At 29.8% G+C, this 115,343-nt stretch carries 105 protein-coding genes and 3 tRNA genes (1 of these 108 cut by a window edge); 74 read left to right on the top strand and 34 right to left on the bottom strand.

What is annotated here, in order from left to right; translation table 11 throughout:
- Nucleotides 1-1,286: the 5' portion of an aminomethyl-transferring glycine dehydrogenase gene (gcvP, locus tag IEW75_RS13220; RefSeq protein ID WP_134249184.1), read on the bottom strand. The gene continues 1,561 nt to the left of window position 1, outside the view; 1,286 of the gene's 2,847 nt are visible here — the first part of the coding sequence; it begins with the start codon at nt 1,284-1,286; its stop codon lies beyond the left edge, outside the window.
- A gap of 139 nt (nt 1,287-1,425) precedes the next feature.
- On the opposite strand from gcvP, the gene IEW75_RS13215 reads away from it, so the two are divergent.
- Nucleotides 1,426-2,262 carry a UbiA prenyltransferase family protein gene (locus IEW75_RS13215; protein WP_134249183.1) on the top strand — a complete coding sequence of 279 codons (837 nt, stop codon included), beginning with the start codon at nt 1,426-1,428 and terminating at the stop codon, nt 2,260-2,262.
- 28 nt (nt 2,263-2,290) lie between these two features.
- A complete protein-coding gene (locus IEW75_RS13210; RefSeq protein ID WP_134249182.1) occupies nt 2,291-3,100 on the top strand; it encodes a class I SAM-dependent methyltransferase in 810 nt (269 codons plus the stop codon).
- Nucleotides 3,101-3,158: 58 nt separating this feature from the next.
- Here IEW75_RS13210 and IEW75_RS13205 read toward each other — a convergent pair whose 3' ends face one another.
- Together IEW75_RS13205 and IEW75_RS13200 are read right to left on the bottom strand one after the other, a co-directional pair.
- Complete coding sequence (locus IEW75_RS13205; protein WP_134249181.1) at nt 3,159-3,932, bottom strand: zinc ribbon domain-containing protein; 774 nt, start codon at nt 3,930-3,932, stop codon at nt 3,159-3,161.
- 1 nt (nt 3,933) lies between these two features.
- Nucleotides 3,934-5,028, bottom strand: a complete 1,095-nt coding sequence (locus tag IEW75_RS13200) for a Nif3-like dinuclear metal center hexameric protein (RefSeq protein ID WP_134249180.1) — start codon at nt 5,026-5,028, stop codon at nt 3,934-3,936.
- Nucleotides 5,029-5,090: 62 nt separating this feature from the next.
- On the opposite strand from IEW75_RS13200, the gene lpxK reads away from it, so the two are divergent.
- Genes lpxK through IEW75_RS13185 form a run of 3 tightly spaced genes read left to right on the top strand, consistent with a single transcriptional unit; the run spans nt 5,091 to nt 7,422 of the window.
- The gene (gene lpxK / locus IEW75_RS13195) at nt 5,091-6,128 is read left to right on the top strand and encodes a tetraacyldisaccharide 4'-kinase (RefSeq protein ID WP_134249179.1); all 1,038 of its coding nucleotides are present in this window, start codon (nt 5,091-5,093) and stop codon (nt 6,126-6,128) included.
- Nucleotides 6,100-6,909, top strand: a complete 810-nt coding sequence (locus IEW75_RS13190; protein WP_134249178.1) for a purine-nucleoside phosphorylase — start codon at nt 6,100-6,102, stop codon at nt 6,907-6,909. Before lpxK ends, IEW75_RS13190 begins: the two co-directional genes overlap by 29 nt.
- A 33-nt stretch (nt 6,910-6,942) precedes the next feature.
- Entirely contained in the window at nt 6,943-7,422 is a 480-nt protein-coding gene (locus tag IEW75_RS13185) for a thioredoxin family protein (protein WP_134249177.1), read from the top strand.
- Nucleotides 7,423-7,604: 182 nt separating this feature from the next.
- On the opposite strand, the gene IEW75_RS13180 is transcribed toward IEW75_RS13185, so the two are convergent.
- The 4 genes from IEW75_RS13180 to IEW75_RS13165 form a co-directional block, all read right to left on the bottom strand.
- Entirely contained in the window at nt 7,605-8,501 is an 897-nt protein-coding gene (locus IEW75_RS13180) for a Ppx/GppA phosphatase family protein (RefSeq protein ID WP_134249176.1), read from the bottom strand.
- A gap of 4 nt (nt 8,502-8,505) precedes the next feature.
- Nucleotides 8,506-8,994, bottom strand: coding sequence for a SixA phosphatase family protein (locus IEW75_RS13175; protein ID WP_134249175.1), 489 nt, complete (start codon nt 8,992-8,994; stop codon nt 8,506-8,508).
- A gap of 116 nt (nt 8,995-9,110) precedes the next feature.
- Entirely contained in the window at nt 9,111-9,758 is a 648-nt protein-coding gene (pdxH, locus tag IEW75_RS13170) for a pyridoxamine 5'-phosphate oxidase (RefSeq protein ID WP_134249174.1), read from the bottom strand.
- Nucleotides 9,759-9,808: 50 nt separating this feature from the next.
- Nucleotides 9,809-11,275 carry a sodium:solute symporter gene (locus IEW75_RS13165; RefSeq protein WP_134249173.1) on the bottom strand — a complete coding sequence of 489 codons (1,467 nt, stop codon included), beginning with the start codon at nt 11,273-11,275 and terminating at the stop codon, nt 9,809-9,811.
- A gap of 78 nt (nt 11,276-11,353) precedes the next feature.
- On the opposite strand from IEW75_RS13165, the gene recR reads away from it, so the two are divergent.
- Nucleotides 11,354-11,965: a recombination mediator RecR gene (gene recR, locus IEW75_RS13160; protein ID WP_134249172.1), complete on the top strand. Its 612-nt coding sequence runs from the start codon at nt 11,354-11,356 to the stop codon at nt 11,963-11,965.
- Nucleotides 11,966-11,973: 8 nt separating this feature from the next.
- Nucleotides 11,974-13,122 carry a glycosyltransferase family 2 protein gene (locus IEW75_RS13155; protein WP_134249171.1) on the top strand — a complete coding sequence of 383 codons (1,149 nt, stop codon included), beginning with the start codon at nt 11,974-11,976 and terminating at the stop codon, nt 13,120-13,122.
- Nucleotides 13,123-13,306: 184 nt separating this feature from the next.
- Here IEW75_RS13155 and IEW75_RS13150 read toward each other — a convergent pair whose 3' ends face one another.
- The 6 genes from IEW75_RS13150 to IEW75_RS13125 all read right to left on the bottom strand — a co-directional run bounded on the left by IEW75_RS13150 (nt 13,307) and on the right by IEW75_RS13125 (nt 20,382).
- Nucleotides 13,307-15,364, bottom strand: a complete 2,058-nt coding sequence (locus IEW75_RS13150) for an acetate--CoA ligase family protein (RefSeq protein ID WP_134249170.1) — start codon at nt 15,362-15,364, stop codon at nt 13,307-13,309.
- Between the two features lie 12 nt (nt 15,365-15,376).
- Complete coding sequence (locus IEW75_RS13145; protein WP_134249169.1) at nt 15,377-15,961, bottom strand: indolepyruvate oxidoreductase subunit beta; 585 nt, start codon at nt 15,959-15,961, stop codon at nt 15,377-15,379.
- A 10-nt stretch (nt 15,962-15,971) separates the two neighbouring features.
- Nucleotides 15,972-17,588 carry a thiamine pyrophosphate-dependent enzyme gene (locus tag IEW75_RS13140; protein WP_134249168.1) on the bottom strand — a complete coding sequence of 539 codons (1,617 nt, stop codon included), beginning with the start codon at nt 17,586-17,588 and terminating at the stop codon, nt 15,972-15,974.
- Nucleotides 17,589-17,913: 325 nt separating this feature from the next.
- The gene (locus IEW75_RS13135; RefSeq protein WP_134249167.1) at nt 17,914-18,465 is read right to left on the bottom strand and encodes a CopD family protein; all 552 of its coding nucleotides are present in this window, start codon (nt 18,463-18,465) and stop codon (nt 17,914-17,916) included.
- Between the two features lies 1 nt (nt 18,466).
- Nucleotides 18,467-19,480 (bottom strand): ferrochelatase, encoded by a 1,014-nt coding sequence (gene hemH, locus IEW75_RS13130; RefSeq protein WP_134249166.1) that lies wholly within the window; start codon nt 19,478-19,480, stop codon nt 18,467-18,469.
- Nucleotides 19,481-19,482: 2 nt separating this feature from the next.
- Nucleotides 19,483-20,382: a helix-turn-helix domain-containing protein gene (locus IEW75_RS13125; RefSeq protein WP_134249165.1), complete on the bottom strand. Its 900-nt coding sequence runs from the start codon at nt 20,380-20,382 to the stop codon at nt 19,483-19,485.
- Nucleotides 20,383-20,657: 275 nt separating this feature from the next.
- Between IEW75_RS13125 and hemA the strand changes: the two genes are divergently transcribed.
- The 6 genes from hemA (at nt 20,658) to hemN (ending at nt 28,467) form a co-directional block, all read left to right on the top strand.
- Nucleotides 20,658-21,911: a glutamyl-tRNA reductase gene (gene hemA, locus IEW75_RS13120; protein ID WP_134249164.1), complete on the top strand. Its 1,254-nt coding sequence runs from the start codon at nt 20,658-20,660 to the stop codon at nt 21,909-21,911.
- A gap of 1 nt (nt 21,912) precedes the next feature.
- Entirely contained in the window at nt 21,913-23,514 is a 1,602-nt protein-coding gene (gene hemC, locus IEW75_RS13115; RefSeq protein WP_134249163.1) for a hydroxymethylbilane synthase, read from the top strand.
- Nucleotides 23,515-23,567: 53 nt separating this feature from the next.
- Complete coding sequence (gene hemB, locus IEW75_RS13110) at nt 23,568-24,533, top strand: porphobilinogen synthase (protein ID WP_134249162.1); 966 nt, start codon at nt 23,568-23,570, stop codon at nt 24,531-24,533.
- Between the two features lie 100 nt (nt 24,534-24,633).
- Nucleotides 24,634-25,929 carry a glutamate-1-semialdehyde 2,1-aminomutase gene (gene hemL, locus IEW75_RS13105; protein WP_134249161.1) on the top strand — a complete coding sequence of 432 codons (1,296 nt, stop codon included), beginning with the start codon at nt 24,634-24,636 and terminating at the stop codon, nt 25,927-25,929.
- A gap of 82 nt (nt 25,930-26,011) precedes the next feature.
- The gene (gene hemE, locus IEW75_RS13100; RefSeq protein ID WP_134249160.1) at nt 26,012-27,034 is read left to right on the top strand and encodes a uroporphyrinogen decarboxylase; all 1,023 of its coding nucleotides are present in this window, start codon (nt 26,012-26,014) and stop codon (nt 27,032-27,034) included.
- 74 nt (nt 27,035-27,108) lie between these two features.
- A complete protein-coding gene (hemN, locus tag IEW75_RS13095) occupies nt 27,109-28,467 on the top strand; it encodes an oxygen-independent coproporphyrinogen III oxidase (protein WP_134249159.1) in 1,359 nt (452 codons plus the stop codon).
- A gap of 76 nt (nt 28,468-28,543) precedes the next feature.
- Here hemN and IEW75_RS13090 read toward each other — a convergent pair whose 3' ends face one another.
- The 7 genes from IEW75_RS13090 to IEW75_RS13060 all read right to left on the bottom strand — a co-directional run bounded on the left by IEW75_RS13090 (nt 28,544) and on the right by IEW75_RS13060 (nt 35,022).
- A complete protein-coding gene (locus IEW75_RS13090) occupies nt 28,544-28,942 on the bottom strand; it encodes a c-type cytochrome (RefSeq protein WP_229714461.1) in 399 nt (132 codons plus the stop codon).
- An 80-nt stretch (nt 28,943-29,022) separates the two neighbouring features.
- The gene (locus tag IEW75_RS13085; RefSeq protein WP_134249158.1) at nt 29,023-29,910 is read right to left on the bottom strand and encodes a hypothetical protein; all 888 of its coding nucleotides are present in this window, start codon (nt 29,908-29,910) and stop codon (nt 29,023-29,025) included.
- A 21-nt stretch (nt 29,911-29,931) separates the two neighbouring features.
- Nucleotides 29,932-31,275, bottom strand: a complete 1,344-nt coding sequence (nrfD, locus tag IEW75_RS13080) for an NrfD/PsrC family molybdoenzyme membrane anchor subunit (RefSeq protein WP_134249157.1) — start codon at nt 31,273-31,275, stop codon at nt 29,932-29,934.
- A gap of 17 nt (nt 31,276-31,292) precedes the next feature.
- Nucleotides 31,293-32,279 carry a 4Fe-4S dicluster domain-containing protein gene (locus tag IEW75_RS13075; protein WP_134249156.1) on the bottom strand — a complete coding sequence of 329 codons (987 nt, stop codon included), beginning with the start codon at nt 32,277-32,279 and terminating at the stop codon, nt 31,293-31,295.
- Between the two features lie 295 nt (nt 32,280-32,574).
- Nucleotides 32,575-33,426 carry a DUF5777 family beta-barrel protein gene (locus IEW75_RS13070; RefSeq protein ID WP_134249155.1) on the bottom strand — a complete coding sequence of 284 codons (852 nt, stop codon included), beginning with the start codon at nt 33,424-33,426 and terminating at the stop codon, nt 32,575-32,577.
- Between the two features lie 17 nt (nt 33,427-33,443).
- On the bottom strand, nt 33,444-33,827 hold the full coding sequence (locus tag IEW75_RS13065) for a c-type cytochrome (protein ID WP_134249154.1): 384 nt from the start codon (nt 33,825-33,827) through the stop codon (nt 33,444-33,446).
- A gap of 154 nt (nt 33,828-33,981) precedes the next feature.
- Nucleotides 33,982-35,022 (bottom strand): hypothetical protein, encoded by a 1,041-nt coding sequence (locus IEW75_RS13060; RefSeq protein WP_134249153.1) that lies wholly within the window; start codon nt 35,020-35,022, stop codon nt 33,982-33,984.
- Between the two features lie 402 nt (nt 35,023-35,424).
- On the opposite strand from IEW75_RS13060, the gene IEW75_RS13055 reads away from it, so the two are divergent.
- Nucleotides 35,425-36,753, top strand: a complete 1,329-nt coding sequence (locus IEW75_RS13055; RefSeq protein ID WP_134249152.1) for a dihydrolipoamide acetyltransferase family protein — start codon at nt 35,425-35,427, stop codon at nt 36,751-36,753.
- 132 nt (nt 36,754-36,885) lie between these two features.
- Nucleotides 36,886-38,166 carry a mechanosensitive ion channel family protein gene (locus tag IEW75_RS13050; RefSeq protein ID WP_134249151.1) on the top strand — a complete coding sequence of 427 codons (1,281 nt, stop codon included), beginning with the start codon at nt 36,886-36,888 and terminating at the stop codon, nt 38,164-38,166.
- Between the two features lie 222 nt (nt 38,167-38,388).
- Here the strand turns inward: IEW75_RS13050 and IEW75_RS13045 are convergent, their stop codons facing one another.
- The 4 genes from IEW75_RS13045 to tsaD form a co-directional block, all read right to left on the bottom strand.
- Nucleotides 38,389-38,757 (bottom strand): heavy-metal-associated domain-containing protein, encoded by a 369-nt coding sequence (locus tag IEW75_RS13045; RefSeq protein ID WP_134249150.1) that lies wholly within the window; start codon nt 38,755-38,757, stop codon nt 38,389-38,391.
- A 64-nt stretch (nt 38,758-38,821) separates the two neighbouring features.
- On the bottom strand, nt 38,822-41,050 hold the full coding sequence (locus tag IEW75_RS13040) for a TonB-dependent receptor (protein WP_134249149.1): 2,229 nt from the start codon (nt 41,048-41,050) through the stop codon (nt 38,822-38,824).
- Between the two features lie 78 nt (nt 41,051-41,128).
- On the bottom strand, nt 41,129-41,542 hold the full coding sequence (locus IEW75_RS13035) for an HYC_CC_PP family protein (protein WP_134249148.1): 414 nt from the start codon (nt 41,540-41,542) through the stop codon (nt 41,129-41,131).
- A 53-nt stretch (nt 41,543-41,595) separates the two neighbouring features.
- Entirely contained in the window at nt 41,596-42,630 is a 1,035-nt protein-coding gene (tsaD, locus tag IEW75_RS13030; protein ID WP_134249147.1) for a tRNA (adenosine(37)-N6)-threonylcarbamoyltransferase complex transferase subunit TsaD, read from the bottom strand.
- Between the two features lie 143 nt (nt 42,631-42,773).
- Between tsaD and IEW75_RS13025 the strand changes: the two genes are divergently transcribed.
- From IEW75_RS13025 to IEW75_RS13005, 5 genes are all read left to right on the top strand, one after another.
- Nucleotides 42,774-47,129, top strand: a complete 4,356-nt coding sequence (locus tag IEW75_RS13025; protein WP_134249146.1) for a translocation/assembly module TamB domain-containing protein — start codon at nt 42,774-42,776, stop codon at nt 47,127-47,129.
- A 24-nt stretch (nt 47,130-47,153) separates the two neighbouring features.
- Nucleotides 47,154-48,056, top strand: a complete 903-nt coding sequence (locus IEW75_RS13020) for a nucleotidyltransferase family protein (protein WP_134249145.1) — start codon at nt 47,154-47,156, stop codon at nt 48,054-48,056.
- Nucleotides 48,057-48,117: 61 nt separating this feature from the next.
- Nucleotides 48,118-49,104, top strand: coding sequence for a 6-phosphofructokinase (pfkA, locus tag IEW75_RS13015; protein ID WP_134249144.1), 987 nt, complete (start codon nt 48,118-48,120; stop codon nt 49,102-49,104).
- A gap of 35 nt (nt 49,105-49,139) precedes the next feature.
- Nucleotides 49,140-50,132 carry a type I glyceraldehyde-3-phosphate dehydrogenase gene (gap, locus tag IEW75_RS13010; RefSeq protein ID WP_134249143.1) on the top strand — a complete coding sequence of 331 codons (993 nt, stop codon included), beginning with the start codon at nt 49,140-49,142 and terminating at the stop codon, nt 50,130-50,132.
- Nucleotides 50,133-50,174: 42 nt separating this feature from the next.
- Complete coding sequence (locus IEW75_RS13005; protein ID WP_134249142.1) at nt 50,175-50,537, top strand: methylglyoxal synthase; 363 nt, start codon at nt 50,175-50,177, stop codon at nt 50,535-50,537.
- A 5-nt stretch (nt 50,538-50,542) separates the two neighbouring features.
- On the opposite strand, the gene IEW75_RS13000 is transcribed toward IEW75_RS13005, so the two are convergent.
- On the bottom strand, nt 50,543-50,923 hold the full coding sequence (locus IEW75_RS13000) for a Rid family detoxifying hydrolase (RefSeq protein WP_134249141.1): 381 nt from the start codon (nt 50,921-50,923) through the stop codon (nt 50,543-50,545).
- A gap of 45 nt (nt 50,924-50,968) precedes the next feature.
- Nucleotides 50,969-53,614 (bottom strand): putative LPS assembly protein LptD, encoded by a 2,646-nt coding sequence (locus tag IEW75_RS12995; protein ID WP_229714459.1) that lies wholly within the window; start codon nt 53,612-53,614, stop codon nt 50,969-50,971.
- 200 nt (nt 53,615-53,814) lie between these two features.
- Between IEW75_RS12995 and IEW75_RS12990 the strand changes: the two genes are divergently transcribed.
- From IEW75_RS12990 to IEW75_RS12935, 12 genes are all read left to right on the top strand, one after another.
- Nucleotides 53,815-54,951 (top strand): N-acetylmuramoyl-L-alanine amidase family protein, encoded by a 1,137-nt coding sequence (locus IEW75_RS12990; RefSeq protein ID WP_134249139.1) that lies wholly within the window; start codon nt 53,815-53,817, stop codon nt 54,949-54,951.
- Nucleotides 54,952-55,010: 59 nt separating this feature from the next.
- On the top strand, nt 55,011-55,964 hold the full coding sequence (locus IEW75_RS12985) for an MlaD family protein (RefSeq protein WP_229714458.1): 954 nt from the start codon (nt 55,011-55,013) through the stop codon (nt 55,962-55,964).
- Between the two features lie 326 nt (nt 55,965-56,290).
- Entirely contained in the window at nt 56,291-57,595 is a 1,305-nt protein-coding gene (locus IEW75_RS12980; protein ID WP_134249138.1) for a 4Fe-4S dicluster domain-containing protein, read from the top strand.
- Between the two features lie 28 nt (nt 57,596-57,623).
- Nucleotides 57,624-58,070: an LNS2 domain-containing protein gene (locus IEW75_RS12975; protein ID WP_134249137.1), complete on the top strand. Its 447-nt coding sequence runs from the start codon at nt 57,624-57,626 to the stop codon at nt 58,068-58,070.
- An 18-nt stretch (nt 58,071-58,088) separates the two neighbouring features.
- A complete protein-coding gene (locus tag IEW75_RS12970) occupies nt 58,089-58,868 on the top strand; it encodes a (Fe-S)-binding protein (protein WP_134249136.1) in 780 nt (259 codons plus the stop codon).
- A gap of 18 nt (nt 58,869-58,886) precedes the next feature.
- Nucleotides 58,887-59,393, top strand: a complete 507-nt coding sequence (locus IEW75_RS12965; RefSeq protein ID WP_134249135.1) for a PH domain-containing protein — start codon at nt 58,887-58,889, stop codon at nt 59,391-59,393.
- Entirely contained in the window at nt 59,386-60,870 is a 1,485-nt protein-coding gene (locus tag IEW75_RS12960; protein WP_134249134.1) for a PH domain-containing protein, read from the top strand. Before IEW75_RS12965 ends, IEW75_RS12960 begins: the two co-directional genes overlap by 8 nt.
- Nucleotides 60,861-61,760 carry a 1,4-dihydroxy-2-naphthoate polyprenyltransferase gene (locus IEW75_RS12955; RefSeq protein ID WP_134249133.1) on the top strand — a complete coding sequence of 300 codons (900 nt, stop codon included), beginning with the start codon at nt 60,861-60,863 and terminating at the stop codon, nt 61,758-61,760. The genes IEW75_RS12960 and IEW75_RS12955 overlap by 10 nt, the downstream gene beginning before the upstream one ends.
- 72 nt (nt 61,761-61,832) lie before the next feature.
- Nucleotides 61,833-62,216 carry a hypothetical protein gene (locus tag IEW75_RS12950; RefSeq protein ID WP_134249132.1) on the top strand — a complete coding sequence of 128 codons (384 nt, stop codon included), beginning with the start codon at nt 61,833-61,835 and terminating at the stop codon, nt 62,214-62,216.
- A 291-nt stretch (nt 62,217-62,507) separates the two neighbouring features.
- Nucleotides 62,508-64,778: a TonB-dependent receptor domain-containing protein gene (locus tag IEW75_RS12945; RefSeq protein WP_134249131.1), complete on the top strand. Its 2,271-nt coding sequence runs from the start codon at nt 62,508-62,510 to the stop codon at nt 64,776-64,778.
- 124 nt (nt 64,779-64,902) lie between these two features.
- Entirely contained in the window at nt 64,903-65,583 is a 681-nt protein-coding gene (locus IEW75_RS12940) for a metal-dependent hydrolase (protein WP_134249130.1), read from the top strand.
- A 16-nt stretch (nt 65,584-65,599) separates the two neighbouring features.
- Nucleotides 65,600-65,824, top strand: a complete 225-nt coding sequence (locus tag IEW75_RS12935) for a hypothetical protein (RefSeq protein ID WP_134249129.1) — start codon at nt 65,600-65,602, stop codon at nt 65,822-65,824.
- A 225-nt stretch (nt 65,825-66,049) separates the two neighbouring features.
- Here the strand turns inward: IEW75_RS12935 and IEW75_RS12930 are convergent, their stop codons facing one another.
- Nucleotides 66,050-66,943, bottom strand: coding sequence for a hypothetical protein (locus IEW75_RS12930; RefSeq protein WP_134249128.1), 894 nt, complete (start codon nt 66,941-66,943; stop codon nt 66,050-66,052).
- Between the two features lie 39 nt (nt 66,944-66,982).
- On the opposite strand from IEW75_RS12930, the gene IEW75_RS12925 reads away from it, so the two are divergent.
- Nucleotides 66,983-67,354 (top strand): TM2 domain-containing protein, encoded by a 372-nt coding sequence (locus IEW75_RS12925; protein ID WP_134249127.1) that lies wholly within the window; start codon nt 66,983-66,985, stop codon nt 67,352-67,354.
- A gap of 57 nt (nt 67,355-67,411) precedes the next feature.
- On the opposite strand, the gene IEW75_RS12920 is transcribed toward IEW75_RS12925, so the two are convergent.
- Nucleotides 67,412-68,323, bottom strand: coding sequence for a sterol desaturase family protein (locus IEW75_RS12920; RefSeq protein ID WP_134249126.1), 912 nt, complete (start codon nt 68,321-68,323; stop codon nt 67,412-67,414).
- Between the two features lie 71 nt (nt 68,324-68,394).
- Here IEW75_RS12920 and IEW75_RS12915 point away from each other — a divergent pair, with 71 nt between their 5' ends.
- From IEW75_RS12915 to IEW75_RS12905, 3 genes are read left to right on the top strand one after another with little or no spacing between them, the layout of a single operon-like run.
- Complete coding sequence (locus IEW75_RS12915) at nt 68,395-69,429, top strand: o-succinylbenzoate synthase (RefSeq protein WP_134249125.1); 1,035 nt, start codon at nt 68,395-68,397, stop codon at nt 69,427-69,429.
- Nucleotides 69,430-69,470: 41 nt separating this feature from the next.
- Nucleotides 69,471-70,391 carry a CPBP family intramembrane glutamic endopeptidase gene (locus IEW75_RS12910; protein ID WP_134249124.1) on the top strand — a complete coding sequence of 307 codons (921 nt, stop codon included), beginning with the start codon at nt 69,471-69,473 and terminating at the stop codon, nt 70,389-70,391.
- A 21-nt stretch (nt 70,392-70,412) separates the two neighbouring features.
- The gene (locus IEW75_RS12905; protein ID WP_134249123.1) at nt 70,413-71,501 is read left to right on the top strand and encodes an AMP-binding protein; all 1,089 of its coding nucleotides are present in this window, start codon (nt 70,413-70,415) and stop codon (nt 71,499-71,501) included.
- Between the two features lie 36 nt (nt 71,502-71,537).
- Here the strand turns inward: IEW75_RS12905 and IEW75_RS12900 are convergent, their stop codons facing one another.
- Nucleotides 71,538-72,590, bottom strand: coding sequence for an isoaspartyl peptidase/L-asparaginase family protein (locus IEW75_RS12900; RefSeq protein WP_134249122.1), 1,053 nt, complete (start codon nt 72,588-72,590; stop codon nt 71,538-71,540).
- A gap of 86 nt (nt 72,591-72,676) precedes the next feature.
- Between IEW75_RS12900 and IEW75_RS12895 the strand changes: the two genes are divergently transcribed.
- A complete protein-coding gene (locus tag IEW75_RS12895; RefSeq protein ID WP_134249121.1) occupies nt 72,677-73,294 on the top strand; it encodes an IMPACT family protein in 618 nt (205 codons plus the stop codon).
- Here IEW75_RS12895 and IEW75_RS12890 read toward each other — a convergent pair.
- Nucleotides 73,284-73,688: an acyl-CoA thioesterase gene (locus IEW75_RS12890; protein WP_134249120.1), complete on the bottom strand. Its 405-nt coding sequence runs from the start codon at nt 73,686-73,688 to the stop codon at nt 73,284-73,286. The two genes, IEW75_RS12895 and IEW75_RS12890, sit on opposite strands and share 11 nt — an antisense overlap.
- 164 nt (nt 73,689-73,852) lie before the next feature.
- Between IEW75_RS12890 and dnaA the strand changes: the two genes are divergently transcribed.
- From dnaA to IEW75_RS12875, 3 genes are read left to right on the top strand one after another with little or no spacing between them, the layout of a single operon-like run.
- Nucleotides 73,853-75,280 carry a chromosomal replication initiator protein DnaA gene (gene dnaA, locus IEW75_RS12885; RefSeq protein WP_134249119.1) on the top strand — a complete coding sequence of 476 codons (1,428 nt, stop codon included), beginning with the start codon at nt 73,853-73,855 and terminating at the stop codon, nt 75,278-75,280.
- Between the two features lie 5 nt (nt 75,281-75,285).
- The gene (locus tag IEW75_RS12880) at nt 75,286-75,738 is read left to right on the top strand and encodes a low molecular weight protein-tyrosine-phosphatase (RefSeq protein WP_134249118.1); all 453 of its coding nucleotides are present in this window, start codon (nt 75,286-75,288) and stop codon (nt 75,736-75,738) included.
- Entirely contained in the window at nt 75,739-76,455 is a 717-nt protein-coding gene (locus tag IEW75_RS12875; RefSeq protein WP_134249117.1) for an SAM-dependent methyltransferase, read from the top strand. It begins immediately after the preceding gene.
- Nucleotides 76,456-76,508: 53 nt separating this feature from the next.
- Here the strand turns inward: IEW75_RS12875 and IEW75_RS12870 are convergent, their stop codons facing one another.
- On the bottom strand, nt 76,509-76,868 hold the full coding sequence (locus tag IEW75_RS12870) for a PLDc N-terminal domain-containing protein (RefSeq protein ID WP_134249116.1): 360 nt from the start codon (nt 76,866-76,868) through the stop codon (nt 76,509-76,511).
- 129 nt (nt 76,869-76,997) lie between these two features.
- Nucleotides 76,998-79,535 carry an ATP-dependent Clp protease ATP-binding subunit gene (locus tag IEW75_RS12865; RefSeq protein WP_134249115.1) on the bottom strand — a complete coding sequence of 846 codons (2,538 nt, stop codon included), beginning with the start codon at nt 79,533-79,535 and terminating at the stop codon, nt 76,998-77,000.
- Between the two features lie 258 nt (nt 79,536-79,793).
- Between IEW75_RS12865 and gyrA the strand changes: the two genes are divergently transcribed.
- Both gyrA and IEW75_RS12855 read left to right on the top strand, forming a co-directional pair.
- Entirely contained in the window at nt 79,794-82,301 is a 2,508-nt protein-coding gene (gyrA, locus tag IEW75_RS12860) for a DNA gyrase subunit A (protein ID WP_134249114.1), read from the top strand.
- Between the two features lie 27 nt (nt 82,302-82,328).
- On the top strand, nt 82,329-83,606 hold the full coding sequence (locus tag IEW75_RS12855; RefSeq protein ID WP_134249113.1) for a tetratricopeptide repeat protein: 1,278 nt from the start codon (nt 82,329-82,331) through the stop codon (nt 83,604-83,606).
- Nucleotides 83,607-83,653: 47 nt separating this feature from the next.
- Here IEW75_RS12855 and IEW75_RS12850 read toward each other — a convergent pair whose 3' ends face one another.
- Complete coding sequence (locus IEW75_RS12850; RefSeq protein WP_134249112.1) at nt 83,654-84,424, bottom strand: C40 family peptidase; 771 nt, start codon at nt 84,422-84,424, stop codon at nt 83,654-83,656.
- Between the two features lie 9 nt (nt 84,425-84,433).
- A complete protein-coding gene (locus IEW75_RS12845; RefSeq protein WP_134249111.1) occupies nt 84,434-85,609 on the bottom strand; it encodes an acetyl-CoA C-acyltransferase in 1,176 nt (391 codons plus the stop codon).
- Nucleotides 85,610-85,917: 308 nt separating this feature from the next.
- On the opposite strand from IEW75_RS12845, the gene IEW75_RS12840 reads away from it, so the two are divergent.
- The 32 genes from IEW75_RS12840 to IEW75_RS12685 all read left to right on the top strand — a co-directional run bounded on the left by IEW75_RS12840 (nt 85,918) and on the right by IEW75_RS12685 (nt 115,216).
- Nucleotides 85,918-87,972, top strand: a complete 2,055-nt coding sequence (locus tag IEW75_RS12840) for an HD family phosphohydrolase (RefSeq protein ID WP_134249110.1) — start codon at nt 85,918-85,920, stop codon at nt 87,970-87,972.
- 104 nt (nt 87,973-88,076) lie between these two features.
- A tRNA-Ser gene (locus IEW75_RS12835) sits at nt 88,077-88,160 on the top strand.
- 20 nt (nt 88,161-88,180) lie between these two features.
- Nucleotides 88,181-88,255: transfer RNA gene (locus tag IEW75_RS12830), tRNA-Pro, on the top strand.
- 42 nt (nt 88,256-88,297) lie between these two features.
- Nucleotides 88,298-88,371 (top strand) — tRNA-Arg (locus tag IEW75_RS12825).
- Nucleotides 88,372-88,707: 336 nt separating this feature from the next.
- Entirely contained in the window at nt 88,708-89,976 is a 1,269-nt protein-coding gene (locus tag IEW75_RS12820; RefSeq protein WP_134249109.1) for a site-specific integrase, read from the top strand.
- A gap of 57 nt (nt 89,977-90,033) precedes the next feature.
- Nucleotides 90,034-90,315, top strand: coding sequence for a hypothetical protein (locus IEW75_RS12815; protein ID WP_134249108.1), 282 nt, complete (start codon nt 90,034-90,036; stop codon nt 90,313-90,315).
- A gap of 9 nt (nt 90,316-90,324) precedes the next feature.
- Nucleotides 90,325-90,795, top strand: coding sequence for an RteC domain-containing protein (locus IEW75_RS12810; RefSeq protein WP_134249107.1), 471 nt, complete (start codon nt 90,325-90,327; stop codon nt 90,793-90,795).
- Nucleotides 90,796-91,237: 442 nt separating this feature from the next.
- Nucleotides 91,238-91,516 (top strand): helix-turn-helix domain-containing protein, encoded by a 279-nt coding sequence (locus tag IEW75_RS12805; protein WP_134249106.1) that lies wholly within the window; start codon nt 91,238-91,240, stop codon nt 91,514-91,516.
- A 217-nt stretch (nt 91,517-91,733) separates the two neighbouring features.
- On the top strand, nt 91,734-92,402 hold the full coding sequence (locus tag IEW75_RS12800) for a hypothetical protein (RefSeq protein WP_134249105.1): 669 nt from the start codon (nt 91,734-91,736) through the stop codon (nt 92,400-92,402).
- A gap of 239 nt (nt 92,403-92,641) precedes the next feature.
- A complete protein-coding gene (locus IEW75_RS12795) occupies nt 92,642-93,337 on the top strand; it encodes an ATP-binding cassette domain-containing protein (protein ID WP_134249104.1) in 696 nt (231 codons plus the stop codon).
- A 1,371-nt stretch (nt 93,338-94,708) separates the two neighbouring features.
- Nucleotides 94,709-95,491, top strand: coding sequence for a restriction endonuclease (locus IEW75_RS12790; RefSeq protein ID WP_134249103.1), 783 nt, complete (start codon nt 94,709-94,711; stop codon nt 95,489-95,491).
- Nucleotides 95,492-95,911: 420 nt separating this feature from the next.
- The gene (locus IEW75_RS12785; protein ID WP_134249102.1) at nt 95,912-97,720 is read left to right on the top strand and encodes a tetratricopeptide repeat protein; all 1,809 of its coding nucleotides are present in this window, start codon (nt 95,912-95,914) and stop codon (nt 97,718-97,720) included.
- A gap of 194 nt (nt 97,721-97,914) precedes the next feature.
- Nucleotides 97,915-98,406 (top strand): RNA polymerase sigma factor, encoded by a 492-nt coding sequence (locus tag IEW75_RS12780; RefSeq protein ID WP_134249101.1) that lies wholly within the window; start codon nt 97,915-97,917, stop codon nt 98,404-98,406.
- The gene (locus tag IEW75_RS12775) at nt 98,390-99,046 is read left to right on the top strand and encodes a hypothetical protein (RefSeq protein ID WP_134249100.1); all 657 of its coding nucleotides are present in this window, start codon (nt 98,390-98,392) and stop codon (nt 99,044-99,046) included. Before IEW75_RS12780 ends, IEW75_RS12775 begins: the two co-directional genes overlap by 17 nt.
- 101 nt (nt 99,047-99,147) lie before the next feature.
- On the top strand, nt 99,148-99,600 hold the full coding sequence (locus IEW75_RS12770) for a hypothetical protein (protein ID WP_134249099.1): 453 nt from the start codon (nt 99,148-99,150) through the stop codon (nt 99,598-99,600).
- Between the two features lie 101 nt (nt 99,601-99,701).
- Nucleotides 99,702-100,187 (top strand): RNA polymerase sigma factor, encoded by a 486-nt coding sequence (locus IEW75_RS12765; RefSeq protein WP_134249098.1) that lies wholly within the window; start codon nt 99,702-99,704, stop codon nt 100,185-100,187.
- Nucleotides 100,188-100,194: 7 nt separating this feature from the next.
- A complete protein-coding gene (locus tag IEW75_RS12760; RefSeq protein WP_134249097.1) occupies nt 100,195-100,791 on the top strand; it encodes a hypothetical protein in 597 nt (198 codons plus the stop codon).
- Nucleotides 100,792-100,871: 80 nt separating this feature from the next.
- Complete coding sequence (locus IEW75_RS12755; protein ID WP_134249096.1) at nt 100,872-102,269, top strand: alpha/beta hydrolase family protein; 1,398 nt, start codon at nt 100,872-100,874, stop codon at nt 102,267-102,269.
- Nucleotides 102,270-102,345: 76 nt separating this feature from the next.
- A complete protein-coding gene (locus tag IEW75_RS12750; RefSeq protein WP_134249095.1) occupies nt 102,346-103,905 on the top strand; it encodes an amidohydrolase family protein in 1,560 nt (519 codons plus the stop codon).
- An 11-nt stretch (nt 103,906-103,916) separates the two neighbouring features.
- Nucleotides 103,917-104,444, top strand: coding sequence for a GNAT family N-acetyltransferase (locus IEW75_RS12745; RefSeq protein ID WP_134249094.1), 528 nt, complete (start codon nt 103,917-103,919; stop codon nt 104,442-104,444).
- Between the two features lie 94 nt (nt 104,445-104,538).
- Nucleotides 104,539-104,694, top strand: coding sequence for a glycine zipper domain-containing protein (locus tag IEW75_RS12740; protein WP_188704060.1), 156 nt, complete (start codon nt 104,539-104,541; stop codon nt 104,692-104,694).
- 1 nt (nt 104,695) lies between these two features.
- Nucleotides 104,696-106,174, top strand: coding sequence for a serine hydrolase domain-containing protein (locus IEW75_RS12735; RefSeq protein WP_134249093.1), 1,479 nt, complete (start codon nt 104,696-104,698; stop codon nt 106,172-106,174).
- 10 nt (nt 106,175-106,184) lie between these two features.
- Nucleotides 106,185-106,547 (top strand): cupin domain-containing protein, encoded by a 363-nt coding sequence (locus IEW75_RS12730; protein WP_134249092.1) that lies wholly within the window; start codon nt 106,185-106,187, stop codon nt 106,545-106,547.
- A 236-nt stretch (nt 106,548-106,783) separates the two neighbouring features.
- The gene (locus tag IEW75_RS12725; RefSeq protein ID WP_134249254.1) at nt 106,784-107,386 is read left to right on the top strand and encodes a hypothetical protein; all 603 of its coding nucleotides are present in this window, start codon (nt 106,784-106,786) and stop codon (nt 107,384-107,386) included.
- A 40-nt stretch (nt 107,387-107,426) separates the two neighbouring features.
- Nucleotides 107,427-107,996 carry a hypothetical protein gene (locus tag IEW75_RS12720; RefSeq protein ID WP_134249091.1) on the top strand — a complete coding sequence of 190 codons (570 nt, stop codon included), beginning with the start codon at nt 107,427-107,429 and terminating at the stop codon, nt 107,994-107,996.
- 78 nt (nt 107,997-108,074) lie between these two features.
- Nucleotides 108,075-108,629, top strand: a complete 555-nt coding sequence (locus IEW75_RS12715) for a DUF4386 domain-containing protein (RefSeq protein ID WP_134249090.1) — start codon at nt 108,075-108,077, stop codon at nt 108,627-108,629.
- A 106-nt stretch (nt 108,630-108,735) separates the two neighbouring features.
- Nucleotides 108,736-109,524 carry a class I SAM-dependent methyltransferase gene (locus tag IEW75_RS12710; RefSeq protein ID WP_134249089.1) on the top strand — a complete coding sequence of 263 codons (789 nt, stop codon included), beginning with the start codon at nt 108,736-108,738 and terminating at the stop codon, nt 109,522-109,524.
- Between the two features lie 199 nt (nt 109,525-109,723).
- Entirely contained in the window at nt 109,724-110,788 is a 1,065-nt protein-coding gene (trpS, locus tag IEW75_RS12705) for a tryptophan--tRNA ligase (protein WP_134249088.1), read from the top strand.
- A gap of 107 nt (nt 110,789-110,895) precedes the next feature.
- Nucleotides 110,896-111,753 carry an alpha/beta fold hydrolase gene (locus IEW75_RS12700; protein WP_134249087.1) on the top strand — a complete coding sequence of 286 codons (858 nt, stop codon included), beginning with the start codon at nt 110,896-110,898 and terminating at the stop codon, nt 111,751-111,753.
- Between the two features lie 79 nt (nt 111,754-111,832).
- Nucleotides 111,833-112,390, top strand: a complete 558-nt coding sequence (locus tag IEW75_RS12695) for an LbetaH domain-containing protein (protein WP_134249086.1) — start codon at nt 111,833-111,835, stop codon at nt 112,388-112,390.
- A gap of 1,844 nt (nt 112,391-114,234) precedes the next feature.
- Nucleotides 114,235-114,669: a DUF6943 family protein gene (locus IEW75_RS12690; RefSeq protein ID WP_134249085.1), complete on the top strand. Its 435-nt coding sequence runs from the start codon at nt 114,235-114,237 to the stop codon at nt 114,667-114,669.
- Nucleotides 114,670-114,865: 196 nt separating this feature from the next.
- A complete protein-coding gene (locus IEW75_RS12685; protein ID WP_134249084.1) occupies nt 114,866-115,216 on the top strand; it encodes a DUF2493 domain-containing protein in 351 nt (116 codons plus the stop codon).
- Nucleotides 115,217-115,343: the final 127 nt, after the last annotated feature.

The following is a 115,343-nucleotide window of genomic DNA, read 5'->3' as shown; positions in this document are numbered from 1 at the left end:
ATATCTTCAATAGAACTTGTTTCGTTTATTGAAATGCTAATAGTTTTACTTGATGGATAATAGAAATTAACACAGTTTTTTTCTGCGACTTCTTTCACTTTTGAAGCACTTGAAACTTCAACTAATAGTGTATCAAAAAATACAGAATTTTGTTGTTTGATATTTAATGTTGCTAGACCTTTATTTAGAGTAGCAGTTAAATTTTGAATTTTATTTGCGATATATGTCAACCCTTTTGGTCCATGAAATACTCCATACATACCCGCCATAACAGCTAAAAGTACTTGCGCAGTACATATATTTGAAGTTGCTTTTTCACGTTTAATATGTTGCTCACGTGTCTGCAATGCCATACGTAAAGCTCTGTTGCCATCTTTATCTTGTGTAACTCCAATAATTCTACCAGGTATATTTCTTTTGTAGGTTTCTTTTGTGGCAAAATAACCAGCATGCGGACCTCCATAGCCCATTGGGATTCCAAAACGTTGTGTAGTCCCTATAACTACATCTGCTCCCCATTCTCCTGGAGGTGTTAATAATGATAAGCTTAATAAGTCAGCTGCGACAACAATTTTAGCATCTACGTTTGTTGCTTTTTTTACAAATGAAGTATAATTATAAATTTGTCCATTTTTTGCAGGGTATTGTATAATTCCTCCGTAAAATTCCTCAGTAAATTCAAAAGTTGTATGATCACCAAAAACCAATTCAATTTCTAAAGGATTAGCTCTTGTTTTAAGAACATCAATTGTTTGAGGTAATACTTCATCAGAAACAAAAAACTTTAAAGCATTTGCCTTTTTTTTGTCTCTCGATCTGGTATTTAATAACATTAACATTGCTTCACCAGCTGCAGTTCCTTCATCTAATAGAGATGCATTTGCCAATTCCATACCTGTTAATTCACTTACCATAGTTTGGTAGTTTAATAGAGCTTCTAAACGGCCTTGAGCTATTTCTGCCTGATAAGGAGTATAAGCAGTATACCAACCTGGGTTTTCTAAGACATTACGTTGAATTACGCCTGGCAAGATTGTAGGGTGGTACCCTAAACCAATGTAATTTTTAAACATTTTATTTTTAGTTGCAAGTTCTTGAATATGAAACATATATTCATATTCGCTCATTGCTTTTGGTAAATTAAGGTTGTTGGCCAATCTAATATCGGCAGGAATGGTTTTATCTATTAACTCATCTACAGAAGTTACTCCAATAGTTTTTACCATATCATCTATCTCGTTTTCACGAGGGCCTACGTGTCTTAAAACAAAAGAATCAGTTCTCATTTATGTAATTTATTATATAAAAATTAGTGCTTTCAAAAATACTGAAAATTACCACATTAAAAGGCTATAAATTTTACTTAATTATAATATTTTGTTAACCAAAAATCTTAGGATATTAACAAATACTTACTTTTGTTTCATGAATTATCTAAAAAGAATTTTCGAATTTTATATTTTTAGTAATATGCACGTTGCATTGGCAGGGTTTTGTATTACTAAAATTACTTTATTAAAATTTGGGTATTCAGAGAATTTGACTCCATTATTTGTAGCATTTTCAGTAATTGTTTCATATAATTTTATTCGATTGTATGAAATTAAATATGATCGTCTAAATTGGTTGAAAAAATGGTTTTTTAAACATAAGTTGCAGTTGTTGGTTTTAGCTGTTCTTGCAAGTTTAGGGTTAGTTTTTAATGTGTTTTTTACAAATTTTAATAAACAATCTATCTACATACTGTTTCCGTTTGTTTTTATGACATTTTTTTATGTGATTCCGTTATTTAAAATTGGAAAAATTGAAGTTTCGTTTCGTAATTTTCCTGCTATAAAAATTTTAAGTATTGCTATTTCTTGGGCAGGAATATCAGTTTTGTTTCCTTTATTTGAAGTTGGTTATAGTTTTACCAATGCTGTATATTTAGAATTTTTTCAGCGAATATTATTTGTTATAGCAATTACAATTCCTTTTGATATTCGAGATGTAAGAACTGATTCGAAAGCACTAAAAACACTTCCTCAGTTAATTGGTGTAAAAAGATCTAAATACCTTGGCATAGGTTTGTTGAGTATATTTATTACGATTGATTTTTTTAAGTTAGCCACTTCTAAATTAGAACTTATTGTAACAATTTGTGTTGCAATTATTTCGACATTATTTTTAATGTTCTCTTCCGAACATAATTCTAGATATTATTCTAGTTTTTGGGTAGAATCGATTCCAATAATTTGGTTTGTTTTAATTTATTTATTTTAGACAGTAATTAGTACTGAAACAAATTAAAATGAAAAATAAGAATAATAAGTATTTTGAAGTAAATAAAGAAACCTGGAATAAAAAAGTTAGTATTCATTCTAAATCTGAATTTTATGATATTGAAGGTTTTAAAAAAGGAAAAACTTCATTAAACACCTATGAACTTGACGAAGTAGGCGATGTACAAGGGAAAACGTTATTGCATTTGCAGTGTCACTTTGGGCAAGACACATTAAGTTGGAGTAGGTTAGGAGCAAAATGCACAGGTATAGATTTATCTGATGAAGGAATTGAACTTGCCAAAAAATTAAATTTAGAAATGGGCTTAGATGCTACTTTTATTGAAAGTAATTTATATGATGTTCCTAAAAATGTTTCGGGTGAATTTGATATTGTTTTTACTTCTTATGGTGTAATTGGTTGGTTACCCGACCTAAAATCTTGGGGAGAGATAATTGCAAGTAAATTAAAAAAAGGCGGTATATTTTATTTGGTAGAATTTCATCCGGTGGTTTGGATGTTGGATTTTTTAGAAACACCACCAAAACTAGCTTATCCTTATTTAAATATAGATGTAATTTATGAAGAATACAAAGGAACATATACAAATAATGATGCCGATATTATAAGTAAAGAGTATGGTTGGAATCACGGTTTGGGCGAAGTTGTAACGGCTTTAACAATGGCAGGTTTGGAAATAGAATTTTTGCACGAATTTGATCAATCCCCATATAATGTCTTTCCAGAAATGGAAGCTACAGATAACGGAATGTTTCTTCTAAAAAAAGAACAACGTTTGTTTCCTTTGGTGTATTCTATACGAGCTGTTAAAAAATAAAAAAACTGTTTGGAATATTACTCCAAACAGCTTTTTTTATTAAATTAAATGCTATTAACTAGCTTAATAATTTTTCAATTTTTTCTTTTTCTTCTTCAGCTAAAGCGCCATCAACCAAAATTCTTCCACTATGCTCATCTGTAATAATTTTTTTACGACTTGCAATTTCAACTTGTCTTTGAGGCGGAATCGTAAAGAAAGATCCTCCAGAAGCTCCTCTTTCAATTGAAACAACTGCTAATCCATTTTTAACAGAAGAACGAATTCTTTTGTAAGCTTTTAGTAAGTGATCGTCAATTAATTCAGAGTATTCCTCAGATTTTTTAAGTAATAATTCTTCTTCTTTAACGGTATCACCCATAATATCACTTAATTCAGCAGATTTATGTTTTAATAAGTCTTCCTGTTTCGCAATATTTTCTTTCGTTGAAGCAATTACTTCATTTTTTTGTTCAATTAGAACTTTAAATTCTTTTATTCTTTTTTCAGCCAATTCAATTTCAAGTTCTTGGTATTCAGTCTCTTTACTTAAAGAATTGAATTCTCTATTGTTACGGACTTTTTTTTGTTGTTCAGCGTATTTTTTTACAAGCGTTTTTGCTTCTTCAATTATATTTTTTTTGGCAGAAATGTCATTCTTTAAATTTGTAACATCAGCATCTAAATTAGAGAGTCTTTTATTTAAACCAACAATTTCATCTTCTAAATCTTCTATTTCTAAAGGTAATTCTCCTCGAACATTTTTAATTTCATCAACTCTTGAATCTATTAATTGTAGGTCGTACAGTGCTCTTAATTTTTCTTCAACAGTAACTTCTTTCTTTTTAGCCATATTATAAGTAATAAATTGGATTTGTGTTTTTTTTCGATAAAATGATTGCAAAATTAGGAAATTTTTTTGTAAGTATCTCTACTAAAAGATTTTTTGTGAACTGTTCACTTTCATAATGTCCAATATCTGCAATAATAAGTTTGTTTTCTGCTTTGTAAAATTCGTGGTATTTTATATCTGCGGTTATATAAATATCTGCTTTAGTGTTAATTGCATTTTCTATAGCAAAACTTCCAGAACCTCCTAAAACTGCAACTTTTTTAATAGATTTATTTAATAAAACTGAATGTCTAATACCTTTTGCATTCATAGTTTCTTTTAAGAAATTTAAAAATTCAGTTTCAGATTTTTCTTCTTCCAATTCTCCAACCATTCCCATTCCAATTTCTTGATTTATATTGTCTAAAGAAACAATATCGTAAGCAACTTCTTCGTAAGGGTGCGAATTAAATAGTGCTGTTAAAATATTCTTTTCAAGATGTTTTTCAAAAATAACACTAATAAAGGTTTCCTTTTCAGCATGAAATTTACCTTTTTCACCAATTACAGGATTTGAATTTTCATTACCTCTATAAGTTCCAAAACCTTCAGTATTATAGCTACAATAATCGTAATTGCCAATATTTCCAGCTCCAGCCTTAAAGAGTGCAGTTCTCACTTTATCTGCACTTTCCTGTGGTGCATATGTAGTTAATTTTTTTATAGTATTTTTTTGAGGAATTAAAATTCTTTGATTTTTTAAACCTAAAGCATCACAAATTTTTGCATTTACGCCTTTAATTGAATTGTCTAAAGCAGTATGCATTGCGTAAATGGCAATGTCATTTTTAATAGCTTTTAAAACAACACGTTCCACATAATTTTTACCGTTTATTTTTTTCAATCCTGAAAATATTATTGGATGAAAACTTACAATAAGATTACAATTTTTCTCAATGGCTTCATCAACCACATTTTCTAAGGTGTCTAATGTTACTACAACTCCAGAAACTTTTGTAGCATAGTTCCCAATTAACAAGCCAACATTGTCAAATCCTTCGGCATAATTTAAGGGTGCAAATTTTTCAATGCAATTTGTTATATCTTTAATAGTCATAAATCAATTAATATAGTTTAAACAAAGATAAATATTATAATTTGTTTTGTATTTTCGCCTTTATGAAATTTTTACGAAAAATAGTGTACCCTTTTGCTATCTTGTATGGAGTTATTATAAGTATTCGTAATTTTTTGTATGATAAAAATTTTCTTAAATCTACAAAATTTAAAACTCCTACACTAGTTGTTGGTAATTTAAGTGTTGGAGGTACTGGGAAAACACCTCAAATTGAATATTTAATTAGATTGTTACAAAACGATTATAAGATTGCAGTTTTAAGTAGGGGTTATAAAAGGAAAAGTACAGGATTTATTATAGCCGATAAAAATGCATCTGTAGCATTAATTGGAGACGAACCTTTTCAATACTATAAAAAGTTTAAAAATATACTAGTTTGTGTGGATGCTGATAGAACCAATGCAATTCAACAATTAGAAAAATTAAAGAATCCGCCAGATATAATTTTATTAGATGATGCTTTTCAACATAGAAGAGTTTTAGGTGGATTCAATATTTTGTTAACTGATTTTAATAATTTATATGTAAATGATACTATGTTACCAACTGGTAACTTAAGAGAGCATAAATCTGGAGCAAAAAGAGCACATGTAATAATTGTAACAAAATGCCCAAAAGCACTTACTGAAACTGAGCAGTTTGCAATAACTGAAAAATTAAAACCAATTAAAAATCAAACCGTTTTTTTTACTGCAATTGATTACAATACAACTTTAAAAGGGGCATCTTCAATTTGTTTAGATGAAATGCGAGATTTTGAAGTTTTGTTAGTTACTGGAATTGCAAATCCAGCTCCATTAACAACATTTTTAGAGGAAAAAAATATTAATTTTGAACATTTGAAATATCCTGATCATTATAGTTTTAAGAGTAAAGATATTCAACAAATAAACGAAAAGTTAGGTAGTTTTAGATCAAAAAATAAATTAGTTTTAACTACAGAGAAAGATTATGTCCGTATCTTTGATAAGGTTAAAAAATTACATTATATAAGTATAAAATCAACAGTCATAAATCATAAAAATGATTTTGATGAAAAAATAAAAAATTATGTGGAACAAAGTTCAGGAAACAGTTAAATTTTTAAAAAACAAAGGAATAACAACACCAGATTATGGGATTATTTTAGGAACAGGATTGGGTAATTTAGTAGAGAAAATAGCAATTGAAATTACAATTCCGTATGCTGAAATTCCAAATTTTCCTGTTTCAACTGTTGAAGGTCATTCAGGAGAATTGATTTTTGGTGTTTTGGGAGGTAAAAAAGTATTGGCTATGCGAGGTCGTTTTCATTATTATGAAGGCTGGACAATGGAGCAAACTATTTTTCCAGTTCGAGTAATGAAATTTTTAGGAGTTGAAAAATTAATTGTTTCAAATGCATCTGGAGGGGTTAATCCAGCTTTTAAAGTTGGTGATATTATGTTAATTACAGACCATATTAATTTTATGCCAGAACATCCACTTCACGGTAAAAATGATACGCGTTTTGGCCCTAGATTTGTTGATATGCATGAAGCATATAGTAAAAAGATGATTGCAAAAATGGAACAAGTTGCTGAGAAAATGGATGTTAAAGTTCATAAAGGAATATATTTAGCATTGCAAGGACCTACTTTTGAAACTCCAGCAGAATATAAAATGGTGAAAATTTTAGGAGCAGATGCTGTTGGAATGTCAACAGTACCAGAAGTTATTGTTGCTAAACATATGGGAATGGAATGTTTTGGAGTTTCTGTAATTACAGACTTAGGTGTTGAGGGTATTGTAGAGGCAGTTTCTCACGAAGAAGTGCAAGAAGTAGCTAAAATATCAGAAAAAGTAGTAGGCAAATTGGTAGAAGAATTTGTAAAATTATAATCTGACAATACTTTAGTGTTTAAACCTCAATTTATGAAGATCTTAATTTTTAGTTTTCTAATTGTTATAACTTTTACGTCAAGTGGTTATGCCCAAGATAGTTTTGCAATAAACCATGATTCAAATGGTATTTGGCAGCAAGATTTTTCAAAAACAGCAAAGCTTACAGAATTTACTGATAAACCAATGTTAATTTTTTTCACTGGTTCAGATTGGTGTGGGCCTTGCAAAATGTTAATTTCAGATGTTTTTAAGTCTGAAAAGTTTAATAATGAAGTTAAAAATAATTTTGTTTTATATGAAGCAGACTTCCCTAGAAATAAGAATTTGGTTACCGCTTCCCAAAGAAGTGATAATTATAAATTAAAGAGTAAGTATAGCGTTAGTTCTTACCCAACAATTGTTATTGTTAATGAAAAAGGAGAAGTGTTAGGTAAAATGAAAGGATATAACTCCATTCGAAATACAAGTTATTATTATACCTTTTTTGATGATATTCTTAAAGATAATTAATTAAAGAAACCCGCAGTAAAGCAGATTTTTTTAATATTAAATAAAAGTATTATTGATTTTACTCTTAATGAAGTTCTTCTATTTGCTCTGCACTCTCTTTAGTACAAGAAGCATTATCAGCTCAGCTGAAGGTTAATTTTATTAGCAGCAGTTAATTGACAAGCATTAATGATTTTAAAATATTAAATGTTTTTGAAATAGAGGCTTTTAACAATACCATCAGCAAGTCCAATTTTTGGAACATAGATTTTTTTTGCTTTACTCCATTTCATTGCAGAAAGGTAAATTTTAGTTGCAGGAATTATAACATCTGCTCTATCAGGATTAAGATCTAATTCGGAAATACGCTCTTCAAAAGACATTTTTTTAAGAAAATGATATTGAGCTTTCATATAAATTAACGAAAGAGGTTTGCCAATTGGTTTTCCAGAAAGTTTAAATAGTTTATTAATATTTCCTCCCGAACCAATTAAAATAGGTTTATGCAGTTTTTGAGTGTTGGCTTTTATCCAAACTTCCATTTGCTCCCATACTTCTTTAAAGGATTTTTGTTTGTTAAGCAAACGAACTGTGCCTATCTTAAAAGATTTTGAATTGATGATTTTTCCATTTGAAAAAATAGTAATTTCTGTACTTCCACCACCAACATCAACATAAACATAAGATTTGTCGTTTTCTATAATATTGGTTAAATCTGTTGAAAAAATAATTGCAGCTTCTTTTTTACCATCTATTAAATTAATTTTTACTGCAGTTTTTTCGAAAATTTCCTGAACAACTTCTTTTCCGTTTTTTGCTTCGCGCATTGCTGAGGTTGCACAAGCATAATAATTTTGTACACCATGAACTTCCATAAGTAGCTTAAAAGCTTCTAAAGCTTTAACCAGTCTGTTTTTATTTTCTTCAGAAATACTTCCTTTTAAAAAAGTATCTGCTCCTAAACGAATAGGTACGCGCACTAATGCTGATTTTTTAAAACTAGGATGTTCATTATTTTTGTAAGTAATTACGTTTGCAACCAATAGTCTAATTGCATTGGAACCAATATCTATTCCGGCAAGTTTTTCTATTTTCAAAATAATACTATTTATAATCCTTAGGAAATTCAGTTAAAAAAGTCTTTCCGTTTTTTATGTCTTTCCAATGGTTTGTGTCAAATTTAATTCCTATAACTCCACAAGTTGACACATGGTCCACTTGAATGCTACCAAATTTATTTACAAAATCGCTAATACCGTGGTCGTGGCTAAATATTATTGCAGAATCAAAACCATCATCCAACGCTTTTACGGTTTTAATTAGGTAACCATCGCTAAAATTGTAAAGTGATTTGCTAATTTTTATATTGGCTAAAGGGTAGTTAAACGTATAACTAAAAATAATTCCTGTATGCAATGCTCTGTTTGCACAACTTGAAATAAAAACATCTGGAGTCGCAATTTTTTTATGCAACACATTTGAAATTAGGTAGGCATCATTTATACCTCTTTTTTTTAAAGGCCGATCAATATCTTTAATGCCTTCATATTCCCAAGAAGATTTTGCGTGTCTAACTATATAAAGTGTTTTCATGTGTCTTTTTTATTTTTTTAAATTGTCACATGCTATTCGCTATTTGTGATTTGGTAATGAGGTAAACCTTTTATTTGCTAGTTTCATGTATTACTTGAATTTCAAATATAAAAAAATTATGGAGCTAATCGTTCAATTTTCCAGTCATAATTTTCTTGTAATGTATATCTAATTCTATCGTGCATTCTATTTGGTCTGCCTTGCCAAAATTCTATGCTTATTGGCTTTACAATAAAACCACCCCAATTTTTTGGTCTTGTAATTTCTTTATTTTCAAATAGTTTTTCAAAAGAGGCTAATCTGTCGTCTAAATATTTACGAGATGGTACAGGTTCGCTTTGGTCTGAGGCCCAAGCGCCAAGCTTGCTTCCATCTGGTCTGGATTCAAAATAACCATCAGATAAGTTTTCTGAAATTTTTTCAGCAACACCTTTTATAATAACTTGTCGTTCAATATCATGCCATAAAAAAGATAAACAAACATTCGGATTGTTTTCTATTGCTCTTCCTTTTTCGCTATTGTAATTTGTATAAAAAATAAAACCTTCCCAAGTATATTTTTTTAGCAATACTGCTCTGCTTTTAGGAAAACCATCTGCTCCAATAGTTGCAATTGTCATTGCATTTGTTTCTGAATTTCCACCAAACTCTTCAACTTCATAAAACCATTTTTGAAATAGTTCCATTGGGTTTTCAGAAATATCTTTCATTGATAGTTCAATTTTTTGATAATTTCTTCGATAATTACTTAAATCGCTTTCCATTGTGTAAAATTAAAAAATCTTTTATAGTTTTAAATTCTTTTTACCAGTATTTACGAATTCGTTTTTTTAAATAATAGTAAGCCTAAAAATGTAATAATTCCGTTAACTATTAATAATTCATAACCAAAAACATAGCCATTATTTAATAGGGTTTCGGAATAGGCGTTTATAAAATAAGTAGCAATTACAGATACAGCAGCCACAACCCACACATAGTTGTCTTTAATGTTTATTTTAGTAAAAATTCCAAAGGCAAATAATCCTAAAATCGGACCATAGGTGTAAGAAGCAACTTGCAGTAAACTACTTATTATATTTTCTTCTAAAACATATTTAAAAATTACAATTACAATTACCAATAATATTGAAATTGCAATATGTGTTTTTTTACGAATTGCTTTTTGTTTAGATTGTTCTTTATTTTCAATATCTAAAAAATCGATACAAAATGATGTTGTTAAAGAAGTAAGCGCACTATCCGCACTTGAATATGCTGCAGCAATTAAACCCAAAACAAATACAACTCCAATAGTAATTCCCAAATCGCCATTTAAAGCAATTTTAGGATATAGTAAATCGGTTTTTATTGTACCATCAACGGTTGGTACTGCAATACCAAATTTTTCAGCATAAATAAATAATAATGCACCTAAAGTTAAAAATACAAAATTGATAAGAATTAATACAAAACCTAAAGAAATAACATTCCATTGAGACTCTTTTATGTTTTTGCAAGTTAAGTTTTTTTGCATCATATCTTGATCTAAACCTGTCATTGCAATGGCGATAAACATACCTCCAAAAAACGATTTTAATAAATGTTTTTTATCATTAAAATTGTCTGTAAAAATAATTTTACTGTACTTTTCAAACTCAGCGGAGGCAAAAACATCTGCAACAGACCAATTTAATTTATTAATAATTATAAAAATTGTTGTAAAAACTGCAATTAGCATAAATAATGTTTGAAGTGTATCGGTCCAAACAATAGTTTTAATGCCACCTTTGGAGGTATAAATCCAAATTAATAGGATTGAAAAAATTACAGTAACTTCAAAGGGAATATTCCAAGCATCAAAAATAAAATATTGCAATACAGATGCAACTAAAAATAATCGAAATGATGCACCTAAAATTCTTGAAATAAAAAAGAAAAATGCTCCAGTTTTATGTGTTACTGTTCCAAATCTAAGTTTTAAAAATTCGTAAATAGAAGTTACTTTTAAATTATAATAAATAGGAATAAGTATATAAGCAATTACAAAATAGCCAAACAAATACCCAATCACAATTTGTATGTAACTAAATTGCGAACTCTGTACCCAACCGGGAACAGAAATAAATGTAACGCCAGAAAGTGAAGCGCCTATCATACCAAAAGCAACAACATACCAAGGCGATTTTTTATTGGCTCTAAAAAAGATCTCGTTAGAGTCGTTTTTTCCAGTAAAATATGCGATTGCTAATAGTACACAAAAATAGCCTGCAATTAATAAAAGAATGTAAATGGGTTGCATTTATTATTTTTAATTGTTTTGATGTGACAAAGAAACTAAAATTATTGAGAATATCGTTTGAAATTGTACATTTGCGAAATGAATTTTTCGTCTAAACTTTTAGAAAATGCAGTAAATGAGGTTTCTCAGTTACCAGGAATTGGTAAACGAACTGCATTGCGTTTGGTATTACATTTATTAAAGCAACCAACATTACAAACGCATCAATTAGCAACCGCTTTAACAAATCTAGTTGATGATATTAAGTTATGTAAAAAATGTCATAATATTTCTGATGTAGAAATTTGTGAAATTTGTGCCAATCCAAGAAGAAACGATGAAATTATTTGTATTGTTGAAGATGTACGAGATGTTATGGCGATTGAAAACACTTCGCAATTTAAAGGACTTTACCATGTTTTAGGCGGAAAAATATCACCAATTGAAGGTATTGGTCCACAAAATTTAACAATAGATAGTTTAATAGACAAAGTTAGAAAAGGAGATGTAAAAGAAGTGATTTTTGCTTTAAGCTCTACTATAGAAGGCGATACCACAAATTTTTATATTTTTAAACAATTGGAAAAATATACCATTAAAACATCAACAATTGCTCGTGGAATTGCTGTTGGAGACGAATTGGAATATGCCGATGAAATTACCTTAGGAAGAAGTATTGTAAACAGAATTCCATTTGAAAACTCACTATAAATTTTTTTATGGATGTTTCTGTTGTAATTGTTAACTATAATGTACGGTATTTTTTAGAGCAATGTATTTTAAGTGTAAAAGCGGCTTCAAAAAAAATAACTACAGAGATTATAGTGGTTGATAACAATTCTAACGATGAAAGTTGTAAGATTTTATTAGAAAAATACCCCGAAGTTATTTTGCTTAAAAATAAAGAAAATGTAGGTTTTTCTAAAGCAAATAACCAAGGTGTTAAAGCTGCAACAGGTGATTATGTTTTAATATTAAACCCAGACACAATTATTGCTGAAGATACACTAGATAAGATATTTGCGTATGCGAAAATTAAACAAAATTTAGGAGTTTTAGGGGTTAAACTAATTGACGGGGCTGGTAAATTTGCACCGGAAAGTAAAAGAGGAATCCCAACTCCAAATGCTTCATTTAATAAACTTTTTGGTATTTCAAGTAAGCGAACAGGTAAATATTATGCTACATATTTAGATGAAAATGAATCGGGTATTATTAAAGTTGCTTCTGGTGCTTTTATGTTTATAAAGAGAACTGTTTTTAATGAAGTTAAAGGTTTTAATGAAGATTACTTTATGTATGGCGAAGACATAGATTTAAGTATGAAATTATTGAATAAAGGGTATCAGAATTATTATTATGCAGATACTCAGATAATTCATTTTAAAGGAGAAAGTACTCCTAAGGATATTAAATACTTAAATTATTTTCATCGGGCAATGCGAATTTTTTATAAAAAGCATTTTAAATTAAACTTTGTCTATGATTTTTTTATGAGAATTGGAATAGAATTCTGGTACCTATTTAAATACTTTAAGTTTAGAAAAAATAAAACTAGTAGTAAACCTGTTTTTAATTTATTGTATTTAGGAAATGATGAGTTGATTGTTAAATTTTTGAATAAAAAACACCTTTTAATAAAAGAATCTTTAATAGATGATTATTCAAAAATAAGAGAATTAATAAAAAACAATAGAATAGACACTATTATTTTTGATAATTCAACACTATCAAATAAAAAAATAATAGCACATTTTGAAGTTTTAAAAAACGAAAAAACAGCTTTTAAAATTCATCCAAGAACTACTAATTTTATAATTGGAAGCACAAGTCCAAATATTCGTGGTCAAGTAGAAATTATCGAGTAGTAACAATTATTTAGTTACAGTTTTCATATTTTAGTTTTGCCATTCCTGTTCAGACAGGAATCCATTTTCACAACGTATAGATTCCTTCCTACATAGGAATGATGTCAAATTGTAAAATAAATTTAGTTTCATTAAAACCGTGATGTCATTCTTGTGCTCACAGGAATTTATTTAAGGCAATAATTTATTTTTCAATTCTAATCCTGGCGTCAACAGCAAAAATTTCTTCCGAATTTCCTAAAAGTGGATTTAAGTCTAATTCTGCAATTTCGGGCACTATTGTAACTAAATTTGATATTTTTTCAATTATTTCTGCAAATTTAGGTTCGTCAACACCTTTTTGATTTCTAACTCCTTGAATTATTTTGTACGATTTTAGGTTTTGAATCATTTCAATTGCCTCAGTATTTGAAACTGGTGCTAGAGCTGCTTGAATATCTTTTAAAACTTCAATATAAATTCCGCCTAAACCACATAAAACTAAATGCCCAAAATTTGTTTCTTTTTTAGCACCAATAAATAGTTCAATTCCTTTTTTCATTGGCTGAATTAAAACCGAAGTTGCTCCTTCAATTTTCATGATAGTATCAAAAGATGCTATCAATCTTTCTTCAGAAGTAATATTTAAAATAATACCACCAACATCACTCTTATGAATTGGACCTACAACTTTCATAACCACTGGAAAGCCAAATTCTTTAACGGTGTTTAAACAATCTTTTTTTGTACTGCAAACAGCTTCATTTACAACAGGGACTTTAGCTGCTAGCAACAATTCTTTCACTTGTTGAGGTTGCAAATAACCATTTTCAGCGTTATTTATAATTGTTCTAATTTTTTCTAAATTATTTGCTATTGTTTTAATTTCAATCGTTTCTGGTTTAGCTGTATTTGCAACTTTACCTAAGGCATTTGCAAACAACACTTCATCTGGAAAATTGATGTTTCCTTTTGAAACAAAATAATCAATCTCATTTTTAACGTTAACTACAGAAGGTAAAATAGGAAAAATAGGTTTTTTACAGTCTCTCATTTTTTTATGAAGCACATCATAAACATCGTAAACTTCAAATAAACCGGGGCTTCCAAAAATAACCACCATTGCATCAATTTTATCAAATTTATGTTCGCAATAATCTATAATAGTTGCTAGTTGTTCGGCAGTTCCTGTTGCTAAAAAATCAATGGGATTTGAAACGGAAGAACCTAAATATAATTTCTCAAGTAATTCTTCACTTTCTTTGCCTTTAATTTCTGGAACATTTAATCCGTTTTTAGAAAGTGCATCGGTTAACATTACTGCAGGACCACCAGCGTGGGTAATAATAGCAATATTTTTTCCAGTTAATTCTGGATGCATAAAAATTGAAGCAACAGTTATCAATTCGTTTCTACCATAACAACGCACAATTCCAGCTTTCTTGAATAACGCATCTACTGCGACATCAGAATTTGCCAGGGCACCTGTATGTGAACTTGCGGCTCTGCTTCCAGCGGAAGAACTTCCTGCTTTTATAGCTGCAATTTCACAACCTTTTTTAATTAAAGAAGTAGCGTGTTTTAATAGTTTTTGTGGGTTTTCAATACTTTCAATATAAAGCAACTTAACTTTTGAACTTGTGTTTTTATCAAAGGTTTCATCTAAATGTTCCAATACTTCTTCAACACCAATTTGAGCAGAATTTCCAACGGAATAAACACTTGAAAATGTTAATCCGGTTGCCATAGCAGCTTCAATAATAAAAACAGCAGTTGCGCCGGAGCCTGAAATAAAATCAGCTCCGTTGTTATCTAATTTTGGAATTGGAGTGGTAAAAACACCTGCATAATTTTGATTGATCAAACCAATATTATTTGGCCCTAATAATGTGCCACCTACAGCATTAATTTCATCAACTATTGCTTGTTCTAGTTTCTTTCCTTCGGTATCTTTTTCGCTAAATCCTGCAGAAAAAATAATAAAACCTTTGGTGTTTTTTTCTTTGACTAAAATTTTAATAGTTTCTAATGTAAATTTAGCTGCAATAGCAATTATTGCGAGATCAACAGCAGGAATATCTTTAATATTTTGATAACACTTAACACCTTGGACTTCTGTTTCTTTAGGATTTACAGCAAAAAGTTCACCTTTAAAATTGTGATTCTGAAGGTTCTTTAAAACTCGTCCTCCTGGAGTTTGAACATTATTTGAAGCCCCAATAACTGCAATACTTTTAGGGTTGATTAGTTTATGGTGTAACATTTATTATTGGTTTTAAGAAACAATTTCAGCGGCAATTTCTTTTCCTTTTTCAAAGGCTTCTAAATTTTTGTTTACTATTCGTTCTCCTTTTCTTTCAAAAAGTGTTTTAATAGCTTTTTTTAAACTATCATCACTTAATGGAAGAAGTGAAGCAACTGCACCTAATAAAACAATGTTTGTTGCACGGGCATTTCCTAAATCTTTAGCTATTTTTTTTGCGTCAATTAAGATGCTGTTTGGCTGTGATTTAATTTCGGCATACAAAGCATCTATTTCTGGATAATTCACAATATTTACAAACGGATTTGAGTCGGTAACTAAATGCCCACCTTCTTTTAAAAAAGGTAAATAGCGTAATAATTCCATAGGTTCTACAGAAATTATAATATCTGCTTTTCCTTGTGGAATTAAATCTGAAAATATTTCTTTGTCTGAAATTCTAACATGACTTTGCACCGCGCCACCACGTTGACTCATACCGTGTACTTCAGATTGTTTTATATTTAAATTGCAGTCTAAAGCTGCTGTATCTAAAACGGCTGCAATTGTTAAAATTCCTTGTCCGCCAACACCTGCTAATATAATATTTGTTTTCATGATTCTAAATTTAATTTAGTGTTACCTTTTTAAGTTCTTTTAATTTATCCTTTTTTTCTTTTGGCAATTGCACACAAGGTCGTTGTGAAATAATTACAGAAACACCTTTGTAATTAATTTCATCTCTAATTAAATCAATATTGTCATTTAGGTTTTTATGAAGTGGAGTAATAATTTTTAAATGATTTTCTTCAACACCTAAACCTTTACAAATATCAATTAACCTTCCTGAAGCCGAAGAATCTTGAGCGCCAGTCATTGCGATTGCAGAATTATCTGAAATAATTACTGTAATTGGTGTATTTTCAATAACAGCATCTAATAAACCAGTCATACCAGAATGTGTAAAAGTAGAATCTCCAATAATAGCAATTGCTGGGTGCACACCAGCATCAGCGGCTCCTTTTGCCATAGTAATTGAAGCACCCATATCTATAAGTGTATTAATACTTTCATAAGGTTTTAACACACCAAGAGCATAACAACCAATATCACCAAATACTTGCTGACTTTCCATTTCTTTACCCAATGAGTTAACGGCATCAAATAAATCTCTATGACCGCAACCAACACATAATTCTGGTGGTCTTCCAGTAACAACTTTAGGAATAGTTTCATTTATAACTACATCAAAACCTAAAGCACTTGCAATATTATCTGGGTTTAATTCTCCCATACGAGGAATGTCGCCAGTTAATCGTCCAATTACGTTTCTGTTTTCACCTAAAAAGTCGGAAATAGCTTCTTCAATAAAAGGATAACCATCTTCTAAAACCAATACTTTTTTACATGTATCAAATAGTTTTTTTACGGGTTTCTTTGGAATTGGATATTGAGAAACTTTTAGAATTGGATAAGGACATTCCTCTCCATCAAAATTTTCCATTAAATAGTTGTATGCAATTCCAGAAGCAATAATACCTATAGAAGTATTTGCGCCTTTTTTAAATTCATTAAAATTGCTGTTTTCTGAAGTTTCTAAAATATCAGGCTGAATGTCAACTAAATGTTTATATCTGCCTCTAGCATGCATTGGAATTAGTTGAAATTGCGTTGGGTTTTTAGGTAGTTTTAGCTCTTTTTGAAGTTTTCTGTTTCCTGTTTTAATACCAGCTCTTGAATGGGATAAACGGGTAACCAAACGTATCATTACAGGTAAACCTAGATTTTCAGATAATTCAAAAGCATATTTAGTAATTTCGTAACATTCTTGTTGTGTTGAAGGTTCTAAAATTGGAATCATAGCAAATTTACCATAATATCTAGAATCTTGTTCGTTTTGTGATGAATGCATTGAAGGATCATCTGCAACAACAACCACTAGACCGCCGTTAATTCCTGAAACTGACATGTTCATAAAAACATCAGCAGCTACGTTTAACCCAACATGTTTCATCACGGTTAGTGCTCTTTTTCCAGCGTAAGACATTCCTAAAGCAGCTTCCATTGCAGTTTTTTCATTCACAGACCATTTTGAATGAATTTTTAGTTCTGTAGCTGTTTTTGATCGTTGTATATATTCTGTTATTTCTGTAGATGGAGTTCCTGGGTAAGCGTACACACCTGAGATTCCTGCATCAATTGCTCCTTGTGCCAATGCTTCGTTACCTAATAGAAGTTTTTTCATGTGTCTTTATTATTTATTTTATTAGTCACATGCTGTTTGCTACCTGTTAATTTATTTCGTGATAGACATTTTAGCACGCTAGTTTCATAAAATATTGATTTATAAAATGTTGTATTTAGAATGCAATAAAATTACGAAAAGGTTTTCGTACTATCTATGATTTTAATCATACTGTAACATATAATACATTGATATACAATATATTAAATATTCATAAAAATGGAAGGATGTTTACGTATTTAACAATAAATTTAGATTGAAGTTTAAAAATAAATGATGAAAACTGCTTAAGCGTTGTTGATTTGATAAAATGTATGAATCAAATTTACTGTTTATCCCAGCTGTTTTTTTTTCTAATATTTTTATACAATTTTACACCTAACATTAATAAAATTGAGAAACCAATAATACCAACAGTTCCAAAAATCCAACCTAAAGAGTTTTTGAGTACTACTAAAAATACACAAGCAAATAAAATTATGGTAGCAACTTCGTTCCATATTCTTAAAAATGTTGAAGAATACTTCAAAGTATTATTTTGAGTTTGATTATATAGAATCTGGCAAGTTCCATGGTAAAAAAACAACAAAGCTACAAATGCTAATTTAATTTGCATCCAGCTTTGTTGAAGCCAAGCTGGTTGTAAAATTAGTAAAATAACAGCAAAAATTGTTGCTAAAATAGCAGAAGGCCAGGTAATAATATACCACAGCCTTTTAATCATTAATTGGTATTGTTTGGTTAAAATAGTTTTTTCTGGTTCAGGTTTAGCTTCCGCTTCTTTAAAATAAATAAATAAACGAATTATATAAAAAAGTCCTGCAAACCAAGTTGTAATAAATATTATATGTAGTGATTTTATATATAAATACTCCATATTATTTTGCCCAATTATTTATCCAACCGGCTACCGTTTTTGCCCAAGTATCATCATCATTTAAACAAGGAATTGTAGAAAAATGTTCGCCACCATTTTCTTCAAAAGATTCTTTTGCTTCCATGCCAATTTCTTCTAACGTTTCTAAACAATCAGATACAAAAGCCGGAGTTACAACAGCCAAGTTTTTAATACCATTTTGAGCAAAATTGTCAATAGTTTGGTCAGTATATGGTTGTAACCAAGGGTCTCTTCCTAAACGAGATTGAAACGAGGTGCTATACGTTCCTTCTTTCAAATTTAAAAATTCTGCAACATTTTTAGTAGTTTGGTAGCATTGGTGTCTGTAACAAAATTCGTGCGCTGGAGATGGCGTGTTACAGCAACTTCCATCAATCTTGCAGTGCGATTTTGTAATATCAGATTTTTTAATATGTCTTTCAGGAACACCATGATATGAAAACAATAAGTGATCTGGTTTTTCAGCTTCCAAATGTCTTTTAATACTATTGCTCAATACTTCAACATAAGATTTGTTGTTGTAAAAAGCTGGGACATCAGTTATTTTAATATGCGGAAATTCTTTTTTTACAATTTTATTGGCTAAAACAACTATGGTTTCTGTAGTTGCCATTGCAAATTGCGGATATAATGGTATCAAAAAAATTTCTGTAACACCTTGATTTGCTAATTTTTGAATACCACTTTTTATAGAAGGATTTCCATAACGCATTGCTAATTCAACTGGAATATCGCTGTTTTTTTTAACTTTTTTATACAAACGTTCGGATAATACAATTAGAGGAGAACCTTCTTTCCACCAGATTTTTTTATAGGCTTCTGCAGATTTTTTTGGACGTGTATTTAAAATAATTCCTTTTACAACAAAGGCTCTAACAAGATAAGGAGTATCAATAACTCTTTTATCCATTAAAAATTCATCTAAATAATTCTTTACATCTTTAACTGATGTACTATTTGGTGAACCTAAATTCACTAATAATGCTCCCTTCATATTTATGATTTTGCGTATTGTTTTGGTGTGGTTTTATATTTTCTTTTAAATGCTGCAATAAAATGGCTAGATGCGCTGTAACCTAATTGTGCAGCAATTTCATTTACATTTAACTGTTGTTCTTGTAATAATTTTTTTGCTAGTTCCATTTTGTAATTTAATAAAAAAGTAAATACAGGAACTCCGTAAAAATCTTTAAAATCGGTTTTTAATTTTTTAATATTTAACCCTACTTTTTTTGCCAAATCATCTAGAGAAGGTGGGTTTATCATTTCTTCAATAATAATTTCTTTAGCGTGTTTTATTTTAATAACAGTTTCTTCATTTGCAATATATGGACAGTTTTCTTTTTCAGTTTCGTTTTCATTTGCTGTATTAAAATAATAACTTAACAATTCATATACTTTTCCTTTAATAAAAACAGGTCTTAATGCTTTGGTAATTTGTTTTGAAGTAAGTTGATTTAATATAATCTGAATCGTAGGTGAGATTTGTTTAGGTTCTATAATTGGTTTTCCAACTTTAAAACCATTAAAATTAAATAAAAAATTACCCTCAACTGAAAATAAGGAATGAAAATATTCAATTGAAATTAAAACAGCAATTAATTCTGATTTTGGAGGGATATTAAAAAGAATGTTCATTTTTTCATCTTTAAAATAAACCATAGAAGAGTTTCCAGCTTCTAAATTAGCTGCGCAATGCTCAAAATTAAATGCTACAGTACACGTATTGGTGTTGCAAAAATAAATTTGAATGTAATTGTTGTTTAGTGGATACTCATATAGTTCAGTATCAGAAGATAAGTTGTTGAAATAAAAAACTTTAAAAGTGTCTTTTTCGTTAAAAAGCATCTGAGTACTTTTGTCGATATATTTGTAGTTTTTAAGACTAGATTTCATAAGCTGTTTTTACCGAAAAATGTTGAAATTATAGCAAAAATACAATATTTTTATATACTTCTTATGATTTTTATAACACTTAGTTATGATAAATGTCATAATTTTAAACCCCTTATTTTACTTACATTTGTATTAAATATATCGAAATAGTAATTATTTAGAAGTGTTCTAAATAAAATTAAATAACTTATATCGATAATAAAAGTACTTTTAGCGATATTTTGAACAATATTATATTTGTACTTTTGTCGATACTTATTGGTAAGGTAAAAAATATGAATCAAGAGAGTCTTCCTGCAAAATTTTACAATGTAGGTTTAAGTTATAAGAAAGCAGATGTAAAAGTACGTGGTGCTTTTAGTTTAACTAAAGAAAATCAAAAACTTTTATTAGTAGAAGCTAAAGAAAAGGGTATTGAAGGAATTTTTGTTTTATCAACTTGTAATAGAACTGAAATAACTGGGTTTGCAAAACATCCGTTCGAACTTATTAGTTTATTAATAAAATATTCTAATGGAACTGTAGAGGATTTTATAAATGTTTCTAATGTTTATAAAAATAAAGATGCAGTTAGGCATTTGTTCAATATTGCAACGGGTATAGATAGTCAAATATTAGGTGATTACGAAATAGTTGGTCAGTTAAAACAGTCATTTAAATTAGCTAAAAAATTAGGCACTACAAATGCGTATTTAGAGCGTTTGATGAATTTGGTTTTGCAAGCAAGTAAAGACGTAAAAAACAATACAAAATTAAGTTCTGGGACAACTTCAGTGGCTTATGCCGCAATACAGTATATTATAGACAATGTTCAGGATTATAATAACAAAAAAATACTTGTTTACGGTTTAGGTGAAATTGGTAAAAATACCTGTAAAAATATATTAGAATATACTTCAAATAAAAATATTACTTTAGTTAATAGGACGCTTGAAAAAGCAATTGGATTTGAGCAAATCCATAACAATGTTGCTGTTGCAGATTTTTCAAAATTAACAGATGAAATACATGCAACAGATATTTTAATTGTTTCTACAGGATCAAATACTCCAACTGTAACTAAAGAACATTTAAAAGAAGGCAAGGAACTATTAATTATAGATCTATCGATGCCTGAAAATGTTGATATTGCTGTAAAATCTGAGCCAGGCATTACATTAATAAATGTTGATGAACTCTCTAAAATTACAGATAAAACTATTGAAACTCGAAAAAAGCAAATTCCTTTAGCTGAAAAAATAATAGACAAGTATAAAGCAGAATTTAACGACTGGATTTCGCATAGAAAATATGTGCCGGCAGTAAATGCTTTAAAAGAGTCATTACAAGCAATTCAGCATGATGAAATTGATTTTCATTCAAAGAAAATTAAAGATTTTAATATAGAACATGCAGAGTTTGTAACTAATAGAATGATTCAAAAAATTACTACACAGTTTGTAAAACATTTAAAAGATGATGAAACTTCGGTTGATCAAAGCATAAATGTAATTAGCAAAATATTCTACTCAGAAAAAACCGAAATTTAGAATGGATAAAATTATTAGAATTGGTACTCGCTCAAGTGAATTAGCGCTTTGGCAGGCCAATACAGTTGCAGAACAATTAGCACATTTCGGTCATAAAACAGAAATTGTAAAAATTGATTCTTTAGGAGATATTGTTTTAGACAAACCCTTGTATGAATTAGGAATAACAGGAGTGTTTACCAAAAATTTAGATGTAGCATTATTAAATGAAGAAATTGATATTGCAGTACATTCTTCTAAAGATGTTCCTACAAAATTACCAGAAGGAATCGTGCAAGCAGCTTATTTAAAAAGAGGCGATTTTAACGATGTATTGGTGATTAAAGAAGATGAGAATTTTTTCACAAAAAATTCAGCTTTAATTGCGACAGGTAGTTTGCGTAGAAAAGCACAATGGTTATATCGTTACCCGCATCATAAAATTACAGGTCTTCGAGGAAATGTAATTACACGTCTGCAAAAATTGCAAGATAATGATTGGGACGGAGCTATTTTTGCAACAGCCGGCTTAAAAAGGTTAAAACTATTACCTGAAAAAGAAAAGCATATTAAATTAGATTGGATGATTCCTGCACCTGCACAGGGTGCAGTAATGATAGTTGCTTTAGAAAAGAATGAAGAGCTTATAGAAATTTGTAAAGAAATTAATCACGAAGAAACTGCAACTTGCGTAAAAATTGAACGTGATTTTCTGCAAACTTTAGAAGGTGGTTGTACTGCGCCTATTGGAGCTTTAGCAATGATTTTTGAAGATGAAATAAAATTTAAAGGTGCCTTATTTAGTCCTGACGGAAAGCATAAAATGGAATTTTATAAAGAAGTTGCCGTAAATAATGCAACTGATCTAGGTAAATTCGGAGCAAATTACATTTTAGAAAGAGGTGGAAAAAAATTAATGAGGGAGGTTAATGATATTGAAAAATCAACACTGATTTATTCAACAAAAAGTCTTTCTCACGATCAAACGGCTATTTTAAATTCAAAAATAGGAGTTACAAGTAGTGATTTTATTACTATAAGAAACAACAGGTTAAAACCTGTTATAGTAAAAAAGCCAATTAAAAATGTGTTATTTACTAGTCAAAACGCCGTTGAAGCTTTGTTAAATAATTTTTCGCCAATGGAGTTAGATTTTGAAAACATCTATTGCGTTGGTAGAAGAACTAAAAGATTGATAGAGAAAAGAATAGGCAAAGTAAAACATGTTGAGAGTTATGGTGAGAAATTAGCAAATTTCTTAGTTGATAATTTAGAGGAAAAAGAAATTACTTTTTTCTGTGGAAATATACGAAGAGATGAATTGCCAACTAAGTTAACTGAAAATAATATTAAAGTAAATGAAGTTGAATGTTATCAAACACAGTTAACTCCAAGAAAAATAGAAGAAAAATTTAAGGCAATTCTTTTTTACAGTCCATCTGGAATAGAAAGTTATTTAAAAGAAAATAAAACTAACGATATTGTTGCTTTTTGTATTGGAGAAACAACCGCAAGCGAAGCTAAAAAACACTTTAAAAATGTTAAAGTTTCAAAATTATCTACGGTTGAAAGTGTTTTAAATTCGGTAAATGAGTATTTTAACGAAACTATTAAAGAAAGTTAGAAGTTTTAATCTTGAATAACACAATTATTAACAAACAATTAAATAGTATTAAAATGAATAGAACCAGACGTTTACGTAAAACCGAAAATATTCGCCGTTTAGTTAGAGAAAATAAACTAACAATAGACGATTTAATTTACCCTTTATTTATTGAAGAAGGCGAGAATATTGAAACCGAAATTGTTTCAATGCCAGGCATTAAACGTTTTTCATTAGATACTATTTCAAAAGAATTGGATGAAGTTGTGGCATTAGATATTCCAGCAATATTATTGTTCGGAATTCCATCTAAAAAAGACGATACAGGTTCTGAAACTTGGAATGATGATGGAATTATGCAAAAAGCAGTTCGTTTTATTAAAAAGAACTATCCAAGTTTATATGTAATTACAGATGTTTGTTTTTGCGAATATACCAGTCATGGTCATTGCGGAATTATTCATGATAACGATGTTGATAATGATGCAACGCTACCCAATATTGCAAAGCAAGTAGTTTCTCATGCAAAGGCAGGGGTAGATATGGTTGCACCTTCAGGAATGATGGATGGAATGATAGAAACTATTCGTGAAGCATTAGACAATACAGGTTTTCCTAATATTCCAATTATGTCATATGCGGTAAAATATTCTTCTGCATTTTATGGACCTTTTAGAGATGCAGCAGATTCAGCTCCAACGTTTGGAGATAGAAGAACTTATCAAATGGATTCATCTAATAGAGATGAAGGTTTAAGAGAAGCAACTTTTGATGATCGAGAGGGTGCAGATATTTTAATGGTAAAGCCAGCACTTTCGTATTTAGATATAATTCGTGATTTAAAAAATAACTTCGATAGACCAATTGCGTGTTATAATGTAAGTGGTGAATATGCAATGATTAAAGCTGCTGCTGCGAATGGTTGGATAGATGGAGAACGCGTAATGATGGAAAGTTTATTGTCCATGAAAAGAGCTGGAGCAGATATCATTATAACATACTTTGCAAAGGAAGTAGCAAAAGTGTTGTTGAAAAAATAAAACTTTTCACAAGTATAAGTTAGTCACTGAACGGAGTTAAAGTGTTTATATTAATTAAAATTGATTTAGACTCCGCTCAATCACCAATAACAATAATAAAATGAAACTAGAAAAATCAATAGAACTATATTCAAAAGGAAAAAAACATTTAGTAGGAGCAGTAAATTCCCCTGTTAGAGCTTTTAAATCTGTTGGAGGTGTTCCAATTTTTATTGATAGAGCCAAAGGAAGTAAAATTTACGATGTTGATGGAAATGAGTATATAGATATGGTATTGTCTTATGGTCCAATGATTTTAGGTCATAGAAACAGTATTGTTGAAAAAACTATTAAAAAATACTTAAAAAACGGATATACATTTGGTGCTTCAACCAAAGGTGAAATAATAATGGCAGAAATGGTTTGCAATGCGTTTCCAGGAATGGATAAGGTGCGTTTCGTAAACTCAGGAACTGAAGCTGTATTAAGTGCTATTCGTTTAGCAAGAGCATATACAGGAAAGAATAAAATAATAAAATTTGCGGGTTGTTATCACGGACATTCAGATGCTTTATTGGTAGCAGCTGGTTCTGGATTGGCAACATTAAGTATTCCAGGAAGTAAAGGAGTGCCAGATGAAGCTGTAAAAAACACACTGATTGCCGAATTTAATAATATTAATAGTATTGAAGCTCATTTGGCTAAACACAAAGATATTGCTGCAGTTATTATTGAGCCAATTGCTGGGAATATGGGTGTAATTCAACCGAAAAAAGATTTTATTGATCAATTAAAAGAATTAACAAAAGCTAGTGGAGTATTATTAATTGCGGATGAAGTAATGACAGGTTTCCGCTCACAATTTGGAGGTGCTCAAGAATTATTAGGTTTTGAAGCTGATATTACTTGTCTTGGGAAAGTTGTAGGGGGTGGTTTTCCTGTAGGAGCTTATGGAGCAAGAAACGAAATTATGGAAATGGTTTCACCTTTAGGCGATATGTATCAAGCAGGAACATTATCTGGAAACCCAATTGCAATGGCTTGTGGTATTGCTACATTGAAAGAATTGAAAAAACAAAACCCATATAAAGATTTTGAAAAAACAGCTGCTTTTTTAGAACGAGAAATGAAAATTGCAGCTAAAGAAAACGGGATAGATTTACAAGTAAATAGATTTGGTTCTATGATAAATCCGTTCTTTACAAAAGAAAAAGTAGTAGATTTTAAGTCAGCTCAAACAAGTGATACTAAAATGTTTAAAACATTTTTTTGGAAAATGATGGAGAATGGTGTGTTTTTACCACCATCACAATTTGAATCCTGGTTTTTAGCAACTGCTATGACAAAACGCGATATTTATAAAGTGCGCTCAGCAATACAAATAGCAATGAAAGCTGTTGCTGATAAGCATAAATAGTGTTTAATTTTAAGTTGTTAGTTATACGTTAAAATGCAAAACAACTAAGAATTAAAAATTAACAACTAATATTTAAAAGAAAATGATTAAAAACGATTTATATTTAAGAGCTTTAAAAGGCGAAACAGTTGAGCGCCCGCCAGTTTGGATGATGCGCCAGGCAGGAAGATATTTACCAGAGTTTATTGCAATTCGAGAGAAATATGACTTTTTTACACGTTGTAGAACTCCAGAATTAGCCTCAGAAATAACGGTGCAACCAATTCGTAGGTATGGAATGGATGCTGCAATTTTGTTTTCTGATATTTTAGTAATTCCTCAAGCAATGAATATTGAAGTTGAGATGAAGCCTGGAGTTGGGCCTTGGTTGCCAAACCCAATTCGTTCTCAAAAAGATGTTGATGCAGTTATTGTTCCGGATATTGATGAGACTTTAGGCTACGTAATGGATGCTATCAAAATGACAAAGGAACTATTAAATGATGATATTCCTTTAATTGGTTTTGCAGGTTCTCCTTGGACAATTTTATGTTATTGCATACAAGGTCAAGGTTCAAAAACTTTTGATAAGGCTAAAGAATTTTGCTTTACACAACCAATTGCCGCACACACATTGTTACAAAAAATTACGGATACTACAATTGCTTATTTAAAGGAAAAAGTAAAAGCAGGTGTAAATGCGGTTCAAATATTTGATTCTTGGGGAGGAATGCTTTCTCCAGTAGATTACCAAGAATTTTCGTGGAAATATATCAATCAAATTATTGAAGCATTAAAAGATGATGCTCCTGTAATTGCTTTTGGAAAAGGATGTTGGTTTGCGTTAGAAGATATGGCAAATTCAAACGCCTCAGCTTTAGGTGTAGATTGGACAATTACGCCACAAATGGCAAGAAAATTAACTAATAATAAAGTTACATTACAAGGGAATTTTGATCCATCACGTTTGTTGTCTCCTCCAAAAGAGATTAAGAAAATGGTGACTAAAATGATTGATGATTTCGGTAAAGACAAATATATTGTAAATTTAGGTCATGGTATTTTACCAAATATTCCATTAGATAATGCAAAAGCATTTATTGATGCTGTTAAGGAATATAAATAGTTGTTAGTTTTTAGTTGTTAGTTTTGATGATTCATTAGCTAACAACAAGTAACCAACAACCAACAACTAAAAAAATGAAAAATTTAATTCAAAAATATAATATTCCAGGACCAAGATACACCAGTTATCCAACGGTGCCGTTTTGGGATAAGGATGGAATAGCACAACAAGATTGGGAACGTACTGTAAAAAAATCTTTTGATGAAAGTAATGAAATAGAAGGAATTAGCTTATATATTCATTTACCTTTTTGTGAAAGTTTGTGTACTTTCTGTGCTTGCCATAAAAAAATAACTAAGCGTCATGAGGTTGAAGAACCGTATTTAGAAACTGTTTTAAAAGAGTGGGATTTATATTGTGATTTATTAGTTGAAAGACCTAAAATTAGAGAAATTCATTTAGGTGGAGGTACACCAACATATTTTTCTTCTGAAAATTTAAAGAAACTAATAAATGGAATTTTTAAAAGAGCTGATAAGTTTGAAACTTTCGATTTTAGCTACGAAGGTCATCCAAATCATACTACAGAAGAGCAATTACAAACTTTATATGATTTAGGATCGAGAAGAAATAGTTTTGGTATTCAAGATTATGATCCGATTGTTCAAAAAGCAATTCATAGAATTCAAAGTTTTGAACAAGTAAAACGTGTAAATGATTTATCAAGAAAAATAGGTTATGAATCTATAAGCCATGACTTAATTTTTGGATTACCTTTTCAAACAGAAGAAAGTATTAGAAATACAATTAAAAATACCATTGCATTAAAACCGGATAGAATAGCTTATTATAGTTATGCACATGTGCCTTGGATAAAGGGAGTTGGGCAACGCGGTTTTGATGAAAACGACTTACCTAAAGATAGTGAGAAACGTCATTTATACGAATTAGGAAAACAATTGTTTTTTGATAATGGTTATGTTGAAATAGGTATGGATCATTTTGCTTTACCGTCAGACTCACTACATAAGGCAATGGAATCTAGAAAGTTACATCGTAATTTTATGGGTTATACAGCGGGTAAAACTGAATTGATGATTGGTTTAGGAATGTCATCTATTAGTGATTCTTGGTATGCTTTTGCTCAAAATGAAAAAACTATTGAAGATTATACTGAAAAGGTTAATCAAGGTATTATTCCAATATTTAGAGGGCATTTATTAACAGAAACTGATTTAATTATTAGAAAGCACATTTTAAATTTAATGTGTAACCTTGAAACTGAATGGAAGATAGGGTTAGATAGTGAAGTTAAAAATGAAATTGTGAATCGCTTACAAGAAATAATTGACGATGGTTTAATTGAAGTTTCTTCAACTAAAATTACTGTAAAAGAGGAAGGAAGAATGTTTGTTCGTAATATTTGTATGGCATTTGACCTTCGTTTACTTGAAAATAGGCCAGAAACGAGAGTGTTTTCTATGACAATATAATTCTGAAATTAAAAAGCATAAAAAACCCGAACAATTAAATTGTTCGGGTTTTTTTATCTAATATTATACCATTGGATTATTCAGCCATAGTTCTCATGTAGTGAACTGTAAGCCACATATCTTCCTCTGTCATTTTCTTTTCGAAGTTTGGCATATCTAAACGTCCAATATAACTTTTGTAAAAAATAGCTCCATCAGATTGTGCTTGAAATTCTTCAGAAGAAAAATCTCCTAATGCTCCATCTACTTCATCAGCTTTAGGTCCATCTCCATATCCTTCTTTACCGTGACAAGATTTACAGTGTTTAGAATATAAATTTTTACCTAAAGAAATATTTTCTTTTGAAGCTTCTTCAGGGTTGGTCATTTTTTCATATTTAGCAGGTACTTTCCATTCCTCTTGATCCATAGATTTGAATGCAAAAAGTCCTAAACTAATTATTCCGATAATCATTAATGTTTTTAGTGTTTTCATTTTAAATTTTAATTTTTGTTTGTTATACAATAAATATCAAAAAAGGTGCCATAAAGTTATTTGATAAATTTAATTATCTCTTATTCCTTTTTTAATTCTAATTCTTTTCCTTCTTTTTTAATGTTAAATAAATTTACAGCAGTGTATACATAGTTTGCCCATACACCTACTAATAAAATTGTTAATACAATATACATCCAAATTGGTGCAGCCTCGGACCATAATTTATTACCTTCTTCAATTGATGCTGTTTTAAATGTACCCCAATTTATAGATTTTTGTTGAATTATATTACCAAAATCATCATTATCTGAAATAATTGAATATACTATAATATCACCATTTGCATCACCAGGGATATCTGTAGGAAATTCAAATTCAAATTCACCATCTTCAATAGTTCCTTCTTCTAACTTCATTTTGGAGATCATTCCATTAACAGAAATTACTATATCGGCCTCTTCTAAAGGAATTTCAACACCTAAGCTGTCTATAGTAAAAGCTTTTACCAATACAGTTTTTACGCTGTCAATTTCTTCTAAATTTAACTCTAGGTATAAATTTTTAACATGAATTTCGTCTTCCTCCTCGTCTAATCCATCAGATCCTTCAAATTTAGCTATAAAGTTAATATACTCATCTTCATCAGTTGTGTAATTGTGATTTTCAGGAACTGTAAGTTGAGCTATACCTTCTTTTGAAGTTTTTGCTGTACCTAACAGGTTAGCTTCGTTGTAAAATTTAATTTCTGCGTCAAAAACAGGAACTTTATCTTTTCTGTCTTTTTTGTTTTGTCCTATAAAACTAACTTCAAGTAATCGAGAATTATCGGGTTGCTTAACAGTTTTAAATTTAAACCTCATTCTATAGTTGCTTGCATCTTCTTCTTGTGCAAATCCATTGAAACTGAATAATAATGCAATAATAAATGAAGTAATTAATTTATATTTTAAGATGTTAATTTTCATAATTTCTAACTTTTATTATTGTTACTCAGTTATAATCTTTTTGAAAGTTTTTTTACTCTTATTTTGTTCTCTCTCATTATCTATTATTCCAGACATTGGAATAACAGGTACAAGTTTCATAATTAAAATAAAGAACAATATAAATGCAGCAACTCCAGCAAAACTTAAAGCCCATTCAATCCAAGTTGCCGTGTAATGAATAAATTCTTCTCTTGTATCTTGAATTGGCAAATATGGAGTTTCTAAAGTAGGAACAACAATTAAATACCTGTTAAACCATAGTCCAATTACAGCAATAACGGCTGCAAAAGTAATTGATTTAATCGTTCTTAATTTTTTGAAAAATAAAATGACAAGAGGTACTAATACACCAATATAATTAGCAAAAATAAACATCCAAAAATATCTTGTAAATAAAGTATTTAAAAGATTGGCATCAGATATTTTATGGCTAAACCAGCGAGAAAAATATTCGCTAAATGTAAAGTAACCAAACAATAATGAAATTATTAAAAGAACAATACCTGCACCAATAAAATGCACTTTTCTAATATAGTGTTCTAAGTTGTAGTATTTTCTAATAAGATACATAGCTATAATAATTACTCCAATTCCTGAGTATAAACCAGCAATTATAAAGTACGGAGCAAAAATAGAACTGTTCCAACCTGGTTGTAAGGTTAAACTAAAGATCCATGCAAGTACAGAATAGGCAACAATTGCTAATGCAATTACCATTGCAGACATTGTACGTGTTATTTTATGCAATTTTTCTCTTTGAGTTGGTGTATCTTGATAACCAATAGCTAAATATTTATAAACTTTTTGTCTCCATTTAGAAGCGTTTTCACTATTATCTCTAAGAATTGCAAAGTCAGGAATAAATGTTAGATATAAATAGATAAAACAACCTATTAAATCTGTCATAATAGCTATAATATCCCAAGTAATTGGTGATTGAATTCTTGGGTACATAAATAAATAATGCAACCTATCTAATCTTCCAATACATAATAAAATAAAGATTGGACCAATAATTAAAGATAAAACAGTAATTATTTCAACAATTCTTGAAACTGAATTTTTCCAAGGAGTTTTAAAAAAATGTAAAACACCTGAAATAAAGGCTCCTGAATAGCTTAAGCATACAAAAAATATAAAATTTATAATGTAAATACCCCAAACTACATTGTCTCTCATTCCTGTAACAATATGGCCTTTAAATAACTGAACAAAAAAGGCATATACTCCTACTAAAATTACGGCTATTAAAAAACCGATCCATATTTTAGAAGTTTTGGTTGTTTTTTCTAACAAAGGAGAAAATTCTTGAGCCAATTCTCTTTTTCTTTTTTCTAGATTCATAATTAAGAGTTTTGAGATTAAATTTTACCTTGTTTTTTTAAATCTTGAACATACGGTACATCTTTGTAACGTTCGATAATATCTTCTTCAACATTGAAACCACGTTCTAAAGGAAATTGTCTATTTACAGCAGGTAAATAATAAACATTAGGTTTAGTACCTAAATGTTCTAAATGACGATAACCTCCACGATCGTTAATCAATTGTGAAAAACGAACTGTTTCTTCACCATTTGTTACAATATCTTCGTTTTTATCACCAAAATAAATTACTCCCATTGGGCAAGAAGATGCACAATGAGGAAGTTTTCCAACACGTAACATATCTGGACAAAAATCACATTTCATAACGGTACCTTCTGCTGCTGGAACACTAGTTTCTGGAGAGTAAGGTTGCGATTTATCATCAAATTTTTCTTTATGTCCCCAGTTAAATTGACGCGCTGAATAAGGACAACTTGTAATACAGAATTTACAACCAATACAACGGTCATTGTCAATTAAAACTATATTATCTTCACGCTTAAAAGTTGCTCCAGTAGGGCAAACAGTTACACAAGGAGGTTCGTCACAGTGGAAACAAGGTTTTGGTAACCAATATGGAGAAGCTTCCGGATTGTCTTGAATTAGTTGAACTTTCATAAACTCCTCGTTATAGTCTAGTTTATGAGCCTTTTGGCAACCTTCAACACATTTTCTGGCGTTTTTACATTTTGCCAAATCAATTACCATTACAAATTTTCGATTAGGTATTCCTTTTCGAGACTCTTCTGGAGTTATAAGCGCTTCTGGATATTGATTGACATTGGTGGCGTCAACTTCAACTATTTTTCCATCTGGAGTTAATAATCTCATTTTTTCGCCAGATTCAGCTACTTCTTCGTCTTGAACAGCTAAGTTTGATATTAAAGAAGCACCTGCTACAGCAGTAACACTAGACATTAATCCTAACTTTAAGAAATTTCGTCTATTTGTGCTTTTTTTTTCGTTTTTATTGTTTTCCATAATATTAAAATCTATACGAGAAATTATGTTAAATTTTCTTATGTAAAGTTAGTTACATAGTGATTATTACACAATGACTTATGTCAGCATATATAAAACCACAATAATTTTCTTTCGAAGAGAATTCAAAAGAAATTAGATATTAATTTGATTTAAATAGTTGCGTATCAGGAAGTGCAATAAAATAAAACAAATTAGTTTAATATTCAAAAAAAAGAAACAGACTAACAAATCTAGGAAAATCAATTGGGGTGATTTATTTAAATGTTAGTCTGTTTATTTGCATAATCTTTAATTAAAAATTGTAAATTCTTGTAATGTTAAACCCAATTAAGAATTCACCATTAAAGAAATCATTTTGGTTATACATATAATTTTTTTGAGCAACAATTCCATTATTGTTTGATAAGAAAATCTGGAACTCATGTGCTGAAGTTGCAAATTCAGCTCCTAAACTAAAAAGTGGTTTAGGTTGCATAGCATCAAATTGAGTAATAGGCTGGCTATAATCAATTAAAATAGATGTTTGCGGACTTATTTTAACTCTTCCTCCAAAAGCTATAGAAACCAAATCGTTTTTCATATCAGGATGCACTAAGTTATAATGAGATACACTTGGTGCAATTTGAAATGATACGTTTGGACTAAATCTTTTAGCTATAATTAATTGGTTAAAATAAGAGTATCTATCTTGCTCTAAACTAAATTTATCTTTTTTACGAGCGTCAATAGTAAAGTTTCCATAGTAAGAAACGCTTATTGGCATACTGTTAGAACGTGTTTGTCTTAACAAAGCTACTTTCCAGTTAAAATCTTGTAAACGATTAAACTTTGTAGTACCATAACCAATGGTAAGTCTTTCATGGATACCGTAAGAAAGTCCAATTCTAATGTTGGCGTCTCCCCAAAAACCAGCTAAATCGTTACCAGATTCACTATTAATTAAGCCAAATCTATGTTGCATTTGAACTTCTAATGCATTTTTGCTTAACAAAACGTTACTTGGATTATCTATAATATTAGAACTTTCGAAGGCGTCTCTTTCAAGTTTTTCTTTCACTTTTTTATCTTTACTATCATCTTCTTGAGCAACAGCTATAAAAGGTAATATTAAAAAGATAAAAAGTAATTTTATATAATTTTTCATATTAAATATCTTAAAATTTAGTTATCTAGTGCGCCTTGGTTTATCCAAGCTTTAATTAATTCAACTTCCTCTGCAGATAAACCGCCATGTCCATTGTTAACCATTGTGTAAAGCTTACTTCCACTTGCGTTATTGGCAGTAACATAGTCTGGGTTTAATGCTGAATATGAATTTCCTTCTCTTAAGTCCGGATCCCTGTTATCGCTGTGACAACCAACACAATTTGCAGTAAAAAGTGGTTGAACATCTGTACTTAATGTTATTTCAACATAATTTGGATCTCCTGGATCTGTTGGAATCTCAGGTGGATTTAATATATGTTCAGGAATTTCATCATAATAACATGAGAAGCACAATAAACTTAAGCTGCTAACTAGAACTATTTGCAATAGTTTTTTCATTTGTTTTATATTTTATGTTAATTAACTTCTACTTTTAAATTTCTTAAGTGAAATTTTAAGTTAAGAGAGTTACTCTAAAGCAGTAGTTAGCTTTTTTAAAAGTTCGAGAAAGATTTATAGTTTTCTCGAACTTTTAAAATCTAACTATTAAAAATTATTGAACTACTTGTAAAGCATTTTTTATTAATGCTCTAGCATATGCAGGATTATGAATACCGTGGCTATGATCTTTTTCAACTGTTTTATAATTCCATAATGCTTGTGCAGTTTTAAAAGGAATAGTTTCAGTTTGTACTATTGTATTACCATCTTCATCAATTAAACCTAGTGCTAATAACTCAGCCTTTAAAGCCGCCATATCATCAGCCATTCCAGCTAATTCCGTAGGAACTCCATTAGTGTGACAAGAAGCACAATTATCATAATTTACATTGAAACTATGTAATCCTTCAGAACCATCATCAGAAGGGGCTCCCATATGACAAGTTACACAAGACGCTCCAGTTCTATGAGTTGCAGATTTTGCAGCAGGATATGCTGTTGTTCCACCATCGATTAAAGCTCCTTGAATACCTTCTAACATAGTAGTTTGAGGTCCGTAATGAGGGTAAAATCTTTTGTTTGATTGTAAATACATTCCTGTTCCATCATCAACTGGTGCTTTAGATCTTGGTTGGTGACAAGAAATACAGCTATTACTAGCATCACCATAATCAATAACATAATCAGGATCAGTTAAATCTAAAGCAGTAGGTTCCATAGATCTTAATGCAAAATCATGTCCATCATTTTCAAAGTCAAATGTACTGTGGCTTGAGTGACAAGTTGTACAACTAATAGCCGTTGGGTTTTCTATAGCAACTGCAGGTTTTCCTGTAATGTAATTGATAAATCCTTCATTAGAGTGACAACGTGAACAGGAATCTCTACTTCCTGCGTAAGCAACAGCTCCACCAGCAGCATGTCCTGATTTTTCATAAGTTGCCTGAACGGTTTCTCTATGGCTTGTGTTATGACAAGCAATACAAGATGCTGTTCCGTCTACACCGTCAACACCGTCAATACCATCAACGCCATCTGTACCATCAATTCCAGCAATTCCTTGAGGACCTGCAATAGGGTCACTTGTACATTGAATAAACATTAAACTTGATGCCAAAATCATCAAGAATCCTATTAATTTTAAATTTTTCATAATATTAGATATTTGTTTGTTTTAAATCTGTTATAAATTTAAGAACAAGAAGAGAGTAATATTATGATTTAAGTCATAGTTTTTAAATTTATATTAAACTGTAAATCAATACAATGTGTCTTATTTAGAATCGTTTAAATTAATATTATTGAATTTTTCGGCAATACTTGTTACATACCTCTGTAATTATTGTTACAAATTGCAATGTGTAAATCTTTTTGAGTTGTATTGTAATTACATAAAATGAAATTTTTTAGAAATTAATTAAGAGTATAAATAATTTACTAGGTTTTATAAATGGGTTTATTATTAAATTCATATACTAGGTAAGTAGAATAAAACCCTGCATATTTAATATAAGGCCATATTTTTTGTAAATTTGCAAAACTTAAAAAAATCATAATGGCAAAATTTGAAGTAAAACTTCCAAAAATGGGTGAAAGTGTTGCGGAAGCAACCATAACTTCTTGGTTAAAACAAGTAGGCGATAGCATTGAACTTGATGAAGCAATTGTGGAAATTGCAACTGATAAAGTAGATTCTGAAGTTCCAAGTGAAGTTGAAGGAACGTTGGTTGAATTGTTATTTGAAGAAGATAGTGTTGTTAAAGTAGGTGATACTATTGCTATTATTGAAACCTTAGGTGATAATGAAAATGATAGTGCAAATGAGATAATTGCAGAAACTACTAATGAAGCAATTGTGAAAGTTGAAAATGAAGTAAACCAAGCTATTGAAAGCACAAGTATTGAAAAAAAATCTCCTTCTGGTAAATTTTATTCTCCACTAGTAAGAAATATTGCCGAAACAGAAGGTATTTCAATGGAACAATTAGAAGCTATTGTTGGTACTGGAAAAGATAATAGAGTAACAAAGAATGATATTTTAGCTTATTTAGAAAGTGGTAAGCAAAAAGAGCAACCATCTGTTAATAAAGAGGTTATTCCTAAGGTTGCTCCGGAAATAACTTTTGAAAAGAAAGCGATTCCAGTTAAGGCAACAACTCCCGTTTCTGTTAATGGTGGAGATGAAATTATTGAAATGACTCGTATGGGTAAATTAATTGCGCATCATATGATTGAGTCTACGCAAACATCTGCACATGTGCAATCTTTTATAGAAGTTGATGTTACAAATGTTGTTAAATGGAGAGATAAAGTTAAAGATAAGTTTTTCGAACGCGAAGGAGAAAAAATTACCTACACGCCAATTTTTATGCAAGCAGTGGCAAAGGCTATTAAAGAGTTTCCTATGATTAATATTTCTGTAGATGGTGATAAAATTATCAAAAGAAAAGCCATTAATTTAGGAATGGCTGCGGCATTAGCTGATGGAAATTTAATTGTACCTGTAATTAAAAATGCTGATCAATTAAATTTGGTTGGTATGACTAAATCTGTTAACAGTTTAGCAGTTAAAGCACGAAATGGAAAACTTAGTCCAGATGACATTCAAGGAGGAACTTATACCGTTACAAATGTTGGAAGTTTTGGAAGTGTTTTTGGAACCCCAATTATTAATCAGCCTCAAGTTGCAATATTAGCTTTAGGAGCTGTTAGAAAAGTGCCTGCGGTAATTGAAACCGCAGAAGGCGATTTTATAGGGATAAGACGTAAAATGTTTATTTCTCACTCTTATGATCATAGAGTTGTAAATGGCGCTTTAGGAGGAATGTTTATCAAAGCAATTAAAGAAAGTTTAGAAGCTTGGGATGTAAATGCTGAATTTTAAAATATAAGCCTAGACTATTAGGCGTTTTTTAGAGATGTTGGATTTTCAATTTCAACATCTCTTCACTTTTAAAAGGTTTTACATTATACTTTAAAATATATAATTTTTTCAAGAAGCTTAAACAAAAATAATATGATTGATGCTATTAAATTTATAGATTACGTTAATTTTATAAAAGAAGCTTTATTAAATAAAGGAGTTGCTGATTTTTGGGCTGAAACGATAAATCTAGTTATTGTACTTTTTTTAATTACTTCTGTTGCATACTTGCTAGATAGAGTTTTAAGAAAAATAATTATTAAAGCTTTTGATGTATTTTCAGTAAAAACAACAACAACATTTGACGACTTTTTAGTGCAAAGTAAATTTTCTAGATATTTTGCTCATATTATACCATTGTTATTTTTAAAAGGTCTAGTGCCGTTAGTTTTAGCGGATTTTCCTTATCTATTAAAGATTTTTAATGATATTATAAATATTTATGCGGTTGTTTTATTTGTAAAAATTATTAGAAGTTTTGTAAGATCTACCCAACGGTATTTAAGAACTAAAGAGCGTTATAAAGACAAACCCTTAGAAAGTTATGCGCAAGTTGTTATGATATTTTTATGGGGGTTATCATCCTTTTTTATTGTATATCAAATAACAGGACAGGATATTTTAAGTTTTGCAACCCTGGGTGCTGCTTCTGCAGTAATATTATTAATTTTTAAAGATACTATTTTAGGTTTTGTGGCATCTATTCAGGTTTCTGTAAATGATATTGTACGTATTGGCGATTGGATTGTTTACACTAAGTTTGGTGCAGATGGTACGGTTACAGACATAAACTTGGCAACTGTTCGTGTACAAAATTGGGACAATACTTTTACTACAATACCAACATATAGTTTAATTTCAGATTCTTTTCAAAACTGGAGAGGAATGCAAGAATCTGGCGGTAGAAGGATAAAGAGAGCTGTGCTAATTAAACAATCTTCAATAAAATTTTTAACCACTAAAGAAATAGACAATCTAAAAAAAATACATTTGGTAACAGAATACCTAGATAGAAAATATAATGAAATTACAGAACATAATAAAAAAATTGGTGCGGATAAATCTGTTTTAATAAACGGAAGAAACTTGACTAATTTTGGTGTTTTTAGAAAATATTTAGATGCATATTTAGCACAAAATTCTAATGTAAGTAAAGAGTTGTTTTCTATGGTAAGGCAATTAGCACCAACTTCAAAAGGTATTCCATTAGAAATTTATTGTTTTAGTAGTAATAAAGAATGGGCAAACTATGAAGCTATTATGTCCGATATTTTTGACCATATTATTGCAGCAATTCCTTACTTTGATTTAGAATTTTTTGAAGAACCAACGGGTAAAGATTTAAGCACATTTGTTAAACAAATTAAGAAATAAATAGAATTTTTTATCATTCTTGCGAAAGTATGAATTCTTACCAAATTTAAATAAAGAAACTTGAACTAAAAAGAATTCCCATTAGCAATGTTTGGATATCTGCCTGCTCAGGTATGATAGTAAAAACATGTATTGTTTTTTTGGTGTATTTCAAAATCCAAATTATTTTTAACCTAACAGGTTTTTTAGTCCCGTTAGGTTTTGTAAAATAAAAGAATTTATTTAGTGATCTTGTGTTCCATATTGTGGATTTACGCGATCATATTTACAGCAACCGTGTAAATTATTATAAGCTTCATCTGTAGCTTTTACTTTTTTAGTATCGTGCCCAACAGCTGCAATGTTTTTATGAATAGTGAGTTCATCAACTTTACGTTCATCCATAATTAAAGATAGTTGATGCGTTTCTATACTCCAACTGCAAAATTTTACACCTTTAGTTTTTAAAACGGCTTTTTCTATGCGGTCTTTACACATTTCACAAATACCATTTACTTCAAAAGTAATTTTAGCGTTTTTATTTTTCTTTTGTGCTTGTGTTGAAACTCCTATAAAAAGAATTGCAATAATTAATAATGTTTTTTTACTCATGTTGTTTACATTTTTGTTTCTGTATTCGTGATTTTTCTTTGAAAAGTTCATGTTTAAAATTTATTTATTCAATATTAAATCTAATTCCCGTGTAATACATTGCACCAAGTACTGAAGAATATACAATACTTGAGTCAAAATTTGTACCAAATGGATTGTCAGCTCCTAAAATAGGAGTTTTTTGTTGGTGATTAGTTAAATTTTCACCTCCAAGATACCATTCAAAACGAGGAGAAAAAACTTTAGTAATCTGTGCATTCATACTAATATGTTTAGCTGCATATTCTGGTAATTGATAAGCTGCAGTATAAATACTTGTATCTGGTAAACGTTGTTCACTTTGCCAATTATAAGTATAATCAAATTTCCAATTTCCACCTTTTTCAGTTTGATGTGTTTCATAAGATAAATTAGTGAAAAAGCGGTTTTTAGGTTGCATTGGTTGTTGTTTTGAACCAGAAATATAGCCGTTTTTTATATCTTGATATTTATAGGCAGTTTTTATACTAAAATGTGTAAACGGACTATAATTTACTTCAAATTGAAAGCTATTTGCTTTACTATTTGATGTTGCATTGTAAAACGAAATTTCTGAAGGGTTTTCCATATCTACAATAATTTGTTCGTTAAAATCGGTTTTATAAAAATCGAAAGTAATGTCTCCTTTTCTATTTAAGAAATCGAATTTTTGAGTAAATGAAGCGCCATAATTCCAAGCAATTTCAGGGTTTAAACCATAATACTCACCATTATTGTTTACAATTTTTAGGGTTCTGTTTGTTCCAAATAACCATTGGTTTTCAGCAAAAATGGCAGCACTCTTTTTTCCTCTTCCTAAAGAAACACGGAAAGTTCCAGTATCCCAAGGTGTATATTTTGCATGTAGCCGAGGTGTTATAAATGTTTTTAATAAATTATGATGATCTATTCTAACGCCTGCAGATAGACTTAAATTATCTAAATTATCATAATTATATTCAAAAAACGCACCAACAGATTTTTCGTTTCGTTTGTAATTTGTTGTTAAAACCAGTTCGTCAAAATTATCAAAAGTAGTGCTAATTCCAGTAGCAAATTTATTACGAGTATCTGAAATTATAGAATTGTAAATTAAATTTGCATATACACTCTTATGATTTATTTCATATTCTTTTAAACCAAAATAAGAGTCTTGATTGTGATAACTGTAGGCAATCTGTAAACCAAAAGTTTTGTAAGGCAATTCAGGAAAAACATATCCTATTTTTGCTGAAGTTTCAAAGCGTTCTGTTGCTATTTCACTTCCCCAAAAAGAAGTTGTTTTTTTATGAATATCTGGGTTAAAATCTATTTCTCCAGTTGTTTTTGCATCATTTAAATAACGTAAGTTTATAAAACTAACCCATCCTTTTTCGGTGTTGGTGTATTGCCAACGGTTCATAATATTCACTTGTTTTGTAAGTGGAGCGTCTAAAAAGTCGTCCTTATTATCGTCAATTTTTTTATCTCTCAAATTTCCATGAAGATACAGTCCAGTATCCCATTTATCAGAAACTTTTGTGTTAAAATGCGTGTTTAATTCTAACCTTCCATTAAGAGAACTATAGGCATTTACAAAAACGTTTTTATCGGTTGAAGGTTTTACCAATTCAGCATTAATTTGACCAGTTATACTTTCATAACCATTTACAACGCTACCAGCTCCTTTTGTAATTTGGATGCTTTCAACCCAAGTTCCTGGTGTAAAAGTTAATCCATATGTTTGCGCAGCACCTCTAATATTTGGAATATTTTCTTGAACAATTTGTATATATGGACTTGTTAATCCCAGCATTTTAATTTGTTTTGTTCCAGTAAGCGCATCACTATAATTTATATCTATTGAAGGATTTGTTTCAAAACTTTCTGCTAGGTTGCAACACGCGGCTTTTAAAAGCTCTGCCTTGTTTACATTAATTATGTTTTTTACCACATAACTTACTCTATTAGAACTTTTTCTTCTAGTTTGAATACTAACTTCATCTAATTGATTATCCGCAACTAAAACAATGGTTGTTTTGCTTATTTTGTCTACAGAAAGTTTTTGTGTTTCATAACCTATAAAACTAACAACCAGCTGCTTGTTATTTTCTAAGGTTTTTATTGAAAAACTTCCATTTTCGTCTGAATTTGTTCCTACTTGAGAGTTTTCCCAATAGATACTTGCGCCAAAAATAGGTGCATTATTTGTATCTAAAATTGTTCCTTTAAAAGTTTCTTGACTATATACTATAAAGGGAAATAGTATTAATAGTAAAATAATATTTTTTGACATTTATATTTTCTTAATAATTGATAAGTAGCCAATACTTGCATAAAGGCATATAGGTGTTCTTTTAAAAAGAAGCTGTTATCAAATTAAGAATGTTTGAAAAAGTACTTGTTTATTTAAAACAAGTGAAGGTGGAGAAAAATCCTTATAATATTTTTTTGAAGTAGTTACACTAGTTAAATTTTGAATAAAACTAAAGTAAAATGAACTTAAAAATAATATTTGACTTTTTGTTATTTTAACTGAGTTTGTATAATCAAATAGTTGAACTTTTTTAAAAGTAGTTTCATTTTTACAACAATCTTCTTCTGAAAAAATTAGTTTATTAGATTGTGCTAGAAAGGTTTCAGAGTCACAGCAATTTTCAATTCTTTCAGTTGAAATAGTAACTAAATTATCACCACAAAAATGTTTGTAAAGAGAAAATGAAGATGTAGATAACAATAAAATTGTTACCATTACCAGAGCTGTTATTTTTCTAAAAAAATCTTTCATTGCATCAAAAATACAATTTAGAATTAAAATAAATAGTAAAAATTTTATAAAATTTATTGTTCATTCACTTTTAATCTCGCAGTTGCAATTATCGTATCTTTAGAAAAGTTGTTATCTAAATATTTTAAATAACCAGTAATGGCAATCATTCCAGCATTGTCTGTAGTATATTCAAATTTTGGAATATACGTTGTCCAACCATACTTGTGTTCTGTTTCTTTTAATACTTTTCTAATTTCTGAATTAGCACTAACACCACCGGCAATTGCAACATGATTTATTCCTGTTTTTTCAACTGCTTTTTTAAGTTTGTCAAATAAAATTTCAACAATTGTGTATTGTATTGAGGCACAAATATCGTTAAGGTTTTCTTCAATAAAATTTGGATTCTCTTTTACTTTTTTCTGAATAAAGTATAAAATACCAGTTTTTAATCCGCTAAAGCTAAAATTTAAATCTGCCATTTTTGGTTTTGTGAACTTAAAAGCAAGTGGATTTCCAAGTTTCGCATATTTATCTACTAATGGTCCACCGGGATAAGGCAATCCTAAAATTTTGGCAGATTTATCAAAAGCTTCACCAACAGCATCGTCTAAAGTTTCACCAATTACTTCCATAGTAAAGTAATCTGTAATTTTTACAATTTGCGTATGGCCACCACTAATGGTTAAACACAAAAAAGGAAATGGAGGTTTTTGCTGATTTTCCTCATCAATAAAATGTGCTAATACGTGACCTTGCATATGATTTACGGCAATTAGCGGAATGTTTAAAGCCAACGAAAGTGACTTTGCAAAAGAGGTTCCAACCAATAAAGAACCCATTAATCCAGGTCCGCGCGTAAAAGCTATGGCATTTAAGTCTTTTTTGTCGATATTTGCCTGTTGAATTGCTTGTTGAATTACAGGAACAATATTTTGTTGATGTGCACGTGAAGCTAATTCGGGAACAACACCACCATATTTGGTGTGAATTTCTTGATTTGCTACAACATTTGAAAGTATTTTTCCGTTGCATATAACAGCAGCGCTTGTATCGTCGCAAGAAGATTCAATACCGAGTATGTAAATTGATTTATTTTTAATCATAATTTAACAAATAAAGGCACGAAAATTGCCATAAAAATGCAAATTTAGCGCATATCAAACGAATAAAAAAAATAGGACCTAAAATTTTACTGATACTGTTACTTTTTTTAGTAATAGTAAGTATCTTATTATCTATTCCTAAAGTGCAAACAAGTTTAGGAAAATCAGCAACAAATTATTTAAGAAAAGAGTTTAATGTAGATATTAATATAGAAAAAGTGAACCTAGCTTTTTTAGGGGATGTACAATTAAATAGCATTTTTATTAGAGACCATCATTTAGATACTCTTGTGTATGTTGATAATTTAACAACATCTATATTTAGTTACAAAAACATTATAAATAATAAATTAGAATTTGGTCAAATTGCACTAGACGATTTTGTTTTAAATATTAAAACATATAAAGATGAAGACGATGATGCGTTAACCGTTTTTGTTGATAAATTTAACGATGGAAATGAAAGTGATAAACCTTCGGGTTTTCTATTAACTGCAACCAAATTAAAACTTGTAAACGGCTATGTAGCAATTTCTGATGAAAATTCGGAGAATGATAATCCATTATTTTTTAAAAATATAAATGGTAAAACAACTAATTTTAAAATTGCAGGTCCAAATGTTTCAACTGAAATAACAGGGCTTAGTTTCGTTGAAAATCATAATTTAAAAATTGAAAACTTGTCTAGTGATTTTACGTATACAAAATCTTTTATGCGTTTTAAAAATACATCTTTAAAAACTAAAACATCTTCAGTTTTAGCAGATATAAACTTTACGTATAATCGTGAAGATTTTTCAGATTTTAATAATTTAGTAACTATTAATGCCACCGTGCAAGAAGCTACGGTATCTCTTTTAGATCTTAAAAAATTTTATAGTGAATTTGGTACGGATGATGTGTTGCATTTTTCTACTAAAATTAATGGAAAATTAAATGATTTTGTTGCGAGTGATTTACAACTAAAAACCGATAAAAATGCACTTATTTATGGGGACTTAAATTTTAAAAATATCTTTAATCAAGAAAATGGTTTTTCAATGAATGGAGATTTTACAAATTTAACTTCAGACTATAATCATTTAAAAATAATGTTACCCGAAGTTTTAGGAAATACATTACCATCAACATTTAAAGAAATAGGAAGATTTACATTAAGCGGAAACACCTACATTACTCCAAATTTGATTGATGCACAATTAACTCTAAAAACAGATTTAGGAACTTCAATATCTGACCTTGTTTTGACAAATATAGACAATATTGACAATGCTTCGTACAAAGGATATATTAAAGTTGTAGATTTAAAATTGGGTAAAATAATGGGCGATAGTCTTGTTGGTTTGCTGTCTATGGAAGCCAATATTGATGGAAGTGGATTTACATTAGAAAACTTAAATACTTCAGTAAAAGGAAAAGTATCTAAACATCAATATAAAAACTATACTTATAAAAATATTAGTTTAAACGGTATTTTTAAAAACATGCATTTTGATGGTGAAATGGAAGTAAATGACGATAATATAAAGTTGAATTTTAATGGATTAGCAGATTTATCTAGAGATATTTACACATTCGACTTTAAAACAACTGTAGATTATTGCGATTTAAATACTATAAACCTTTTTAAAAGAGATAGTATTTCAAAAATAAAAGGCGATATAGATATTCAAGTTAAAGGAAACTCTTTTGATGATTTGGTAGGAACAGTTGACTTTAAGAATTCGCTTTATCTAAATCAGAAAGGGAATTACTTTTTTAAAGATTTTAATATAACGTCTTCATTTTTAGATAGTATTAGAACAATTACGATTAATTCTCCAGAAATACTTACCGGAAGAATTGAAGGGAAATTTAAGTTCAACGAATTAGGTAAATTGGCCCAAAATTCTATAGGTAGTATTTACTCAAATTACAATCCATATCAAGTAACACCCAATCAAAATTTAAATTTCAGATTTTATATTTTTAATAAAATTGTTGAAGTTTTTTATCCAGAAGTAATTTTAGCCCCAACAACCACAATTAGAGGATCTATTAGTTCTAATAATAATTTGTTCAAATTAAATATAAAATCACCTAAAGTTGAGGCTTTTACTAATGTTATTAGCGAATTAAATTTACAAATAGACAACAAAAACCCATTATTTAATACACAGCTTACCATTGATGAAATTAAATCTGATTATTATGATATTTCTAAACTTCATTTAGTGAACATAACCTTAAGTGATACATTATACTTTAGAACCGAATTTATTGGAGGTAAAGAGAATACAGAGAAATTTGATCTCTCTTTTTACCATACTTTTAATAAAGAAAATAAATCCGTTTTTGGGTTACAAAAATCAAACTTTATTTATAAAAATAATATGTGGGTTATTAACCCTGAAAATAATTTAAAAAACAAAGTTGTTTTCGATAGTAAAACAAAGTTATATTCCATCGATCAGTTTTTAATTGCCTCAAAAGGTCAGAAAATTGAGTTTCAAGGAACCATGCAAGATACAATAAGTAAAGATTTTAAATTTAACTTTAAAAATGTTAAACTTTCAAACATTACACCAGATGTGGACAGTTTAAAGCTTAGAGGAATTATAAATGGAGCCTTAAATTACAATCAGTTTAAAAAGCGATTAAAACCAACAGCAAATTTAACTATATCCGATTTTAATATTAATAATTCATATCAGGGAGATTTAAAAGTAGGTATAGAAGGAAAAAATTCAATGACAGAATATGCTTTAAACGTCTCATTAAAAAGAGATAATAGCATTAGTTTTTCGGCAGTTGGAGAATTAGATTTTACTCCTGAAAAACCAATTCTAGATGTAATTGTAGATTTTGAAGAATTTAAACTAGACGCATTTAGTCCACTTGGAGAAGATGTTTTTAACAATATTAGAGGCTATGCGTATGGTAATGTGAATGTAACAGGGCAACTTAACAACCCAAAAATGACAGGCGAATTATATTTAGACCAAGCAGGTCTTTATTTTCCATATTTAAACGTAGATTATTTGTTTGAAGGAACAAGTGTTATTACATTAGAAAACCAAACTTTTAATTTAGAAGATGTTCAAATAAAAGATACTCAAAATAATACAAAAGGAGCTTTAAAAGGTACAATATCTCATAAATACTTTGATAATTGGGCACTTAATTTAGAGCTAAATACCAGAAACTTATTAGTTCTAAATACAGAAGAAGAAGAGACATCTTTATATTATGGTACTGGATTTCTTGCAGGAAATGCATCCATAATTGGACCAACCGATAAATTGGTAATAGATGTAGTTGGAAGAACTAATAAAGGCACTCGTTTTGTAATTCCAATTAGTGATGTTAAAACAGTATCAGCATCAGAATTAATTAGATTTGTTAGTAAAGATAAAGATGTAAATGAAATAGAAAGTAGAAGAGCTTTTATTTCAGAAAAATTAAAAGGTTTATCTATTAACTTTAATTTAGAAGTAACAAAAGATGCTGAGGTAGAAATGGTACTAGATAAAGCAACGGGAAGTTCTTTAAAAGGAAGTGGAACAGGAAATTTACAAATAGAATTAGATACCAAAGATAAGTTTGATATGTATGGTGATTTTATAGTAGATAATGGTATCTATAATTTTAAATATGGAGGTATAATTAACAAACCATTTAATGTTAAAAAAGGCGGAAGTATATCTTGGAGTGGAGATCCATTTACCGCAGATATTAATATTGAAGCAGTATATAGAGTTTCCGCAAATCCAAAATCACTTTTAGAAAATATTACAGCAAATAGAAAAATACCAATCGATTTAATTACACGATTTTCAGGTGAATTATTTGATTCTGAAAGAACCTTTGACATAGAAATTCCAAATTCTAGTTCTACAGTAGCATCTGAGTTAGCCTTTAAATTAAATAGTAATGATGACAATAGTAAAACAAGACATTTTGTGTCATTATTAGCTTCAGGAGCATTTTACAACGAAAGTGATTTAAGTGTTAATACAAGTGGTTTGGTATATGGTACAGCATCCGATCTGCTTTCAAATGCATTTGATAATATTGTAAATAAAGGAGATAATAAATTTAAATTAAAACCAGTATATACTTTTGGTGAAAAAAATAGGATAGATAATTTAAATATTAACGATCAGTTTGGTTTTAATTTTGGGTACGAAATAAATGATAGAATATTAATAAATGGAAAGGCAAGCGTACCAATAGGTTCTAAAGAACAAACGAGTATCATAGGTGAAGTAACCATAGACTTTTTGTTAAATGATGCAGGTACTCTAAGATCTTCAATTTTTAACCGCCAAAACGAAATTCAATATTCAGAACAGGATGAAGAAGGTTATACACAGGGAATTGGTATCAATTACCAAATAGATTTTGATAATGGAGCCGAACTATTAGAAAAATTAGGTTTGAAAAAGAAAAAAGAAATTGACTCTGTAAATACTAAAAAACCAGTTGTTAAAGAGTCTAAGGCAAGTAAAATAAATTAATATAAAATAATAATTTTTTAAAAAATGGACAAACCAACATTAGTAATATTAGCCGCAGGAATAGGAAGTAGGTATGGAGGGTTGAAACAGTTAGATACATTTTCTGAACAAGGTGACACTATCCTAGATTTTTCAATTTATGATGCTATTCAAGCTGGTTTTGGAAAAGTAGTTTTTATTATTAGAAAAAGTATTGAAGCAGATTTTAAAGCTTTCTTCAATCCAAAATTAGAAGGTAAAATTAAGGTTGAATATGTTTTTCAAGAAATAGATACTATTCCAGAAAAATATAGAGATAATAACCGCAAGAAACCCTGGGGAACTGGACATGCCTTATTAATGGCAAAAGATGTTATATCAGAAAATTTTGCAGTTATAAATGCTGATGATTTTTATGGAAGGGCCGCATTTGTGGGGATTGCTGAGGTACTTAAAAATACTGATAAAAATTCAAGTAATTTTAATATGATGGGATATGTGTTAAAAAACACTATTTCAGAATATGGTTTTGTTTCGAGAGGTGAGTGTAATGTAAATAAAAACGGATTCTTAACAGGGATTACAGAACGTACACATATTGAAAAAATTGAAGGAAAATTAAAATTTAAAGAAGCCGATGGTGTTTTAAAACCAATATCAGAAGATACTATAGTATCTATGAATTTCTTCGGATTTACACCAAAATACTTTGAGCTTTCCGAATCTCTATTTGAAGATTTCTTAAAAGATAATTATAAAGAACCAAAAGCAGAATTTTTCATTCCTTTGGTAGTTAACCATTTGATTGTTAGTGGAACAGCATCAATGCAGGTTTTAAAATCAGATGCTAGGTGGTTTGGCGTAACGTATATAGAAGATAAAGACTATGTTACTTCAGAAATTCAAAAATTAAAAGATACAGGAGTTTATCCAAAAAACTTATGGTAATTATTAATTTTTTATTTTACTAAATTGCGTCCAAAATTTAAAGTACTTTTGAATTTCACTTATGGGAAAAAAAATTGAAAAAATAGGCGTGCTTACCTCAGGAGGTGATGCGCCAGGAATGAATGCTGCAATTAGAGCAGTTGTAAGAGCATGTGCATATTATAATATTGAATGTGTTGGGGTTTACCGAGGTTATCAAGGTTTAATAGAAGGAGATTTTAAAATGCTAACAGCTCGAAATGTTAGTAATATTATTAATAGAGGAGGAACAATTTTAAAATCTGCCAGATCTAAAGAATTTAGAACTAAAGAAGGTAGAGAAAAAGCTTATAAGGAAATAAAAAAGGCAGAAATAGATGCGCTGGTTCTAATTGGAGGTGACGGTACATTTACTGGAGGTATGGTATTTAATCAAGAATTTACCCTTCCTTGTATTGGAATTCCAGGAACCATTGATAACGATATTTGTGGAACTAATTTTACAATTGGTTACGATACAGCTTTAAATACAGTAGTTGATGTAATTGATAAAATTAGAGACACTGCAAGTTCACATAATAGACTGTTTTTTGTTGAAGTAATGGGAAGAGATGCCGGATTTATAGCTTTAAATGCAGGTGTTGGTGCTGGTGCAGAAGAGATTTTAATTCCTGAAGAAGATTTAGGTTTAGATAGATTATTAGAATCCTTAAAAAGAACCAAAAGATCTGGTAAATCATCTAGTATTGTTGTGGTCTCTGAAGGAGATAAAATTGGGAAGAACGTTTTCGAATTAGCTGATTATGTTGAAGAACATTTGCCACAGTATGAAGTGAGAGTTTCAGTATTAGGTCATATGCAACGAGGAGGAGCTCCAAGCTGTTTTGATCGTGTTTTAGCAACAAGATTAGGGGTAAAAGCGGTTGAATTACTATTAGATGGAAAATCTAATTTAATGGTTGGGTTAATAAATAATAAGGTAGAAACAACAGATTTAGATCACGCTGTAAAAGGGCAACACGAAATAAATAAAGAATTACTGCGTGTTAGCGACATAATGTCAATTTAATACTACTATTTTTCAATAATACCTTATAGAAATATATGATAAAAATTGGTATAAACGGTTTTGGAAGAATAGGACGATTAGCATTAAGATCTATAATTAACAGACCAAATATTCAAGTTGTTGCAATAAATGATTTAATTGATATTCATCAATTAGCATATTTATTAAAATTTGATTCTGTTCACGGGCGTTTTAAAGGAACTGTAACGGTTAAAAAAGATGTTTTAATTATTAATGATAAACCAATACGCATTACTTCAGAAGCAAAACCAGAAAATATTAAATGGGATGCTTTAGATGTTGATTTTGTAATTGAATCTACAGGCTTTTTTACAAATAAAAATAATGCTGCATTGCATATTAAAGGAGGTGCAAAAAAGGTAGTTATCTCTGCACCTTCAAAGGATGTTCCAAATTTTGTAATGGGTGTTAACCATACTAAATTGTCTAAAAACGATTTAATATTTTCAAACGCTTCTTGTACCACTAATTGTTTGGCTCCAATTGTGAAGATTTTAAATGATAATTTTGAAATAATTGAAGGTTTAGTAACTACGGTGCATGCTTCAACTTCTAGTCAGAATGTTGTTGATGGTTTTTCTGAAAAATGGAGAAGAGGTAGAGCAGCCTTAAATAATATGATTCCGACCTCTACAAGTGCTTCAGAAACATTGATAAAAATTATACCTGAAATGGAAGGTAAAATTTTAGCAATGGCAGTTAGAGTTCCTGTTGTAGATGTTTCATTAATAGATGTAACGGTTCGGTTAAAAAAAGCAACTTCTTATAGCGAAATTAAAGCTGTAATGAAAAATGCCTCTAAAAATGAATTAAAAGGAATTTTAGGTTATACAGAAGATGAAGTAGTTTCTCAAGATTTTGTTTCAGAATCTAGAACTTCTGTTTTTGATGCGAATGCAGGAATGGAATTAAATGAAAATTTCTTTAAAATAATTTCTTGGTATGATAACGAGTTTGGTTATGCAACCAAGATAGTCGATTTAATTGAATATTCAGATTCACTTTAATAAGGAATTCTACTACTTTTGTAGTAATTAAAATATAATAATATGGAAATTGCAATTATTGCACACGATGGAAAAAAAACAGAGATGGTTCAGTTTTTAATGGACTTTAAAGCTTTGATAACTTCAAAAAATATAGATTTAATTTCTACCGGAACAACTGGTAAAAACGCAGAAAAAGCAGGGTTCAAGGTTGAGAAATATCTTTCAGGACCTTATGGTGGCGATGCTCAAATAGCAGCGCGTGTTGCAGAAGGTAAAACCGCAATGGTGTTCTTTTTTAGAGATCCGCTTGGTATGCATCCGCATGAACCAGACATTGCAATGTTAATGCGTTTATGCGATGTGCACGATGTTCCTTTAGCTACAAATCCAGCAACTGCAGAACTTTTAATAAGATCTATATAAAGCTATTATTTTATAGCAATCATAGAGATTTCAACATTTACAAATTTAGGTAAGTTTGCAACTTCAACAGTTTCACGTGCTGGAGCTGTTGTTGCATTAAAATAACTTCCATAAACAGCATTAATTTCTGTAAAGTCGTTCATATTAGAAATAAAGATCGAAGTTTTTACAACATTTTCAAAAGTCATATCTGCGGCTTCTAAAACAGCTTTCATATTTTCCATAACCTGTTTCGTTTCATTTTGTATAGAATCTAAAACCAATTCACCAGTTACTGGGTTTAACGCTATCTGCCCCGAGGTGTATAGGGTATTTCCAGTTAAAATAGCTTGGTTGTATGGGCCTATTGGTGCGGGTGCATTTGGAGTGTTAATTATTTTTTTCATAAGTGTATTTCTCTAAATTAAAAATTAAAGCTACTATAAATTTTACTAAAATAATCGTTTGTCTGGTACTTGTCTTTTATCATATTTTAAATCACTTAACATAGAAGATTTTACACCAATAAAAAAGTAGTACGTTTGTCTATCTCCAAAAGGAACCCAGTTAAAATTAAGTTTCCAGCTATCTAAATCTCTAGAAAATCGAAGTTGCGTATAGGTAAAGCCTTGATTTTTAACATCATACCCAGAGGAAAAGCCAACACCCCATTTTGGAGTTAATTCAATATCTCCAGAAAACATTAAAGAGTTGGAAGAAATTTCATTTTGCCTATTTGTATTTGAATAATTCAAAGAATAGGCTAGTTTTAGGGTCCAAGGTATTTTTGAACCATACAATTTTGTTTCTTTCTCAGAGTTTGATGAATTATTATTTGTATTTTGTTGGTTTGTTGCAGTTAAGCTTTCTCCAAATACCCCATCAGAATTATTGGCAGCCGCTTTTTGATCTTGTCCAGACTTTGAAGCTCCTGTTTCTTTTTTACTCGCTAAAGAATAATTCATAGTAAGACCAGCGTTGGTAAGTCTAAATAAACTACCACCATTATTATAATTAAAGGTGTTAATCTTTTTACCATTAACATCTAAGGCATAAGGATCTAAGGTTGCCCTTACATTTAAAGAAAGTTTATTGTCAAATAAATTTGTACCCGCATTTACGCTAACTGGACTCCATTTTAAAGAATCTGCAGCCATATTATAACTTGAAGAGAAGTTTAAATTATTTAATAAAATAATTTTTTTAGCTTCTGTTTCTGAGGAGTCTTTTTTTCTTAGTTTTGCTTCTAGATTGTTGTTAACGGTAAAGCTTAAGCTATTAGAAAGCCCTGAACCTGGACCTCCAAAAATACCATTACTATAAGGAGAATATTCTAAAAACTCTTCTGGGTTTGCTGCGTTTTGTTGTACTTTTTCATAGTAAATATCGCTAAAATCAGGTTTGTAGCCATAAGATACACTAGGTCTAACAACGTGTCTTATAGCTTCAATACTTCCTTTTCTAAACTTAAACATACCATAAAAAGTAGTTCCTAAAGAAACTGAAGCATTGTATTCTCTAAAAGCATTAAAACCACTAATCGTATCAGTAACAACTTCTTCTTTTACGTCATCAAACTTTTTGCTGAGTTTATCAAAATACCAAACTTCTTTATAGTTTAAACTAGGTGAAATTGTAAAGAATTTTAAAGCCTTCATATTGGTATTCATGGTAATATTATGCTGAAGTCCAGACTTTGCTTCATCAAACATTTGTTTTTTAAAGAAAAATTCATCGGTTGTATTAACTCTATTATCACCTTTTAAAGAATAGGTTAAACCTGTTTTTTGAATTGCATTATTTTTTGCGCCATTTTTACCAGTAAACGGGTAAATTCTATCCATATTTAATTGTAAAGAAGGCAATGTCATTGTGATTTCTTCCGTATTGGTGTTTTGAGAATGTGTCACCGATAAAGACATATTAAAGGGAGTACCTACAAACTTTTTATAAAATGAAACGGACGAACTTAAATTATTATTTAAAAAGGCATTTGTATTGTATTCATTATTAGATTGCTTGTAGTATTTACTACTTCCTAGGTTTACAGAAGCAGAAAATCTAGAATTTGGACTCGCTTTTGCGTCTTGAGAATGGCTCCATCTAATATTGTAATTTGTAGTTTTTGAATAATCGTCAAATCCTTTTAAACTATTTGTTAAGTTTTCATATCTAAAGTTAAAGTTACCTGAAAATTTATATCGTTTTGCATATCCAGATTCTGCTCGTAATCCCCAACTTCCGTTGGTATAAATATCTCCTAAAACGGCCAAATCAAAATTGTCATTTATAACAAAGTAGTAACCACCATTTTGTAAAAAGTAACCTTGTCTGTTATTTTCTCCCCAAGTAGGCATTAAAAAACCTGAAGTTCTTCCTTTTGTTAATGGAATATATGCAAAAGGCATTACAATTGGAGTTGGCACATCAGCTAAAACTAATTGACTGGTTCCTGCCACTAGTTTTTTGTCTTTTATAAATTTTGCCTTCGGAATTTTAATATAATAATCTGGGTTTTCTTTATCGGAAGTTGTAAGTCTTATATTTTCAATAAATATGACAGAGTCGTTATGTTTTTTACTAACTTCTCCTAAAATAATAACACCTTGTTGTTCGGTTTTTAAATTCCAGATTTTTGCTTTTTCACTTTTAAAATTAAAGATTATTGTATCTTGAGTAGATTCTTGGTTGCCCTGTTTAAATACGGGAAGCTGAGAATAAACACCAACACTATCCTTAATTCCTCTGGCAAGCACTGAACTTGTGTTGTTATCAATTTCAATATAACCCGCTTTTAAATCAATGTCTTTATAAATAATATGTGCATTGTTGTATAAAATAATTTTATTATTTAAAATATCCTGTCTTATTAAACTATCTGCGCTATGTTCAATAATACTTTCCAGCAATTCTACGGGTTTTTTAATAGAATCTTTTTGCTTTATTTTAATAGAATCAATTTGCTTGTTTTTTATAGTGTCATTTAATTGCAGATTTTTTAAAGTTTCTTTTTTAATTGCCGCAATTGTATCAGTAGAAGACTGTTTAATTTCTTGAGAATAAATAGCTGTATTGATAAAGTGAGTTGCACTTATCAATAAAAATATTTTGTATAATTTGTTAATATTCGTTCTAATAATAAATATTTTTTGTAAAAATACTATTTAAATTGTGCTTATAGCGTAAGTTTTTTTAATTTAGCTTTTAAGCATTCAACCACAATTTTTAATGTTTGTAAATGTATGGCTCAATAATTGTATCACCAAATAACAGTTGCCAAAAATAATTAAAATTATTTATGAACTCACTACTCTTTTCTAAAATTAAAATATCAACGATTTTCTTACGAGTTTTCGTATTTTTTTGTGTTATTCTTTTTAATAATAATAACATTATTGCTCAAAAAACTGAATTTATTGTGGTGCTTGATGCTGGCCATGGTGGTAAAGATCCAGGAAAAGTAGGTTACAAAGCCATGAAAGAAAAGGATATTGCCTTAAAAATTGTGCTTCAAGTTGGTAAAATGTTAGAGAAAAGAGAAAATATAAAAGTAATTTATACAAGAAAAACAGATGTATTTATAGGTTTAAAAGATCGTGGTAAGATTGCTAATAAAGCAGATGCAGATTTATTTGTGTCAATACATTGTAATGCACATTCATCAAATGCGTATGGAGCAGAAACTTGGGTTTTAGGAACACATGCAAATAAACAAAATTTTGAAGTTGCTAAAGCAGAAAATTCAGTTATTGAATTAGAAGATAATTATAAAGTAACCTATAAGGGCTTCAATCCAAATTCTCCTGAATCGGTTATTGGACTTACTCTAATGCAAGAAGAATATTTAGATCAAAGTATACAATTGGCAAGTATTATTCAAAATGAATTTACAACAAAATTAAAAAGAAAAGACAGAGGTGTAAAACAGGCCGGGTTTGTGGTATTGCATCAAACTTACATGCCAAGTATTTTAATAGAAACTGGTTTTATTACAAATAGTAAAGAAGGACTTTATTTGAATTCTAAATTAGGACAACATAAATTTTCGGAATCTATTTATAATGGTATAAAAAAATATATAAATGAACTAAGATTAAATACTGTTAAGGGTGATGCTATAACCGAAGTTTCAACAACTAAAGCAGTAATAAATAAGCGAGAAACAACGAATAATGAAGATCTTGTGTTTAAAGTTCAGATAGCTTCTGGTTCAAGAAAATTAGAAACAAAGTCTTATAATTTTAAAGGTCTTAAAAATGTAGACAGAATTAAAGTAGGAAATAGTTATAAATATTATTTAGGGAATACAGCTAGTTATTCGGAAATTGAAGAATTTAGAAAAATTGCGAAATCTAAAGGATATAAAACTGCATTTATAGTCGCTTTTAAGAATGGTAAAAAAATTTCGGTAGAAGAAGTTTTAAAAAAATCATAGTATTTTTACCATTTACTCACAAAAATTATTAGTAATATTGCCTTAAAAATTATATTATTTTGAAAATTTCCAGAGAATTAAAAACAGGAGTTGTAGCAGTACTTGTAATCGCATTATTTATTTGGGGTTATAACTATTTAAAAGGACTTAATTTATTTGATGGTCCAATAAAAACCTATTTTACAGAATACCAAAATGTTCAAGGTTTAAATACAGCAAGTGTTGTAACAATAAATGGGGTTGATGTTGGAAAAGTTGTGAATATTACCTTTCATAATGATGAAGAAAAAAGAGGAACATTAATTGTTGAATTTAGTGTGGAAAACGATTTTGAATTTTCAAAAAATAGCGTTGCAAAAATTTATAGCGCCAGTTTAATGGGCGGAAAATCTTTAGCAATTGTACCTTCTTATGAAGGTGAAACAGCACTTCCAGGAGATTATTTAAAAGGCGAGATAGAATCAGATTTGTTCTCTTCTGTAACCGAAAAATTAAATCCATTACAAGCAAAAGTTGAAAGTGTAATTAAAAGTGCAGATTCTTTAATGACTGGGTTAACAGATGTTTTAGATCCTGAAAGTAGACAAAGTTTAAAAGCAAGTATTTTAGAATTAAATGCAACCATAACAAATTTTAAATTTGCATCAGCTAATGTAAATGAGTTGATTAAAAAGAATGATGATAAATTATCAAAAACTCTTGATAATGCTGAGTTAATGACTGCTAATTTTGCAAAGCTTTCAGATACTTTAGTAAATGCTAATTTAGGAATGACTATTAAAAATTTAGAAGAGACAATTGGTAATGTTAATAGTGTTTTGGCTGGTTTAGAAAATGGTGAAGGTACGCTTGGTAAATTGCTGAAAGAAGATGAAATTTATACTAATTTAACCGACGCTTCTAAAGAATTGGAGGAATTGTTAAGAGAGATGAAATTACATCCAAAACGTTTTGTACACTTTTCATTATTTGGGAAAAAAGACAAAGGCTATAATCCAGATCCAGAGCAGTAAACAATTGTTATTACTGCTTTCAAGTATGCAAATCTACAAGGCAATTATAAAAACAAAAAAGGTTCTTTGCAAAAATTAAAAAATTTAAAGAAATTCTTTTAAATTTACAATCCCATTGAATTTGTAAATTATTTTACAATAACCTAGGGAAGACTTTAATTTATTCTAAATTGGCACCTTAAAAAATTAGTAAGTTTTTTTTTTGAATTGATGAATTTATAAAAGTTGTTTTTTATTGAAACCTAATGGCTAGAATAAAACCAAGTTATTGTTTAAATTAGCACTTTCACTAAAAGAATGTTCTACCATCAATAAATTAAAAAAGTATGAATTATATTGACAACATAGTATTTGCAATTCTTCTTATTATTGGAGTTGGTTTTTTTGCGAGAAATGTGAAAAAACTAATTAGAAATATAAAACTTGGCAAACAATTAGATAGGTCTGATAATTCAACCGCTCGATGGAAAAATATGGCAATGATTGCTTTAGGACAATCTAAAATGGTAAAACGTCCAATTGCAGGTGCCTTGCATATTATAGTTTATGTTGGTTTTATAATTATTAATATTGAAGTAATCGAAATAATTATAGATGGACTTTTTGGAACACATAGAGTATTGTCGTTTTTAGGTGGGTTTTATAGTTTTTTAATTGCTTCATTTGAGATACTGGCGTTATTAGTCTTAGTTTCAGTTATAGTTTTCTGGATACGAAGAATGGTGTTGAAAATTCCTCGTTTTTGGAATAAAGAAATGAAAGGATTCCCTAAAAACGATGCCCTTTATATTTTATATTTCGAAATGGTCTTAATGTCATTATTTTTAATAATGAATGCCACAGATGTGCCTTTTCAACAAGCAGATGCCGGTAATCCAATTAGTCAATTTTTAGTACCATTATTTGAAAATTTTAATGCAGGAACACTATTTTATATAGAGCGCACCGCCTGGTGGTTACATATTGCTGGTATTTTAGTGTTTTTAAATTATTTATACTATTCAAAACATCTTCATATTTTATTGGCATTTCCAAACACTTATTTTGCTAATTTAAACCCAAAAGGAAAATTAAATAATTTAGAAGCTGTTACAAATGAGGTTAAAATGATGCTAGATCCAAATGCGGATCCATTTGCAGCTGCACCGGAAGGAAGTGAAGAAGAAATTCCTGAAAAATTTGGAGCAAGTGATGTGGCAGATTTAAATTGGGTACAACTAATGAATGCTTATACGTGTACGGAATGTGGTAGATGCACATCAGCTTGTCCTGCAAATATTACAGGTAAAGAACTTTCGCCGAGGGCTATTATGATGAAAACGCGTGATAGATTAGAGGAGGTTGGAGAAAATATTAATAAAAATGGAGAGTTTAAATATGATGGCAAGCAATTGTTAAATGATTTTATAACTCCTGAAGAAATTTGGGCATGCACTAGCTGTAATGCTTGTGTTGAAGAATGTCCTATAAATATTGACCCGTTATCAATAATTATTGACTTACGTAGGTATTTAGTAATGGAACAATCAGCTGCTTCTCAAGAATTAAATATGATGATGATGAATATTGAGAATAACGGCGCTCCTTGGCAGTACAACCAAATGGATAGATTAAATTGGAAAGACGAATAATAATACTACTATAAAAATTAAAAACAGAATGAAAAAAGAAGATGTTGAAAAACTATTACACGATAAAGTTGAAGATGGATTACATATTAGTCCTATTTTGCCTGAAGGAATTAAAAATTATTTAATAGACATTGATGGTACAGTTACAGAAGATGTTCCTAATGAAGAACCAGAAAGAATGGGAACATGTGAGCCTTTTCCTGATGCCTTGGCAACATTAAATAGGTGGTTTGATGAAGGACATATAATTTGTTTCTTTACATCAAGAACTGAAGAGCACAGAGAAGTAACAGAAATGTGGTTAAATAAACATGGGTTTAAATATCATAGTTTATTAATGGGGAAACCTAGAGGTGGAAATTATCATTGGATTGATAATCACTTGGTTAAGGCAACACGTTATAGAGGTCATTTTACAGATTTAGTTGAAAAAGAAGTAACTATAGAAGTTTTTGATGACGGAAAACACGAATAAAAATTAAAATATATTGATATGAACGTACCTACAATGGCAGAAATGGCTGCACAAGGTAAACAACCAGAAGTTTTATTTTGGGTTGGTTGTGCAGGAAGTTTTGATGATAGAGCAAAAAAAATAACAAAGGCATTTGTTAAAATTTTAAATAAGGCCAATGTTGAATTTGCTGTTTTAGGAACCGAAGAGAGTTGTTCAGGGGATCCTGCAAAAAGAGCAGGAAACGAATTTTTATTTCAAATGCAGGCAATGACTAATATTGAAGTGTTAAATGCATATGAAGTAAAAAAAATAGTAACAGCTTGTCCACACTGTTTTAATACACTTAAAAATGAATATCCACAACTTGGCGGTAATTATGAAGTTGTACACCATACAGAATTGCTAAAATCGTTAATAGATGATGGAAGGCTTACTATTGAAGGAGGACAGTTTAAAGGAAAAAAAATTACATTTCACGACCCTTGCTATTTGGGTCGTGCAAATGATGTGTATGAAGCACCAAGAGCATTAATTCAAAAGCTAGATGTTGAATTGGTTGAAATGAAACGTTGTAAAACCAATGGTTTATGTTGTGGTGCTGGAGGTGCCCAAATGTTTAAAGAACCTGAAAAAGGGACGAAAGATATTAATGTTGAACGTACCGAAGAAGCTATTGATGTAAAACCAGATATTATTGCTACTGGTTGCCCTTTTTGTAATACTATGATGACCGATGGTGTTAAAGCTAAAAATAAGGAAACTGATGTTGAAGTGTTAGATATTGCAGAATTAATTGCAAATGCAAAAGATTTATAATACATAATAGTTTTATAAATGTTCGAAAACACAGAAATTACTTCTCAATTGCCAGATATTTCACAAATAGAATTTAAATCTATTGATAAAAAATATTTAATAGTCTTACTTTTTAATTTTTGTATTGTTGCAATTATACTTTTTGTAGGGTTGTATTTTTTGATTAGTAAAAATTTAGAAGCACATATTCCAGAATACACATCTTATTTATATGTATCAGTGACTTTTTTACTAAGCATATTTTTAATTTTTTTAGTACTTGGTTTTTATAAGAAGAAGTACGCAGTGAGAGAAAAAGATATTTCCTATAAAAAAGGAGTTTTATTACAATCCATTACTACAGTTCCATTTGCTAGAATACAACATGTAGAATTGGAAGAAAAACCATTTTCAAGACTATTTAAGTTAGCTTCAATAAAAATATTTACTGCCGGAGAAAGTGGAGGCGATTTAAAAGTAAATGGGCTGCCAAAGCAGGAAGCAAAGAAAATAAAAGAATTTATTACCCATTTTATTAATGAATAATACATTCGATTTTTCTGAATTTTCAAGACAATCTTCAAAAGGAATTATTGTAAATTATTTTATAATTTTATATAAATCGTTAAAATCTTCATGGGTATTAATACCAATTTTACTTACTAAAGATAAAACTGAATTAAATCTCACAAAAATTCTGCTAGCTGTTTTCGCCATTCTAATCTATATCTTGATTAGAGCAATTTTAATATATTTAAATTTTAAATTTAAGATAAAAGACAATGCTTTTATTTTGAAACAAGGAATCTTAAATAAGTCAAATATTTCTGTTCCATTTGAAAAAATACAGCACATAAACTTCAAACAAAATTTTATTCAACAATTAATTAAAGTAACACAAGTTGAAATTGAAACGGCTGGAGCAAAAACTGTAGAAATTTCTATAAAAGCACTTTCAAGAGAAAGCGCTGTTGCATTAAAAAAAGCATTATTTGCAAAAAAACAAGAAACTGTAATTGTTGAAAATAGTGAACCTAAAAAAGAATTACTTCATAAAATTACTTTTTCAGATTTATTAAAAGTTAGTATTTCAGAAAATCACTTTAAAAGTTTAATGTTATTGTTTGCTTTTATTTTTTCTGGATATGTTCAAGTTAAAGATTTTTTAGAAACCTTAGAGCTTGATGATAAATTTGATACACTACTAGAAGAGAATGCAAATTCACTTATAGGTGACCTGCTTTTAATGATATTTTTATTTGTTTTTAGTTTTATTATTTCTGTATTAATTTCATTTGTAACAACTTTTGTGCGTCATTTTAATTTACAAGTTTCACTAGAGAATAATACCTTGGAAATTGATCAAGGTTTAATTACAAAACAAAATAATATTATAAAAAAACAGAAAGTACAGAGTATAGAAGTACTTACAAATCCAATAAAAGAAAAATTAGGCATTTATAATGTAATTTTTAGACAAGCAATAAGTGGTAAAATTAATTACAAAAAATTAATTAAAGTTGTTGGTTTTAATAAAGAACACATTAATGTTTTAAAGGATGTATTTTTTATAAATACGAATTTCACAAATAAAGAAAAGCATAAACCAGATACTTACTACAAAGTACAATTATTTTTTAGAAGTTTTTTGTTTTTAGCATTTTTAAATGGTGTTATTATATTAATATCAACTAAATTATTTTTTATAAATGTAATATTAGCGCCACTTTTAATTGTTTTAGTTTTATTAAAGTATGAAAAGAGTTACTATTTTTTTAATAAAGACATGTTAGTTATTGGAGCTGGTCAAATTGCAACCAAAACCACATATTTAGAACATTTTAAACTGCAACATATTAAGTTAAAGCAAACTTTTTTTCAAAAGAAGAAGGACGTTGTAAATATGGTAATACAAACTGCATCTGGAAAAATTATTTTACCTTGCGTAAAAACCAAGAAAGCAATAGAAATGTATAATTTTATGTTGTATAAATCGGAAACTTCTACTAAAAAATGGATGTAAAAAGCTATATACAAGCTGCACGCTTAAGAACCTTACCGTTGTCGGTTTCTGGAATAATTATTGGTAGTTTTATGGCGGCTTCTAAGGGATTGTTTAACTGGAAGATATGCATTTTAGCAATATTAACCACAATAGGTTTTCAAATTATTTCAAATTTCGCCAATGATTATGGTGATGGAGTTAAAGGAACAGATAATAAAGATAGAATTGGGCCAAAGAGAGCTGTGCAAAGTGGAAAAATAACCCCTAAGCAAATGCGAACGGCTATTGTTACTTCAAGTATAATTACTTTTATAATAGCAATTGCTCTAATTTTTATTGCCTTTGGAAAAGAGGATTTTATAAACTTAATTATTTTCTTTAGTCTTGGAATTGCTAGTATTGCAGCAGCAATAAAATATACGGTTGGTAAAAAAGCTTATGGTTACAGTGGCTTTGGAGATTTGTTTGTCTTTTTGTTTTTTGGCTTAGTAAGTGTAATTGGTAGCTATTATTTGTATTCAAAACAATTAAGTATTACGTTACTATTACCTGCGTTTTCTGTTGGATTTTTAAGTATTGGAGTGTTAAATCTTAATAATATGAGAGATAGAGCATCTGATATTAAATCAGGTAAAAATACCCTTGTCGTTAAAATGGGAAACGAATCTGCAAAATATTATCATTATTACCTGCTAGTTACAGCATTCTTATTTGCAATACTTTACACAATAGTGCATTATAATTCACCTTATCAGTTTCTATTTTTAATTACATTTTTTCCAATTATAATGCATTTTAAGGTTGTAGCTAACAATAAAAAGCCAAAGTTGTTAGATCCAGAATTAAAAAAACTTGCAATTACAACATTTTTATTCTCAATATTATTTGGAATAGGATTAGTGATTTAAATTCTTTAGTAATATATATTACACTACTATAAGAGATAAAAGATATATTTGTCTTTTATTAATTCTTAATTGGTGAAAAATCAGTTTTTAGGCATATTTTTTTATTTACTTTATTTGTTGGCAATGGTGCGTCCTATAATGCCAATAATTGAGTATCATTCCAATTACAACTATATTGCAACGGAATTGTGTGAAAATAAAGACAAGCCTTATTTAGAATGTAATGGTAAATGCTATTTAGAGAAGCAACTAAAGGAAGTAAATCACACAAATCACAATCACAAATCTACAATACCACAAATTAATTTTGATGACTATCCAGTAACGCCTTTGGATGAATTTACGTATCAATTCGCAATCCAAGATAAGTTGAATTTTGAAAAAGAATACACAACTTTCTTTATTACTCAAGATTTTTTTAAATCGGATTTTAAACCTCCACAAACAACTTGTTAACCATACAAGTTAATGTAATTAAGAAATAACTTAATTTTTACAGTTTTAGTCGTTTTCTAAAATAACTGAAACTAATAAAATATGCTGTTTTGGTATTACTAATACACCTTATTCATAAATAGTAACTTTTAACTTACTGATTTTGAAAGCTATAATTAGTGGTTTAAGTTTAATGCTACTTCATTAATAATTAGATTATTTCTTGAAAAGTATAAGTAGTAATAACTATTTTTTGGGTGTAAAACTCACAATAATTAAATCTAAAACAAAAACAACTTATTTAAAATTAAAATGAAAAACAAAATTGTACTCACACTATCAATACTATTAATTTCGATGATTTCTTTTGCGCAATCTACTAAGTTATCAGGAAAAATTATAGATGATAAAACTGGAGCTCCTATAGAATATGCTACTTTAAGAGTTTTAAAAACCAATATAGCAACACTTACAAATGGAGCGGGAGAATTTACTTTAAATGCTGAAGTTGACGATGAAGTTGAAGTTACACATGTAAGTTATAAAACTATAAAAATTTTTTTAAAGAATCAGAATATAATAAGGCTAGAACTTGCTCAAATTGAACTAAACGAAATACTTGTCGCAGCAAATCCATTGCAAGATATTTCTCAATCTGTTGTTATAAACGATACCGAGAAAAGAATTAGTCAGCCTAGAAGTGTTGGACATTTATTCAAAGAAATTAAAGGTTTTGGAATAACTAAAAAAGGAGCGTATGCTTCAGAACCAGTTTTTAGAGCATTTAAATATGAACAATTAAATATTCAATATGATGGTGGAATGAAAGTGTTAAATGCTTGTCCTAATAGAATGGATCCAATAACAACACATGTAATTCCTGAAGAAATTGAAAAAATTGAAATTGTAAAAGGTCCTTTTACCGTTCGTTTTGGTCAAAATTTTGGAGGGATTATTAATCTAGTTTCTAAAAATCCTACAAAAGGAAAACATGGTTTTCATGGAAGTATAGAAGGGGGATACGAATCTAATGGAAATAATTTAGTTATGGGAGCTTCTGCATTGTATGTTGAAGATAAATTTGATGTGCATTTAAATGGTTCGTATCGCGATTTTGGGGATTATAAAGATGGTAATGGCACAAAAGTTCCAGCATCATTTAAAACAACAGATTATTCATTAAGAATAGGAATAAACCCAACTGAAAAACAACGTTTCCAATTAAGTTGGAGACAGTCCTTTGGACGTGATATAGACCATGCCGGTTTACCAATGGATTCTCCTTTCGACGATAGTTTTTTGGCTGGAATTGATTATAAAATAAATGCTATTTCTCAAAAAATAGCTAGTTTTTCTGTAAAAATATTCCATTCTTATGTAGATCATTTAATGACAAACAAAGATCGACCAAGTTTTAAAATGACTGGGGCTAGTTCTCCAGTTGAATCTTGGACTACTGGAGGTAAAATTGAATTGGTTTTATTGCCCACTGAAAACGCAAGAATTTATACAGGAATTGACGCTAATTTAATTGATAGAGCAGGAGATAGGACCAGAATTGTTAAAATAATAAATGGTACTATGTTACCGACTCCAAAAACTTTTGTAGATAAAATTTGGCAAGATGCAAGTTTAAATGATATAGGTGTTTTTGCAGAAGGAAATTTTAAAATTGTTGATAATACAAGTTTCACAGCAGGTATAAGAGCTGATTTTATTGCAACTTCTTTAAACGATCCTGCTCCTGATTTTGAAGCATTATATGGTGGAAGTATAGAAGATGAAACCGAAGTAAATGTAAGTGCAAATACCTCAATTAAATATCAAAAAAATGGATTTCAAACACAATTAGCAGTTGGTAGAGGTATTAGAACTGCTTCAATGATTGAACGTTATATAAATCATTTTGCAGTAGGAGTAGATCCTTATGAGTATGTTGGAAATCCGAATTTGAAACCTGAAATTAATAACCAAATTGAGTTGTCTATTGTAAAGAAGTTTGAAACTATTGAGATTGGGGCTTCTGTATTTCATTCCTTCTTAGAAGATTATATTTCTGCAATTGTAAAAACATCAATTCCAAGAAAATTTATGCCAACAAATCCACCAGTTTTTGCAAAGCAATTTATAAATTTGGATAAGGCTTCACAAACAGGAGTAGAGTTTAGTTTTAATGTAAAAGCTTCAGATAATTTAACGTTTACATCTGATGTTTCTTATACGCAAGCTGAGAATAAAGATTTTGATGAACCATTAGCTCATATTCCTCCTTTTATGGCAAATTTAAGGGTAAAATATGAAGTAGATAATTATTGGTTTACTTTAAACTCTAGATTGGTAGCAAGACAAGACAGAATTTCTAGCACATTTATGGAAGAAGAAACTCCAGGGTTTGGCACATTAGATTTTAGAGCAGGTTATACCCCTTTTAAAGGTGTATCAATTGGAGTTGCAGTATTAAATATGTTTGATAAAAATTATTATGAACATTTAAATTTCTCTTATAAGAATTCAAATACACTTTCTGGGAGAATTTACGAACCAGGTAGAAATTTTACTACCTATCTCAAGTATCAGTTTTAATTATTTTTCATAATATTAGACGATACTTATTTGTTTGTTTGGAACCATAGAATTAATTTTTCTATGGTTCTTTTTTTGAAAAATATTCATTAAATTGCAGTAAACCTTTAAATACAACTTTATAATGAAAATAACATATTTAGGTCACTCAACTTTAAGTATTGAAACTAAAGACAAAACTTTATTAATAGATCCTTTTATTACAGCAAACGAATTAGCAAAAGATATAGATATTAATAAATTGCAAGCTGATTATATTTTAGTTACACACGCACATCAAGATCATATTTTAGATGTAGAAGTAATAGCAAAGCGCACTGGGGCTAAAATAATTTCTAATTATGAGATTGTTACTTACTTTGAAGCTAAAGGAATTGAAGGCCATCCGATGAATCATGGTGGTAAATGGAAATTTGATTTTGGAACTGTGCATTACACCAACGCCGTTCATTCTAGTTCTTTTCCAGATGGAACTTATGGTGGGCAACCGGGTGGATTTGTAATTGAAACAAAACATCACAGATTATATATTGCAGGAGATACTGCTTTAACATACGATATGAAGTTAATTCCAGATGTTATTGGAGAACTGGATTTGGCAATTTTACCAGTTGGAGATAATTTTACTATGGGAATAGATGAAGCTATAAAAGCAAGTAAATTTTTAAGTTGTAATAAAGTTTTAGGTATTCATTTTGATACTTTTGGTTATATTAAAATAGATCACAAAGAAGCATTCGAAAAGTTTGCTAAAGCAAAAAAAGAACTCTATTTATTACCAATAGGTGAAAACATAAAAATTTAATTATAGAATAGAACTAATGCATACTCGTAAAATTATAGGAATTCTTTTAATTGTTATAAGTCTTTGCTTAGGTTATTTTGGTTTCAATAAAATTAGTGAAAATTCAAAATCAATTGAAGTATTAGATTTAAAAGTAGATATTTCAAATAACTCAGAAAAAGAAATGGGTTATATTTCCATTGGTTCAGCAATAATTCTGCTTATAGGAGGTTTATATCTTTTGAAAAATGAAGATAAATAAATGTGTACAAAAACATCTAAAAATTGTTGGAGTTTAAATAAAGATTCAAAGGGCAAAGGTGGTGGAACAAATTAAAATGGAGAATCAAGCAATATGTATTGCAGTTTTTTTTTGATGAAGGAAAGTTTTTATATCCAGCTATTTTAGCTATAGAAATGCAAGAATTTGTAAAAGACAAACTCAAAGAAATGAATGGGTTTATGAAATTTTTTTACAGGCATTTTTTCAAAAGGAATTAATTTTTACAATAGTTATTGAAGTTTTTTCTCCTTGTTTTAAACGAGTTAAGGTATTAATATTATTTTTTTGATCAACAATTTCTATTTTCGCTGTATTTGGAGAGATAGTACCTGTATTTATTGCTAAAACTTCAATAAGAGTTGATTTTGAACTCAAAGGAATTGTTAATTGTTTTATATTTTTATCTACACTATAATTTCTAAGAAAAATAGATCCATTTACATAGATATTAATTTTATCCCCATCAACTTTTCCAGCATCATAAATATTTAATTTAAGCTTAGAAGAAGCTGAAAACATTGTTAAATTTTGATTTGGTTTTAAGATATTCATTTTTAAGGAATCTAAAGTCTGAATTACACTTACTTTAGATTTAGTTGTATTATCTACACGTTTTGATTTTTGAATTAGTTTGTCAATTTTTTTAGCTTTTTTTTCAATTTTTTCAATATTTCTAAGTTTAATTTCACCATTTATACAATTGCTCCCATCATTATAAAGCCCTATAAATTTACCTTCAATATTTTTTTTAGAATCAATATTCTTAAATTTCCCTTCAAAATGAATGTAACAGAAATCATAATCTGAGACTACAGATTTTGTGTAAATTATTCCAACTTCTTTAAATGAAAGCATATTGGTTTTAGAATTGTATTCACCAGTTATATTTGATTTAGTTTCGTGGTCACCACCAATATCAGTAATCGAGTAGCCAGAAATTAAATTAGTGTCTTCAATTAAATTTAATCGATAAGAGATAAAAGAAGAATCATTTAATTTAATAACCCCTAGATATTCTTGCTCATCTTGTGAATAAATAGCATCATTAAAAAGTAATAAGATTAAAATAAAAGGAAAGTATTTACTTTTTTTAAACATTTTTCATTAGATTTGAATACAAACTTAAACTTAAAAACTATGAAATTAAAAATTATTTTAACATTAGTATCGTTATTATTGGTTACAAGTGTTAGCTATGCTTCTTTTCCCGTTAAAAGAGTTGCTGCTATAGATAACACTACCGAAGTTAATAAAACTTCAGATGCTGAGATATTAGTTTCTCCTGCTGCAGCTGGATCAGAAAAAAGTCAAGGTATTGCTTTGTTATTAGGTATTTTTTTAGGTGGTTTGGCTGGTCATAAATGGTATTTGGGTAATCCTTGGTATATTAATTTACTTTTTATTGTAACCTTAGGTGGTCTTGGAATTTGGTGGATTATTGATATGATTAGGATTATTACTGGAGAATATAAGCCACATAATGGAAGTTATAAAGCTGATTTCTTTTAGAAATAAATAAATTATAGAAATTAAAAGAGAAGCAACTTGCTTCTCTTTTTTTTATGTTTAATTTATTTTATTTCTTGATGTAGATGATAGCCATTCTTCTCTTAAATCTTTTGATAATTTTCCATAACCATCATGTTTCCAGCCTGGTGGTTTTATAAAATATTTTAATTTATTTGTAAATGATGTTTTAGCTGAAAAAGCATCCTTAAAAACTGAAAACCATTCATTAAAAGCAATTTTTATAGGATTAAAAGTGTTAATATTTGAAGTTAATCCATAAATAACTTTTTCTTCTTTTAATTCTGGTTGAAATGTACCAAAAAGTTTATCCCAAATAATAAAAATTCCAGCGTGATTTCTATCTAAATACAATGGATTACTTCCGTGATGCACTCTATGGTGCGAGGGTGTATTGAATACAGCTTCAAACCAACGTGGCATTTTAGCTATTAATTCGGTATGAATCCAATATTGGTATAATAGACTGATGGTCATTTGTGTAAAAATCATTAACGGATGAAATCCTAAAAATGGTAATATAAAATAAAACACAAAGGTAAAAAAACCACCAGTCCAAGTTTGACGTAATGCAGTACTTAAATTATACTTTTGCGAAGAATGATGCACTATATGTGAAGCCCAAAAAAAACGACTTTCGTGTCCCATTCTGTGTGCCCAATAATAACAAAAGTCATCAGCAAATAAAACAAGTAACCAAGACCACCAAGCAAAAGGAATGGTAGTAATTCTATAATTTTCATAAATAAAAGCAAAAATTAAAACTATTAGTAACTTACTTATTAAATTAACTAATACGTTACCAACTCCCATAGCTATTGAAGCAAAAGTATCTTTAAATTGATAGGTTTGAGGTTGTTTTTTAAATAAAATAATACCTTCAAAAATTACAGTTACAATAAAAAATGGTATTGCGTAATAAATTAAATTTGGTATGTTCGGAACTTCCATAAATATTAAAATTATAGTTCAATATATAATTAAATTTTAAATATTTGTACCTTTCAATTTTACTAAACTAAATGAAAGCAACCTATCAAAAATACATTCTAAATTTTAAACAAGCTAGCGGTACTTCCAGAGGGATCTTGAAAACTAAAGAAACCTATTTTTTAAAATTAGTTAATCAAGATAAAATCGGTATTGGTGAATGTGCTGTTTTTAAAGGTTTAAGTATTGACGATAGACCAGATTATGAAGAAAAATTAAATTGGCTTTGCGAAAATATCAATGCAAATATTAATGATTTATTAACCGAATTAATTGAATTTCCTTCTATTCAATTTGGATTAGAACAAGCTGTTTTATCATTAAAAAGTAAAACTCCTTTCGAGTTATTTCCTTCAAAATTCACACAATCAAAAGAAGCCATAAATATTAATGGTTTAATTTGGATGGGAAGCGAAGCTTTTATGAAAAAGCAAATTGAAGAAAAATTAAAAGCAGGATTTTCAACTATAAAAATGAAAATTGGAGCAATTAATTTTGAAACTGAACTAGGATTGTTAAAAAGTATTAGAAACCATTTTTCTTCAAAAGAGATTGAATTGAGAGTGGATGCAAACGGAGCTTTTAACCCAAATGAGGCATTAGAAAAATTAAAATGCCTTTCCGATTTTGAAATTCATTCTATAGAGCAACCAATAAAACAAGGACAAATAAATGAAATGGCAGATTTATGTTTAAAAACACCGTTGCCAATTGCTCTAGATGAAGAATTAATTGCTGTTTTTAATGTAACAAAAAAGCAAGAATTACTACAAATAATAAATCCACAATACATAATTTTAAAGCCCAGTTTAGTAGGTGGCTTTAAAGGAAGTGAAGATTGGATTAATTTGGCAGAAAAACAGCAAATTGGTTGGTGGATAACTTCCGCTTTAGAAAGTAATATTGGGTTAAATGCAATTGCACAATGGACCTATAATTTAGGTAATAAAATGCCGCAAGGTTTGGGCACTGGGAGTTTGTTTACTAATAATTTTGAGAGTCCGTTAGAAGTAAAAAACGGACATTTACATTACAATTCAACCAAAAAATGGAAGGTTGATTTATAATTAAATTTTTTAACCTAAAATAAGATTTTAAAAACTTAAAAATGAAATTTATACAACAAGCATTTACAGGGAACAATAAGTGGTGGACTTATTTTATAACAATCTCGGTTGTTACATTTCCGTTTTTAATAAATGTGTTTATTTACCTATTATTTCCTGAATTATTAGATACTTTGTATCAAGAAATGGAGCAAAAAGAACCTAGTAATTTAGATTTCTTAATTAATTTACTACCTTTTTTATTTTTGCTAGTATTGTTATTTTTATTTGTAAATAAATTACATAAACGAAAAATAAAGTCAATTGTAACATCTAGAGAATCAGTTGATTGGAATCGGTTTTTTTATGCCTTTTTTGTTTGGTTTACAATGGGAGTATTATTAATTGGAGTTGATTATTTTATGTCTCCTAACGATTATGTTTGGAATTTTAAATCCATTCCGTTTTTTGTATTATTACTGATTTCTATAGTGTTTTTACCTATTCAAACAAGTATGGAAGAACTTTTGTTTAGAGGATATTTGATGCAGGCTTTTGGATTTTGGTTTAAAAAATCATTTGTGGCGTTAATTTTAACTGCAGTTATTTTTGGGTTATTACACGGATTAAATCCTGAAGTTGAAAAACTTGGATGGATTGTTATGATTTATTATATTGGAACAGGATTGGTTTTAGGTATTTTTACCCTAATGGATGAAGGCACAGAATTGGCACTTGGTTTTCACGCAGCAAATAATATTGTCGCAGCTGTTTTAGTGAGTTCAAATTGGGCAGTTTTTCAAACAGATGCATTATTAATTGATGTGTCAGAACCATCGTTAGATTTGTTAATGTTTTTACCAGTATTTGTATTGTATCCTTTAGTACTTTTTATTTTTTCAAATAAATATGGTTGGACAAATTGGAAAGAAAAATTATTTGGAACAGTTACTGAACCTATTGAATTAGAGGAAGAATTATAGTTAAAAGTTAAAAGTTAAAAGTTGGAAGTTGAAAGCTCTTTTCATATTAAATTTAGATTACAAGGAAAATCATTTTCTTCAAATCAAGATTTGATTGATTTTTCTAGAACAATTTCTGCTGAAGTGCATTCGTTTTTAAAAGATTGGTTTCATAAAAGATCTATTATTGAAGTAAAAACTTCGGGTTCAACGGGAACTCCAAAAGTTATTCAACTTCAAAAAAAACACATGATAAATAGTGCGAAAGCGACGGGTGATTTTTTTAAATTATCAGAAAATACAACTGCGCTTTTATGTATGTCTCCAAATTATATTGCTGGTAAAATGATATTGGTGAGAGCTTTAACTTTAGGTTGGCAATTAGATGTTGTTGAACCGACCTCAAAACCATTAAAGAATAGTAATAAGAACTACGATTTTTCTGCAATGGTTCCATTGCAAGTAGCTAATTCTTTAAGCGAAATTGAAAGAATTAAAAAACTAATTGTTGGTGGAGGTGTAGTTTCTAACCAACTTTTAAACCAAATTAAACAAGTTAAAACCGAAGTTTTTGCAACCTATGGTATGACGGAAACTATTACACATATTGCTGTAAAAAAAATAAATAATTTTAGTACTGTCATTTCGAGCGCAGTCGATAAATCTCATTATAAAACACTTAAAAATATTAAAATTTCTACAGATGAAAGAGGTTGCTTAGTAATAAATGCTCCAAAAATTTCTGATGAAATAGTAGTTACAAATGATTTGGTTGAACTTGTTTCGGAAAACGAATTTAAATGGTTAGGTCGTTATGATTCTATAATTAATTCTGGCGGTATAAAATTAATTCCTGAGCAAATTGAAGAGAAATTATCTGTGTTAATTAAAGAACAGTTTTTTGTTACAGGATTGCCGGATGCTGTTTTAGGTGAAAAATTAATTTTGGTTATTGAGCATGAAAATTTCACAGTTGAAAGGTTGAAAAGTTTACTATTTCAAAAAATGAAAGCACTAAAAACACTTTCTAAATACGAAATTCCAAAAGAAATTTATTGCATTAAGAATTTTATAAAAACTGAAACAGGAAAAATTAATAGAACAACAACGATGAAATTACTTCAAAAGTAATAAAATTCGTTATTTGATTAAGTTTTTGATTTAAAGTTAGTTAGTTTTTGCGAACATTTCAACTTTAGATTCACCAGTAGATTTTTTATAACCTCTAAACATACCAGAAGAGTTAAAATCCCAAAACACCTCACCGTTTTTATCTAATAAAATCATTCCACCCTCACCGCCTAGTGGACCAATTTGATTGAATAGAACTTCATGCAGAGCTTCAGACGGAGAGTAGCCTTTAAATTTAATTAAACTTGAAACCTCATGAGCAGCAACGGTTCTAATAAAATATTCTCCGGTTCCGGTTGCTGAAATTCCACAAGTTAAATTATTAGCATACGTTCCTGCACCAATAATTGGCACATCACCAATACGACCATATTTTTTGTTAGTCATTCCGCCAGTAGAAGTTCCAGAAGCAATGTTTCCATTTTTATCTATAGCAACGGCCCCAACAGTTCCGTATTTATGATCGTCAATTAATTCATTTTTAATTAAAAAAGCAGTATGATCGAGTTCTGTTTTTTCTTTTCCTTGTAATTTTTTTAACTGATTCATTCTTTTTTCAGTAAAAAAGTAAGAGCTATCAACCATTTCTATACCGTATTTTGCAGCCATAATTTCAGCACCTTTTCCCGAAAGCAACACATGTTTGGAGCTATCCATGACCATACGTGCAGCTAAAATTGGATTTTTAATATGATTTACACCTGCAATTGCTCCAGCATTTAAAGTGTTGCCATCCATAATTGCAGCATCCATTTCTTGATTGCCATCACTATTGTAAACGGCGCCTTTTCCTGCATTAAATAATGGGGAATCTTCCATAATATTAATTGCGGCTTGTATAGCATCTAAAGAAATTCCATCATTTTCAAGAACCACATAACCAGCATTTAATGCTTCTTGTAATTTTTGAGTGTAAGCAGTTTGTTGTGCTTCGGTAAAATATTCTTTTTTAATACCTCCAGCACCTCCATGTATTACAATTGCAAAAGAATTTGGCTCTCTTTTTAGTTCGTTATTTTTATTAGTAGTAGCTTCTTTACAAGAAATTATAAATAGTAGTGTAATTAGTAATAAAGGTAGTTTTTTCATGAGTTTGGATTTGATATTCAAATATATTCATTTTTAAATTGAAAATTAAAAAAATGCTTTTGATATATTTGCGTTTCAAAACAATTATGAATTTAGAAAAAGACACATATAAAACTATTGAAATAGCTGTTGGAGATGCTCTTTATAAAGAAAAGGGCAGTAAATTTATTGGGTATGTTTTTCCTATAGCTTCAGAAGATGATGTGAAAATTAATATTGATGAATTAAAGAAAAAGCATCATTCGGCAAGACATTGGTGTTATGCTTGGCAATTGGGAATTGAAGAAATTAGTTATAGAGCAAATGATGATGGAGAACCAAATAATTCTGCAGGACAGCCAATTTACGGACAAATTTTATCTAAAGATTTAACCAATGTTTTAGTCGTGGTTGTACGTTATTTTGGTGGTACTAAATTAGGAGTTGGCGGATTAATTAGCGCCTATAAAACTTCAGCAAAGTTAATTTTAGAGGAAGCCGTAATTGTAAAAAAGACTATTGATGTTTTTTATAAACTTAATTTTGAATATAAAGACATGAACAAGGTAATGCGCATTATTAAAGAGCAAAAACTTTATATAGAAAATCAAAAAATGGAATTGAATTGTGAGTTTTTAATTTCAGTAAGAAAAAAAAATGCATTTAAAGTTCAGCAATTATTTTTAGATTTACGTTGTTTAAAAATTAAAGAAGTTACTCCTTAATATTAAGTTTATCCAATAAATATTTTGGAATACGTGTTGGTCTGTTTGTTTTCATATTTACAAAAACTAAAGTTGCTGAAGCAGTAGTCAATAATTCGTTTTGTTGGTTCGTAATTTCAAACTTAAATTCAATTCTAGCGGCAGGTTTATTGGCTAAAGTTGTTTTTAGGGTTAAAATATCATCATATTTTGCGGGTTTTAGGTAATTTGTATTTAGATTAATTACAGGTAGCATAATACCATCTTCTTCCATTTTTTTGTATGAAACGCCTAGTTTTCTTAGCCATTCGGTACGTCCCATTTCAAAGTATGCAGCATAATTACCATGATATGCGTAGCTCATTTGATCGGTTTCACCATATCTTACTCGAAATTCTATTTTATCTGAAATCATTTTGTATATTTATAAAGTTGTATTTACGTAAAAAAAAGTTAATAATCAATAGATATTTTATTTTTTTATACTAAAAAATATTCACATTTTTGTACAACCAAATAACAACTAGAGTTCGCTCTATAATTACAGCTAATTAACTTAAAATACCACTAAAAACACCAATGAGTAAAACTGCAACATCAGTTTGGACAGAATGTTTATCTTTTATACAAGATAATATTAAGCAGCAAGCGTACAAAACTTGGTTTGAGCCAATTAAACCAATAAAATTATCTGGTGAAGCATTAACTATTCAAGTGCCTAGTAAATTTTTTTATGAATGGTTAGAAGAACATTATATAAAGTTGTTAAGAGTTGCATTGGTAAAGCAGTTGGGAGATGATGCAAAATTAATTTATGATGTTAGAATGGAAAATAATTACAGTAGTAATAATCCACATACTGTAAAGTTTCCTAGTTCAAATAGAAATCCAATTAATCCTCAAGGTGTAACAGTTCCAATAGATTTTAATAAGAGAGAATTAAAAAATCCATTTATAATTCCAGGAATTCAAAAGGTTAAAATAGAATCTCAATTAAATCCAAATTATAATTTCGAGAGTTTTGTTGAAGGAGATTCAAATCGTTTAGCGCGTTCAGCGAGTATGGCTGTAGCAAATAAACCCGGAGGAACTTCTTTTAATCCACTTTTAGTTTATGGGGGTGTTGGTTTAGGTAAAACGCATATTGCACATGCTATTGGTGTAGAAATTAAAGATAAATATCCTGATAAAACGGTATTGTATATTTCTTCTGAAAAATTTACTCAACAATATATAGATTCCGTAAAAGGAAATACTAGAAATGATTTTATTCATTTCTACCAAATGATTGATGTATTAATAATTGATGATGTTCAATTCTTATCTGGTAAAACAGGAACTCAAGATGTGTTTTTTCATATTTTCAACCATTTACATCAAAATGGAAAACAGGTAATTTTGACTTCAGACAAAGCTCCCGTTGATATGCAAGACATTGAACAACGTTTGCTTTCTCGTTTTAAATGGGGATTATCTGCAGAATTACAAGCTCCAGATTATGAAACAAGAGTTTCTATCTTGGAAAATAAGTTATATAGAGACGGTGTTGAAATGCCTAATGAAATAGTTCAATATATAGCAAAACATATTAAATCAAATGTTAGAGAGTTAGAAGGGGTGTTAATTTCTATGATTGCTCAAGCTTCTTTTAATAGAAAAGAGTTTACACTTTCTTTAACCAAACAGATTGTAGATAAATTTGTAAAAAATACGAAGCGTGAAGTTTCCATAGATTACATTCAAAAAATTGTTTCTAATTATTTTGAATTAGATGTAGCAACCTTACAATCTAAAACCAGAAAACGCCATATTGTTCAAGCACGTCAATTGGCAATGTATTTTGCAAAAAGAATGACAAAGGCTTCGCTTGCGAGTATTGGATCTCAAATTGGTAAAAGAGATCACGCAACCGTTCTACATGCTTGTAAAACCGTTGATAATTTAACAGAAACTGACAAGCAATTTAGAAGATATGTTGATGATATAACAAAAAAACTTACTTTTTAAAAAATATGACTAAAGTATTAATGGTTTGTCTCGGTAATATTTGCCGTTCTCCATTAGCGGAAGGGATATTGAAGTCCAAAATATTTAGTTTTAAAACTTATGTAGATTCCGCTGGAACAGGTGCGTATCACGTTGGTGAAAAACCCGACAAAAGGTCTATTGCTGTGGCAAATACAAATGGTATAGATATTTCTAATCAAAAAGCAAGAAAGTTTACTGTAGAGGATTTTAATTTGTTTGATATTATTTATGTAATGGATAATTCAAACTATAAAAATGTAATCTCTCTAGCCAGAAATGAGCAAGATTCGGCTAAGGTTAAATTAATTTTGAATGAAGTTTTTCCTGATGAAAATTTAGATGTTCCAGATCCATATTATGGTGGGGAATTTGGGTTTAAAAACGTGTATAATATGTTAAATGAAGCATGTGATATTATTGCAAATAAAATTAATTAAATGAATGATCAAAGAGGTAAATTATATTTAATACCTACTACTTTAGGTGATAATGAGCCCTTAGAGGTACTTCCTCTTTCGGTTAAAAAGGTAATTGAAGAGTTAGATACTTTTATTGTGGAAAACGAAAAAACTGCGCGTAAATTTATCAAACGAATTACTCCAAGAAAATCTCAACCCTCTTTAACAATTTTAAAATTAGATAAATACGCAGATCAATTAGAAGTAAGAAGTTATTTAGATGTTTGCGAGAATGGAACTTCAATTGGTTTACTTTCTGAAGCTGGGGTTCCGGCAATTGCAGATCCAGGTGCAGAAATAGTAAAATTAGCACACGAAAAAAATATTAAGGTTGTTCCTTTGGTAGGGCCTTCTTCAATTATTTTAGCAATGATGGCTTCAGGTTTTAACGGTCAGAATTTTACATTTAATGGGTATTTGCCTATTGATACTTCAGAAAGAAAAAAAGCTATTAAAAGTTTAGAAAAATTCTCAAAAGAGAAAAATCAATCTCAAATATTTATTGAAACTCCTTACAGGAACGAAAAAATGTTTGCAGATTTAAAAAGTACACTAACCCCAACTTCAAAATTGTGTATTGCTTGTAATATTACTTTGCCAGATGAATACATAAGAACACTTGAAATTAAAGATTGGAAAAATGAACATCCAGATTTGCATAAAAAGCCTACAATCTTTATAATTCACAAAGACTAATAGGTAATTTAAGATTTTTATACTTAGATTGTTTATTTATAATTACTACCGATTTATTTTATTGATTTTAAAGGTATAATTTCAATAAAATAGTAAATAATACTTCCAATTATTCCAGTAAAAATTAGAATTAAAGTCCACATAACTTTTTTGTTTGTATCATTTTCAGAATTATTATTTGTATGAACAATATAATAGATTTTTACTCCTAAACTAATTATCCCCATAAAAACAATTAACAGTATAAACCAGATTAAAGATTGTAAAAATTCCATTGGAAACTCTCCGTTATGCTGTTCTAATTCCATAATATTTTCAAAGAAAATAGTAAAAAAGAATAAAAATGTTAGCACTAAAAGTACTAACGGTAAAAAAGTAAAAATTGATAGCCAAAATTTTGTTGAAGATTTCATAATAGCAGTATTAAAAATAAGTTTTTTAAAGTTACTAAATTTTTAAGTTTAGATTGAAAAAATTGTAACAAAAAAATCCAGATATTTTTTTAAATATCTGGATTCTAGTCTTTCCACACTTAATTAAAGTTATTCTTCAATCTTTTTTTTGCCTTTAGTTATTTTAATTGTCAATTCATTTGATTTTTTATCCAAATCCATAAAAATTGAATCTCCTTCATTTAGTTTAGAGTTTACAATTTCTTCCGCCAAAGCATCTTCTATATATTTTTGAATAGCACGTTTTAAAGGTCTGGCACCATATTGTTTATCAAAACCTTTGTCTGCAATATAATCTTTAGCTTCATCAGTTAAGACTAATTTATAGCCTAAATCTTCAATTCTATTTACTAGTTTTTTAAGTTCAATATCAATAATTGAATGGATGTCCTCACGTTCAAGTGCATTAAATACAATTACATCGTCAATTCTATTTAAAAATTCTGGAGCAAAAGATTTTTTAAGGGCACTTTCAATTACCTTTTTCGCATTTGCATCTGCTTGTTCTGCTTTAGCAGCAGTTCCAAAACCAACACCTGCACCAAAATCTTTTAACTGACGAGAACCAATGTTAGAAGTCATAATAATTATGGTATTTCTAAAGTCAATTTTTCTTCCAAGGCTATCTGTTATATGTCCATCATCTAAAATTTGCAATAACATATTAAACACATCTGGATGTGCTTTTTCAATTTCATCTAATAAAACAACTGCGTAAGGTTTGCGTCTAATTTTTTCGGTAAGTTGACCACCTTCTTCATATCCAACATATCCTGGGGGAGCACCAATTAAGCGAGAAATAGCAAATTTCTCCATGTACTCGCTCATATCAATTCTTACTAAGGCATCTTCGCTATCAAAAAGTTCAGTTGCCAATACTTTTGCAAGTTGTGTTTTACCAACACCAGTTTGCCCTAAAAATATAAATGAACCAATTGGTTTGTTTGGATCTTTTAATCCAACTCTATTACGCTGAATTGCTTTAACAACCTTAGAAACAGCTTCATCTTGACCAATAACTTTTCCTTTAATTAAATTTGGAAGGTCATGCAATCTATGGCTTTCAGCTTCGGCAACTCTGTTTACAGGAATTCCAGTCATCATAGAAACTACTTCGGCAACATTATCTTCAGTAACAACTTCTCGATTTAATTTTGAAGCTTCTTCCCAATTTTTTTGTGCTTCTTGTAATAAGCTTTCAACACGCTTTTCATCATCTCTTAATCTCGCAGCTTCTTCATATTTTTGACCATTAACCGCACTGGTTTTATCTATTTTAATGGTTTCTAATTGTTTTTCTAGTTGAAGCACCTCTTTTGGAACCACAATATTTGTAATATGAATTCGTGATCCAGCTTCGTCCAAGGCGTCAATTGCTTTATCTGGAAGAAAACGATCTGTCATATATCTATTGGTTAATTTTACACAGGCTTTTATAGCATCTTCTGTGTATTTTACCATATGGTGGTCTTCGTATTTGTCTTTAATGTTATTTAAAATTTGAATAGTTTCTTCAACAGAAGTTGGTTCAATAATTACTTTTTGAAACCTTCTTTCTAAAGCGCCATCTTTTTCAATATTTGTTCTAAATTCATCTAATGTTGTGGCTCCAATACATTGTATTTCTCCACGCGCCAATGCGGGTTTTAACATATTTGAGGCATCTAAAGAACCTGTAGCTCCGCCGGCTCCAACAATGGTATGGATTTCATCAATAAATAAAATTATATCATCATTTTTCTCTAATTCATTCATCAACGCTTTCATACGTTCTTCAAACTGTCCTCTGTATTTTGTTCCAGCAACTAAACTTGCTAAGTCTAACGAAACAATGCGTTTGTTAAATAGAATACGAGAAACTTTTCGTTGAATAATTCGCAAAGCTAAACCTTCTGCTATCGCAGATTTACCAACTCCTGGTTCACCAATTAGCATTGGGTTATTCTTTTTTCTACGGCTTAAAATTTGAGAAACACGTTCTATTTCTTTTTTTCTACCAACTACAGGGTCTAAGTTTCCTTCTTCGGCTAAGCGTGTTAAATCACGTCCAAAATTATCTAAAACGGGTGTTTTGGACTTCTTTTGAGGTGTTTGCTCTCCTTTAGGTTGCTCAAACGGATTTGATTTAGCCGCATCAAAGTCATCGTCGGATTTGTTTTCAGCTTTCGGCATATCTATTTCCTCATTTAAAAATAATTGCTTATAAACTGTTTTAACATCTTCGTATGTAGCATCAAAATTGTTTAACAACTTTGTGGTAGGGTCGTTTTCATTTCGTAAAATGCATAGCAGTAAATGTGCGGTGTTTACAAATTCACTTTGGTATAATTTAGCCTCTAAAAAAGTAGTTTTTAATGCTTTTTCAGCTTGTCTAGTTAAGCGCAAACTTTTCTTTTCATTAGAACTTTCAATTATAGCGTTTTTTGGACTTAAGGCTTCAATTTTTTTACGTAAATGATCTAGATTAATTGCTAAAGAATTTAAAATAGCTATTGCTTTTCCAGTTCCTTTACGAATTAGACCAAGCATTAAATGCTCCGTTCCAATAAAATCATGGCCCAAACGCAACGCTTCTTCTTTGCTGTATGCAATTACATCTTTAACTTTTGGTGAAAAATTATCGTCCATTTTATTATATTTATATTGTAAAATTAACTGATTTTTTTCTTTTTATAGTGCAAAAATAGCACCACTTTTTTAATATTTAAAAATTATCGCTATCAAATATTGTAAAAGTAATTGATTTTCAAAGGTTTACGGGGTCTTTTTTTTAATCTTTTATTGTTGATAAAAATTATAAAAACAACCTGACAAATTGGTTGTAAAAAAGTGAAAAATTGTATATTGCTTTGTTAAAAAATGACACTAAAATAAATTAAAAAACATATGGCAGACGGAGAAAAACTGATACCTATAAATATTGAAGATGAAATGAAATCTGCATACATTGATTATTCAATGTCAGTAATTGTTTCGAGAGCATTACCAGATGTGCGTGATGGTTTAAAACCAGTGCATCGAAGAGTTTTATATGGGATGCATGAATTAGGTATTAAAGCTACTGGATCTTATAAAAAATCAGCAAGAGTTGTTGGGGAAGTTTTAGGTAAATACCATCCTCACGGAGATACTTCTGTTTACGATTCTATGGTACGTATGGCGCAAGATTGGAGTGTACGTTATATGATGGTAGATGGTCAAGGTAACTTTGGTTCTGTTGATGGAGATAGTCCAGCAGCAATGCGTTATACAGAGGTACGTATGCAAAAAATATCAGAAGAAATGTTATCTGATATTGAAAAAGATACTGTAGATCATAAATTAAACTTTGATGACACTTTAAATGAACCAACAGTTTTACCAACAAGAATTCCTAATTTATTGGTAAATGGAGCATCTGGTATCGCGGTTGGTATGGCAACCAATATGGCGCCTCATAATCTAACAGAAGTTATAAATGGTACTTTAGCTTACATTGATAATAGAGAAATTGAGATTTCTGAATTAATGCAGCACATTAAGGCTCCTGATTTTCCTACAGGAGGAATTATTTATGGTTACGAAGGTGTAAAAGAAGCTTTTGAAACAGGTAGAGGAAGAATTGTAATGCGTGCCAAAGCTACTATTGAAGAAGTGAAAGGTAGAGAATGCATTATTGTTACCGAAATTCCTTATCAGGTTAACAAAGCAGATATGATTAAAAAAACTGCTGATTTAGTTAATGAAAAGAAATTAGAAGGGATTGCAAACATTAGAGACGAATCCGATAGAAATGGTATGCGTGTTGTTTATATTCTAAAGCGTGATGCAATTCCTAATATTGTTTTAAATAAATTATACAAATACACTGCGCTTCAAACTTCATTTAGTGTAAATAATATTGCATTAGTAAACGGTCGTCCAGAGCAATTAAATCTAAAACAATTAATTCATTATTTTGTTGAACACAGACACGAAGTAATAGTTAGAAGAACTGAATTTGAGCTTAAAAAAGCAGAAGCTAGAGCACATATTTTAGAAGGATTAATTATTGCAAGTGATAATATTGACGAAGTAATTAAAATAATTAGAGGATCTTCTAATGCAGATGAAGCTCGTGAAAGTTTAATAACTCGTTTTGAATTGACAGAAATTCAAGCCAAAGCAATTGTAGAAATGCGTTTGCGTCAATTAACTGGTTTAGAGCAAGATAAGTTACGTGCTGAGTATGATGATATTATGAAGTTAATTATCGATTTAAAAGATATTTTATCTGATGAAGTAAGACGTTACAATATTATAAAAGAAGAATTAGAAACAATAAGAGATAAATATGGAGACGATCGTAGGTCTGTAATTGAATATGCTGGAGGAGATTTATCTATTGAAGATATGATTCCAAATTCTAAAGTAATTGTAACAATTTCACATGCTGGTTATGTAAAACGTACAAATTTAGATGAATATAAAGTTCAAAATAGAGGAGGACGTGGTCAAAAAGGTGTTGCTACAAGAACAGAAGATTTCTTAGAGCACTTATTCCTCGGAACTAATCATCAATACATGCTGTTCTTTACTCAAAAAGGAAAAGTATTTTGGATGCGCGTTTATGAAATTCCTGAGGGAAGTAAAACATCAAAAGGAAGAGCCCTTGTTAATTTAATAAACTTAGAACAAGATGATAAGGTAAAAGCATTTTTAGTCACCGAAGATCTTAAAAATGAGGAATATGTTAATAGTCATTATGTGATTATGGCAACTAAAAAAGGACAAGTTAAAAAAACTTCATTAGAACAATATTCTCGTCCGAGAACAAATGGTATTAATGCAATTACCATTAGGGAAGATGATGAATTATTAGAAGCAAAATTAACAACAGGTGATAGCCAAGTAATGCTAGCATTAAAATCTGGAAAATCTATTCGTTTTGAAGAAAGTAAAACAAGACCAATGGGTAGAAATGCTTCTGGGGTGCGTGGTATTAGGTTAGCTAATGAACAAGATGAAGTTGTAGGAATGGTTGCAGTTAACGATTTAGAAAGCAACATACTTGTAGTTTCAGAAAATGGTTTTGGTAAGCGTTCAAGTTTGGAAGATTATAGAATTACTAATCGAGGAGGTAAAGGTGTTAAAACTATAAATGTAACAGAAAAAACAGGTGGTTTAGTTGCTATTAAAAATGTAACAGACGAAGATGATTTAATGATTATTAATAAATCAGGAATTACAATTAGAATGGCTGTTTCAGATTTACGTGTTATGGGACGTGCTACACAAGGCGTTAAATTAATTAATATTAAAGATAACGATTCTATTGCAGCGGTTGCAAAAGTTATTCACGAAGAAGAAGTTGAAATTGATGAAAACGAAGATGGCACGGAAATTGAAAACAATACTGAAGAGAGTACAAATTAAAGAATAAATAAGAATAAATCAATTAAAATGAAAAAACAATTAATATTTCTGTCTGCTTTATTGGTTAGTATGACAGTATTTGGACAAAAAAGTGAATTAAAAACTGCAGAAAAAGCAATTAAAGCAAATGATTTTTCTTCGGCAATAGCTGCTATAAACCAAGCAGAAAGTTTAATTACTAGTGCGGATCAAAAAACAAAGGCTAAATACTATTATTTGAAAAGTTTGGCTTTATATCAAGATGGTGCGGCTGAAAATATTGAAGAAGTTGGAGCAGCTTTTAATGAATTAATTAATTTTGAAAAGGAATCGGATAAATTTAAATATACAAATGAAATTGGAGGTTTAATTAATACGATGGTTCAAAATACGGCTAGTAAAGCTTCAAAAGATTATGAAACTGCAGTTGAAACTAAATTACCTGAAGATTATGTAAAAGCAGCAAATGGATTTGCTCAAGTTTTTGCATTAAGTCCTAAAGATACTACCTTTTTAGATAATGCAGCATTAGTTTACTTTTATGGTAAAGATTATGAAAGTTCTAAAGATGCCTATGAAAAATTGCTAGATTTAAATTATACAGGAATTACTACACTTTATTTAGCTACAAATAAGGAAAGTGGAGAAGAGATTGCTTATCCAGATAAAAAAGCAATGGATCTACAAGTAAAATTAGGAATGGCTGAAAATCCAAGAGAAGAAATAAAAGACTCTAGACGTGAGATGATTTTTAAAAATTTAGCTCAAAACTATTCAATGTTAGAAGATAATGAAAAGGCCTTTGAAATTGTTGCACAAGGAAGAGAAGAATTTCCAGAAAGCTATTCATTATTAATTGAAGAGGCTAACATGTATTATAAAGCTGGAGATAATGAAATGTTTAAAGTAAAATTAGAAGAGGCCATTAGTTTAAATCCAACAGAACCTACCTTGTATTATAATGTAGGTGTTATGAATATGGGTCAAGGAAATTTAGACGAAGCAATAAAATTTTTCGAAAAGGCTGTTGAATTAGATCCTAATTATGCAGATGCTTATAATAATATAGGTGCGGCAATTATAGAAAAAGCAGCTCCTATAATTGAAGAAATGAATAAGAATTTGTCAGATTTTGCTAAATATGATAAATTACAGGAAGAGCAATTTGAAATTTATAAAAAAGCAATTCCATATTATGAAAAGGCTTACGAAATTAATGGAAAAAACATTAATATAGTTCAAACTTTAATGGGCTTGTATGAAAACCTTGAAATGACAGATAAACTGAATGATATTAAAGCAGTTTATGACGAATTAAAGCAATAGAGTTCTATTATAAGATAAAAAAACCTCTCAATTTTGAGAGGTTTTTTTTATATAATTTTTTTAATAACTCGTAACTTATGAGTATGTTTTTGTAAATCGAGATTAAAAATTCCACTATGATCGATCATATCAATTCTAACCTTTCCGTGAGCATGAATAATATAATTATCTTTCATTATAATACCTACGTGAGTAATTATTCCTTCACTATTATCAAAAAAAGCTAAATCACCGGGTTCGCTTTCTTCAATAAAACTTAATACTTCACCCTGTGTTGCCTGCTGAGAAGCATCTCTTAATAATTTATAACCGCAAAGTTTATAGACCATTTGTGTAAAACCTGAGCAATCAATTCCAAAATGTGTTTTTCCACCCCATAAATAGGGTGTGTTTAAATATTTATAAGCAATATCAATAATTGAATTTTTGGGTATTTTTGAATTTAGTATGGTGCCATCATACTGAAATTTTGTAGTATTTAAAATAAGATTTTTAGTATTGTAAAAAGGCAGGTTTGAGCCCATGCAAACTGTTGAAAACTGGTTGTTTTTGTCCGTTGCAAAGTCAATTAATTCAGCTGCTAGAGTTAAATCGGAACTTTCTAAAGTTCTAAAAGTCTCTTCAGAAATTTGTTCGTATTGTTTGTTATCGATCCAGCCTTCGTAATTGTCAAAAGCTACTCTAATTTTACTCCAATTTTTTCTTAATTCTAGTACTTTAAAATGTTCTCCAAATAATATTTGAGAAACCATTTCAGTAGTGTCGTTAGGTTCAATTCTAACAGGGATAATACTTAAATTACAAATGCCGTACTGCATACAATAAAATTACATTCTTTCAATTACAATTGCACTTGCGCCACCACCACCATTGCAAATTCCTGCAGCACCAATTTTTGCGTTGTTTTGTTCTAAAACTGAAGTTAAAGCAATTACAATTCTTGCTCCAGACATTCCAAGTGGATGACCTAAAGATACAGCACCACCATTAACATTTACTTTTTCCGGATCTAATTCTAAAATTTTAATATTTGCCAATCCAACAACAGAAAAAGCTTCGTTTAATTCAAAATAATCAACTTCGTTTTTAGAAATACCAGCATTGGCAAATGCTTTAGGAAGTGCTTTTGCAGGAGCAGTTGTAAACCATTTAGGTTCGTTAGCAGCATCTGCATAGCCTTTAATTTTTGCTAATGGTTTTAAGTTTAACTCGTTTGCCTTGTCTAAACTCATAATAACCAACGCAGCTGCACCATCATTTAAAGTAGAAGCATTTGCAGCGGTTACCGTACCATCTTTGCTAAAAACAGGTCTTAATGTTGGGATCTTTTCTTTAAGGATGTTTTTGTATTCTTCGTCTTCAGAAAATAAAATGGGATCTCCTTTTCTTTGAGGAATTTCAACAGGAACAACTTCATTTTTAAAATTACCGTTTTCCCAAGCCTTAGCCGAACGATTGTAAGATTTTATAGCGAAATTATCTTGATCTTCTCTAGAAAAATTATATTCTGAAGCACATAAATCACCACAAGTACCCATATGCTTTTGGTCATAAACATCTGTTAGTCCATCTAATAAAAGACCATCAACTACATTTATATTTCCAAGTTTTGTAGCTTTTCTTCCTGAAATATAATGAGGAATGCTACTCATATTTTCCATACCACCAGCAATTATAATATCCGCATCACCAGCTTTAATTGCTTGAGCAGCTAACATTATAGATTTCATACCAGAAGCACAAACTTTATTTATGGTAGTACAAGGTACATTTTTTGGGATACCTGCAAAAATAGCAGCTTGTCTAGCAGGGGCCTGACCAAGTCCTGCAGAAATTACATTTCCCATAAAAACTTCGTCAATTAAATTGGGATCTAAATTTATTTTATTTAAAGCTCCTTTTATAGCAATAGCACCCAGTTTTGGGGCAGAAATAGAAGCTAAACTCCCTAAAAAAGTACCAATTGGAGTGCGGGCAACGGAAACAATTACAACTTCTCTCATTTTTTTATTAATTTTTACAAAGAATTACTTTTACTTTGTTCAACAAAATTCATTTAAACATGTTTTCAACTGCGAATTTAATCAATTTTAAGGAATCTATCGATTTTTAAAGTAGCGTTTAATTTTGTAATATATAACACTTAAAATATATGCATAAATTTGTTCCAATATGTATTCCAGAAGATTTACTAATTACAGTAGTTGGACGCTTAAAAATATACCTGAGAAGGTTGAAGCGTTATTAAAAGAGTAAAACCGACTGCAAATAGAATAATTATTGTTATTTTTGAATTGCAAACGGATACTTCGTGAAAAACATTATTAATAAATTACTTGTAAATCATTCTTTAATATATAAATTATTTTTATATATCGCTACTATAATTTTAGTGGTTTATTTGTTTCCTAAAAGTGGACAATTTAAATATGAATTCCAAAAAGGAAAGCCGTGGGAATATGAAAATTATTATGCTCCTTTTGATTTTGCTATTCAGAAAACTCCAGAAGAAATAGCTATTGAAAAAGAACAAATAACCAAATTGTCTAAGCAATTTTTCAAGTATGATGAACAAATTGTTGTACAAGTAAAAGATGCTATAAATTCTAAAATTGAAGATGCACTATATAATTCTGAATTAACCGAAACTAAAAAAATAGAATTAAGAGATTTAGCTTTACAAATAACCAATGATATATATGAATTTGGATATTTAGAATCATCTGTAGATATTAAGCCGGAGATTGATTTAGTTACACTTAGAAAAGGAAATAAAAGTCAGGAAATTGATGCAAATAAACTTTTTAAGGCATCACAAATTTTAAGTTTTATTAATTCAAAAATAGGAAACGAACCTTTTACACAAGAAGAAAATATAGTCTTAAACATTATTTACGAAGGATTAAAACCGAATGTAGCATTTGACACTGATTTTACAGAAATGGTACTTCAAGAAAATTTAAGTAAAATCTCTTATACTAAAGGATTAGTTTCTGAAAATGAAAGAATTATTTTTAAAGGGGATATTGTTGAGGGAGAAAAACTAATAATTTTAAACTCGGTTAAAAGTGAGTTTGAATCTCAGGTTTGGAGTAAATCTAATTATAATTGGATTGTATCTGGATATACAATTTTGGTATCATTAGCATTTTTAATGCTATTACTTTTTTTAAGAAAGTACCGTATAGAAATTTTTGAAAATAACACAAAAATAACCTTTATATTTTTTAATATAATTTTAATTGTTTTATTAATTACGCTCATTGTTAAGTACGACGCAAAATACATTTATATTGCTCCAATCGTAATTTTACCTTTGGTTTTAAAAGCTTTTTTTGATGCAAGATTAGGGTTGTTTACTCATGTTTTAACTGTATTATTATTAGGTTTTATTGTTCCAAATAGCTTTGAATTTATTTTTTTACAAATAATAGCCGGGATTGTAACTATCTTAACAATTTCTGAATTGTACAAAAGAGCGAATTTATTTATTTCCGTTATTCAAATTACCTTTGTTTATTTTGTAGCATATTTTGCTTTTTCAATTATTCAAGAAGGAAATGCACAAAATTTAGATTGGGAAAAGTTAGTATATTTTACAATAAATGGGGGAGCCACGTTGTTTGTGTTGCCATTAATTTATGTTTTTGAAAAACTATTTAGTTTAGTTTCAGATGAATCTTTAAAAGAGCTTTCTAATACAAATTCGAAGCTTTTGAGAGAATTAGCCGAAAAAGCTCCAGGAACTTTTCAGCATTCGTTACAAGTAGCAAATTTAGCTGAAACCTGTGCAAATGAAATACAGGCAAATTCTATGCTTGTTAGAACAGGAGCTTTGTATCACGATATTGGTAAAATGATGAATCCAATGTATTTTACAGAAAATCAATCGACAAATGTAAATCCTCATAACGAATTAACCCCAAAAGACAGCGCGCTTATAATTATAAATCATATTATTGCAGGTGTTGAATTGGCAAAGAAGAATAGATTGCCTGATAGAATTATAGATTTTATAAGAACACACCATGGTACGACTTTGGTGTATTATTTTTATAAAAGAGAAGAAGAACTGATTGGGAACAAACCAGATAAAAAGTATTTTCAATATCCTGGACCTATTCCTTTTTCGAAAGAAACGGCAATTTTAATGATGTGTGATTCGGTAGAGGCAGCTTCAAAAAGTATTAAAGAACCAACAGCACAGGCATTTGATAATTTAGTTGAAAAGATTGTAAATAAACAAATGGAAGACGGCCAATTTATGAATGCAGACATAACATTTAAGGAGTTGCAAATAATTAAAAAGGTGTTAAAGAAGAAGTTAAAGAATATTTATCATTTACGAATTGAATATCCAGAATAAAATAGAATAAAAAATCTGTAAATAAAGTTAAAAAATGTTGTGTAAATGCATTTCTAATGCTACATTTGCACTCGCAAAAATAAGTTCATATACATATTTTTAAAGGAGAGGTGCCAGAGTGGTAATGGAGCAGATTGCTAATCTGTCGACGGGTAACTGTCGCCAGGGTTCGAATCCCTGTCTCTCCGCAAAATTTAGATAATCGTTTCGGGGTGTAGCGTAGCCCGGTTATCGCGCCACGTTTGGGACGTGGAGGCCGCAGGTTCGAATCCTGCCACCCCGACAAATTGATAAACAATTAAGTTTATCTTATTTTTAGAATAATGGTCGCGTAGCTCAGCTGGATAGAGCATCTGCCTTCTAAGCAGACGGTCACAGGTTCGAATCCTGTCGCGATCACTACAGCACTTATCAAATAGTGTTAAAACCTTGTAAATCCTATGATTTACAAGGTTTTGTAGTTTTAGAGCCATCATATAATTTGATATGTTTTGATATAAAAGGTTCACAAATCGGTTACCAAAATAAAAATTTGAAAAAGGTAACCGAATTTTAGCTGAAGGACTTGAAAACATTAGGTTTTCTAATTGTTGTCTAAAGAGGATAACAGCTGAATTATATCAAATATTTTAAATGATAGGTTACCAAAAAGCTAGTATCTAAAAAGGTTATTTTTACTATAGTTGATTTGACTTTCGTCTGAATTAAAGTTTAACATTAAAAAAGACGACAACTATGAAAACTTCAACCACATTTTCAATCCTAATTTGGATAAAAAAATCAAATTCAAAAACGAATCAGGCAAAACTGTATGCAAGGATAACGGTGAATCAAAAGCGAGTTAACATTAGCTTAAAAAAAGATGTAGATGTTTCTGCCTGGGATAAAAACAAATCACAAATAATAGGAAACAGTCAGAAAGCACGAATTACAAACAATTATATTGAACAAGTAAAAGTAAAACTTTTTCAAAGTTATCAGAACTTAAAGTTAGAAGATAAACTGATTACTGCCCAGGCGATAAAATCAAATTTTTTGGGAGAGGATGAAGTGTTCAAATCAATGGAATATTTGATTACATATCATAATGATAAAATGGCTTATAAACTTCATAAAGATACAATGAGACATTATAAATCAAGCCAAAACTATTTGCGAAAGTTTATAAAAAAGGAGTTCAAGACAAACGATGTTTATTTAAAAGATTTAAACTATTCATTTATAATTGGATTTGAAGATTTTTTACGTTCCTATCAACCTACCGACCATCAAAGAAGAATTGGAAATAATACCGTAATGAAGCATATTCAACGGTTAAGAAAAATGGTAACAATTGCTTTTAAAATGGAATGGATTATAAGAGACCCATTTGTAAAGTTCAGGTCTTCATTTATTAAAAGTGAAAGAGAATTTTTGTCAGAGGAAGATTTACAAACAATAGAAGGGTTTAGTAGTTCAATAAAAAGATTAGAATTGGTAAGAGATTTATTTGTGTTTAGTTGTTATACGGGTATTGCATATATAGATATAATGCAATTAACAACGAACAATATTTCTAAAGGTATAGATGGAAATATATGGATTATCACAAAAAGGCAAAAAACGAATACACCAGTTAAAATACCGCTATTAGAAAAGGCAAGCTGTTTAATTGATAAATATGCTAATAGTATTAGGGCTAAAGCAAATGGTACTCTATTTCCTAAATTTTCAAATCAAAAAATTAACAGTTATTTGAAGGAGTTAGCAGTGCTATGCAAAATAAAAAAGAATCTAACATTTCATATGGCAAGACATACATTTGCCACAACAGTAACTCTCACAAACGGGGTACCTATCGAAACTGTTTCCAAGTTATTAGGTCATACTAAATTAGCAACAACTCAAATTTATGCTAGGGTAATTGAACGAAAAGTAAGCGATGATATGAATGCACTTAAGGTCTTATTAGCTAATAAATCCAATCAAAAAAATGACAAACAGAATCAAAAATCAAGTGATTAACTATAATTTAATGATTTTTAGTATTTTGGCTTTTTAAACTAGCTAACCTAAAAATCTATGAAAGAAATTGAAACACTTATAGAAAACTATAAGTTTAGAATTACTATTATAAACGATTCAAAGCAGGATGAATTAAAAAAAATTAATGAAAGCATTAATTTTACAAGAGAATTTTTAAATCAACTAAGAGTTTATATAAGAACAAATGATTTCACTTCAAAAGAAGATGAAATCATTTTTTTTAAATACCAAAAACCAAAAATACTCGGACAATTAATCTTTTTATCTTCTAAAAATACGTTTCTAATAGAAAAACCAAAAGCGAGTACTTCTAATTAAAGAAATTTTATTAGGAAGTCTTTAAAAAAAATCGAAACTCGAAAAAAAAGAAATCTAGAATTCTTTAAATATTACACCCAAAACGGTTGTAGTTTAGATGATAAATACTTTACAAGAGGTAACAGTCAATTAGATTTGTTTAGCAATGTCTTTCTATTAGATAAAGATCCAAAATTTTCAACAAGTCACGATATAAAAGCAGCTGAAGTAATAGCCTATGACTTAGTTACAAAGTTTTACGCAACGGAACTTTTAATACTTAAACAAGAAGACAAAAACAGAAAAGTAAAAGAAGTAAAACCTCCAATATTAGAAGATTTACAGTGGACTGGAACTAAAACAGAATTAACAGAATTATTATATGGTTTAAATGCTGCTGGAGCAATACGAAATGGTGAAGCAGAAATGAAAAAACTAGTTTTGGTATGTAAGGAATTATTCAATCTAGATCTTGGCAATATTTACAAAACATATAGCTAAATTAAAGCAAGAGAAAAAGACCCTACAAAATTTCTTGATTTAATGAAAATACGACTACTTCAAAAAATGCAATCTGAATAGCAAAGAAGATAATTTGTTATTTGTCAAGACAATACAAAAAAAAGAAATGTTAAAATTTTTCGGTAGTTATACCCGACTACCGAAAATCAAAAATCAAGTGTTTTTTGCTTAAAAAACACCATTTTTCAACTCAAATTTTGTGGTTTTCAGTCATTTTTTAAACGAAAATTCCTAAACTAACGCTTCTTCAAAATTTTATATTTTGATAAAACGTTAAGAATTAATTAGTAAACGTTTTATAAATGTTAAATTTCTTCGGTAGTTGGACCCGACTACCGAAGAATTCTCGATAAAACTTCACAGTTTTGTAGCACGAAAGTCAAATCGCTATAAAAAATTATTAATTAAAAAAAGCTGAAAAATGCCAACGCAAATTATTACTACAGATGATTTAAGAGAATTCAAAATTGAATTATTAGAGGAATTTAAAATACTATTAGAAAAGACAAACTCATCAGGAGTGAAGAAGTATTTAAAATCAAGTGAGTTAATGGAACTATTAAAAGTCAGTCCAGGAACACTTCAAACTTTACGGATTAACGGAACGCTTCCATATACCAAAATTGGAGGTATCATTTTTTATGATGCTGAGGAAATTGAAAAAGTAATGAAAGAAAATAGCATTCATAATAAGTTTTAAATTCCCGACCTATTTGAATTTCTGTAGTAATTCAAATTTTAGAAGCTGTTAAGCATCCAAAGAGCGCAGCGGTCTGGATGTGATAGTGGATAAAATGACAGAATTCAAAGAAATTAAAATAAGTCTTGACTTTTTTGTTTCGTTTTTGTGTCAAGACAAAAATGAAAAGAAGAATTTATCAAAGCAATAAAGTAGGTAATAAAAAACTTTTCAACAAATGAACTACATCAAACATCTAAACGGTGTACTAGATCAATTTTCAAAAGACACACGCTTAAATCCAACACATATAAGCCTATACATTGCCTTATTTCAGTTTTGGAACTACAACCGTTTTCCTAATGAATTTTATATAAATAGAGAAGAAATAATGAAGTTTTCTAAAATTGGCTCTAATACAACATACCACCGCTGTATTAAAGAGCTAAGTCATTGGAAATATATTCTTTACAGTCCTTCACACAATCCATTTAAAGGCAGTAAAGTGAAGTTGTTTAATTTCAGTACAAGCAATAAGCAAGACTTGTATTTAGACTCTACCATAAACGGACAAGCTCTGGTATCTAATACAAACATTAATAAACAAAATATAAACTTTATTAAACTAGAGGCAACCGCAAAGGAAAAATTGATTTTAGATTTTTTCAAAAAAGAAAATTACCCGGAACTAGAAGCTAAAAAGTTTTTCAATCATTACCAGGGAATTGGATGGAAAGTTGGAGGAAAAGCAAAAATGGTCGATTGGCAAGCTACGGCCAGAAGTTGGATGCTAAAAGCTGAAGAAATGAAATTGACAATTCAAAAAAAATCAAACAATTTACCACTTGACCATTTTCAAGACAACCTCCATACTAAACAAAACAAAAATTACGATGAACCACTTTGAAAAAATTATAATTATGAAAACTCGACCTATTTAAATTTCAGTAGTAATTCCAGTTTGTGAAGCACAGGAGTAAACCAAAGAGCGCAGCGGTCTGGTGTCGACAGCGAAACAAACGTAGAATTCAATGAAATTAAAATCAGTCTTGATTTTTTGTTTCGTTTTGCATCAAGGCAAAATGAAAGGGATTAAAAAATATTTGAAAATCATTTTTAAAACACCACAATCAAAAACCAAAAGCTATGAGCATATCACCACACATAAAAATCGAAGGCACCTCAAAATTCCAAATCGGAGAAATAATAAACAACACAGTACATTACGATTTCAAAAAAATAAAAACCTACCTCAACATCAAAGGACATTTACTATTCGGAAAAAACTTTAAAATCTACAAAGAAGATGAACCACTAATTTTTAAATTGTGTTGTTACTACATCCAAGACCATTACAGTTGTGCTCAAATGGGAATAGATACCAACAAAGGAATATTACTAACAGGACCAGTAGGATGTGGAAAAACCTCTTTAATGAAATTATTATTACACTTAGCTCCCCACAAAACAAGCTATGAAATTATTCCAACAAGAAATATTGTATTCAGCTTCAACGCCTCCGGTTTTGAAACCCTGGAGCAATACAACCAATCCAAAAATTTCTGTTTTGACGATTTAGGAGTGGAGCCAACAGGAAGCCATTACGGAAAAGACCTCAACGTAATGGGCGAAATCCTGCTTTCTCGATATGACCTATTTACACGTCATCCTGAACTTGTTTCAGGATCTCATCAAAACCAGTTCAAAATAAAAACCCACATAACTACTAACCTTAACGCCGAAGAACTAGAAAAAAGATATGGAAACCGAGTTCGCAGCAGAATGCGAGCAATGTTTAACCTTATTAGTTTTAATAGCAACTCAAAGGATAAAAGAATGTAGGTTTTGTATGTAGCCGACCTAGTTTAATTTCTGTAAGAATTCAAGTTTTAGAAATGGCTAAGCATCCAAAAAACTAGTGGTCTGGATGCGATAATGTATAAAACGCTAGAATTAAAATAAATTAAAATCAGTCTAGACTTTTTTGTGTCTTTTTTCGGCAATGAAAAAAAGAAAAGGAAAACCAGAAACCTCAATGCCCAGGAATTAGAAAAACGATATGGAAACAGAGTTAGAAGTAGATCACATGAGATGTGTAATCTTGTTAACTTAAATTAAGCTTCAGTTGATCACAGAAAGTAATATTAAACATCCACGAATACGAAAACAAATAAAATAATTAATTATTTTATAAATAAAAACAGGAAGCCGAAACTTCCTGTTTTCTGAAGTTGTTCAATTGCCACTGTCAATTGATTAATTTTAACACCTATTCATCGCTAAATAGATACTAAAACTAAGTGTAGTCAGCGTAAATTAAACCTCTTCATTTCAGCCCCCAACATATCACTATATTGAAAACTTATACTTTTGATAAAAACAGGAAGCCGAAACTTCCTGTTTCCTGAAGTTGTTTAATTGCTGCCATCAATCGATTAATTTTTTATATCCATTCATTGCTAAAGAGATACTAAAATTAACTACAGCCAGCATACAACAAACCTCTTCATTTCAGCCCCCAACATATCACTATATTGAAAACTTATACTTTTAATAAAAAACAGGAAGCCAAATCTTCTTGTTTCTTAGGTTTTTAATTCCACATTTGAAATGGAATTATAGTTTTTTATTTCAATGAACTTTGTTTTATGATGACAAATGTATATGTAACATTAGCATTTTAAAATGAGGAATGTCATAATAGGTAATGATTCTTATCAGTTTTAAAAAACAACTAAAGTTTTAAAAATAAATAAGAACTTCTATAGTATGGACTTTTTAATATAGTTCCTAACTAAAAAGACAATGAAAAAACCCACCTCAAAAATTAGCTATGAAATAAAAAAAGAGGTGGGTTAAAAAAAATTGCTATGAAATGAGCTTACGCTCAGAAGAACTTTTGCTAAAATCACTTTTAGCTTAAAAAGATTGTACAAAACTTATGTTTTGCACATAACCAAATATATAAATAAATATTGATTTTTAAAGACGTGTATTAAAATTTCAACAACCAACTCACAATCAGTATCAATTTAAATTGAAAGTGTATTTTAAAAAATAACGACAGAACAAATAATTTCAATTAAGGACAATTAAAATTTTGACAAATCAATTTTAACGTTCAATTTCATCTTAAATTTTTGTCTCATCTTATATTTAATTTTAAATTTGGTTAAAATTTTAAAATAGCTAAACCAAAATTGATATTTTTTAATGGCTACACCAACCCAATTCAATAAAATATTACAATACTGCAGAGATAAATCATTTTCTGAAAGAGAAAAAGGAAATAGATTTGAAAGATTAATACAAGCATACTTGCAAAGAGACCCAACGTATTCAAATACTCTAAAATACGTTTGGATGTGGAATAAGTTCCCAGGTAATAAAGATTTTGGTGGTAAAGACACAGATATTGATTTAATAGCGTTGACTTTTGAAGATGATTATTGGGCAATCCAATGTAAGTGTTACAAAGAGGATGGACTTATAAATAAAGCAGAAGTTGATTCTTTCCTTTCAACATCAAGTCGTGAATTTAAAAATTACCAATTACAAACGGTTAGTTTTGATAAAAGAATTTGGGTTTCAACAACTAATAAATGGGGTAGTAATGCAGAAGAAACTATTGGAAATCAAGACCCTCCTGTAACAAGAATAAACCTTACAGATTTACAATATGCACCCGTTGAATGGGAAAGACTTCAAAAAGGTATTACAGGAGATTTAGCCAGAAATGATAAAAAAACATTACGACCTCATCAACAAGAAGCACTTAATAAAACCCACGAACATTTTAAAGAAAGTGATCGAGGTAAATTAATAATGACTTGTGGTACAGGTAAAACATTTACATCATTCTATGTTTGTAAAATGAAAATAAAAGGGGAAACCAGAAAGTGTTATAAAGTGGCATTGGCAAACAAACTGTTAAAACAAGTATTTGCAATTGTAACATCAAAACAAAAATATAATGAATTAAAAGTTTGCATTTAAGCACAGTTCATTACGAATAGCAGAACACGAAACAAACAATAGTGGTTTAATATTGTTTTTTTTAGTACCATCAATAGCATTATTAGGGCAAACATTACGTAAATGGTCATCAGATGCAAAATGAACTTATAAAACCTGTTGCAATATGATCAGATGCTCATATTACGAGACAAAGAGGTAATACTAATATGGTGAAAGGCAATAGATTGGATATTAAATAGAAGCCAAGTTAAAGTAGATAAAAAATCAGGTATTAAAACGGCCCTAACAATTGGAGTAAAGAAGTAGAAAACCCAAGTTACATTTTAAACCTCATATTGAGTATAATTAACGTAAGTGTTCAAACAGTAGCTATAGTAAACGATTTACCAAAATTAAAATTTGAATAATCTTTAAAAGAGATAAGCATAATAAAATATAATGATAGATAATAAATCCATAGCAGTACTTCCTTTCGTCAATATGAGTAACAATATTGAAAACGAATATTTCTGCGATGGATTAACAGAAGAAATTATTAACGCTTTAGCGAAAATAAAAGACCTCTCTGTAACCTCTCGCACCTCATCATTTTATTTTAAAAATAAAACAGTAACAGCTAAAGAGATAAGAGAACAATTAAAGGTAGCTACCTTTATTGAAGGCAGTGTTAAAACATCTAGAAATAAAATGCGCATTACAGTGCAAATGATTGATACTGTAGACGATTTTCATTTCTGGTCAGAAACCTTTGATAGAAATCCAGAAAATGTTTTTGAAATACAAGATGAAATAAGTCTATTTATTGCTGAAAAATTACGTGAACACATAGGGCATCTTGAAATCGAAGATAAGTTAGTAGAGCCTATTGATGTACCTATAGCTATTTATAGAGAATATTTGAAAGGAAGGTACTACATCATGAAACTAGATTATAAAAACTCTATAAAGGGTATCAATATTTTAAAAGAAGTAATAAATAAATCACCCAATTTTTCAAATCCCTATCTAGATATAAATCTAGCCTATTTTAATATGGGAACGATGGGGCTTTTACCTGCATTTGAAGCATACGAGAAGGCCCAGCCTTATTTGTTAAAGGCATTAGAGCTAGACCCAAACTCATCAAGGTCACAATTGAATTTGGCTTGGATAGAATGTTGGCAAAACTGGAATCTTAAGAAAGCTTACGAACATGCCAATAAGGCTTTGGAGATTCAACAAGCAGACGATATTTACTTAACCATTTCTAATTTTTTGACAGTGGAAGGAAAATTAGATGCAGCACGTAATTATCTTGACAAAGCGTTACAGTTAGACCCTTATGCCGCTATCAACCATCATTATAAGGGGTTTTTATATTACTTACAAGAAGATTACACCACTGCAATACCTTTTTTTAAAAAGGCATTGGAGCTTGACCCAATGTTACCCTTTCCACCAATTTATATAGGGTTTTGTTTATTAATGTCAGGCAACCCAAATGAAGCTTTAACATATTTCGGTTCACTCGAAGGAGTTTCTGTGAAAGACCTCACCAAATTAGGAGGTGAAACTATGTGTTATGCAAAGCTCAATGAAACGGAAAAGTGCAATGATGGATTAAAAGAATTAGAAACCTATTTAACAACAGGACTAGTAGATAAAGCATTTACATTTTTGATATTAGTAAATGCCTTGTTAGGTAATAATGAAAAGGTAGTTGATTTAATAACTCAAGCATACGATAACCGGTTGCCATTAATTTTATTATTGAATCCATCACCAATTCTTAAGCCTTTAAAACACCACAAAAGGTTTAAAGACATCATGCTTAAAGCCATTCCTGATAATCTAAATTACAAACAGAAGAAAAAGTACAAACAAGTATTGTTGGATACTAACGAAATTAAAAAGTACAGCAAAGAGCTGGAGCAAATTATGATAGACTATAAACTGTACTTAAACCCAGATTTATCATTAAAAGATTTAGCCTCTTATTTAGAACTTCCAGGAAATTATGTATCTCAATTATTAAACCTCGGATTTCAAAAAAACTTCTCTGAATATGTAAATACATTTAGGGTTAAGGAATTTAAAGAACGAGTACTTTTAGAAGAAAACAAAGACTTAACAATTATGGCTGTGGCTTATGATAGTGGTTTTAACTCTAAAACTGTATTTAATACGTTTTTCAAAAAAATAGAAGGTACAACTCCAAAAAACTTCCTCAAATCAAATGAAGGAAATTCATTAGGATTTGAATTATAGATAAATTGCTTAGCAATTATAAAAACTTTTAATTGACAGAAGTACTAAATATTTTAATTAATTTCCATAGTTTAGATGAATAGATGTAATTATAAATGCAATCTTTCTAGAACCAATGCTACTTATTAAAAAAAAACTATCTTTTACCTGTAATAAATCTTTTATTTAACCACTAACCAATAAAAAGAAGACTATTGAGTAGCGATTTTTATAAAACATCCATTTTACCATTTGCTGGAATAATTATTAAATTATGTCGAGCTTATACAAACTCGCAAGAAGATTTTGAAGATTATTACCAAGAAGTGTGTTTACAAATTTGGAGAAGTAAAGACAACTTTCGTGAGGAATCGCAATGGAGCACTTGGGTGTATCGGATTTCATTAAACGTTTGTTTAACCTTACTTAAAAAAAAGAAAAATAATGTTCAACATTTTGTATCTGATTCTATAACTACTGCAGAAACCGAAGACAACTTCGCGTTTTCAGACGAATCTCTAAATTTATTATACGATGCTATTAGAAAACTATCGGAAATAGATAGAGCAATCATTATGCTTTATTTAGAAGAAAAATCGCAAAAGGAAATTGCTGAAATTATAGGTACAAACCCAAATAATATTGGTGTACGAGTTAAAAGAATTAAAATTAGATTAAAAAAAATATTAGATGGAAAGATCAATTGAAAATATATGGAAAGAAGGTTTTCTTAAGAGTGACGCATTAGTTGCACCTAAAGTAAACAACCTTTATAACCAAAAATCCATTCATATCATTGATAAATTTAAAAGGATGTTTAAAATTAATTTGATTGCAATTATAGCATTCTCATTTGCTTTTTTAATTATCTCATTTTTTGTAGGTATTCCAATAACAGGTATCATATTTTTTGTTACCCTTTCAGTGCTTGTTTTTATTAATAAGAAGTTATTAAACGATTTAGAGAAAATTGATCTAGGCATAAGTAGTTATCAATACTTAAAAGCATTTAACCGATGGATAAACAAACAGATAGCTATCAATAAAAAAATGTCAAGATTTTTGTACCCAATTATATTTATATCATTGATTTTAGGATTTTGGTTTAAAGATGCAGAAGGTATGCCTTTAGGTGAAAGACTTCTAGATGAAATTCTCAAAGGTTTTCCTGACATCTATTTAATATTTGGAATCCCACTAATAGGAATCGTTATTGTCATATTAATTTTAGTTTTATTGGCGTATTTTGGAGGTCGGATTTATAAATGGGATTTAAATCTTGTTTACGGAAGAATATTCAAAAAATTAGAAGAATTGATGACTGACATTGAAAGTTTAAGAAGCTAATCAACTGTTTATCAAGTATTTTATTTAAGTTTTTAAAAAATATGAATTTTAGGTGTAATAATTTTTGATCTGTGCCACTAACCAAGAAAACAGTATAAATTATGACACAAAAAAACGCACTTAACTTTTTTGAAAGTTTAAAAACTGAAACAACTAAAAAATCGGAAATCAAGGTTTATAATGAATTTATTGAGATTCTAAAAAAATTAGAAAAGAGAGCTTTCACTACAGACCAAATTCACTCTATAGAAATGGTACTGGATAGCTTAAATTTAAAATCAAATCCGGTGAACAGAAAAAAGTTTTTCAAAAACGCACTTAGTAAATTTGAGAACTATTTAAAAGATGAGTTTTCATTGACTTCCAAAGGATATTACACAACTTTATATGGGGGTTTAGGGTTAGTCTTTGGTTTGCTTTTTGGAGTTGCAATTTTATCTAATCTAGAACGTTCGTTAGGCATTTCTCTAGGATTAATTGGTGGAATGGTAATAGGTTCGATTATGGGTCGTAGCAAAGATGCTCAAGCTAAAGAATTTGGAAACATGCTTTAATGATGATTTATATACCCAATATTAAGTTCCTAAAATAAAAATACATTTTTTTGTGATTTTTTGAGTATTTCAAATACTAATAGAATGTAATTAATCTTTAAATGCATACAAAAGAGGAATTTTTTCAAAATATAAAAGAGAACGAAGGCATTATTTATAAAGTTGCAAGGCTTTATGCCGATAGTGCCGAAGATCAAAAAGATGTATATCAAGAAATTGTATATCAACTTTGGAAATCTTACCCCTCTTTTAAAAAGAATTCAAAAATTAGCACTTGGATGTATCGTGTTGCACTAAATACTGCAATCAGTAATTTAAAAAAAGAAAAGAGAAAAGGAATCCAAGTACCCATAGACAATTCTCTTTTAAACAGAATGGACGAAATCGACACGGTTATGGAAGAGCAAATTACACTTTTATATGCGCATATAAAAAAACTCAGTATTGTAGAAAAAGGAATCATACTACTTCACTTAGAAGGCAAAAACTATGATGAAATTGCTGCAATTACAGGTTTTACTGCTACCAATATTGGTACACGTTTAGCCAGAATAAAAAATAAATTAAAATCACAAATTAAAAAATAACAATCGTATGGAACTTGAAGAAATGAAATCCCTTTGGGAAGATATGAGTCAAAAAGTTGACCAACAAAAAATATTGACCGATCAATTAATTCTTGATATGACTAAAGAACGTTTTGATACTAAAATGCGATCTATCTCTATTCCAGAATCTATAACTGCACTTATCTGTTTTGCTGCCGTAATCTATATTATTAGCAATTTTAACTCATTAGATATATGGTATTTACAGCTTACAGGTATATTTGCAATCATCGCTTGTTTGGTGTTGCCTGTGCTGTCTTTAAAATCAATTCAAAAAATGAAATCCGTGCATATATCTAAAAGCACTTTTAAAGAAACTGTAGCAGCATATGCTAAGGGAAAAGCCAAGTTTATGCAAATTCAAAAAACAAGTTTTTATGCAAGTTTTCTGGTGCTTATTGCTTTGGTGATTGTATTTGGTAAAATTATGAAAGGCATTGATGTTTTTACAATGACAGAAAAACTGAACTGGTTGGTACCTTCAGGAATTGGAGTCTTATTTATATTCTCACAGTGGGTTTTAAAAAAATATAAAAAAGCAACTGATTCGGCTAACAATATACTAAAGGAATTAGAAGAATAACTCAAACAAGATTTAACAACAAACAAATTACTAATTTTTAAAAGTCGAATAGTATTCGACAGGAAAAAACACATCCAATAATGAAAACAATTATATCAATTACATTACTATTTATACTATCTATAGCAAGCGCATTTTCTCAAGATTTATCAGGGGATTGGAGCGGAAAAGCTAAAAGAGGTGAAAAAGAAATAACCTTTATTTTTAACATTAAACAAGAAGATGGAAAATATTCGGCAATAATGAATGTACCCACATTTAGAGTTTCTGGAATTAAACCTACAGCAACAACGTTTACAAACGGAAAGCTAATAATTGATGGTTCAAATGTCGGGATGTCTTATATAGCAAACTTCAATAGTGAATTGCAACAATTTGAAGGAAACTATAAAGAAGGTGGTATTGAAATGGAGCTAAATTTAAAAAAAGGAAGCGTAGAAATAGCAGACCAACGCAGACCTCAAGAACCTGTAAAACCATATCCCTACTATGAAGAAGAGGTAGTGTTTAAAAATAACGAAGCAAATATAACTTTAGCTGGTACCTTAACGTTACCTAATAAAAACGGCATATTTCCAGTAGCAATATTAATTAGTGGAAGCGGTCCACAAGACAGAGACGAAACTTTTATGGGACACAAACCCTTTTTAGTCTTGGCAGATCATCTTACAAAACAAGGCATTGGTGTATTGCGTTTCGATGATCGTGGTCAAGGAGCATCTACTGGCGATTTTGGTAGTGCAACCACAGAAGATTTTTCTAAAGATGTTTTAAGCGCCATCGCTTACTTAAAAACTAGAAAAGATGTAGACAAAAAGAATATTGGTTTAATTGGGCATAGCGAAGGTGGTATCATTGCACCATTAGCTGCAAATAATACAAACGATGTTGCTTTTATGGTCTTATTGGCTTCTACTGGAATTTCTGGAACAGAATTATCGGTAATCCAGTCAAAAACATTACGTCAGTTTCCAGTGAAAGATGAAAAAGCGTATGAGGAAAATTCAAGAAAAGCCATTGCTATTGTTACCTCTGATAAAAGTGAAGAAGAAATTAAAACAGAATTAACAGAACACTATAACAATTTTTTAAGACCAATATTAAGTGGTTTAAATGTGCCAGATAAAAATATAAATGCGTTTATAAACAATCAAGTAAATACAAGTATAAAGCCATGGTCACGTTACTTTTTACAATACAATCCAGCTGATGAAATCGAAAAATTACAAATCCCTGTGTTGTCTTTAAATGGAAGTAAAGACACGCAAGTGAATGCCAAAATAAATCAAAATGGCATACGTCAAGCTTTGATTAAAGGTGGCAACAAAGATTACAAAATACTTGAATTAGAAAACTTAAATCACTTTTTTCAGGAATGTGACACAGGAAAGATGGATGAGTATAGAAAGATTGAGCAAACATTTTCCCCTATAGCATTAAAAGAAATATCAAAATGGGTTTTAGAGCATATAAACTAAGTCGTTCGGATTTATAAAACAGGACAATTTAAGAATAGCTTCAACTTAGTTTTGTCTAAATAATAGATTTTAAATAATGAAGAAAAAAGTTTTATTTTTTTTTAAAGTTAGTTTCGCATTAATTGCTCTAGTAGTTGTAGTGATAGCAACAGCTTATTTATGGCCAACGAATACCGTAGAACCACCGAAGTCTTTCGAAAAAACCATTATCAAAAATGTAAATATTGTAGATGTGGTAACAGGAAAAGTTGTAAAAAATCAATTTGTTCTGATTGAAAACTCTCGGATTACAAAAATTGATACTACGCATATCACAGTTACGGATGATGCCTTACTTATCGATGGTAGTGGTCAATTCTTAATACCTGGATTATGGAATATGCATACACATTCAAATCAACATTCAGAATGGTTGCATCATCCACTGTACATCGCAAATGGCATTACTGGGGTAAGAGATATGTCTGGTCAATTAAATGAGAAAGACAGCTATTGGGTGGGTAGTAAGGAACGTTTACAATGGAATAAAGACCTAGAAAATAACATTAGAGTCACACCGAGATATTTGTTGCAAAGCAGTTACCAAATGGATGGTGAAAAAGCCATTCCTGAAGATGCACCAAGCTTTTTCAAACTGCAAAATCCATCACAGGTAGATTCGTTGTTACATTTTTACAAAAAAGAAAAGGTAGATTTTATAAAAGTGTACCAACAATTGTCCAAAGAAACTTACAAAGCATTGGCTGAAAAGGCACCAAAATATGGTCTTCATTTGGCAGGTCATAAACCCATGTTTTTAAGCTTAGAAGAAGCGGTTAATTTAGGGCAAAAGAGTTTTGAACATGGGCGCATATTCATGTACGAGTGTTTTCCTGAAGCCGATAGTTTAAAAAACCCAACAAATTGGAAGCAATATTTCTCGAAATCAAAAGCAAAGATTGTACAACAGTTTGACAGTGTTCAAGGAAAAGCATTAATGCGTTTAATGGAGCAAAAAAAAGCCTATTGGACACCAACCTTGCAGACCTTAAAGTTTGAAGCCAATGCACATAAAGAAAACTTTACAAACAATGAAAATTTAAAATATATCACCAAGGTTAGAAAACAGCTATGGTGGAAATATGACACAAACCATAACAAAGAGAAAAATCTCGAAAGTGAAGGGGTTAGTGTAAGTGAGCAATTTTTTGAAGCTTCAAAAAAGCAAGTAGCGATGGCCAATAAAATGGGTGTACCCATTATGGCAGGAACCGATGTTACAGACTCTTATGTGTTTGCTGGTTTTAGTTTACACAATGAATTATATGAATTAACAAGAAGTGGATTGTCTAACCTTGAAGCATTGCAAAGTGCAACTATTGTACCTGCAAAGTATTCAAATCAAATTTCAGATTATGGAACTATTGATATAGGTAAAAAAGCAGATTTGGCTTTACTTAATAAAAATCCTTTAGAAAATATTCAAAATTCAGAAAGTATTGATGGTATATTGTTAAATGGTGTGTATTACAATAAAGAAAAACTCACAGAATTGAAGGCCTTTACAGAAACAGCTGCAAGCAGCTTTCATATGAATGTAAAAGTATTTATAAGCTTGTTTAACAGTCCATTAATTCGAGTGCAGTTTGCCGATTAATAATTAATCTTATGTTCAAAATAAATATAAAAACTATTAATGATAACTATTTTCTATTGGCTTGGCAGCTTTATGAAGATGCATTTCCAGAACATGAAAGAAGAACTTTAGAGGCTCAATCCAAACTTTTTGGAAAACTTAGTTATCAATTTGATGTGTATATAAAAGAGGATGTTTTTATTGGGTTTGTTTTATGGTGGGACTTTAAAAACTTTCAATATATTGATCACTTCGCAGTATCACAAAAACTCAGAAGTAAAGGTTATGGAGCGAAAATATTAGAAGAATATATAAATGAGGCTTCAAAGCCTATTGTATTGGAGGTTGAATTACCAGACAGTTCAATTAACAGACGTAGAATACAGTTTTATGAGCGATTAGGTTTTAAGTTAAACACGCATGATTATAAAGTTCCATCAAGTACTGACGACAGTAAAATTGATCTATTAATTATGACTTATCCTAAATTGATATCTAAAGAAAATCTCAGTGAGTTTGTTTCTAATAACCACCCTATTATTTTTAATTCATTTAAGTAATTGTAATTAGTTCGGATTCTTAAAGTAGAACTTTAAATTCAGTCTACCACACTACTTTTGAAAGTAATAAGTAAAATCATAATCAATTGAAAAAATGGAAACTAAAAAAAGTAAAAAAGGAGTAAAATTAGGAATAGGAATTATACTCGGAACTGTAGTTGGTTATTTAACCTCAAATATGCAATTATGGTTTGTTCTAGGCATAGCCATAGGTGCTGCGTTAGAATATGGTGGTAAAAAAAAATCATAAAATGAAATCGTTTACTAAAACACTATTTTTTGTACTTATTACGCTTTCAACCTTCAGCGTTTTTTGTCAAAACACGAATAAAAAGCTCTTTAATAACATTGACGCTTATTTAGAGGCAAGCGAAACAAATGGCTTTTCTGGAGTTGTTTTAGTTGCTAAACATGGAGAAGTTATTTTGTCTAAAGGATACGGATGGGCAGATCGAAAAAATAAAATTCCCAACTCACCAGCAACTGTTTTTAATATTGGTTCAGTAACTAAACAATTTACGGCATCTGCAATTTTAAAATTGGTAGAACAAGGAAAAATTAAAACATCAGATAAAATAAGCTCATATTTTACCCAAACACCTATTGATCAGAGCGATATAACGATTCATCAATTACTAACGCATACATCAGGAATTTCCAATAAAACAGGAGGTTTTAGATATGATGAAGCTAGTAAAGAACAATTTTTAAAAGAGTTTTTTGAATCTGAATTACACTCTAAACCTGGCACAAAGTACCAATATGCAAATGCAAACTACATCATGTTAACAGTTATATTAGAGTTGGTTTCAGGCCAAACCTATAGTGCTTTTCTAAAGGAACACCTATTTGAACCTGCTCATTTAAAAAGTACAGGTTATAAAAGCATTAACTTTAATAGCGAAAAGCTAGCACATGGGTACTACTATAATAGAACTGATGAGAAATGGGCGGATTGGGGAACAACCCAACAACATCTGCCTTACAATAACAACCATTGGTATAGTATAGGTAAAGGCGACATTCATTCTACCATTGAAGATTTATACAAATGGCATGTTGCTTTAAAAAACAATGTCGTTTTAACGTCAAAAACTAGAGAAATCCAAGAAACACCATATGTAGCCGAGAATGATAAAATGACATCGTATTATGGTTATGGCTGGGCAATATCTAAAAGTAATAAAGAAACTAAAATCGTTGCTCATAATGGTAGTAATGGATTATATTTTGCGGATTTTGTGAGATATGTAGACGATGAAGTAGTTGTTATATACATAACAAATGCGTTTTTAGGAAATAAATCAGAATACGTTGCCAGAGAAATTGGTAAGATGGTTTTTAATTCAAATTATACCCCTACCCCAATTTCAAAAAACATTTATGAATTGATTCATGAATTTATGAAAACCAATCCATCTAAAAATGCAGAAAAACTACCAGCTTATTTAAAAAAAGAACTTAACGATGAATTTAACGACCATGCCATACTAAACCGACTTGGCTATAGCCGTTTGAAAAAAGAAAAACAACCTGATTGGGCTTTAGCATTGTTCAAACTTAATGTGAAATTATTCCCTGAAGATGGTAATTTATGGGATTCATTGGGTGAGGCTTACTTAAAATACAATCAAAAAGATAAGGCTGTAAAGTGTTATACAAAAGCAGTTGAATTAGGTAGTGAGGGTTCCAAAAACACCTTGAACAAATTATTGAAAAAAGAAGAATAATACATTTGACATGATAAACGTAAAAGATCAAATTAAAAAATTACAATCCTATTATTCACCAAAAATAATAGCTGAAGTAAATAATGAATATGTAAAAATCGCTAAAATTAAAGGAGGGAAAGTCCCTTGGCATACCCATGAAAACGAAGATGAATTATTCTACATTCTAATGGGATCACTGATAATGGAAATAGAGCATCAACAGCCTTTTACCATGCAAGAAGGAGATTTATTTGTTGTTCCTAAAGGTGTAAATCATAAAGTATCATCTAAAAAGGAATGTACCATACTATTAATAGAAAGTAAAACAACTTTACATACAGGAAATATCATTACTGAGATTACAAAATCAATCAACAAGCAAAAAAGATGAATTCAAGTCGATCAATCAAAAGACAAGGAAAATTAATATTAGAAATCCTTGTTTTGCATCATAATTTATAGAACTGCGTCATAATTTTCAATCTATCATCAAACTTTATATGTAAGGCTACAAAAGTGTTTAGAGGCATATTGCTTCTTGATATTTCTTTGTAGAGATAAAAATAAGGTAATTAAATATTAGAAGTTTAAACAATAAAAAAACTAACAATTATGACATTAATTAAAATGAAAACAATCAAAAAACAAATCTTATTAAAAATGGCTTGTGTTGCCTTTGCATTAGTATCAAGTACAACATATGCACAAAACACAAATTCGGAAATAACAACACAAAGAGATGGTTTCATCTTCGAATTTGTAGTAGGTGGAGGTTTAATTAGTATAGAAGATAGTGCTGGTATTCAAACTTTCGACATATCTCAAGGAACGTTCGTTTTTCCAGATTTAAAATTTGGTTATATGTTAAATGATAGACTCGCTATTACTGCAGCTATGCCAGGAAATATTTATGAATTTCAAGATAATGACAGGAACTTTGGTGGTTTTATTCCATCTGTTCAGTATTGGGTAAAAGATCGATGGTGGATTCATGGCGGAATAGGTTTGGCAATAGATTCGCCGGCACTATATGATATTGAAGACAATGTAAATGATGATTGGAACTTTGGTTACGCTGTTATGGCAAGTACAGGATATGAAATTTACAAAAAGAAAAATTTCGCACTTAATGTGCAGTCTAAATTAGTTCTTGGCAGTGTGTCTTTAGATGGAAATGCAGATAGAGATGCAGTAATCTTTAATGTAGGCTTAGGGATTAGCTGGTTATAAGGTTGAATTTACAAATTCACTTAAATCTAAAATTATTATCATGAAAAAAACTTTAATAACCTTATTTTTTTGCGGACTAACATTAATCGCCAAATCTCAAAACACAAGTGTAGAAAAATCAATATTCGGACTACAAACTGGAGTTTTAGGAATCTGGGTATATAATGAAACAAAACTATCAAATACCATAGCACTGAGAACAGAAATCGGCTTTGATTTTGGTGTTTGGGAATCTACTTTTTATGATGATTATGATTCTCCATTTTTGCTAACACCTGTAATCGTTGTTGAACCAAGATTTTATTATAACCTCAAAAAACGCTCAGAGAACTCAAAACCAATTGATGGTAATAGTGGCAATTTTTTTGCTTTAAAAATGGGTTATCATCCAGATTGGTTTGTTTTATTCAATCCTGACAATGCGCCTATAGTAAGTGATTTTTCCATTATACCTACTTGGGGAATTAGGCGATATTTAGGAAAGCATTTCAATTATGAAGCAGGTCTTGGCGCTGGATTTAGTTACACATTTGCAAAACGTGCTGGGTATTCAGAGGACAAAAGTGAAATAGAATTAAACATGCATTTACGAATAGGATATAGATTCTAGTCTAGTTAAAAAACAATTAAAATAACAACGAAGTTTGAAAAAAATAGAATTAACCAAGTGTCAAAAACAAATATTAAAATGAAAAAATACACCAAAACAATACCATTTGTAAAGTCAAAATTTATTGGTGTCTTATTTCTTTTGGCTTTTTTATTTTATGGTATTGGGCGCAGTTTATTCGAAAGTGAGTCGGATGTTTATAAGTACTTTGGCGCTTTGCTTATCGCTATAAATTCAGGTATTGTATTGTTAATTGGTTTTCTTCTGAGAAAAACGATAATAAAGTTTAATCTTTTAATAGGAAACATTTACTTTTTAACAAGACTAATCGAAGCACTAGCACTAAGTAGCATTCTTTTGAACTTAATTCCTGTGCTCAATTTTCCCTTGGATCTTGGTTATTTTATTGCAATGCTTTTTTTAGGTATTGGTAGTATTCCAATGTGTTATATATGTTACAAACAAAATCTTTTACCAAAATGGATAGCTTGGTGGGGCATAGTTGGATATACCCTAATGGCCTTTGGCTTTATAATGGAGTTATTTGCAAAAGAATGGAGTATGTACTTATTAACAATAGCAGGTCTTTGGGAACTAATTTTTGCTATTTGGTTAATCATTAGAAAAAAATAAAAAAATAATTTATGTTTTTCAAATCAAAAGAAGGAAAAGAAAAAATCCTGTCACTTTATAATCAAAAGTTAGCGGTAATTGCAACTAACACAAAACCAGTAAACAAATGAATTATATTGACATAAATAAAAAACTCTGGAATCAAAAGACAGAAATCCATTACAATTCTGATTTTTATGACATTGATTCCTTCATTAAAGGGAAAGATTCTTTAAATCCAGTAGAGATTGGTCTACTTGGGAAGATTAAAGGAAAAAGGATTTTACACTTGCAATGTCATTTTGGACAGGACACAATTTCTCTTGCAAGACACGGAGCGTTGCCAACTGGAATTGATTTTTCAGAAAACGCAATTGAAAAAGCAAAAAAACTTAATGAGTCATTAGATGCAAAAGCAAAATTCATACAAAGTGACATCTACAACCTTCCTGAGATTCTTGATGAGAAATTTGACATTGTTTTCACTTCTTATGGAGTGATTGGCTGGTTGCCTGATATGAGTAAATGGGCAGAAATTATAAAACAATATCTAAAACCTGGTGGAGAATTTATTATGGTCGAGTTTCACCCAATTGTTTGGATGTTTAGTGATGATTTCAAACAGATTGAATTTAACTATATGGATTCTGCACCAATAATAGAAGAATTGGAAGGTACATATACCGACAGAGATGCTCAAATTAAAGAAAAATCAGTTAGTTGGAATCACGGTTTAAGTACCGTCATTGATTCACTTATAAAAACAGGATTGTTAATTACAGATTTCAAGGAACATAATTATTCGCCCTATGATTGTTTTGAAAATACAGTAAAAATTGATGATAGCAAATTCCAGATAAGAGGATTAGAAAATAAAATACCAATGATTTATTCATTAAAAGCTGTAAAAGGATAATGAAAAACAAACAACATACCGCTAACAATGTATAAAAATAATAGCCGGTTCAGTAGTATAATCAAGGGTTGTAGCCCGCTCAACTTTCGTGTAACTTGACAGGTTTGAAGCCCGCAATCGGCTACTATTCTTATACTAACCGTTAAACGAACTAAATATTCAATATTCAGAAAGCAATAAATAAATCTTTTACCATAAAATGACAAATAAAAGTTTCGAAAACGCAAAAGAGCAAAGCAAATTATTAGCAAATGATTTGATTAATAATCCTAAAAAATATCGTGTGTTAACTGGAGACAGGCCTACAGGTAATTTGCATCTCGGTCACTATTTTGGTTCAATTATAAATCGTATAAAATTACAAAATGCAGGCATAGAGACTTATGTTTTAATTGCTGATTATCAAGTGTTAACAGACAGGAGTGTGTTTGCTGAAATTTCAAAATTCACTTATGAATTAACCCTAGACTATTTAGCCTGTGGTTTAGACCCTGAAAATTATAAAACTTATATTTTTCCACATAGTCATATTCCAGAATTAAATCAATTAACTATTCCGTTTCTCACATTAGTTTCTAGTTCAGAATTAAATAAAAATCCTACAGTAAAAGAAGAAATTACTGCTTCAAGTATGAATTCTATTAATGCAGGAATGTATACCTATCCTGTTCATCAAGCTGCAGATATATTGTTTTGTAAAAGTAATATTGTTCCTGTCGGAAAAGATCAATTACCTCATATAGAATTAACCCGTAAAATTGCAAAGCGGTTTAATACAAAATTCAACAAAAATGTTTTTCCAGAACCAGTTGCTTTTTTTACGAGTACACCCAATATTCTTGGGTTAGATGGTACTCAAAAAATGAGTAAAAGTCGTAACAATTCAATTTTGATTAAGTCCACTTCTGACGAAACAGTAAAACTCATAAAATCTGCTAAAACTGATTCAAACCGTTATGTAACTTATGATCCAGAAAACAGACCAGAAGTTTCCAACTTGCTTATGTTAGCTTCATTATGTTCAGACAAAAATCCGACAGACATTGCTAATGAAATTGGAGACCAAGGATCAGGAAAACTTAAACAGGTTACAGCAGAAGCTATAAACACATATTTTGAACCTATCAGAAAAAAACGAAAAGAATTAGAACAAAATAAGGACTTTGTTAAGGATGCTTTGCTTAAAGGTATAAGTAAAGCGAGAGAAACAGCTATTGAGACGTTAAGCGAAGTTACTGAGGCAATGAATATGAAAATACAATAAAGCTATCCCTAAAAAGGAACTGAAATTAACATTGATTCTTAACCTATCTAGTTAAGAAAATGTTCCAACTACATTCTGTAATTCATCAATCAAAAAGCGAATAATCTATGTTTTTCAAATCAAAAGAAGGAAAAGAAAAAATCATAACCCTTTACAATCAAAAGTTAAATGAGCTGAATATTGAATATTCAGAAAAAGCTGTAGAAACAAAGTTTGGAGTCACTAATGTTATTACTACTGGCGATACTAAAAACCCTCCTTTAATACTGATTCACGGAACAGGAGGTTGTGCGCCACAAATCTTAGAATCTTTCCCCAATTTATCATCAAAGTATTGCGTTTTTGCGGTAGATGTGTTAGCACAACCCAATAAAAGTGCAGAGAATAGATTAGACATGAAATCTATTGATTATGGAAAGTGGTTATTAGAAATTATCATAAAACTTAGACTCAAAGAAGCTACATTAGTTGGTTTTTCCTTTGGGGGTTTCATTAGCTTAAAAGCACTAGAATTTAATGAAACGCCTATAAAACAGGTATTCTTAATTGCCCCAGTGTATATCGTTAATGGAAATCCGATTCTAGGGATATTCAAGATGTTCTTACCATTAAAAAAGTTTATCAAAACAAATAACCAAAAGTATATGAAAAAAGTAATGAATGTACTTTTTTCTGAATACGATGATTTTGCATTAAACTTCATGTCAACTACTTTTCAATATTGCAACATGGATTTTTCACCACTTCCTGTAATTACTAAAGATTCAGCTAAAAATATAAAAAAACCAATCAGTATTTTCGCTGCTGAAAAAGACATCCTTTTTCCTGGGAAAAAAATGATTAAACGTGCTAAGAAATTATTTCCTTCTTTAGAAGAAGTCATATTATTAGAAGGATCTAAACATGTACCAACCAATAAAAATTTTAAAATAATTGAAGAATTAATTCTAGATAAAATTGAGTAGTATGATGAAAAACATAAAACTGCTTTACCTTATATCATTAATAATCATCTTGTTTGTTTCATGCTCAAAAGATAATTATATGGACACAATTTCTGATAAATTTTTAAGTATACCTGATACTAGCTTCGAGAAAATACTAATAGCAAAAGGTATTGATTCAGATGGTGTTGTAAATCAGCAAATGTTAAAGTCAGATGCTGAAACGGTTCTTGAATTAGATTTAGGAATTTTAGAGTATGGTGCTATTCATGATATATCTGGAATTGAAGGATTTACAAGTTTAAAGAGATTATATGCGAATCAACATAATATTGAGCAGATAGATTTGAGTGCTAATATTCTTCTAGAAGAAATATATCTTGCAGGTAACAATTTATCTAGTATTAATGTTAGTAAAAATACAAACCTAGTGTTACTAGATCTAATTGCAACAGAATCTGTAGTAACTAAAAATATAGAACCTTATACAATTGCAGGAGGAAATCCTGCTAAAGAAATTAAAAAGCGTTTTGATAAAAATACAGTTGAAAAATTATTAAACTTAAAATGGTGGAATTGGGATATCGATACCATAACTAAAAATGTTCAAAAACTTACAACTAACCCAAATGATTTTTTTAATGAATTTAATATATAAGATGCTTGTCAAGTAAAATATTTTATTAATTAAATTCCGTCTATTTTCATCAATATTTTTTCAAACATTCCATCATCCTGAACTCGTTTATTGAGCGTAATCGAAGTGTGTTTTAGGATCTCATCAAAATAGAAACACTTGAAATCCGTTTCCATAATTAACAGCACAACAAATTACAAACATTCATGCAGGTAATAAGGTGTTCACAATACGCTCCATTTAGTTCCATAAAATACAATTACAAGGGCATATAAAATAATAACCGTCATCCTCAGCTTGACTGGGGATCTCATGATAAAACCTAAATCACAGTAATTTCTCCCTTGTACTTACCGTTCATTGCACTGCAATTTGTGCTCCAGCGGGTGCTCATTGCAGCGCATTCACTTATTTCATTGCACACATTCCACGCATTGCTCACGCATAGCTATCTTTTGCCCCTAAAACCCAATAAGGTATAAATACATAGTATTAGGGGCAAACCGCTATTACACAATTTGGGCTCGCCTGCTGCTCACTCCGGGCAACCCACAAAGCAGGGTATTGGAACTTAGTTATAAGAAGTATAAAAGACAAAAAAATAAATGGTTTTAAATTTTGAGCATAACAAGGTTATAAGTGATAAATTTTAAAATAAGCTATGCGTTTTATTTTGAAGTATTTTTAGTTCGTAATAGAAGTGTTAATCCCTGCTTTGGGGTACGGTTGTCACAGTTTTTGCAATACTAACTTCTGAATAAACCAATCCATTTTGCATATAATTTAAACGCTCCTTTTTACTCGCGATTAAACCATATTGCAAACACATACAAGAGCAACATATTCCGTTTAAATTATACTTTCAAAACAACATTTACTTTAAAACCCAACTCACCAAAACGACCTATTAAAATAGCTATAGAAATACAAGTTGTCGAAACGTCTGAGCAACCCAAAAGAGCGCAACGTTCTGGGTGTGAAAGTAAGATAACGTAGTATTCTAGGCTATTTTAATAAGTCTTGATTTTTTGGTTCGTTTTGCATCAAGGCAAAATGAACAATACAAAAGATTGCCACTCCATTCCTTGCCCTTGCCTCTACCTGCACATAAATTAGAATATAAAAACCGTAATCAAAAACAAAGCCAGCACTGAGCCCCGACGAATGTGCCAACCTTGCGTGTACCACGTAGTTGTTGCACGTACTTATGCCGATGGCAACGTACTTTTGCCCCAACACCCTACGTTCAACTCGCCAGGCGGCTCACCTAAATGCTACCGCATTTTTGCTCTCGATTACCTGCGAAAAGTAACTTTTTCTAGCAGTTTTAATTTAGTGGCATACCGTAAATAACTCGTTAAATTTGACCTATTTATATTTCAGTAGTAATTCAAGATTGTGGAGCGTTTGAGTAAGTCAAAGAGCGGAGCGGTCTGACGTCGAAAGTGCAACAATTGTAGAATTCAAAGAAATAAAAATCAGTCTTGACTTTTTTGTTTCGTTTTTGTGTCAAGACAAAAATGAAAAGTACCCTAAAAAATATTCAAGTATAAAAAAATAAAAAAAGATAGCAAAACTCGGTTGTTCCCTTCTCCAGCCACACAACACCTTTCAAGGTCAAGCCCTACGGGTTTTGAAAAAAATCTCCACCTCACAAATGTTCATCTTCGTTTTTCAATAAAAACACAGGTTGTATTTTTCTCAAAAACCTTGACAGCCTTTCCCTCACAACCAACACACGTGCTTTCTTTTTCCTTTTTGTTCCGAAAAATTTTGTGCAGGGCTGAGCGCTAGGAAAGTGTCCAGTGGACAGTTTCAGCGAAAGAGCCAGATGGCGCCCGGATAATAATTTTAATTGAGTACCTATGTCTAATTTTGAAATCAAAACCCACCAGATAGGAAGAACCTATAGGACCGAACGTAAAGAAATAGTCCAGTGGACTATTTTAGTGAAGGAGCCAGCTGGTGCTTGGGGCAATAGAGCAGAATCAATGAACCAGCCTTGCCCAAACTGTTTTGTAATTACAACAGCTGCAGAGCCTACCCGAGAATCTTTGTATTACCTATGCTTATCGCTTAAAACAGGTCAATACTTCAGCTATTATTTAAAAGGAAGTGTAATTCCATTTATATGTATTTCAGATGCAAAAAAAGTAATCAATACAGCACTCCAAAACAACCAGGAGCAACAATGGCAAATCAAAGTTGAAAAACTCAAAAAAATCAATGCATTTGAAGAGAATCTAAAACAACAGCTTTCAGCAATCAAGCAATTAAAAATTGCATTGTTGAGGTCTTAATTTTATGAATCAATTATTAACAACACGACCTATTTGAATTTCTGTAAAAATTTAAGTTTTAGAAGCGGCTAAGTATCCAAAGAGCGCAGCGGTCTGGATATGATAGTGGATAAAACGCCAGAATTCAAAGAAATTCGAATAAGTCTTGACTTTTTTGGTTCGTTTTTGTGTCAAGACAAAAATGAACATATAGCCTATGAAAATCATAATCTCCGGAAGTAGAAACTTCACCAACTACCAAAAACTATGTGAAGCTTGTGACCAATTCCTCCAGGGTCAAAACAGTATTGAAATTGTATCTGGAGCTTATTACAAAGGAGCTGATAAACTTGGAGAACAATACGCCAAAGAAAGAGGATTTCTATTGACAAAATTCCCTGCAGATTGGAAAAGATTTGGACGTGCTGCAGGACCAAAACGAAACGAACAAATGGCAAATTATGCTGACGCATTAATTGCTTTTTGGGATGGGAAAAGCAGAGGTACTAAAAATATGATTGAGGTAGCCAAAAGCAATCATTTAAATGTGTTTATTTATAATTATTAACAAATGAGTCTATTAATCCGTCATCCTGAACTTGATTCAGGATCTCATTATAATGGTTTAATCATTCTCAGTTTGAATGGGAATGTCCTTAATACAATCTAAATTAACCAATATCAATAAACATTCT

The organism is Lutibacter litoralis (assembly GCF_014646675.1).
Lineage (GTDB): Bacteria > Bacteroidota > Bacteroidia > Flavobacteriales > Flavobacteriaceae > Lutibacter > Lutibacter litoralis.
Note: the sequence above shows the minus strand (reverse complement) of the source record. Positions and strands in the feature narration are given on the sequence as shown.

What these genes read in the sequence shown, in the direction of transcription:
- IEW75_RS13215 (WP_134249183.1), top strand. Translation starts at nt 1,426, where the DNA reads ATGAATTATCTAAAAAGAATTTTCGAATTTTATATTTTTAGTAATATG.
- IEW75_RS13210 (WP_134249182.1), top strand. Translation starts at nt 2,291, where the DNA reads ATGAAAAATAAGAATAATAAGTATTTTGAAGTAAATAAAGAAACCTGG.
- IEW75_RS13205 (WP_134249181.1), bottom strand. Translation starts at nt 3,932, where the DNA reads ATGGCTAAAAAGAAAGAAGTTACTGTTGAAGAAAAATTAAGAGCACTG.
- IEW75_RS13200 (WP_134249180.1), bottom strand. Translation starts at nt 5,028, where the DNA reads ATGACTATTAAAGATATAACAAATTGCATTGAAAAATTTGCACCCTTA.
- lpxK (WP_134249179.1), top strand. Translation starts at nt 5,091, where the DNA reads ATGAAATTTTTACGAAAAATAGTGTACCCTTTTGCTATCTTGTATGGA.
- IEW75_RS13190 (WP_134249178.1), top strand. Translation starts at nt 6,100, where the DNA reads ATGTGGAACAAAGTTCAGGAAACAGTTAAATTTTTAAAAAACAAAGGA.
- IEW75_RS13185 (WP_134249177.1), top strand. Translation starts at nt 6,943, where the DNA reads ATGAAGATCTTAATTTTTAGTTTTCTAATTGTTATAACTTTTACGTCA.
- IEW75_RS13175 (WP_134249175.1), bottom strand. Translation starts at nt 8,994, where the DNA reads ATGAAAACACTTTATATAGTTAGACACGCAAAATCTTCTTGGGAATAT.
- pdxH (WP_134249174.1), bottom strand. Translation starts at nt 9,758, where the DNA reads ATGGAAAGCGATTTAAGTAATTATCGAAGAAATTATCAAAAAATTGAA.
- IEW75_RS13165 (WP_134249173.1), bottom strand. Translation starts at nt 11,275, where the DNA reads ATGCAACCCATTTACATTCTTTTATTAATTGCAGGCTATTTTTGTGTA.
- recR (WP_134249172.1), top strand. Translation starts at nt 11,354, where the DNA reads ATGAATTTTTCGTCTAAACTTTTAGAAAATGCAGTAAATGAGGTTTCT.
- IEW75_RS13155 (WP_134249171.1), top strand. Translation starts at nt 11,974, where the DNA reads ATGGATGTTTCTGTTGTAATTGTTAACTATAATGTACGGTATTTTTTA.
- IEW75_RS13150 (WP_134249170.1), bottom strand. Translation starts at nt 15,364, where the DNA reads ATGTTACACCATAAACTAATCAACCCTAAAAGTATTGCAGTTATTGGG.
- IEW75_RS13145 (WP_134249169.1), bottom strand. Translation starts at nt 15,961, where the DNA reads ATGAAAACAAATATTATATTAGCAGGTGTTGGCGGACAAGGAATTTTA.
- IEW75_RS13140 (WP_134249168.1), bottom strand. Translation starts at nt 17,588, where the DNA reads ATGAAAAAACTTCTATTAGGTAACGAAGCATTGGCACAAGGAGCAATT.
- IEW75_RS13135 (WP_134249167.1), bottom strand. Translation starts at nt 18,465, where the DNA reads ATGGAGTATTTATATATAAAATCACTACATATAATATTTATTACAACT.
- hemH (WP_134249166.1), bottom strand. Translation starts at nt 19,480, where the DNA reads ATGAAGGGAGCATTATTAGTGAATTTAGGTTCACCAAATAGTACATCA.
- IEW75_RS13125 (WP_134249165.1), bottom strand. Translation starts at nt 20,382, where the DNA reads ATGAAATCTAGTCTTAAAAACTACAAATATATCGACAAAAGTACTCAG.
- hemA (WP_134249164.1), top strand. Translation starts at nt 20,658, where the DNA reads ATGAATCAAGAGAGTCTTCCTGCAAAATTTTACAATGTAGGTTTAAGT.
- hemC (WP_134249163.1), top strand. Translation starts at nt 21,913, where the DNA reads ATGGATAAAATTATTAGAATTGGTACTCGCTCAAGTGAATTAGCGCTT.
- hemB (WP_134249162.1), top strand. Translation starts at nt 23,568, where the DNA reads ATGAATAGAACCAGACGTTTACGTAAAACCGAAAATATTCGCCGTTTA.
- hemL (WP_134249161.1), top strand. Translation starts at nt 24,634, where the DNA reads ATGAAACTAGAAAAATCAATAGAACTATATTCAAAAGGAAAAAAACAT.
- hemE (WP_134249160.1), top strand. Translation starts at nt 26,012, where the DNA reads ATGATTAAAAACGATTTATATTTAAGAGCTTTAAAAGGCGAAACAGTT.
- hemN (WP_134249159.1), top strand. Translation starts at nt 27,109, where the DNA reads ATGAAAAATTTAATTCAAAAATATAATATTCCAGGACCAAGATACACC.
- IEW75_RS13090 (WP_229714461.1), bottom strand. Translation starts at nt 28,942, where the DNA reads ATGAAAACACTAAAAACATTAATGATTATCGGAATAATTAGTTTAGGA.
- IEW75_RS13085 (WP_134249158.1), bottom strand. Translation starts at nt 29,910, where the DNA reads ATGAAAATTAACATCTTAAAATATAAATTAATTACTTCATTTATTATT.
- nrfD (WP_134249157.1), bottom strand. Translation starts at nt 31,275, where the DNA reads ATGAATCTAGAAAAAAGAAAAAGAGAATTGGCTCAAGAATTTTCTCCT.
- IEW75_RS13075 (WP_134249156.1), bottom strand. Translation starts at nt 32,279, where the DNA reads ATGGAAAACAATAAAAACGAAAAAAAAAGCACAAATAGACGAAATTTC.
- IEW75_RS13070 (WP_134249155.1), bottom strand. Translation starts at nt 33,426, where the DNA reads ATGAAAAATTATATAAAATTACTTTTTATCTTTTTAATATTACCTTTT.
- IEW75_RS13065 (WP_134249154.1), bottom strand. Translation starts at nt 33,827, where the DNA reads ATGAAAAAACTATTGCAAATAGTTCTAGTTAGCAGCTTAAGTTTATTG.
- IEW75_RS13060 (WP_134249153.1), bottom strand. Translation starts at nt 35,022, where the DNA reads ATGAAAAATTTAAAATTAATAGGATTCTTGATGATTTTGGCATCAAGT.
- IEW75_RS13055 (WP_134249152.1), top strand. Translation starts at nt 35,425, where the DNA reads ATGGCAAAATTTGAAGTAAAACTTCCAAAAATGGGTGAAAGTGTTGCG.
- IEW75_RS13050 (WP_134249151.1), top strand. Translation starts at nt 36,886, where the DNA reads ATGATTGATGCTATTAAATTTATAGATTACGTTAATTTTATAAAAGAA.
- IEW75_RS13045 (WP_134249150.1), bottom strand. Translation starts at nt 38,757, where the DNA reads ATGAGTAAAAAAACATTATTAATTATTGCAATTCTTTTTATAGGAGTT.
- IEW75_RS13040 (WP_134249149.1), bottom strand. Translation starts at nt 41,050, where the DNA reads ATGTCAAAAAATATTATTTTACTATTAATACTATTTCCCTTTATAGTA.
- IEW75_RS13035 (WP_134249148.1), bottom strand. Translation starts at nt 41,542, where the DNA reads ATGAAAGATTTTTTTAGAAAAATAACAGCTCTGGTAATGGTAACAATT.
- tsaD (WP_134249147.1), bottom strand. Translation starts at nt 42,630, where the DNA reads ATGATTAAAAATAAATCAATTTACATACTCGGTATTGAATCTTCTTGC.
- IEW75_RS13020 (WP_134249145.1), top strand. Translation starts at nt 47,154, where the DNA reads ATGGACAAACCAACATTAGTAATATTAGCCGCAGGAATAGGAAGTAGG.
- pfkA (WP_134249144.1), top strand. Translation starts at nt 48,118, where the DNA reads ATGGGAAAAAAAATTGAAAAAATAGGCGTGCTTACCTCAGGAGGTGAT.
- gap (WP_134249143.1), top strand. Translation starts at nt 49,140, where the DNA reads ATGATAAAAATTGGTATAAACGGTTTTGGAAGAATAGGACGATTAGCA.
- IEW75_RS13005 (WP_134249142.1), top strand. Translation starts at nt 50,175, where the DNA reads ATGGAAATTGCAATTATTGCACACGATGGAAAAAAAACAGAGATGGTT.
- IEW75_RS13000 (WP_134249141.1), bottom strand. Translation starts at nt 50,923, where the DNA reads ATGAAAAAAATAATTAACACTCCAAATGCACCCGCACCAATAGGCCCA.
- IEW75_RS12990 (WP_134249139.1), top strand. Translation starts at nt 53,815, where the DNA reads ATGAACTCACTACTCTTTTCTAAAATTAAAATATCAACGATTTTCTTA.
- IEW75_RS12980 (WP_134249138.1), top strand. Translation starts at nt 56,291, where the DNA reads ATGAATTATATTGACAACATAGTATTTGCAATTCTTCTTATTATTGGA.
- IEW75_RS12975 (WP_134249137.1), top strand. Translation starts at nt 57,624, where the DNA reads ATGAAAAAAGAAGATGTTGAAAAACTATTACACGATAAAGTTGAAGAT.
- IEW75_RS12970 (WP_134249136.1), top strand. Translation starts at nt 58,089, where the DNA reads ATGAACGTACCTACAATGGCAGAAATGGCTGCACAAGGTAAACAACCA.
- IEW75_RS12965 (WP_134249135.1), top strand. Translation starts at nt 58,887, where the DNA reads ATGTTCGAAAACACAGAAATTACTTCTCAATTGCCAGATATTTCACAA.
- IEW75_RS12960 (WP_134249134.1), top strand. Translation starts at nt 59,386, where the DNA reads ATGAATAATACATTCGATTTTTCTGAATTTTCAAGACAATCTTCAAAA.
- IEW75_RS12955 (WP_134249133.1), top strand. Translation starts at nt 60,861, where the DNA reads ATGGATGTAAAAAGCTATATACAAGCTGCACGCTTAAGAACCTTACCG.
- IEW75_RS12945 (WP_134249131.1), top strand. Translation starts at nt 62,508, where the DNA reads ATGAAAAACAAAATTGTACTCACACTATCAATACTATTAATTTCGATG.
- IEW75_RS12940 (WP_134249130.1), top strand. Translation starts at nt 64,903, where the DNA reads ATGAAAATAACATATTTAGGTCACTCAACTTTAAGTATTGAAACTAAA.
- IEW75_RS12935 (WP_134249129.1), top strand. Translation starts at nt 65,600, where the DNA reads ATGCATACTCGTAAAATTATAGGAATTCTTTTAATTGTTATAAGTCTT.
- IEW75_RS12930 (WP_134249128.1), bottom strand. Translation starts at nt 66,943, where the DNA reads ATGTTTAAAAAAAGTAAATACTTTCCTTTTATTTTAATCTTATTACTT.
- IEW75_RS12925 (WP_134249127.1), top strand. Translation starts at nt 66,983, where the DNA reads ATGAAATTAAAAATTATTTTAACATTAGTATCGTTATTATTGGTTACA.
- IEW75_RS12920 (WP_134249126.1), bottom strand. Translation starts at nt 68,323, where the DNA reads ATGGAAGTTCCGAACATACCAAATTTAATTTATTACGCAATACCATTT.
- IEW75_RS12915 (WP_134249125.1), top strand. Translation starts at nt 68,395, where the DNA reads ATGAAAGCAACCTATCAAAAATACATTCTAAATTTTAAACAAGCTAGC.
- IEW75_RS12910 (WP_134249124.1), top strand. Translation starts at nt 69,471, where the DNA reads ATGAAATTTATACAACAAGCATTTACAGGGAACAATAAGTGGTGGACT.
- IEW75_RS12900 (WP_134249122.1), bottom strand. Translation starts at nt 72,590, where the DNA reads ATGAAAAAACTACCTTTATTACTAATTACACTACTATTTATAATTTCT.
- IEW75_RS12895 (WP_134249121.1), top strand. Translation starts at nt 72,677, where the DNA reads ATGAATTTAGAAAAAGACACATATAAAACTATTGAAATAGCTGTTGGA.
- IEW75_RS12890 (WP_134249120.1), bottom strand. Translation starts at nt 73,688, where the DNA reads ATGATTTCAGATAAAATAGAATTTCGAGTAAGATATGGTGAAACCGAT.
- dnaA (WP_134249119.1), top strand. Translation starts at nt 73,853, where the DNA reads ATGAGTAAAACTGCAACATCAGTTTGGACAGAATGTTTATCTTTTATA.
- IEW75_RS12880 (WP_134249118.1), top strand. Translation starts at nt 75,286, where the DNA reads ATGACTAAAGTATTAATGGTTTGTCTCGGTAATATTTGCCGTTCTCCA.
- IEW75_RS12875 (WP_134249117.1), top strand. Translation starts at nt 75,739, where the DNA reads ATGAATGATCAAAGAGGTAAATTATATTTAATACCTACTACTTTAGGT.
- IEW75_RS12870 (WP_134249116.1), bottom strand. Translation starts at nt 76,868, where the DNA reads ATGAAATCTTCAACAAAATTTTGGCTATCAATTTTTACTTTTTTACCG.
- IEW75_RS12865 (WP_134249115.1), bottom strand. Translation starts at nt 79,535, where the DNA reads ATGGACGATAATTTTTCACCAAAAGTTAAAGATGTAATTGCATACAGC.
- gyrA (WP_134249114.1), top strand. Translation starts at nt 79,794, where the DNA reads ATGGCAGACGGAGAAAAACTGATACCTATAAATATTGAAGATGAAATG.
- IEW75_RS12855 (WP_134249113.1), top strand. Translation starts at nt 82,329, where the DNA reads ATGAAAAAACAATTAATATTTCTGTCTGCTTTATTGGTTAGTATGACA.
- IEW75_RS12850 (WP_134249112.1), bottom strand. Translation starts at nt 84,424, where the DNA reads ATGCAGTACGGCATTTGTAATTTAAGTATTATCCCTGTTAGAATTGAA.
- IEW75_RS12845 (WP_134249111.1), bottom strand. Translation starts at nt 85,609, where the DNA reads ATGAGAGAAGTTGTAATTGTTTCCGTTGCCCGCACTCCAATTGGTACT.
- IEW75_RS12820 (WP_134249109.1), top strand. Translation starts at nt 88,708, where the DNA reads ATGAAAACTTCAACCACATTTTCAATCCTAATTTGGATAAAAAAATCA.
- IEW75_RS12815 (WP_134249108.1), top strand. Translation starts at nt 90,034, where the DNA reads ATGAAAGAAATTGAAACACTTATAGAAAACTATAAGTTTAGAATTACT.
- IEW75_RS12805 (WP_134249106.1), top strand. Translation starts at nt 91,238, where the DNA reads ATGCCAACGCAAATTATTACTACAGATGATTTAAGAGAATTCAAAATT.
- IEW75_RS12800 (WP_134249105.1), top strand. Translation starts at nt 91,734, where the DNA reads ATGAACTACATCAAACATCTAAACGGTGTACTAGATCAATTTTCAAAA.
- IEW75_RS12795 (WP_134249104.1), top strand. Translation starts at nt 92,642, where the DNA reads ATGAGCATATCACCACACATAAAAATCGAAGGCACCTCAAAATTCCAA.
- IEW75_RS12790 (WP_134249103.1), top strand. Translation starts at nt 94,709, where the DNA reads ATGGCTACACCAACCCAATTCAATAAAATATTACAATACTGCAGAGAT.
- IEW75_RS12785 (WP_134249102.1), top strand. Translation starts at nt 95,912, where the DNA reads ATGATAGATAATAAATCCATAGCAGTACTTCCTTTCGTCAATATGAGT.
- IEW75_RS12775 (WP_134249100.1), top strand. Translation starts at nt 98,390, where the DNA reads ATGGAAAGATCAATTGAAAATATATGGAAAGAAGGTTTTCTTAAGAGT.
- IEW75_RS12770 (WP_134249099.1), top strand. Translation starts at nt 99,148, where the DNA reads ATGACACAAAAAAACGCACTTAACTTTTTTGAAAGTTTAAAAACTGAA.
- IEW75_RS12765 (WP_134249098.1), top strand. Translation starts at nt 99,702, where the DNA reads ATGCATACAAAAGAGGAATTTTTTCAAAATATAAAAGAGAACGAAGGC.
- IEW75_RS12760 (WP_134249097.1), top strand. Translation starts at nt 100,195, where the DNA reads ATGGAACTTGAAGAAATGAAATCCCTTTGGGAAGATATGAGTCAAAAA.
- IEW75_RS12755 (WP_134249096.1), top strand. Translation starts at nt 100,872, where the DNA reads ATGAAAACAATTATATCAATTACATTACTATTTATACTATCTATAGCA.
- IEW75_RS12750 (WP_134249095.1), top strand. Translation starts at nt 102,346, where the DNA reads ATGAAGAAAAAAGTTTTATTTTTTTTTAAAGTTAGTTTCGCATTAATT.
- IEW75_RS12745 (WP_134249094.1), top strand. Translation starts at nt 103,917, where the DNA reads ATGTTCAAAATAAATATAAAAACTATTAATGATAACTATTTTCTATTG.
- IEW75_RS12740 (WP_188704060.1), top strand. Translation starts at nt 104,539, where the DNA reads ATGGAAACTAAAAAAAGTAAAAAAGGAGTAAAATTAGGAATAGGAATT.
- IEW75_RS12735 (WP_134249093.1), top strand. Translation starts at nt 104,696, where the DNA reads ATGAAATCGTTTACTAAAACACTATTTTTTGTACTTATTACGCTTTCA.
- IEW75_RS12730 (WP_134249092.1), top strand. Translation starts at nt 106,185, where the DNA reads ATGATAAACGTAAAAGATCAAATTAAAAAATTACAATCCTATTATTCA.
- IEW75_RS12725 (WP_134249254.1), top strand. Translation starts at nt 106,784, where the DNA reads ATGAAAACAATCAAAAAACAAATCTTATTAAAAATGGCTTGTGTTGCC.
- IEW75_RS12720 (WP_134249091.1), top strand. Translation starts at nt 107,427, where the DNA reads ATGAAAAAAACTTTAATAACCTTATTTTTTTGCGGACTAACATTAATC.
- IEW75_RS12715 (WP_134249090.1), top strand. Translation starts at nt 108,075, where the DNA reads ATGAAAAAATACACCAAAACAATACCATTTGTAAAGTCAAAATTTATT.
- IEW75_RS12710 (WP_134249089.1), top strand. Translation starts at nt 108,736, where the DNA reads ATGAATTATATTGACATAAATAAAAAACTCTGGAATCAAAAGACAGAA.
- trpS (WP_134249088.1), top strand. Translation starts at nt 109,724, where the DNA reads ATGACAAATAAAAGTTTCGAAAACGCAAAAGAGCAAAGCAAATTATTA.
- IEW75_RS12700 (WP_134249087.1), top strand. Translation starts at nt 110,896, where the DNA reads ATGTTTTTCAAATCAAAAGAAGGAAAAGAAAAAATCATAACCCTTTAC.
- IEW75_RS12695 (WP_134249086.1), top strand. Translation starts at nt 111,833, where the DNA reads ATGGACACAATTTCTGATAAATTTTTAAGTATACCTGATACTAGCTTC.
- IEW75_RS12690 (WP_134249085.1), top strand. Translation starts at nt 114,235, where the DNA reads ATGTCTAATTTTGAAATCAAAACCCACCAGATAGGAAGAACCTATAGG.
- IEW75_RS12685 (WP_134249084.1), top strand. Translation starts at nt 114,866, where the DNA reads ATGAAAATCATAATCTCCGGAAGTAGAAACTTCACCAACTACCAAAAA.